Genomic DNA, 115343 nt, shown 5'->3' on the forward strand with positions numbered 1-115343 from the left:
CAGAACGTCGACTGAGTTTTCCCCTCGCCGCCGCGCTCCCCGAGGGAGCGCGGCGCGCACCGGACAGACAGGATTCGCGGACGCACGGCGTCCCAAGGTGAATACGAATGAGCAAGGCAAACGTCTACCAGCAACGCCCCGAAGCCGGGGTGAAAGTCGAGACCCCGCTGCACCACGCCGAGCTGGACAAGCTCGCCAGCCGGGGCAACCCGAAAGCCGGCATCACCCTGCGCGAGAAGAAGCTGCTCGGCCACCTGACCCTGCGCGGCGACGCCCATGACGCCGCCTTCGCCGCAGGCGTGCACAAAGCCCTGGGCCTGGAACTACCGGTAGCCCTGGGCCTGGTGGCCAAGGGCGACGTCTCGCTGCAATGGCTCGGCCCGGACGAGTGGCTGCTGATCGTCGCCGGCGGCGAGGAATTCGCCGTGGAACAGAAGCTGCGTAAAACCCTCGGCGAAGAGCTGCACTACTCGGTGGTCAACGTCAGCGGCGGGCAGACCCTGCTCGAACTGAGCGGCCCGAACGTGCGCGAGCTGCTGATGAAGTCCACCAGCTACGACCTGCACCCGAGCAACTTCCCGGTCGGCAAGGCAGTCGGCACCATCTTCGCCAAGTCGCAGTGCGTGATCCGTCACACCGCCGAGGACACCTGGGAGCTGGTGGTGCGCCGCAGCTTCGCCGACTACTTCTGGCTCTGGCTGCAGGACGCCAGCGCCGAGTACGGCCTGCAGATCGCCGCGTAACTTCCCGGCAGGCGGGCCGTGCACGGCCCGCTTCCCCCGCGTCTCGACCGGAGCCCCGCCATGAGCCGCACCCCCGATACCTGGATCCTCACCGCCGACAGCCCGAGCCTGCTGGGCACCGTCGACGTGGTGACGCGCTACCTGTTCGAACAGCAGTGCTACGTCACCGAGCACCACTCCTTCGACGACCGCCTGGCCCAGCGCTTCTTCATCCGCGTGGAGTTCCGCACCCCGGCCGGCTTCGACGAGGCCAGCTTCCGCGAAGGCCTGGCCGAGCGCGTCGAGCCCTTCCAGATGAAGACCGAGCTGACCCCGGCGGGCTACCGCAGCAAGGTAGTGATCATGGTCTCCAAGGCCGACCACTGCCTGAACGACCTGCTCTACCGCCAGCGCATCGGCCAGCTGCCGATGGACGTGGTCGCGGTGATCTCCAACCACCCGGACCTGGAACCCCTGGCGCGCTGGCACGGCATCCCCTACCACCACTTCGCGCTCGACCCGAACGACAAGGGCGCGCAGGAAGCCAAGGTCTGGCAGGTGATCGAGGAGAGCGGCGCGGAACTGGTGATCCTTGCCCGCTACATGCAGGTGCTCTCCCCCGAGCTGTGCCGCAAGCTCGACGGCTGGGCGATCAACATCCACCACTCGCTGCTGCCCGGCTTCAAGGGCGCCAAGCCGTACCACCAGGCGTACCAGAAGGGCGTCAAGCTGGTCGGCGCCACCGCCCACTACATCAACAACGACCTCGACGAGGGCCCGATCATCGCCCAGGGCGTCGAGCCGGTGGACCACTCGCACTACCCCGAGGACCTGATCGCCAAGGGCCGCGACGTCGAGTGCCTGACCCTGGCGAAAGCCGTGGGCTTCCACATTGAGCGACGGGTGTTCCTCAACGCCAATCGCACCGTGGTGCTGTGAACGCTACTCCGCTGCAGATCACAACGTAGGGCGTATAACCCTCCGGGTTATACGCCGCACGACCCGAGCAACACCGACAGACCCGCCGGCTGCCAGCTGTACTCCGGCCCTGTCGCGCAACAGACGACATCCCAGTGCAAAACCGCACGGCCATCGCGCCGCGCATTTGTGCCCACAACGACAAAGAGGAATGCGTATGTCTGGTAATCGTGGTGTGGTTTATCTCGGCCCAGGTAAGGTCGAAGTCCAGAACATCCCCTATCCGAAGATGCAGGACCCACAGGGCAAGCAGATCGATCACGGCGTGATCCTGCGTGTGGTGTCCACCAACATCTGCGGCTCCGACCAGCACATGGTGCGCGGCCGCACCACCGCGCCCGAGGGCCTGGTGCTCGGCCACGAAATCACCGGCGAGGTGGTGGAGATCGGCCGTGGTGTGGAAACCATGAAGATCGGTGACCTGGTCTCCGTGCCCTTCAACGTCGCCTGCGGTCACTGCCGCACCTGCAAGGAACAGCACACCGGCGTCTGCCTGACGGTCAACCCGTCGCGTGCCGGCGGCGCCTACGGCTACGTCGACATGGGCGGCTGGGTCGGTGGCCAGGCCGAATACGTCATGGTCCCCTACGCCGACTTCAACCTGCTGAAGCTGCCGAACCGCGACCTGGCGATGGAGAAGATCCGCGACCTGACCTGCCTGTCCGACATCCTGCCCACCGGCTACCACGGCGCGGTAACCGCCGGCGTTGGCCCGGGCAGCACCGTTTACATCGCCGGTGCCGGTCCGGTCGGCCTGGCCGCCGCTGCCTCCGCCCGCCTGCTGGGCGCCGCGGTGGTGATCGTCGGCGACGTCAACCCGACCCGCCTGGCCCACGCCAAGGCCCAGGGCTTCGAAATCGCCGACCTGTCCAAGGACACCCCGCTGCACGAGCAGATCGCCGATCTGCTGGGCGAGCCGGAAGTGGACTGCGCGGTGGATGCGGTGGGCTTCGAGGCGCGTGGCCACGGCCACTCGGGCTCGCAGCACGAGGCTCCGGCCACCGTGCTGAACTCGCTGATGGGCGTGGTGCGGGTAGCCGGCAAGATCGGCATCCCCGGCCTGTACGTCACCGAGGACCCGGGCGCGGTGGACGAAGCCGCCAAGCACGGCAGCCTGAGCATCCGCTTCGGCCTGGGCTGGGCCAAGTCGCACAGCTTCCACACCGGCCAGACCCCGGTGATGAAGTACAACCGCCAGCTGATGCAGGCCATCATGTGGGACCGCATCAAGATCGCCGACATCGTCGGGGTGGAAGTCATCACCCTCGACGACGCGCCGAAAGGCTACGGCGAGTTCGACGCAGGCGTGCCGAAGAAATTCGTCATCGACCCGCACAACCTGTTCCGCGCCGCCTAAAAAGCGGCAAGCGCTCCGACCGCGGCGCCCCCCGCCGCGGTTTCTCTCCAGGGGAGCCTTCGGGCTCCCTCTTTTTTGCCTGTGGATATCCGGCTGTTCGTGGGAGCGAACCCAAACAAGCTCGGCCTGCGGACACATCCCGTAGGAGCGGATCTTATCCGCGAAGGCTCCCGCACCAAGGCCTCCGGTGGGAGCGCGCCATGCGCGCGATCGCGGACAAGGTCCGCTCCTACAGGGGCTATCGTGAAGGCCGCAACTACCGTTAGAGCCCCAGCTTCTCCGCCATCCGCTCGATCGCCCCACGCTGGAACGCACGGAAATCCGCATCCGGCTGCTGGCCTTCGAGCATCGGCAGGAAGGGGTCGGTCACTTCGGTGCGGACGCCGGCCAGTTCCTCGATCACTGCGTGGCCGCAGAAGGGCACATAGGATTCGGCGTAACCGCCTTCGTGGACCAGCACCAGGCGGCCTTTGCACAGGCGTTCGGCCGCTTCGCGGATGCTTCGGGTCATGGCGCGGAAGGTTTCGCTGTGGGCGAGCATGCGCGCCAGTGGGTCCACGCCGTTGGCGTCGAAGCCGCAGGCGACCACGATCAGTTCGGGCTGGAATAGCTCCAGGGCCGGGACTATCACGCGCTCCATCGCCTGGCGGTAAGCGTCGTCGCCACTGCCCGGGTACAGCGGGATGTTGAGGTTGAAGCCCTCGCCTGCTCCCTCGCCTCTTTCTTCCACGTAGCCGGAGTCGGTCGGGAAGCAGTTGGCCTGGTGGATCGACAGGGTCAGCACGTCGTCGCGGCCGTAGAAGATCGACTGAGTGCCGTTGCCGTGGTGCACGTCCCAGTCCAGCACGGCGACGCGCTTGAGGCCGTGGCGGGCCTTGGCCGCTTCTACCGCCACGGCGATGTTGGCCAGGTAGCAGAAGCCCATGCCGCGATCCGCCAGGCAGTGGTGGCCCGGCGGACGCGAGAGGGCGTAGGCATTGTCCAGCTCGCCGCTGAGCACCGCTTCCACCGCCGCGATGGCGAGACCTGCTGATTGCCGGGCGATCTCGTAGGTGCCGGGGCCGACCATGGCTTCTTCGCCCAGCTCGCCGTGGCCGGCGTCGCTCATGGCCTTGAAGCGTGCCAGGTAGTCGGCCGGGTGGACGCGCAGCAGGTCCTCCTCGCTGGCCATGGGCGCGCTGGAGAGTTTCAGCTTGTCGCTCAGGCCCGAGACGTCCATCAGGCTTTTCAGCCGGCGCTTGCTCTCCGCCGACTCGGCATGGCCGCTGCCGGCCGGCGGCTGCAACCAGCCCCCGACCGGCAGGACCAGCGCGTGCAGCCCGGCGGCGTGCCAGAAGCAGCGTTCGTCGAAGAAGAATCCGGTGCGGCGGCTCATGCGCGGGCTCCGGCGAGGACGCGCTGGCGCTTGCGGCTGAACAACCAGTAGACCGGCGATACCACGCCCAGGCCGACGATCCAGGAGATGTCGGCGCCGTTCATGGCCTTGGCCACCACGCCGGTGTACAGCTCGGTGGACATGAACGGCACCTGCACCAGGATGCCCAGCACGTAGCAGTTCACCGCGGTCCAGTTGAAGGTGCCGTAGATGCCGCCGTCGCGACGGAAGAACGACAGCACGTCGTACTTGCCGTGGGCGACCAGGTAATAGTCGACCAGGTTGATCGCGCTCCAGGGCACCAGCACGTAGAGCAGCAGCAGGATGAAGTTGGTGTAGTTGGCCATGAAGTTGTCCTGGCCGAGCAGGGCGAGGGCCAGCGAGCCGCCGAACAGGCTCAGGGCGATGAAGGCGCGCCAGCCGGCCTTGGCGTTCCAGCTCGGGATCAGGGTCTGGCCGACGGTGATCGCCGAGAGGGTGCCGCAGTACAGGTTCATCGCATTGGTCGCGGCGATGCCGATGGAGAACACCGCCACCATCACCGCGCTGAAGCCGCCGGTCATGCCGATCAGGCCGGCGACCACGTCACCACCGTCCGCCGCGAGGCCAACCATCACGCCCAGCACCATCGGCAGGATCGAGCCCAGGCAGCAGCCCCAGTAGCTGGACCAGAAGGCGGTGCGCGAACCGGTGTCCTGCGGCATGTAGCGCGAGTAGTCGGAAACGTAGGGCGCGTAGGCCAGCTGCCAGAGCGCGGCGATCGACAGCGCGCCCATGAAGCCCGGCAGGTTGAAGCCGTTGCGTTGCATGAAGTCCGCCGGCAGGCCGTGGACGAACAGCACCCAGACGAAGCTGAGCAGCAGCACGCCGCCGGACAGCCAGGACATCAGCCGGGTGTAGCCGTGGATCAGGCGGTAGCCGAAGACGGTGGCGATCACGCTGACCACGCCGACCAGCAGGATGCCGGCGTTGGTGCTGACCACCGGGAAGCGCGCGCTCAGGGTCTGCCCGCCGAGCACCAGGTTCGAGGCGAAGAAGCCCAGGTACATGATCACCACCAGGGCGACCACCAGCAGCGAGCCGAAGGAGCCGAACTGGCCGCGGGTCTGCACCATCTGCGGCACGCCCAGCTGCGGGCCTTGCGCCGAGTGCAGGGCCATGAAGATGCCGCCGACCAGGTTGCCCAGCACCAGCGCCAGCAGCGCGGCGACGAAGGAGAGCTTGAACACGGTGACGGCCAGCGCCCCCGTGACCACGGTGAGCAGCATGATGTTGCTGCCGAACCAGATGGTGAAGAGATCGCGGGCGCGACCGTGCCGTTCGTGCGCGGCGATGGGCTGAATGGTGCTCAGCTCCAGCGTCGACGCCGAGTTTTGCGTCGTTGTCATTGTCTTTCTCGCAAGGCAGGGCGCCGCCCGGTGAACCGGGCAGCGCGGTGGAGCAGGCGGCTTAGTGGGCCGCCCAGGTGTTGAAGCGCAGTTCCAGCTCTTCGCCGTGGTCGACCCAGAAGGCGGCGTCTACGGCACGGGCGTCCTTCAGGTTGGCCGGGGCGGTCGGCAGCGCGGCCTGCACGTCGGCCGGCAGCAGGTCCATGGTGCCCTTGTGTACCGGGCCGTATGGGATGTTCTCGGAGAACACCTTCTGCGTTTGCGGTTGGCTGGCGAAGGCGATGAATTTCTCGGCCAGCGCCTTGTTCGGGGTGCCTTTCACCACCGCCCAGTATTCCGGGTCGTAGAGGCTGCCCGGCCAGACGATGGCCAGTTTCACGCCTTCCTTCTGCGCGGCGGCGATGCGGCCGTTGTAGGCGGCGCTCATCACCACGTCGCCGGCGGCCAGCCATTGCGGCGGCTGTGCACCGGCTTCCCACCACTGGATATAGGGCTTGAGCTCGTCGAGCTTGGCGAAGGCGCGGCTGACGCCAGCGGGAGTCGAGAGCACCTTGTAGAGGTCTTCCTGCTTCACGCCGTCGGCCAGCAGGGCCACTTCCAGGGTGTACTTGGCGCCCTTGCGCAGGCCGCGCTTGCCGGGGAAGTCCTTGACGTTCCAGAAGTCCGCCCAGGAGGCCGGCGCCTTGGCCAGCTTGGCGCTGTTGTAGGCCATGACCATCGACCAGACGTAGGTGGCCACGCCGCACTCGCTGAGGGTGCCGGGCACGAAGTCGGCCGGGTTGCCGATGGCTGCCGGGTCGATACGCTCGAACAGGCCCTCGTCGCAGCCGCGCAGCAGTTCGGGGCTTTCCACCTCGACCACGTCCCAAGTCGGCTTGCCGACATCGACCATGGCTTTCACCTTGGCCATCTCGCCGTTGTACTCGCCGGCGACCACGTTGCCGGCGCCGCTGGCGTCGAAGGGTTTGAAGTAGGCCTGCTCCTGCGCGGCCTTGGTGGCGCCGCCGAAGGAGATGACGGTGAGGTTCTGCGGTTGCGCCTGGGCGGCGCCGGTCACTGCGGCGAGTACGGCGCAGGCAAGGGTGGAACGCAAGGACGATTTCATGGAACGACTCCCACTGCCGGTCAGGCGTTGTTGGTGGAGGTACGGGGCAGTTGCCGAACGTGCGGCAAAACGGTTCCATCGCGCGGGCCTCATGGGGCTCGCGGCGCTGTTGTTATTCGTTCAGAGCTTCCCTGTTCGGAGTGTGTCGCCGGGCTCCCGCGTTCGCGGGAACCCGGCAGACAGCGGCGTTACAGCACGCCGATTTCCTTCGCGGTGCGGTCCACGGCGATGCGGGTCTTGTCGACCAGCTCGTCGATTTCCGCGCGGCCGGCGACCAGCGCCGGAGCCATGATCATGCGGCCGAGGGTGGAGCGGATGATCACGCCTTCCTCGAAGCCGATGGTGCGGCAGCGCCAGGCGATGTCGTTCTCGTTGTCGAAGCGCTTGCGGGTCGCCTTGTCCTCGACGAACTGCAGCGCGGCAACCAGGCCGGCACCCTGCACGTCGCCGACCAGCGGGTGGTTGCCGAAGACTTCGCGCAGGCACTGCTGCAGGTACGGGCCGGTTTCGTTCTTCACCTGGGTGACGATGCCTTCGTCGCGCAGCGCCTTGAGGTTGGCGACGGCAACGGCGGCTGCAACCGGGTGCCCGGAGTAGGTCAGGCCGTGGGCGAACACGCCGCCCTGCTCGACCAGGACTTCGGCGATGCGCTTGCTCAGCACCAGGCCGCCCATGGGGATGTAGCCGCTGGTCAGGCCCTTGGCGATGGACAGGGTGTCCGGCTCGAAGCCGAAGTGCTGGTGGGCCATCCACTCGCCGGTACGGCCGAAGCCGCCGATCACTTCGTCGGCGCACAGCAGGACGTCGTACTTGCGGCAGATGCGCTGGATTTCCGGCCAGTAGGTTTCCGGCGGGAAGATCATGCCGCCGGCGCCCTGGAACGGCTCGGCGATGAAGCCGGCGACGTTCTCGGCGCCCAGCTCGAGGATCTTCTCTTCCAGCTGGCGAGCGGCGCGCAGGCCGAACTCGGCCGGGGTCAGGTCGCCGCCGTGGGCGAACCAGTACGGCTCGTCGATGTGCGCGATGTCGGGGATCATGCCGCCCATTTCGTGCATGAACTTCATGCCGCCCAGCGCGGTGGCCGCCAGGGTGGAGCCGTGGTAGCCGTTCCAGCGGCCGATCATGATCTTCTTCTGCGGCTTGCCGAGGATCTGCCAGTAACGGCGCACGGTGCGGATCAGCACTTCGTTCGATTCGGAGCCGGAGTTGGTGTAGATCGCGTGGCTGTAGTGGCCCGGCAGCAGGCTGAAAAGCAGCTCGGACAGTTCGATCACCGCCGGGTGGGTGGTGTGGAAGAACATGTTGTAGTACGACAGCTGGTCCATCTGCGCGCTGGCCGCGGCGGTCAGGTCCTTGCGGCCGTAGCCGAGCTGGGTGCACCACAGGCCGGACATGCCGTCGAGGTAGCGGTTGCCATCGTTGTCCCAGAGATACAGGCCCTCGCCGCGCACCATGACGCGCGGACCTTCGGCGTTGAGCGCCTTCTGGTCGAGGAACGCGTGGATGTGGTGGGCCGCGTCGGCTGCCTGGAAGTCACTGGTTGCACGCTGGGGGATGTTCTTGTCGGTCATCGACTGTCTCCTAGTTCCCTCGGCGGTGCATCGGCAGTCGGCCTGAGGGGTTTGCAGGGGATCGAGGGCGACGGACTTACCTGGGCAGTCTCACCGGCCGTCTCGAGCGGTTCGGTCAGTCGCCGAGCATAGCGCCGGCGACCTGACCTCGGTGTCTTAACGCAGCTGGAACCAGGTGGTCTTCAGCTGGGTGTACTTATCGAACGAGTGCAGCGAGAGGTCGCGGCCGAAGCCGGACTGCTTGCCGCCGCCGAAGGGGATCGCCGGGTCGAGGGCGTCCACGGTGTTCACCGAGACGGTGCCCACGTTCAGACGCGAGGCGACGCGGTGGGCGCGGTGCAGGTCGTCGCTCCACACCGAGGCGGCCAGGCCGAAGGGGCTGTCGTTGGCCAGGCGCAGGGCCTCTTCCTCGCTGTCGAAGGCGGTGACTGCCAGCACCGGGCCGAAGACCTCGTCACGGGCCAGGCGCTGCTGCGGGTCGACGTGGGTGAAGATGGTCGGCTCGATGAAGTTGCTGGAACCGTTGAAGGTCAGCTGACGGCCGCCGCACACCAGTTGCGCGGAGGTGGCGCGGGTTTCCTCGATGAAGCGCTGGATGCTCGCGGTCTGCTTGGCGTCGACGATGGCGCCGGCGCGGCTGGACGGGTCCAGCGGGTCGCCCGGGGCCCAGTCGCGGGCCTTGGCGATCAGGCGCTCGACGAATTCGTCGTGGATCGAGCGCTCCACCAGCAAGCGCGAGTTGGCCGAGCAGACTTCGCCCTGGTTGAAGAAAATGCCGAAGGCCGCTTTTTCAGCCGCAAGATCGAGATCGCGGCAATCGGCAAACACGAGGTTCGGGCTCTTGCCACCGCACTCCAGCCAGACCTGCTTGAGGTTGGACTGCGCGGAATACTGCATGAAGTACTTACCGACCTCGGTGGAGCCGGTGAACACCAGGCTGTCCACTTCCGGGTGCAGGCCGAGGGCCTTGCCGGCGTGTTCGCCCAGGCCCGGCACCACGTTCAGCACGCCTTCCGGCAGGCCAGCCTCCAGCGCAAGCTCGGCCAGGCGCAGGGCAGAGAACGGCGACTGCTCGGCCGGCTTGAGCACCACCGAGTTGCCGGCGGCCAGGGCCGGGGCGAGTTTCCAGGCGGCCATGTCGAGCGGGAAGTTCCAGGGCACCACGGCGCCGATCACGCCCAGCGGCGCGCGGGTGATGGTGGCCAGGGCGTTCTGTGCGGTCGGCGCGACCTGGTCGTAGATCTTGTCGAGGGCTTCGGCGTACCAGGAGAAGACGCCGGCGGCGCCGGGCACGTCGATGTTCCAGGCGTCCATCACCGGCTTGCCCATGTTCAGCGAGTCGAGCAGGGCCAACTCGTCGCGATGGACCATCATCAGCTCGGCGAGCTTGAGCAGCACGGCCTTGCGCTCGCGCGGCGCCATGCGTGCCCAGGGGCCTTGCTCGAAGGCCTGGCGGGCGCTACGCACGGCGGCGTCGACTTCGGCGGCGCCACAGGCGGCGACGTTGGCCAGCAGGCGATTGGTCGCCGGGTCGATGGAGGCAAAGGTGGCGCCGTCGGCGGCGGCGACGCGACGGCCGCCGATCAGGGCGGTGTCGATGAAGGTCTGGCGCGCTGCACGCTGCTGCCAGTCATTGAGTTGGTACACAGGGCACTCCTGCTCGCAGGCATTCTTGTTCTTGATGGTCCAGATGGTCGCCCAAGCCCCGGCCCAGGAAAATTATTAAATTTGTCTTCGGGGTATATGAAAAAGCTGGTCAGACGCGCCCTGAAAAGGAGCGCCCGCCCGCTTGCAGTGCGGCACCCTCAGGCCTCGACCAGCGCGCCGTAGAGCGCCGGACGGCGGCCCGGCAGGTAGGGGAATCGCTCGGCCAGCTTGCCGCGCAGGGCCGGGTCGAGGCACACCAGAAGCAGGCTCTCGGCTCCGTTGGCGAAGGCCAGGGCCTGGCCGTCCGGGCCGACCGCCCGCGAGCCGCCGAGGAACTCCAGGCCGCGCTCCTCGCCGCAACGGTCGCAGTAGGCGACGAATATCTGGTTTTCCACTGCGCGCGCCGGCACCACCGACTGGGCCACGACGGCGTACTCGGGTGTCAACGCAGTCGGCACCAGAAGCAGATCGACGCCACTCAGCACCAGGCTGCGCACCGCCTCGGGGTATTCCAGCTCGACGCCCAGCAGCAGGCCGATGCTCCAGGCGCCCAGGCGCACGGGCGGCGGCAGGCTGTCGCCGGGGCTGAACAGCTCCTGCTCGGCGGCGAACAGGTGGGTCTTGCGGTAATTCGCCAGGCGCCGCCCTTCGCCATCGATCAGTTGCACGCTGAGGTAAGGCCGGCCGCCTTCGGGATGCCGCTCGGCGTAGCCGTAGCACACCGTCACGCGATGCCGGCGCGCCAGCTCGGCAATGCCCTGCGCCGAGGGGCCATCGGCGGGCTCGGCCAGGTCGGCGAGCTGATCCGCCACGTTGTAGCCGCACAGCCAGAGCTCCGGGCACAGCAGCAGTTCGCCGCCGATACGCGCCACTTCGGCCAGCCGTGCCTCGAGCGCTGCCAGGTTGGCGGCCGGGTCGGCGGGATGGCCTTGGGTTTGCCAGATAGCCAGTTGCATGCTGCTGCTCCTTGTCCTGTCGAGCGGGGAATGTGCAGGGAGTATGCCGGCGGCCTGGCGCGGCCCTGGCCATGAAAAATGTCGTCCCTGTCGATGAAAATCCTCGCCTCGCGCCGCGCGCGAAGCGGTATCGTGGCGCGATACAACGAGAAACACCGAGGTTGGCTGTGGCTTCCTACACCTTGCGGCAATTGAAGTATTTCGTGACCACCGTGGAATGCGGCAGCGTGGCCGAGGCCTCGCGCAAGCTCTACATCGCCCAGCCGTCGATCTCGACGGCGATCAAGGGCCTGGAAGAGAGCTTCGGCGTGCAGCTGTTCATTCGCCACCACGCCCAGGGCGTGTCCCTGACCCCCGCCGGCGCGCGCTTCTACCGCAAGGCCCAGGAACTGCTGCGCATGGCCCACGAGTTCGAGCAGAACGCCCTGGCCGACAACGACGTGGTCGCCGGGCAGATCGACCTCGGCTGCTTCGAGACGGTGGCGCCGCTGTACCTGCCACGGCTGATCGCCGGCTTCCGCGAGCGCTACCCGGGCGTGGAAATCCGCATCCGCGACGGCGAGCAGCAAGAGCTGGTGCAAGGCCTGACCGCCGGGCGCTTCGACCTCGCCTTCCTCTACCGCCACGACCTCGACGGCACCATCGAGACCGAGCCGCTGATGCCGGCGCAACGCCCCTACGCGCTGCTCCCGGCCGACCACCGCTTCGCCCAGCAGGCCCAGGTGTCGCTGCGCGACCTGGTGCTGGAGCCGATGATCCTGCTCGACGTGCAGCCCAGCCGGACCTACTTCGTGAGCATCTTCGAGGAGCTCGGCCTGACCCCGAACATCGCCTTCAGCTCGCCCTCCATCGAGATGGTGCGCGGCATGGTCGGCCAGGGTTTCGGCTTCTCGGTGCTGGTCACCCGCCCACACTCCGAGTGCACCTACGACGGCAAGAAGGTGGTGGCGGTGAACATCGCCGAGGACGTCAGCGCCTCCGGTCTGGTAGCCGCCTGGCTCAAGCGCGCGCAGCTGACCAAGCCGGCGCAGCTGTTCGTCGAGTACGCGCGCAGCGAACTGGGCGGCAAAGCGCCGGACTGAACGTAGGAGCGAGGGGGACGCCTAGTTCTTGCTCGCGAACCGCCCGGCATGAGCGCCGCGCCTGTAGGGCGAATAACCCCGTGGGGGTTATCCGCCGTTTTCCTGCCGATCGTCGGCGCATAACCGCGAACGCGGTTATGCGCCCTACGGGTGGATCGGCGCGATATCCCAAAGCCCCTACCCTCCGTCCTTCCCCGCTGCACGCCGCGCGGCGCAAGGAGTACAATCGCCGCCCTTCTCGTTTTCTGCTTCGCACCCGTCATGCTGGCCGCCTGGAAAAACCGCGTGCAGCGCGTGATCGCGCTGGTCCTCTCGCTCCTCGAACGCTACCCCCATGTGGTCGCGCTGTTCGGCTTCTGCTCGGGGCTGTTCAGCTTCATGATGGTCGACCGCCATCGCGCCGGCTTCGCCCGGGCCATGGCCATCGTCATGCTGGTCAGCTGGCTCTGGCTGATGCTGGAGAACCTGCTCACCGAGCGGGTGAGGAAGCGCTTCGGCTGGTCAGTGCCGCCGGGCCTGCTGCGCTACGCGACCCAGCTGATCCACCAGGAAAGCCTGTTCTTCGTCCTGCCTTTCTTCTTCGTCACCACCACCTGGAACAGCGGCCAGGCGGTGTTCACTGGCGCCCTGGCGATCGCCGGGCTGATCTCCATCACCGACCCGGTCTACTACAAGTGGCTGGCCGGGCGGCGCTGGACCTTCCTCGGCTACCACACCCTGACACTGTTCGCCGTGCTGCTCACGGCGCTGCCGATCATCCTCCAGCTGAGCACCCCCGAGAGCTACAAATGGGCCCTGGGCATCGCCGTGGCGCTGTCCTTCCCGAGCCTGGTGGTGTCGGTGGGCATCCACAAATGGTGGCGCTGGGTGGCCCTTCTCGGCCTGACGCTGTGCATCGGCGCCGCCGGCTGGTTCGGTCGCGCCTGGGTGCCGCCCTCGACCCTGTGGATGACCGAGATGGCGCTCACCGAGCAGTTCGACAACAGCCAGCGCACCCCGGGCGACAGCCTGGAGCAGATCAGCGTCGCGCAGATTCGCAGCCAGGGGCTCTACGCCTATACCGCGATCAGCGCGCCGCGCGGGCTGGACGAGCGCATCTACCACGTCTGGCGGCAGAACGGTAAGGAAGTCGACCGCATCGCCCTGGACATCCACGGCGGCCGCGAGGCCGGCTACCGCGCCTGGACCCACAAGCAGAACTTCCCCGGCGACCCCAGCGGGCGCTGGCAGGTGCAGGTGGTCACCGAGGTCGGCCAGGTGATCGGCACACTGCGTTTCGAGGTCACGCCCTGACCCGTCGGTTCGCTTGACCACAGCCCGGGCCGTCCCCTAAAAGACCGGGACACCCGAGCCGAGACGACGCCATGACCGACGCCCTGCACCCCTTCGACCGCGCCCTGGCCCTGGAGGCCGACGCGCAGTATCCCGACCTGTTCCACGGTGCCACCAGCGCCGACTACTGGAACATGGTCGGGCCATTCGGCGGCATCACTGCAGCCGTCATGCTGCAGGCCGTGTTGCGCCATCCGCAGCTGCTCGGCAGCCCGCTGTCGCTGACCGTCAACTTCGCTACGGCCATCGAAGCCGGGGCCTTCAGCATCGAAGCGACGCCGGTGCGCACCAATCGCTCCACCCAGCACTGGATGCTGCAGCTGAGCCAGACCGACGCCAACGGCGAACGCCAGGTGACCTCCACCGGCACCGCCGTCACTGCCCTGCGCCGCGAGACCTGGAGCAATGTCGACCTGCAACATCCCAGCGCGCCTGCGCCAGCCGAGTGCGAGCCGATGAACACCAGCGGCAAGGGGGTGGCCTGGGTCGGCCAATACGAAATGCGCGCAATCAGCGGCGCATTCCCGACGAAATGGGACGGCAGCGGCGAGCACAGCCGCACCCAGCTCTGGCTGCGCGATGCCGGCCAGCGCCCGCTCGACTTCCCGTCCCTGGCGGCGATGAGCGACATCTTCTACCCGCGCGTCTGGCTACGCCGCGCCACACCCGTGCCGGCCGGCACCGTGTCGATCACCACCTATTTCCATACCGATGCCGAGCAACTGGCCGAGGTCGGCGACGGCTACCTGCTCGGCGAAGCGCGCGGCCAGGCCTTCCGCAATGGTTATTTCGACCAGAGCGCCGAGCTGTGGAGCGAAGCCGGCGAGTTGCTCGCCACCAGCAACCAGATCGTCTACTACAAGCAGTGACGCGGCCCGCGCCGTGAAACGAAAAAAGCCCGGCACTTGGCCGGGCTTTTTCATGGTTCGGGGAAGGCTCAGACCTTCTTCACGAACTCCGACTTCAGCTTCATCGCGCCGATACCGTCGATCTTGCAGTCGATGTCGTGGTCGCCGTCGACCAGGCGGATGTTCTTCACCTTGGTGCCGACCTTGACCACCAGGGACGAGCCCTTGACCTTGAGGTCCTTGATGACCGTCACGGTGTCGCCGTCCTGCAGCAGGTTGCCGACGGAGTCCTTGATCACCTTGGCGTCGCTATCGCCTTCGGCGGCATCGGCCGACCACTCGTGGGCGCACTCGGGGCAGACCAGCAACGCGCCGTCCTCGTAGGTGAATTCGGATTGGCATTTCGGGCAGGGCGGCAGCTGGCTCACGGCGTTCTCTCGCATGGGGTGATTCAAAGACCGCGGATTATATAAGGTCTTTGCCTGTTTTTGGCGCCGCCATAAAAAAGGGGGAGCATCGTGCTCCCCCCGGTGACTGAACCTAGAGACCCGTCTGTCCGTCGGTCAGCCTTCAATCTCGATCAGCACTTCGCCCGGGTTGACGCGGTCACCCTTGGCTACGTGGATCGCCTTCACGGTACCGGCGATACCCGCCTGCACCTCGGTTTCCATCTTCATGGCTTCGGTGATCAGCACGGCCTGGCCGGCTTTCACGCTGTCACCCTCTTTCACCAGCACATCGACGATGTTGCCCGGCATGGTAGTGGTGACGTGGCCCGGTGCGCTGGCCTGGCGGCGCTTGCTGCTGTCGCCGGCGACGTACTCGTTGAGCGGCTCGAACACCACTTCTTCAGGCATGCCGTCGATGGACAGGTAGAAGTGGCGCTTGTTGTCGCCCTTCACTCCGACGCCAGTGATGTCGATGCGGTAGGTCTCGCCGTGGACGTCGACCACGAACTCGGTTGGCACGCCCTCGCCACCCGCGGCGGCCACGCCATTGCCGCTGGGGATCGGCAGCAGCGCTTCCGGCTTCAGGGTGCCGGCTGCACGCTCTTCGAGGAATTTGCGGCCGATGTCCGGGAACATCGCGTAGGTCAGCACATCCTCTTCGGACTGCGCCAGGCTGCCGATCTCGCCGCGCAGCTTGTCCAGCTCGGGTTTGAGCAGGTCGGCCGGACGTACGTCGATGACTTCCTCGTTGCCGATGGCCTGGCGACGCAGGTCTTCGTTGATGGTGCCGGCAGCCTTGCCGTAGCGGCCCTGCAGGTACAGCTTCACCTCGTTGGTGATGGTCTTGTAGCGCTCGCCGGCCAGCACGTTGAAGAACGCCTGGGTGCCGACGATCTGCGAGGTCGGGGTGACCAGGGGCGGGTAGCCGAGGTCGGCACGTACGCGCGGAATCTCTTCCAGCACTTCGTTCATGCGGTGGAGAGCGCCCTGCTCCTTCAGCTGGTTGGCCAGGTTGGAGATCATGCCGCCCGGCACCTGGTTGACCTGCACGCGGGTATCGACGCCGGTGAAGTCGCTCTCGAACTGGTGGTACTTCTTGCGCACGGCATAGAAGTAGACGCCGATTTCCTGCAGCAGCTCCAGGTCAAGGCCGGTGTCGTAGGGCGTGCCGCGCAGCGCGGCGACCATCGACTCGGTGCCCGGGTGGCTGGTGCCCCAGGCCATGCTGGAGATGGCGGTGTCGATGTTGTCGGCGCCGTTCTCGATGGCCTTCAACTGGCACATGCTGGCGACGCCGGCGGTGTCGTGGGAGTGCACGAATACCGGCAGGCTTTGCTCGCTCTTCAGCGCCTTGACCAGCTCGCCGGTGGCGTAGGGGGTCAGCAGGCCGGCCATGTCCTTGATGGCGATGGAATCCACGCCCATGGCCGCCATCGCCTTGGCCTGGTTCACGAAGGCATCGATGGTGTGCACCGGGCTGGTGGTGTAGCAGAGGGTGCCCTGGGCATGCTTGCCGGCAGCCTTCACCGCCTCGATGGAAACGCGCAGGTTACGCACGTCGTTCATCGCGTCGAAGATGCGGAACACGTCGATGCCGTTGACCGCGGCCTTGGCCACGAACGCGCGCACCACGTCGTCGCTGTAGTGGCGGTAGCCAAGCAGGTTCTGCCCGCGCAGGAGCATCTGCAGGCGAGTGTTCGGCAGCGCGGCCTTGAGTTTGCGCAGGCGCTCCCACGGGTCTTCCTTGAGGAAGCGCACGCAGGCGTCGAAGGTGGCGCCACCCCAGACTTCCAGCGACCAGTAGCCGACGCGATCGAGCTTGTCGCAGATCGGCAGCATGTCCTCGGTGCGCATGCGGGTGGCCAGCAGCGACTGGTGGGCGTCGCGCAGGATGGTATCGGTGACTGTGACTTTCTTGCTCATGTTCTGAATCCTTCCCCTACAGGCCGGCGTGGGCGGCAATGGCAGTGGCGATGGCGATGGCCAGGTGCGACGGGTTGCGCTTGATCGAGTACTGGGTCAGTTCCGGATGGCTTTCGACGAAGCTGGTGTTGAACTGGGCGGAGCGGAATTCCGGGTTGCGCAGGATTTCCTGGTAGTACGGCGCGGTCGTCCGCACACCCTGTACGCGCATGTCGTCCAGCGCGCGCAGGCCGCGATCGAGCGCCTCTTCCCAGGTCAGTGCCCAGACGATCAGCTTCAGGCACATGGAGTCGTAGTAGGGCGGAATGGTGTAGCCGGTGTAGATCGCCGTGTCGGTACGCACGCCGGGGCCACCGGGCGCGTAGTAGCGGGTGATCTTGCCGAACGAGGGCAGGAAGTTGTTCTTCGGGTCCTCGGCGTTGATCCGGAACTGCAGGGCGAAGCCGCGGTGGATGATGTCCTCCTGCTTCACCGACAGTTCCAGCCCGGAAGCGATGCGGATCTGCTCGCGGACGATGTCGATGCCGGTGATTTCCTCGGTGATGGTGTGCTCCACCTGCACGCGAGTGTTCATCTCCATGAAGTACACCTCGCCATCGGCGAGCAGGAACTCCACGGTACCGGCGTTCTCGTAGCCCACGGCCTTGGCCGCGCGTACGGCGAGGTCGCCGATGTAGGCGCGCTGCTCGGGGGTGAGCTGCGGGCTCGGGGCGATCTCGATGAGTTTCTGGTTGCGGCGCTGGATCGAGCAGTCGCGCTCGAACAGGTGCACGGTGTTGCCGAAGGAGTCGGCGAGGATCTGCGCCTCGATGTGCTTCGGATTGACGATGCACTTCTCGAGGAAGACTTCCGCGCTGCCAAAGGCCTTGGTGGCCTCGGAGATCACGCGGGGGAAAGCCTGCTCCAGCTCGTCGCGGCTGTTGCAGCGGCGAATGCCGCGGCCGCCGCCGCCGGAAGTAGCCTTGAGCATCACCGGGTAGCCGATGCGCTCGGCTTCGCGCAGGGCTTCGGCGAGGTCGGCGACGTTGCCTTCGGTGCCCGGGGTGCAGGGCACGCCTGCAGCCATCATGCTGCGGCGGGCTTCGGTCTTGTCGCCCATGCGGCGGATCACTTCGGCGGACGGGCCGATGAACTTGATCCCGCGCTCGGTGCAGATTTCCGCCAGCTCGGCGTTTTCCGAGAGGAAACCGTAGCCCGGGTGAAGGGCGTCACAGCCGGTTTCCACCGCCAGGTTCACCAGGGCACGCGGGTTCAGGTAACCGGCCAGCGGGTCCTCGCCGATGCTGTGGGCTTCGTCGGCGCGCTTCACGTGCAGGGCGTGACGGTCGGCTTCGGAGTAGATGGCCACCGAACGGATGCCCATCTCGGCGCAAGCACGCACGATGCGGACAGCGATCTCTCCCCGGTTGGCGATCAGGATTTTCTTGATCACTTCGGCTTTCCCTCGGCCCGGGCCTTATGGACCCCGGCGCAAAAACCAATCGGCAATCCGTCGCGGCTTGGATTCCGCGTCGGTTGGTCGCATGCCGGAGCCTGGCTTCCGGCGTGTTTTTACCCTACGCGGGAAGGAGAATTAACCAAAATCAATATTTATTGGGATAGCCATAACTTTTGACTTATATTCAGTCAGAACTATCCTTCGGGGAGCTGCTGGAAATGCGTAAGTCGTTGATGCGCATGACACTTCGTCAGATGCAGGTGTTTCGTGCAGTGTGCGAAAGCCGTTCCTACAGTCGCGCTGCCGAGGAAATGGCGCTGACCCAACCGGCGGTCAGCCTGCAGATTCGCCAGCTGGAAGAGCTGGTCGGCCAGCCGCTGTTCGAATACATCGGCAAGAAGCTCTACCAGACGGACGCCGCCGACGCCCTGCTGCGCGCCAGCAACGACATCTTCCAGCGCCTGGAAGTGCTCGACATGCAGCTTTCCGACCTCAAGGGCTCGCTGCAGGGCCAGCTGCGCCTGGCGGTGGAGTCCAGCGCCAAGTACATCACCCCGCACCTGTTCGCCGCCTTCCAGTCGCAGCACCCGGACGTCAGCCTGCACCTGACGGTGGTCAACCGCGCGCAGGTGATCAAGCGCCTCTCGGACAACCGCGACGACCTGGTGATCATGTCCCTGGTGCCGCAGGACATGGCGCTGGAATTCCTGCCCTTCCTGAACAACCCGATAGTCGCGGTAGCGCCGCCGGACCACCCGCTGTGCAGCGCCGCCAAGCTGTCGCTGAAGGACCTGGAGCCCTGGCCGCTGCTGGTTCGCGAGCCTGGCTCGGGAACCCGCAAGGCCTGCGAGGAACACTTCCAGCAGAAGCGCGCGCACTTCCCGCACACGCTGGAATTCGCTTCGTTGGAAGGCTCCCGCGAAGGGGTTCTGGCCGGCCTTGGCCTGGCGCTGCTGCCGCGCCATGCGGTGAGCCGCGAAATCCGCTCCGGGCTGCTGCGCGAGCTGCCCGTGGAAGAGCTGCCGCTGTACCGCAGCTGGTGTCTGGTGCACGCACGCGGCAAACGCCTGAGCCCGGTGGCTCAGGCGTTCGTCGGCTTCATTCGGGAAGAGCGCGCGCTGATCAGCCAGCTGGCCGAGCGCTTCTCGCCGAACCCTTCGCCGACTTGAGGTAGTTCACGGCGATCAGGTCGGGATAATCGGAAAATTCGCGATCAAGTCGCTGCGATTCGAGGCGCTCTTCGATCGCGCGGCGGAACTGCATGCGGCGCTGATCCTCGAGCTTGCGACGGGTCTTGCTATCCAGGAGCTGGGTATCGTCGATATGGCGTTGCATCTCGCATCTCCCAAAGCCGAAGGGCTGGAGACGCCAGCATGGTGCCAGTGCATGACAGTTCGAGGACGCGGCAGTGAACAGCCGGTGACGCCGACCAGCGGTCGGCGCCGGATCAGGACGCCTCTTCCGGGCGCTCCTCGTGGCTCTTCACGACCTTGGGCGACAGCCGCAGGCTACGCAGGCTGCGCTTGACGCTCTTGAGGTGGTTGACCAGGTCCGGACCGCGCGCCATGGCCACGCCCATCGCCAGCACGTCGATCACCACCAGGTGGGCGATGCGCGAGGTCAGCGGGGTGTAGATGTCGGTGTCTTCGTGGACATCGACCGCCAGGTTGACGGTGGCGAGGTCGGCCAGCGGAGTCTGGCTCGGGCACAGGGTGATCAGCGTGGCACCCGCCTCGCGAACCAGGTTGGCGGTCACCAGCAGGTCCTTGGAGCGGCCGGACTGCGAGATGCAGATGGCCACGTCGGACGGCTTGAGGGTCACCGCCGACATCGCCTGCATATGCGGGTCGGAATAGGCCGCTGCCGAGAGCAGCAGGCGGAAGAACTTGTGCTGGGCATCCGCAGCCACCGCACCGGAAGCACCGAAGCCGTAGAACTCCACGCGCTGCGCATGGGCGATGGCGGCGATGGCGCGCTCCAGGGCGTGGGTGTCGAGCTTCTCGCGCACTTCCATCAACGAGTGCAGCGTGGTGTCGAAGATCTTCAGGCTGAAGTCGGTGACCGAGTCGTTCTCGTTGATCGCGAACTGCCCGAAGCTGGCGCCGGCGGCCAGGCTCTGCGCGAGCTTCAGCTTGAGGTCCTGGAAGCCCGAGCAGCCGATGGCGCGGCAGAAGCGCACGATGGTCGGCTCGCTGACGCCGACGCCGTGGGCGAGGTCCGCCATGGAGCTGTGCATGACAGAGGCAGGGTCCTGCATCACGTGATCGGCGACCTTGAGTTCCGACTTGCGAAGCAGATGACGCGACTGGGCAATGTGCTGCAACAGGTTCACTGGGCTGGACTCGGCTATGATCGGCGGCTGGGATGTAGTAAGCCTGTAGTTATACTACAAATCAGGCGGTCACGCCCAGGCAATAAGTGGCGGAGCAGTTCCCGAAGATGTCTGAAAAATCTGATTTTCCCCTATCGTGCGACATCCTGGTCTTCGGCGGCACGGGCGATCTCGCCCTGCACAAGCTGCTGCCGGCGCTCTATCACCTGCATCGCGAAAATCGCCTGCCGGCCGACACCCGCATCCTCGCCCTGGCCCGCAGTGCGCGGACTCCGGTGCAGTATCTGGCTTTGGCCGAGCGGCATTGCCGGGCACAGGTGGCGCGCGCCGAGTTCGACGCCGCCGACTGGCAGAGCTTCGCCGCGCGCCTCGACTACCTCGCCATGGATGCCTCGCAGAGCGCCGATTTCGGCCGCCTGCGCCAGCGCCTGAAGCACAGCGCCGAGCGCGTCCTGGTGCACTACCTGGCCACCGCGCCGGACCTGTTCGCGCCCATCGCGCAGCACCTCAAGCTCGCCGGTTTGGCCGGCCCGCAGGCGCGCATCGTGCTGGAGAAACCGCTGGGCCATTCGCTGGAATCCGCGCAGGCGATCAACCAGGCGATAGGCGCGGTCTTTGACGAGTCGCGGGTATTTCGCATCGACCACTACCTGGGCAAGGAGACGGTGCAGAACCTGCTCGCCCTGCGTTTCGCCAATACCCTCTTCGAACCGCTGTGGCGCAGCGCCTACATCGACCACGTGCAGATCAGCGTCAACGAGACGCTCGGCGTGGAGAACCGTGGCGCCTACTACGACCACGCCGGGGCAATGCGCGACATGGTGCAGAACCACCTGCTGCAGCTGCTCTGCCTGCTGACCATGGAAGTGCCGGTGCATTTCGACGCCGAGTCGGTGCGCGACGAGAAGCTGAAGATTCTCCACGCGCTGCGACCGATCGCCGGGCAAGACGTGCAGGACCGCACCGTGCGCGGCCAATACGGCGCCGGGCACATCGGCGGGCAGGAAGTACCGGCCTACTGGTTCGAGAAGCAGGTGGACAACGACAGCGACACCGAAACCTTCGTCGCCCTGCGCGCCGACATCGACAACTGGCGCTGGTCCGGCGTGCCCTTCTACCTGCGCACCGGCAAGCGCATGGCGAAGAAGCGCTCGGAGATCGTCATCCAGTTCAAGCCGGTGCCCCACGACCTGATCGGCGACGGCACAGGCCCCGCCAACCGCCTGTGGATAAGGCTGCAGCCGGAAGAACGCATCAGCCTGCAATTGATGGCCAAGACTCCCGGCCGGGGCATGCAACTGGAACCGGTGGAGCTCGATCTCAACCTCGCCCAGGCCAGCCGTGGCAAGCGCCGCTGGGACGCCTACGAGCGCCTGCTGCTGGACGTGATCGAGGGCGATTCGACCCTGTTCATGCGGCGCGACGAAGTGGAGGCAGCCTGGCGCTGGGTCGACCCGATCATCGCCGGCTGGCAGGAGCACTACCAGCGCCCGCGCAACTACCCCGCCGGCAGCGACGGCCCGGAGCAGGCGCAGATGCTGCTGGAGCTGCAGGGTCGCCGCTGGCTGGAGTAATCGCGTCCGTCACCTGCAAAGAGCCGGTCGTTCTGCGGCATTCCACCGCAACATTGATCCGGCTCAGCACCCGCCCGCAGCAGCGCCGCTAGAGTGCGGCACTTTATCCACAAGTGCCGCGCCATCATGCTCCAAGCCCCCGAACTGCTCTCCCCCGCCGGCTCGCTGAAAGCCATGCGCCACGCCTTCGCCTACGGCGCCGACGCCGTCTATGCCGGGCAACCGCGCTACAGCCTGCGGGTGCGCAACAACGAATTCGACCTGGCCAACCTCGCCATCGGCATCGCCGAAGCCCACGCCCTGGGCAAGCGCTTCTACCTGGTGGTGAACATCGCCCCGCACAACGCCAAGCTGAAGACCTTCCTGGCAGACCTGGAGCCGGTGCTCGCACTCGGGCCAGACGCACTGATCATGTCCGATCCCGGCATGATCATGCTGGTTCGCCAACATTTCCCCACCGCCAACATCCACCTCTCGGTACAGGCCAACGCCGTCAACTGGGCCAGCGTGGCCTTCTGGCGCGACCAGGGCCTGAGCCGCGTGATCCTCTCCCGCGAGCTGTCGCTGGAGGAGATCGGCGAGATCCGCGAGAAGGTCCCGGACATGGAGCTGGAAGTCTTCGTCCACGGCGCGCTGTGCATGGCCTACTCCGGGCGCTGCCTGCTCTCCGGCTACATCAACCGCCGCGACCCCAACCAGGGCACCTGCACCAATGCCTGCCGCTGGGAATACCAGGCGCACCCGGCAAACGAGGACGAACTCGGCCAACTGGTGCGCGAACCGACCCTGGGCCAGGGCGCGCCCACCAACGAGGTGTTCCTGCTGGAAGAAGGAAACCGTCCCGGCGAGCTGATGGCCGCATTCGAGGACGAGCACGGCACCTACATCATGAATTCCAAGGACCTGCGTGCGATCCAGCATGTGCAGCGGCTGGCGGAGATGGGCGTGCATTCGCTGAAGATCGAAGGTCGCACCAAGTCGCACTTCTATGTAGCGCGGACTGCGCAGGCCTATCGCCGGGCCATCGACGATGCCGTGGCTGGTCGCCCCTTCGACCGCGGCCTGATGAGCGAGCTGGAGTCCCTCGCCCACCGGGGCTACACCGAAGGCTTCCTGCGTCGCCACGTGCACGACGAGTACCAGAACTACCAGCACGGCAGCTCGCGCTCCGAGCGCCAGCAGTTCGTCGGCGAGTTCAGTGGCCAGCGGCGCGGTGACCTGGCCGAAGTGCGCGTGAAGAACCGCTTCGCGGTCGGCGACAGCGTCGAGCTGATGACCCCGTCCGGCAATCACACACTGCGCCTGCAGCGCCTGGAGAACACTCGAGGCGAGGCCATCGAGGTGGCGCCGGGCGACGGCCATGTGGTCTACCTGCCGCTGCCTGCCGAACTGGACCTGAGCTACGCACTATTGATGCGCGACCTGCACGAACCTCAGGCTAAAAAGGCATGCAGCGGCTCCTGCGGGAAATGCGGCGGCTGAATGCTTTGGCTTTTGTAGGAGCGAGCTGTGCGTCAGGGATTCTGCAGAAACACCACGTAGCCCCGGAACCAGGGGCTGCGCGCCAGGTAATCCGGCGCATGCCATTCCCCGTACTGCGCCAGGCCGATGCGGAAAGGCAACTGCAGGCGCGCCACGCGGGGCAGGTAGCGCTCGTAGTCGGGGATGGTCCGGCGGCCCTGGTAGGTCTGCACCACCACTTCATCCACCACGCCCTTTAGCTGGTCGATTGCGGCCGGCTCGGCGTTGCTGCTCCAGTCCAGCAGGCCAGTGATGCTCAACCGGTAGTCGGCTGGTAAACGGCGGCGAAAGTCACCGAGGAAGTCGGCATATTCGGCGAGATAGCGGGTTCTTGCATCGAAATCGATCTGCACACCGACCACCGGATTGCCCGCCTCACGCCAGCGCCGCAATTGCGCCAGCAGGGTCGCGTAGCTTTCCGCGCTCCAGTGCAGGCTGTGGGCGCGGTAGACCACCCAGACTTCGCCCTGCTTCAGCCGCGGAACGGTAATGCCCTGGGCATGCAGGTGCGCGGGCTGGTCCGGTGCGCCGCGCGGCGCACTGACCTGCCCCTGCAATACATAGAGGGTGCGCGCCTGGCGCAGTACCGGCTGCGCCGAAACGCCGCCCCACAACCAGAAGGCGTTGTAGTCGGCGGCATCGACAGTCGCGGCACCAACACGGCCGCCCCCCAGCATCAGCAGGCCCAGCGCCAGCGCTCTCCAGGCCCGATCCATCGGCGCCTTACCAGTAGTACTTCAGCGACTTGGCCCAGGCCGTGTCGGCGTGCTGGGTCTTCAGCTCGCGGAACCAGCGCTTGCGCTGCGCCGGCGGGATGTCCTGCTTGCCGCAGCCGTTGTAGCCGCTGGGTGCATAGCAGTTGATTGCGCGATACAGCGCGTAGGCCTTGTCGTCGCCGACGGCCTGCGCGTCGTCGATCACCTTCAGGTAGCCGTCCAGGCGCGAGTACAGCGGCCCTTCGAACTGCGTCTGGCTGCCGCCGAGTTCGTGCGAACGGGGCTGGCTGTCCAGCGCGAAGCCGTCGAGATTGTTGCGCAGGATGAATTCGCCGAAGCAGTTCAGCGCCTGCGGCGTCTGCGGGCTCTGCTGCAAGGCTACGGCGAGGTCACGCAGCGGGGGGCAGTCGTAGCCCGAAGTGCCTTTGCCGCCGCTCCACTGGAACAGTGTCAGCGGCACGCCGTTGCCATAAAGAACGCCCAGGCTGGCACCCAGCGGCTTGGTCGATGGCTCCGGCGGCAGCAACGCGAGATCGTTGACGAAATTCGCGTAATGGCCGTGCAGCAGGTCCTTGTAGAGCAGGGTAAAGAGCGCGGTATCGCGTTCTTCCGCCGGGGCGGTTTCCGACTTCACCTGCTGGCGCAGCAACTCGGGGCCGGCGATGTGCCGCAACAGCAGTTCGCGGATAGCCGGGGTGCGCACTGGCGATTGCTCGGCATACACCTTCACCAGGCGGTCGCTGCGTTCGTAGTTGTAGGCCAGCGCCAGCTCCAGCTGTTCGCGCTGCAGGGGCTGGTGTGCCAGGGGCAGCAGCTGCAGCCATAGCTTCTCCGCACCGAGCCAGTCATTGCCGGCCTCCAGGGCGAAACCGCGCAGGGTCTGCTGGCTGAAGGCGAGGTAGTCGAGCTTGTCCGGCGGATTCTGCGGCAGCTGGGCAGCCGCCTTGTCCGGTGCGTTCTCGACGTACAGCTGCCAGGCCGCCAGCAGGTAGTCGTGCAGCCCTGGAACATCGGCGAACAGCGGCTTTTGCGCCTGCAGCCCGGCCCAGTCGAGGGCGCGGCTTTCGCCGGCGTCGTGGTGGCGCATCTGCATCAGGTCCAGCACTGCGAGCAGGCGCGGCGCGCGAACGTCCGCCGGATGCGCGCTGACTAGCAGCTTGTTGTCCACCTCGGCGATCAGCGGGGCCAGGTCGGCACTGCTATCGGCCACTTCCGGCTGGGCGAACAATTCGGAATAGGCGCCGGCCAGGCGCTGCTGGTCGTTCAGCAGCCAGTAGACACGGCGCATCAGGCCTTTCGCCGAAGCGGCGTAGCGGCCCTGTGGATAAGCCTCCAGGTAACCCTTGAAGTCGCTCTCGGCGACCTTGAGCGCGCCCTGGTCGACCTTGCGCAGGTCGGGGTAGCCCCACTCGTCGAAGGCGTTCTGCTGCGCCTGGTTTAGCTGGTTGCGGCCGAGCATGTAGCGGGCCGTCTCGCGCAGCCAGGGCTGCTGGCTATCGACCAGTGCCTGGAATTGCTGACGCGCCGGCGCGAAGCGGCCGCTATAGAAGGCGCCGATGCCCTGCAGGTAGCCAGCGAAATCGCGCCCCGCCGGCGACTGCACATCGCCCGGCAGCAAGCTGCCGAGCTGGGTTTCGTCCCACTGGCAGCCCTGCAGCAGGTCCAGGCGGGCGCGGCCCAGTGCCTGGCGCTCGTTCGCCGGCATGTCGACGGCCAGCAGCTGCGCCAGGAATTCCTGCGCGGTCAGCGGGTTGTTGCTGCGGCAGCGACTGCCCTCGCCATTGGCGAAGCGTTCGCTGTCCGCCGGTACGGCATCGGCTGGCAAGCCCAGGCGAGCGGCCAGTTCAGCCAGCGGCGCGGCCGGCTTGGCCACGGCGGCCGCATCGGCAGCGCCGTCGGCGGCGGGGGCATCGTCGAACAACCGGCTCAGCGGGAACGGCACCTGGCCGTAGCCGAGTTGCTGCTCGTCGTCGCTCGGAGCGCGTTGCGGCAGGCTGGCGCGGCCGTCATCGGCCAGCAGCAGTTGCAGGTTGACCCGGCTGTCGTTGCCCGGACTGAGGAAGGGCACGCTGTTGCAGATGTCCAGGGTGTCGCGTTTGAGGTTCCAGCTGGGGTAGCAGGAGTCGTCGCTGCTGGCCTGTGCCTGCTGTGCGATGAGCACACTCAGCGTCAGTGCCAGGAGGGGCAATCCGTACGGGCGCATGCAAGATCCTTTGTCCTGGGGCCGCGCGGTGCGCGGGTCGGTCGAGCTCGAAAGGACAGGATCTTACCGCGCCAGGCCCGCTCAATGCGCGTGCTGCACGTCGCCCAGCGGCACGCGCCGGAGAAATTCCGCAAAGGCGCTGGCCGCCAGCGGCACGCTGATCAGGTAGCCCTGGATCTCGTCGCACTGGTGCTGGCGCAGGAAATCCAGCTGCTCCTGGCGTTCCACGCCCTCGGCCACCACCTTCAGCTCCAGGCTGTGGACCATGGCGATGATGGCGCGGGTGATGGCCGCGTCCTCGCCCTGCGCCGAAAGGTCGCGGATGAAGGTCTGGTCGATCTTCACGTAGTCCACCGGGAAGCGCTTGAGGTAGCTGAGCGAGGAATAGCCGGTGCCGAAGTCGTCGATGGCCAGCTTCACGCCCATCTCGCGCAGCTGGCGGAAGGTCGCGCAGACGCTCTCGACGTTTTCCAGCAGCTGGCTTTCGGTCAGCTCCAGCTCCAGCCACTGCGGGGCCAGGCCGGTTTCGTCGAGCACGGTACGCACCAGGCTGATCAGGTTGCCCTGGCGAAGCTGGTGCACCGAAAGGTTCACCGATACCCGCAGATCGCCCATTCCCTGCGCCTGCCAGTCACGCAGCTGGCGGCAGGCGCGGCGCAGGACGAACTCGCCGATGGCGCCGATCAGCCCGGTTTCCTCGGCCAGGGCGATGAACTCGCCCGGCGGCACCATGCCCAGCTGCGGGTGGCGCCAGCGCACCAGCGCCTCGGCGCTGTCCAGACGCTCGTTGGCCAGGTTCAGCTTGGGCTGGTAGTACACCTCGAGCTGCCCTTCCTCGATCGCCTTGCGCAGCTGCACTTCCATCTGCAGGCGCTCCACGGTGCTCGCCTGCAGGTTGTCGGTGAAGAACTGGAAGGTGTTGCCGCCCAGGTGCTTGGAATGCTGCATGGCCATGTTCGCCTGGCTCATCAGCGCGGAAATCTCCCGCGCGTTCTCCGGCAGCAGGCTGATACCCAGTGAGGCGCTGACCACCAGCTCCTGGCCGCCCGCGCTCATCGGCATGCGCAGGCTGGTCAGCAGGCGACTGGACAACCGCGCCAGCGCCGAGAGGCTGGAGTAGGAGTCGATCAACACGGCGAATTCGTCGGCGGACAGCCGGGCGATGGTATCGGCTTCGGGCACCGTCTGCGTCAGGCGCCGGGCGATCTGGCGCAGCAACTGGTCGCCGACCTCGTGGCCGAGGCTGTCGTTGAGCAGCTTGAAGCGGTCCATGTCGATCAGCAGCAGGGCCAGGCTGCGGCCGTTCTGCCGCGCGCGTTGCCCGGCATCGTGCAGGCGCTGCTTGAACAGCCCGCGATTGGCCAGCCCGGTGAGTTCGTCGTAGTGCGACAGGTAGCGCAGGCGTTCCTCGGCGTCGCGGCGCGCCGTGAGATCGGCGAAGAAGCCCACCACATGCGCCACCTGGCCGCGGTTGTCGCGCACCACGTTGAGCTGCAGCCACTGCGGGTAGATCTCGCCGTTCTTGCGGGTTTCCAGCAGCTCGCCCTGCCAGCTGCCGACCTCTTCCAGCTCCTCGCGGATCTGCAGGTACTGGCGCAGTGTGTCGGTATTGCCTGAGAGGCGCGCCGCGAATTTGCCGATGACGTCTTCCGCTCGGTGCCCGGTGACCCGGCTGAACGCCTGGTTGACCGCCAGCAGGCGGTAATCCGGGTCGAGGATGACGATGCCCTCGCTGGCCGCCTCGAACACGGTCGCGGCCAGCCGCTGCTCTTCTTCACGGCGCTTGCGCGCGCTGATGTCGCAGCGGGTGCCGACCATCCGCGTGACCTTGCCACGGGCGTCGCGCTGCATGACCCGGCCGCGATCCTCGACCCAGACCCAGTGGCCGTTGGCGTGGCGCACCCGGTACTCGATGCAGTAGCCGTCGCTGCGGCCCTTGAGGTGGTTGACCAGGGCCCGGCGCAGCAGCGGCACGTCGTCCGGATGCAGGCGCGGACGCAGGTCGGCGCGCACGCTGCGCACCTCTTCCTGGCTGATCCCGAAGATTTCCTCCAGGCGCGAGTGGTGTACTTCGTCGGTTTCCAGGTTCCAGTCCCACAACCCCAGCTCGCTGGCTTCCAGCGCCAGCGCCAGGCGCGCCTGGCTGTCGCTCAGCTCGAGGGTGCCGGCTTCGACCCGCGCCTGCAGCAGGTCGCGCGCACTGCGCAGGGCACGCTCGGCGCTGCGACGTTGCTCGACTTCGCGGCCCAGGTCGGCGTTGAGCCGCTCGGTGCGACCCTTGGCCTGCTCCAGGTGGTCGACCAACGCCAGGGTCTGGAAACGCCGCAGCAGGCTGCCCTGGACCAGGCGGTTGATCTGCCAGGCCACCACCAGCAGGGCTGACAGCAGGATCACCCCGAGCAAGCCCCAGCCCTGCTGCAAGCCATTTCCCCGCAGCAGCAGATAACCGATGGCCGGCAACAGGCATGGCAGGGAGAAGGTCAGGAAGGCCGGCAGGCTCACCGCGTAGGCGACGCTCGCGGAGAGGATCGCCGCGGCGATCAGGCCGAAGACTAGCGCCTGTTGCAGGAAGGCGTCGGCCGGAACAAGCACGATGGCGGCGAAGGCCAAGGTCAGGCCGGAGGCACCGGCGCCGAACAGGAAGGCGCGCAGCCAGTGCGGATCGGCCTGGCGTTCTTCGCTCGCGGTATGGAAGGCGGAAACCTGGATCAGTCGCAGAACAGCCAGCACTACCAGCCAGACCAGCCAGCCGCTGAGCAGCAGCGCGCCTTGGCGGTCCCACAGCAGTCCGGCCAGGGCCAGGCCGTTGAGCAGCATGAGCAGGGTCGGCACGCGCGAGCCCTGGTACAGCAGCCGAGTTCGCTCGATGGCGATCTCGCGCGCGTATTGCTGGCGGATGTCCGTGTGGCTGAACGGCACCGCCGGCGTGTCTAGGTATGCGGTCATAGGCGATTATTCTTGTAGTGTGCTGCCTAGCGTCGGCGGAGCATAACCGAGGCTCGGGGGTCGCCCAAGGGCGAAAAATGAGCATTTTGCCAGCAAGTTACCGAACTTTTGTCTGGCGGCACCGAACGGCGCCTGAGTTTGCCCGGCTTTCGCCGCCATCGGTAGAATGCCCGACCATGAATGACGACCTCTCCCTCCTGCTCAACTCCCTCAATGATCCCCAGCGCCAGGCCGTCGCCGCGCCCCTCGGCCAGCAACGCGTGCTGGCCGGTGCCGGCTCCGGCAAGACCCGCGTGCTGGTGCATCGCATCGCCTGGCTGATCCAGGTCGAGCACGCCTCGCCGCACAGCATCCTGGCGGTGACCTTCACCAACAAGGCCGCGGCGGAGATGCGCGCACGCATCGAGCAACTGCTGGGCATCAACCCGGCCGGCATGTGGGTCGGCACCTTCCACGGCCTGGCGCACCGCCTGCTGCGCGCGCACTGGCAGGAGGCCGGGCTGCCGGAGAACTTCCAGATCCTCGACAGCGACGACCAGCTGCGCATCGTCAAGCGCGTGGTCCGCGAGCTGGGCCTGGACGAGCAGCGCTGGCCGCCGCGCCAGGCGCAGTGGTTCATCAACGGGCAGAAGGACGAGGGCAACCGGCCGCAGAACATTCAGGCCAGCGGCGATCTCTACCTGGCGACCATGGTCAAGGTCTACGAGGCCTACGAAGAAGCCTGCGCCCGCGCCGGCGTGGTCGACTTCGCCGAGCTGCTGCTGCGCTCGCTGGACCTGTGGCGCAACAACCCGGGCCTGCTGGCGCACTACCAACGACGCTTCCGGCACATCCTGGTCGACGAGTTCCAGGACACCAACGCCGTGCAGTACGCCTGGCTGCGCTTCCTCGCCAAGGGCGGCGAAAGCCTGATGGTGGTGGGCGACGACGACCAGTCGATCTACGGCTGGCGCGGCGCGAAGATCGAGAACATCCAGCACTTCGCCGACGACTTCGCCGGCACCGCGGACATCCGCCTGGAGCAGAACTACCGCTCCACCGGCACCATCCTCAAGGCCGCCAACGCCCTGATCGCCAACAACCAGGGCCGCCTGGGCAAGGAACTCTGGACCGACGGAGTCGATGGCGACCCAATTACCCTCTACGCCGGCTTCAACGAACACGACGAAGCCCGCTACATCGTCGAGAGCATCGAGGACGCCCTGCGCAAGGACGGCCTCAAGCGCAGCGAAATCGCCATCCTCTACCGCTCCAACGCCCAGTCGCGGGTGCTGGAAGAGGCGCTGCTGCGCGAGAAGATTCCCTACCGCATCTACGGCGGCCAACGCTTCTTCGAGCGCGCCGAGATCAAGAACGCCCTCGCCTACCTGCGTCTGATCCGCCTGCGCGACGACGACGCCGCGCTGGAGCGAGTGATCAACATCCCGCCGCGCGGGATCGGCGAGAAGACCGTCGAGGCGATCCGCAACGCCGCGCGCCTGAACGGCACCTCCATGTGGCGTGCAATAAATGACGTGATCGCCGCCAAGGCCGTGGCCGGTCGCGCCGCGAGCGCGCTGAACGGTTTCCTCGAAACCGTCGACCTGCTGGCGCAGAAGGTCGAGGAAATGCCGCTGCACCTAATGACCCAGACGGTCATCGAGGAGTCCGGGCTGATCACCTACCACAAGGAAGAGAAAGGCGAGAAAGGCCAGGCCCGGGTGGAGAACCTGGAAGAACTGGTCAGCGCCGCCCGCGCCTTCGAGCACCCGGAGGACGAGGATGTAGCGCCGCTGGTGGCCTTCCTCGACCACACCGCGCTGGAGTCCGGCGACACCCAGGCCGACGCCTTCGAGGACAGCGTGCAGCTGATGACCCTGCACAGCGCCAAGGGCCTGGAATTCCCATTGGTGTTCCTCGCCGGCATGGAAGAGGGCCTGTTCCCGCACAAGATGAGCCTGGAAGAACCCGGCCGCCTGGAAGAGGAACGCCGCCTCGCCTACGTCGGCATCACCCGCGCCATGCAGCGCCTGGTGATGACCTACGCGGAAACCCGTCGCCTCTACGGCAGCGAGACCTACAACAAGGTCTCGCGCTTCGTCCGCGAAATTCCGCCAAGCCTGATCCAGGAAGTGCGCCTGTCCAACTCGGTCAGCCGCCCGCTGTCGGGCAACCAGCGCAGCGGCAACCTGTTCAGCGGCGCCGGCGTCCCCGACACTCCCTTCAGCCTCGGCCAAACCGTCCGCCACCCGCTGTTCGGCGACGGCGTGATCCTCAACTTCGAAGGCTCCGGCGCCCAGGCCCGGGTGCAGGTGAACTTCGACAGCGAAGGCAGCAAGTGGCTGATGCTGGGGTATGCGAAGCTGGAATCCGTCTGATTCGATAACAACAAATACAAGGACAACGCTCTATGCGTAAGGACATTCGTCGCTTCGTGCAGTTGGTCGCAGAAACCCTGCCCCTGGCCGAGCCCATATTTGAGTTTGGCGCCTTGCAGGTGCAGGACAATCCCGAACTGGAAGACCTACGCAACCTGTTCCCGGGTCGCCAATACGTCGGCTGCGACATGCGTCCCGGACCAGGCGTGGATAAAGTCCTCAATCTGCACGAAATTGACCTTCCCGATGCAGTGGCCGGAACCGTGATTCTCATGGACACCCTGGAGCACGTCGAATTTCCGCGCCAAGCCATGAGCGAAGTCCATCGCATCCTCAAGCCCGGCGGCACGTTGATCATGAGTTCGGTGATGGATTTCCCCATTCACGGCTATCCGAACGATTACTGGCGCTTCACCCCAGAAGGATTCCGCTCGCTACTGAGGCAATTCGACCTCAGCCACGTGGGCTATCACGGCCTACGCGAAGAAATGCCGCATACCATCGTTGGCATCGGCTTCAAGGGACACCAGCCGGACATAACAGAGTATGTGGAGCGCTATCAAAAGTGGCAGCACTTCTGCAATTGCGTGCACCGCAAGCTGGCAAACGCCTGATCCGCAGGCCTCAGCGACAAACCGCCTGCTCCATGTCCGCCAGGCGGTAGCCCTCCTGTTCGGGCATGAGTTGCTTGCCCACCACTACTGGCCGGCCAATGGTGCCGCCAAATGGCTGCGACCCGTCTGCCGCGGCACCAATGTAGGTCGGGTTGGCGAGCACCTTGGGATCAGCCGGGCGAACGATGAGATCACTGCTATCCAGCAGCACCTTGCCGTTGAGATAGACCGTCAAGTGAGCGCTGGCCTGCGCCGGGAACGGGTAGGTGGCAGAGGGATGGATAAACCCAGTCGCCACAAACGCATTGCAGTCGCGATCCAGGACAAGCGTCCGGCCAACGAACGATTTGCCGCTGTGCTCGACACGAATCTGCCCCTTCTCATCCAGCGCGATTTTCCACATGCCTGATTGATCCAGCAGTGTCTGCGGATGATCGAGTCTTGCACGGCCCAACCCCATGCCAAATGCGTAACTGCCAAAAACTGGCGCCCGTTGCAAATCACGGCCGGACAAGACTCCAGGCTTACCGCCAACAGGTTTATTCCAGACCAGCGGGATTGGCCGGTGCTTTAGCTCCCACTGCCTAATCATCGAAGACGCCTGCTCGCGCGAGAACTCCTCATGCTCAGTCGTGCGCTGTTCGCCCGGCAGTAGTGGACCGGTTACCGCAGCGCTGCTCAATTCACCACCCCAGTTGCGATAGAACAGGCCTTTTCCGGGCAGATGCCCGCCGTAACTCATGCCTTTGAACGGATTGTCAGCGGCCCAGAACAACTCCAGCGGACGCGGTGCCACACCGTTCTGCAGAAGCGGCTTCAAGTTACGGCCATCTAGCCCTTTGGGGGACTTGCCACCGGCCAACGCGACCAACGTGGGGAAGAGGTCCATTTCGTGCGTGGCGATTGTGATGTCCCGATTGCCGGTGTGCCCCGGCCAGCGCACTAGCAGGGGAGCCCGTACGCCACCCTCGAAATAAGTAGCCTTAGTGCCGATCAATGGAAAGTTGCTGTTGCGATTTTCATTGGGACTGCCGTTGTCACTGGCGAGCACCACGATGGTCCGGTCGGACTGACCGCTGCGCTCCAGCGCATCGAGCAGACGGGCGACGTTGTGGTCTAACTGGGCAAGGAGCGCCAGGTACTTGCCTTCAGGCGTATTCGGGAACTTCGCGGCGAAATTCTGCGATGGCTGAATCGGTTTGTGAGGCGACAGCAGCCAGAGGTTAATGAACCAAGGTTTCCCCGACGTCGGATGCTCCACGAGCTCAATCGCGCGATCGGTGAGCAGGTCGTCGAGGTGCCCCTTGCGCTGAACTGGCGGTGCGCCGTTCTCCTGCAGCCACGGATCGTAATAGGTCGGCCGCCGCCCTAATGGCTTGCCGTCGGGGCCAGGGCCCTGCAGAACGAAGTGGTTCATCATCCCCAGCCAGTCGTCGAAACCCTGATTGCCCGGCTCGATTTGCGGATATTCCAACCCCTCGCCCACGTGCCATTTGCCGATGTGGTGGGTGGCATAACCCAGCTGCTTGAGCGCTTTGGGCAGTGTGGGCAGATCCGGCGAAAGGCCAAGGCCGTCGGGCTCGAAGCCGATACTCACCGGCACGCGGCCGGTCAGTAGCGCTGCACGACTAACCGAGCACGTGCTGTCAACGTAATGCTGACGGAAGCGGATCGATTGCCGGCTGAGGGCATCGAGGGTCGGAGTTGGTGCCTGGCCATCGCCCCAAGACGCGATGTCGTTGTTGCCAAGATCATCGGTGAGAATAAATAGGATGTTGGGACGGATTTCTGCAGCCTGGAGCAACATCGGAGTCCCGCCGATGACCAGCAGACAAAAAGCGAACGTAGCGCGGACAGCGCCTGGCAACAACGACATATGCAGCCTTCCCCGGGCAATGAAAAATAGGGCAGCGCTCCGGATCATCCCTGTACCGGCGAGGCTACGGTGTGCCAGCGACGCTTCTTCAGATTGAGGAACGGCCGCTCAACAAGGTGGTAAGTCGCAGCCGATATTACGCAGGACAATGCCAGTAGCCCTAGCCCCACGGCGATCAGTAACTGCGGATTGTCGCTCAGCGGTCCCAGCTTTCTCACGATCCGGCCCCCGACCAAAAACAGCACTGAGGTATGGACCAGATACAGTGAATACGACCAGAGACCTATGCGGTTGAAGACAGGATTGACGAGCAAGGCGCTGCCGAGCGGACGCAGATGGAGCAGTGTAAAGAGAAATATCCCCCAGCCGATGGCTTCCAGCACGTAATGGCTGAACCACAGAGCATGAGCTGGAAAAGCTCCAAGGTAGGCAACCCGCTGGTGCAGAATCACCGCCAACAGCAGCAATGCCAACAGCAGGACCAGTGACCCAGGCCAACGCCGGCTGGCCAGTTGACTTGTCTGCAGGCGCGGGCCAAGCCAGACATGCACCCACGCTAGCATCGCACCAACACCGAACAGCGGCCAACGCCCAAGCAGCGTATTGCGGTAGCTTACCCAGCCATCCAGTTGATTCAGCTGATCCAGCGGCACTTGGCTGATCTGCCAATAGATATGGATTCCCGCAGCCAGCAACGGCAGCAGCAACCAACGTCCCGACTTGTGCTGGGCCAGCAACACTATGCACGGCAGCAACAGGTAGAACTGGATCTCTACCACCAGACTCCACCAGACCGCCCCCATGGGGAACAGCTCTGAAATCTTGAGCTCCTGGAATGCCAACGCCCTCGGAACTTGCTGCCACTGCCCGGTCCACCAACCGGCCACAAGGACCATCAAGTAGTACATCGGCAAGATACGCAAAGCCCGGTTGCGCAGGTACTCACCAAGCTTGAGCGGGGTATCGCTGAAGAAGGGCAGAGTCAGAAGGAATCCGCTGAGAACGAAGAACAGGGAGACGCCGGTGTCGCCACCGAACAGGAAGCTGGACAGATAAGACGCATCCGGGCGCATCTTGTAGCCATAGACATCGCCCAGGAAATGAAAGGCAAACACCAGCAGGATGGCCAGGCCACGAACAGACTCGCATTGAGCCAGATGCTCTCGAGAGCGTTTGATTCCCGAATTTCCCGTCACATTCAGCACGTTTTATTGCTTCCAATCATTATTCTTATGTCCAAGTGGACCGACATTAGCATTGTGCCGGCGAAGGCTGGCAAACACCTCGCGGTTCATGGCTCAATGCTCCGATGGGCCAACAAGCTACGGTGCGCATGATGTATCCGAATCACAGGAAGCCGGTACTTTCGGCCCCCAACGGAAAACAAGAACAATGATTAAAACACTCTTCCCATCGCGAAGACATTATCCCGCGGCCGACGCCGGGCTGCTGCTCGACTACGACTCTCTCGGCGCCCAACTCGCAGGCCTGGCCAAGCAATACCAGAACAACTCCCCGTATCCCCACATCGTCATTGACGATTTCCTGCCCCCTGCGGTGCTGGATCGGCTGCTGAAGGAGTATCCCCACGACCAACACAGTCCGTTGTGGAACGACGCATCGCACAAGGACAAGTCCAGCGGCGAATATGTACAGCTGCTCAAGCGCAATATCCGCGACAGCCTGCAGATGCCACCGACCTACCGCCAGCTGTTTTGGGAGCTCAATTCCCATGCATTTCTCGGCGCCCTCGCCGCACTGACCGGCATCGCCAACCTGATTCCGGATCCGAACCTGCGTGGTGCGGGCATCCACCAGATCGGTCGAGGCGGTTTTCTCAAGGTGCATGCTGATTTTTCCACTCACCGCGAGTTCGGTCTCGATCGTCGCCTGAACTTCCTGCTCTATCTCAACGAGAACTGGCAGGAGAACTGGGGCGGCCACCTGGAGCTCTGGGATGGCGAGATGAAAGGCCCACCCAGACGCGTGCTCCCGGTAGTCAATCGTTGTGTCGTGTTTAGCACCACTGCCACCTCCTTTCATGGCCACCCGCATCCTCTCACCTGCCCGGATGGCACCTATCGCAAGTCGCTTGCTCTGTACTACTACACCAACGGTCGCCCAGAAGGGGAAGCACAGCCTGGCTTTTCCACGGACTGGCGAGAACTGCCTGATCAGAAGGAGCATGACGCGTGAGGCAACTCCTCAGAAAATGGCTGGCAGAGCCCACTCGTGCAGACACACCCTCTGTCTTTGCCAACCGCCCGACCCTGCTGGATCACGAACGACTCAAGAGCGAGTTCGGGGCGCTCAACCGAACCTATGTGGATAACCAGCCGTTCCCGCATATCGTCATCGATAACTTTCTGCCGGATGACGTCGCGCAGGCGCTGATTGATCAGTACCCGATTGATCAGGCGAAGGCCCAATGGATCGACGGTACCTATCGCGAGCCCCAAGGTGATGGCTACGTCCAGAAAGATAAACGCCACCTCAAGGACATCCTGGCGATGCCCTCTGTCTATCGGGAGCTGATCTGGGAGCTCAATTCAAAGGGGTTCCTGGACGCCCTCACTCAGCTGACCGGGATCCGCGCGCTGATTTCCGATCCCGAATTGCTAGGCGCCGGCATCCACCAGATCGCTCGTGGCGGTCTACTGAAGATCCATGCGGACTTCGCCAACCACCGCAAGTACAGCCTCGACCGACGCCTGAACTTCCTGCTCTATCTCAATCCCGACTGGAAGGAAGAGTGGGGTGGGCATCTGGAGCTGTGGGACGCCGAAATGCAAGGGCCGCCCAAACGAGTTCTGCCCGTGCTGAACCGCTGCGTGATCTTCACCACCAGCGCCGACTCCTACCACGGGCATCCGCATCCGCTCAACTGCCCGGACGGCATCTATCGCCGTTCGATCGCGCTGTACTACTACACGAACCGACCACGGGAAGAAGAACTACCCAACGGCAACGCTACCCTCTGGCAAGACCTGCCGGAGGCCTATCGGCACTAGCTGGATCGTGGCACCTCGCCTGCAAGCGGCGAGGTGCTCTTCGTTCAACCCTCTACGGGCTTGGGAGCATTGTTCATGCGCTTTACCTTGCGCATGTTTTCCAAATGCCTGCCGGCATGAACATAGAAAGCCCTTAGCTTGGCCGCGCGCTCATCCGACGGATTGTCGAACAGCAGCTTGATCAATTCGGAATCCTGGCTACGGTCACCACCCGGCTTACGCAGCACCCCGAGACCGAAACCATGATTGAAGGTGAAGGTCTCGTGCTTCCCACGAAGCTCCTCCCAGAATTTCCAGGCGCCGAAGTCCTGCAGGCGAGCCATGACATCATGGAACAGGATGATGCCGCCGGGCCGGACCTTCGGATACCAATTAGCGAAGTCTTCGCTGACCGCCTCATAAGTGTGCAAACCGTCGATGTGCAGCAGATCGATAGTCTCATTGTCGAAGTGCCGCAGCGCCTCTTCGAACAGCATTCGCAACACATAGGAAAAGCCGAAGTAGTTCTGCCGGTTGTGATTACTCACCGAGGTGAAGACCGACTCATCGTACTTGTCGGAGTGCACATCACCTTCGAAGGTATCCACCGCATAGCACACACCGTCGATGTCATTCTCCTTCATCGACTGGCAGAAGGTGAAATACGACATTCCGTTATGCGTTCCCAGTTCGACGAGCATCTTGGGACGCACGGCCGCCACGATGTCGTAGCCGAACGGGATATGGTCGACCCAGGTGCTGAAGACCATGCGCAGAGGATCGAAATGACGGATGGAAGGCGGAAGGTAGACGTTGGTCATTACACAATCTCCGGAACAATGGGATTGGGCCTCAGACGATTCTTCAGCCGAAGCATTGGGCGCTCGATCATCCAATAGGTCACGTGTGAAGCCAGAACAGAGCACAACAGAATCAGTACTAGAACGGCATGGTCATTCTTTAGGTCCAGCCTGCTACGTTCGGACAACAGCACGTACTGGATCGGGATATGAAGCAAATACAATGAAAACGAGATTCGCCCCAAATAACGTAAAAAACCACTGGCGCGCCCAATGAGCGGTCGTCCCGAAGCCAAAGCGACGAGAGCGATGAACGACCAGGCAACGGCTTCCAGGAGGATTGCTGGTGGATATCGCAATGCGAACAATGGCCCCCAGGTATCAAGCAAATGCTGCAGCACCATTTGCAGCAGCACGATCCCACCTATTAGAAGCGGCCATGCGACAGGTGCCGGTAAATTCGGGACAGAGCCTCGCTCATACAGATAGGCTATCAGAACGCCTGCAATAAACGCCGGAGATCGGCCCAATAATGACATCGTCAGATTCACGGCGCGCTCGGTAGATGACATCGATATTCGCCCGAATATAAATGCCAGAACAACCGCAAAGCTCACGATCATTAGCAATGGGAATAACCAACGCCCGCCACTCGCCCGATAGACCAGGAATGCCAATGGCAAGATCAAATAAAACTGGACCTCTGTCTGCAAGCTCCACCAGACGGTGCTGTATTCACCTACGTCCAGATTGTTGGCGCGGAAGGTAAGCACGTTGAATGCCTGCTCCAACGTACCGGTCCACAACATCCCCAGCATCCCCACCAAATAATACAACGGCAGGATTCGCAAGGCCCGTTGCACTCCGTAGTCGAGCAGATCAATTGATGCTCCATCGCGAGCAGCCCGGAGAAATGGTCGGCTGACCAGTATCCCGCTTAACATGAAGAACAGAGTAACCCCGCTTCCACCGGCATAGACAAACGCACTCCAGAACGGGGCTCCAGCAGGGCGACCTGTTCCAAAGACCGCTGTTACGGCATGCATAACCAGCACAAGCAGAATGGCGATGCCGCGCAAGTCATCCAGAACCCGTAGTCGAGGCCCCCCACTCACGCGCTAGTCCCTGCAATCTTTTTCGCCTGATCCGCGAACGGGTCCTCCTGGCGCATCGCACAGCGCTTGACTCGGTCCATGCCCCGCTCGATCGAGCGGTGCATGTAGCGCATTGACGGCGCCTTCACCTGCCCGAGCAGAATCGGCTCCAGCGTCGGCGAGCGGAACGGGTAGCCCAAGAGCTCGCAGAGCTGGTCGTTCTGCTGTTTGAGCAGGTCGTCACGCCCCTCGAATTCCGAGGTCGTCACCCCGCCATGCAGTTGGTGGAACGAACCTTCGCCAACCAGCATCACCGAGCGGGTGCGGGGGTGCATCGCCGTTTTGCGATAGATGAACAGGTTCAGGCTACCGCCACCCGCCATGGCGAATCGCTCGTCCGCCTGGCCGATGTCGCGGAATATCTCGGCGTCCATGAATAGGCAGTTGCATTCCATGAAGGGGTGGAAGTAGCCATGGGGATTGGCCGCACTCCAGCAGCTGACATCGAATAGCCGGTAGCCACTGCCAGGCGCTGAAGGCCAGCCGATATTCGCCAGCAACTGCTGTTCGACTGCTTCGGTGTATCCCTTGGTCAGGTGGTACTGCTGGTCGTCCTCCCCCAGGTGATAGCCAGGCACCACCACCATGGCTTCCGGTGTCATTCGGAAGGCCATCAAGGCGTACTGCACAACCCCGGGCGTCACCATCCGCGCGCCATCGATCATCAGACCGATGTAGCGTCCGCGCGCCTGGGAGAAACCAAAGTTGATCGCCCCCGCCGGCGATACGCCCGGTTCGTCCCGCAGGAAATAGCGGAAGTTGCCAGGCAGCTGGGCAATCGCCTGGGCATCCATGTTCCGGCGGGAACGATTCTCGACAACGATGACTTCGTAATCGCCGGCGTCGACGCCTTCCTGATATCCCGGCGACAGACTGATTAGTGTGTTGAGCGCCTGTCGCGGCATGTCGTAAGCGATGACGATGATCGACAGCAAGGGTTTCAGATCGGTATGCGAAGTCATGCGGATTTCACCCGGCTGAGCGAATGGTCGAGGAATCGGAAGATGTGCGGATGAGCCGTACCCAGGAGGATCGGCCTCACACTCGGCGGAGTTCGATTCTCGCCACGAATCTGCTTGTCCTGCTCATCGAGCAGCTTGTACACCCGATCGCGCTCCTCGCGCAGAGTGCCAGTAGTGACACCCCCATGGAACTGGTGGAACGAACCTTCGCTGTACAGCAGATAGAAGGGCGTGTCGGGATATTCGAGCAATCGCTTGTACAGATCGAGGTTGGCGTTGCCGCCTCCGAAATCGTTGTAGCGCGGGTTCACGCCTCCTAACGCCTTCCACTTGCGCCGCGACATGCCGATGAAGTTGCTTTCGTAGTTCGCCTGGAAGAATCCGCCCTGGCAGGAACCGCTGAGTACCGCGATATCGAACAACCGATAACCGTTGCTCGGCCACTCGATGCCCTGCAGCAGCACCTGTTCGGCATCCTCGTTATAGCCCTCGTTCACCGCCACCTGCTGCAGCTTGTGACCGATGTGATAGCCGGGCACAGAAACTGCGGCCTCGGGTGCCAGACGGAAGGCATCCAGGGCATGGCGAATCACGCCTGGCGACAACATGCGGGCACCGTCGATCATGATCGCCAGATGGCTACCACGCGCTACGGAGGCACCGAAATTGATCGCATGCACCGGTGTACGCTCGGTCTCGTTGCGATGGAAATAGCGGACGTTTCCCGCATGCCGCACAGCGCGTTCTGCACCCAGAAGGCGATCGGAGTGGTTCTCCACCACTATGACTTCATAGTCACGCTCGTTGACGCCCTGCTGGTACGCGGGACTCAGCGAGTGGATAGTTTTGTCGGCCTGCTCGGGCATCTTGTAAACGATGACCACGACGCTCAGGCGGGGGGCTCGGCGGAATAAGGGCATGACGCCGCTCCTCTCGATTTAATAGGCGATGGCACGCAGGGCGCGATAAGTGGCTTCCAGTTCCGCTGAAAGGGGCTCTTGGGCACCCTCATGGTGCTTGAGCTCGGAGCTGAAGAAGCGGTCCTCGCTGGGGGGAACCAACCCGAAGCTGCGCATGACCTTATCGAGCTTGCGGTGCAAGACGTGCTCGTCCTCGTCGAAGCACAGAACCGGGAACGCCTTCCGCCGATGCAATGCCAACAGTTGCTGGTTGTATGCCTGCCAGAGCTTCAGCGCCTGCTCTCGTGGCATCCCGCCCCGAGCATGGAGCGAATCGGCCACTGCCGACGGGTGACGGAAGATTCCGACGAAGCGCATCTCAGGCAGTAGCTGCTGCCAACCGTCCATCACCAGCAGCGCGCGGGGATCCTTGAACCCCCAGCGCTTGGCTCCGTCGTAGGAGGCGATCAGCTCGCGGGCGGACGCGTACTCTTCTTCAGTCCAGTCGATGGCTTCGTTTGGCGGATTGTCCCAGGCGAAACCACGGGCACCAAGCAGCGAGTCGTGGAAGGCGACGATATCGCCATTCTCGCGATTACCCTTGAGATTATGGGGGTTCCAGGTACTGTGCTTGCCCAGTTCGAGGCCCGCCTGTTGCAGCGAGCCGGTCAGGAAGCTGGTGCCGCTGCGATGCATGCCTACGACCGTCAATACCAGGTCACTGGGAGCTTCGGAGGACTTGCGGGAGAAGCCGAAGAGGAAATCGAATAAGCGCATTACCAACTCGTTTTTGTTATCAATTAGCGCGTTCTCGGCACATCTTGCTCGGAACTGGCTCGATGCGCTGCTTGAGTGGCATTGTGTTTAAATACCCAGCCCTTTTCAATCCAACAAGAATCATATGAATCACAGGGACATCATCCTATTCGGCGTCTACAGCGATCTGCGCACCGAAGTAGCGCGGCGCTTCCTTGGATTTCTTTGGTGGATCCTCGAACCGCTGATGTACATGAGCGCGTTCTATATCGTTTTTGGTCTAGCCCTGGGCCACAGCCGCCCTGGCTATGTTCCCCTGCTGCTCAGCGGCATGGTCGCCTGGAAATGGTTCGACGGTTCGGTGCGCCAGGCCAGCAACGCGATTCAGGGTAACGCCGGGCTCATCCAGCAGATTCATGTCCCCAAATACGTGTTCGCGCTGATCCCGATTCTCAGCAACACGGTTAAATTCCTGATCATCCTGACGCTGCTGATCGCGTTCCTGCTCGGCAGTGGTTACCGCCCCTCTGCCGAATGGCTGGCGCTGCCAGTGCTGATGGTCAACCAGTTGCTTTATACGATTGCCTTCGGTTTCCTGCTGGCGTCGATACTGCCGTTCGTGCCTGACCTACGGCAGGTGGTGGACAACGTGCTCATGTTGATGATGTTCATGTCCGGCGTGTTCTTCAGCATTCATGAGATCCCACCGTCCATGGCGCCGCTGCTGAGCCTGAACCCGATGACCACCATGATCACGGCCTACCGCGATGTGCTGCTGCACAATCAGTGGCCGGCGTGGAGTGAACAGCTCTACGTATTGCTGGTCAGCCTGCCGCTTCTCGGCCTGTCTCTGTGGATCCTTCACCGCAACGACCGCCGTTATCCCAAGCTGTTGTACTGAGGTGAAACATGTCCTCTGAAGTGATCCTGCGGGCAGAAAACATCGGCCTTTCCTACCGGCAGCGCGTCGGGATGCTGCGTTACGAGTCGTTCTGGGCGCTGAAGGACGTCAGCTTCGATCTCTACGAAGGCGAAACACTGGGGGTAATCGGCAACAACGGCGCCGGCAAGAGCACCTTGCTGCGCCTGATCGCCGGCATCGTCGACCCTGACCGCGGAATCCTTCAGCGCCGCAAGCGCCTGAATGCCAGCCTGCTGGCCCTGAACGTCGGTTTCAAACCCGAGCTGTCCGGACGCGACAACGTCGTCATCAGCGGCCTCTTGCTAGGCATGACTCGTGAGCAGATTCGTCGGCAGATGGACGACATCTACGAATTCAGCGAGCTGGGTGAATTCTTCGAGCGCCCCGTTGGCACCTACTCCACTGGCATGCGCGCACGCCTCGGCTTTGCCGTGGCCATCCATGCCGATCCGGATATTCTGCTGATCGACGAAGTGCTTGGCGTCGGCGATCAAAGCTTCCGAGAGAAGTCGCACGCCGCGATGAAAAGGAAAATCGAACAGGGCAAGACCGTTATCCTGGTCTCGCATAGCATGGAGGCCATTCGCGGCCTCTGCCATCGAGCGCTCTGGATTGAGCGCGGCAAGTCCATCGTATGCGGCGAAGTCAATTATGTGCTTGATGGCTATCAGGAAACGGTAAGGATTGCCGTTCGCGAAATGCAGAAAGCCGAACGCCTACTCAAAGCAGCTCAGGCGGAAGCTCCGCCCCAGACATGACCTACACCCCTGCCGGACAAGCCCTCTAGCCGGCAGGGCAAAAGCCCGAAACAAAATCCGGCTGGCCGCTGGGGGCAATGCTGGGCAACATGGCGCGCGTCGTATTCCAACCAAGAGAATGACCACGATGAAGCGCTTCATCAGCCTTGCCATGGCTTTCTGTGTCGCCGTGACGCTCAGCCTCGACGTCAATGCCGCCAAACGTTTCGGTGGCGGCAAGAGCATGGGCTCGGCGCCGAGCCACCAGACCCGTCAGGTACAACCGAACACCGCGCCGACCACTCCGGGCGTCGCCGCGCCGGCCGCCGGTGCAGCTGCAGGCGCTGCCGCCGCTGGTGGCGCTTCGCGCTGGCTCGGCCCGCTGGCCGGTATCGCCGCCGGCGGCCTGCTCGCCTCCATGTTCATGGGCGACGGCTTCCAGGGCATGCAGCTGCTGGACATGCTGCTGATCGCCCTGGTGGCGTTCATCGCCTTCCGTTTCATCGCCGCTCGTCGCCGTCAGCACGCCCAACCGGCGATGGCCGGCCATGCGCCCATGCAGCGTGAAATGCCGGCGCAGCCGTCGGTGTTCGGCGGTTCCGCACAACCGGCAGCGCGCCCGGCGATCAACGCTCCCGCGTGGTTCGACGAGAAGCGTTTCGTCGGCGCGGCCCGCGAGCACTTCCTGGCGCTGCAGCAGCATTGGGACGCCAACGAGATGGACAAGATCGCCGAGTTCGTCTCCCCGCAGATGCTGCAGTGGCTGAAGCAAGAGCGCGCCGAGCTGGGCGACGGCTACCAGTCCACCTACATCGACAACCTGCAGGTGCAACTGGAAGGCGTCGACGACCAGGCCGACAAGACCATCGCCACCCTGACCTTCAGCGGCGTCTCCAAGACCTCGCGCTTCGACCAGGGCGAGACCTTCAGCGAAAGCTGGCGCATGGAACGCGCCCAGGGCCAGGACCAACCCTGGCTGCTGGCCGGTATCCGCCAGAACGGCTGATCGCCTACGTAGCAAGAAAAAGCCCGGCACCTGCCGGGCTTTTTCTTGGGCGCGCCGCTGGTCAGCCTGCCTGGCCGGCAACGATCTTGCGCCGGGAGCAGGCTACTACTGTATAAAGCGCGCCAGTCAATCGAGAGGTTCCTGCCGTGGAAGATGTGATCGAGCAATTGCGTGAACTCAACGAGCCGGTTCCGGTGCCGCTGGAACTGCCGGACGAAGAGCTGCTGGTGGAGATCGAAGAGGAACTGCTGATCGGCATACCTGCGGAGTTCCGCGAGTTCCTGCTCAAAGTCAGCGACGTGGTCTACGGGCGCCTGGAACCGGTTACGGTCACCGATCCGCAATCGCACACGTACCTGCCCGAAGTCGCTGCCGTCGCCTGGGCCATGGGCCTGCCGCGCGAGTTCATCCCGCTGTGCGCCGATGGCGACGATTACTACGCCGTGGGCCAGGACGGCGAAGTGGTGCTCTGGGCCGACGGAGAGCTCACCGAGGAGACCTGGGATTCGGTGTGGACCTGGGCGCGCGACGTGTGGCTCGACACTTGATCCGATTTTTCTGAATTTCCCCGCGGACGGGTTGTCACACCGGCAGTCCCGCAGATCGTCTCCTTCGCCTTGGTCGATCTGCGCTGTCCCGTGGAGACTCTATGAAAGCGAAATTCCTTCTCCTCAGCGTGCTGCTGCTCGGCCTTGCCGGTTGTGCCAACAAGGCCGTGGTGTCGCTGCAGGATGGCAGCGAAGTCCTGGTCAAGGACCACGCTGACTTCGACAAATACAACGACTACTACGAATTCGAGCAGTTGAACGGACAGACCATCCTGATCAAGAAGGACAACGTCCGCTACATCAAGTCGATCTGACGCCCTCAGCGGACATCCCGCCGCCCCCCAGACTCCAGCGCGAGCAGATTGAGCAGGTACTGACCGAAGTAGGCCAGGTCCTGCTCGATGGCGGCGCGCGCGCCCTGGGCGTCGCCGCGCTGAATCGCCTCCAGGGCGTTCTCATGGAACTCGTTCAGGCGCTGGGACAGGTCCGCCTCGGTGAACAGCCGGTTGAAGAAGGGCCCGACCTGCAGCCACAGCGCCTCGATCATGCGTAGCAGCGTGGGATTGCCACAGGCGCGGTAGAGCGTCAGGTGAAAGCGGCTGTTGTGCTCCAGGTAGGCCTGCACGTCGCGGCGCTGCACGGCTTCTTCCATCAGCTCGGTGCAGGTCTTCAGCACCTCCAGGTCCGCCGTGTGCAAGCGCGGCACCCCGTCCTCCACGGCCAGGCCTTCCAGCGACTGGCGGATCTGCAGGATCTGCAGGAAGCGCTCGCGCGTCATCACAGGGACGCGCAGCGAGCGCTGTGGCTCGCCCTCCAGCGCACCCTCGGCGACCAGCCGCTGCAAGGCAGCGCGCACTGGCATGGGGCTCGTGCCCCATTCGTCGGCCAGGTCGCGGATCTTCAACCGCTCGCCGGGCTGGAAGCGCCCGCTCAAAAGGGCCTGGCGCAGGTTCTGGTAGAGCTGTTCCTGGAGGTTGTCGGCCATGGGATCACTCCGCGCGGACCGGCGGCGCCGGCAGTTGGGCGAAGGTCAGGCTGCAGTTGTGCATCATCTCGGTGTTACCTCATTGCATCCGAATGCCCGTTCCGTCGCACGGCCGGCGCGAAAAGGGTCGATTCCATTTGTGATCACAAAAACATCTGAAGGGGAGATTATCAGGCATTCCTCAACCTGTATTGACATTTTTGTGATCACAAATGAGGATGATGTGCAGAAAAACAAACGAGGTGTGCAAGATGACCGCCAGCGGAATCTCCCAACAGGCCGTCGAAACCTTCACCGCCAAAGAGCGGCAGCGTTTCCTGGACCAGAACCCCAAATCCGTCGCCCTCGCCGAGCGTGCGCGCAATTCGCTGTACGCCGGCGTGCCGATGCACTGGATGGCCGACTGGTCGACGCCCTGCCCGCTGTTCGTCGAACGCGCCAAGGGTGCGCGCTTCTATGACGTCGACGGCCACGAGTACATCGACTTCTGCCTGGGCGACACCGGCACCATGTTCGGCCACTCGCCGGACCCAGTAGCCCGCGCCATTGCCGAGCAGGCCAACAACGGCCTGACCACCATGCTCCCGGGCGAGGACGCCGTGGTCTGCGGCGAGCTGCTCGCCGAGCGCTTCGGCCTGCCGTACTGGCAGGTGACCGCCACCGCCACCGACTCCAACCGCTACGTGCTGCGCTGGGCGCGCGCCGTCACCGGGCGCAAGACGCTGCTGGTGTTCGACGGCTGCTACCACGGCACCGTCGACGACGTGATGGTGCGCTACCGCGACGGCGAGACCGTGCCGCGCTCCGGCCTGGTCGGCCAGGCCTACGACCTGACCCAGTACAGCCGCTCGATCCCGTTCAACGATGTCGAGGCGCTGGAAGCTGCGCTGGCCCAGGGCGACGTCTGTGCCCTGCTGTGCGAACCGGCGATGACCAACATCGGCATGGTCCTGCCCGATCCGGGCTTCATGCAGAAGTGCCGCGAGCTGACCCGCAAGTACGGCAGCCTGCTGATCATCGACGAAACCCACACCATCTCCACCGATATCGGCGGTTGCACCAAGTTGTGGAACCTCGAGCCGGACTTCTTCGTGGTCGGCAAACCGATCGCCGGCGGCGTGCCCTGCGGCATCTTCGGCTGCAGCGCGGAAATGGCCGAGCGCATGCTCGCCTCGCGCAAGCAGGCCCAGGAAGACAGCCATGGCCACGGCCACAGCGGCATGGGCACCACGCTCTCGGCCAACGCCCTGGCCATGCACTGCATGCGCGCCAACCTCGAAGAGGTGATGACCCAGGCGGCCTACGACCACATGCTGCCGCTGGCCAAGCGCCTGGCCGATGGCTTCCGCAGCCTGATCGCCAAGCACGACCTGAAGTGGTCGGTGACCGAACTGGGCGCGCGCAGCGAATTCCAGTTCTGCCCGGTCTCGCCGCGTACCGGCGCCGAAGCCGAGGCCGCCTTCCACGACGAACTGCAGATGGCGTTGCACCTTTACCTGATCAACCGCGGCATCCTGATCACGCCCTTCCACAACATGACCCTTTGCTGCCCATCCACCAGCGCGGCCGACGTCGACAAGCTGATCGCCACCCTGGACGCCGGCATTACCGAGTTGCTGGCCATTCCCGGCGCTCGCGAGGCCTGATCGCCACACCTGCCCCTACCCGCGAATCGCGCCCGCCTGAAGGTGACACTGACGGTCGGGCCCCGTAGGAGCGGTTCTCATCCGCGAATCGCGCCGGTATCGCCGGCCATCGCGGACAAGGTCCGCTCCTACAGGGAAAGGGGAACGCCGGGCATCCCGGCAAGCCCGCTCCTATGAAAAGAACACCCGGCGCCACGCGCCGACCGAGGACCACCATGCAATTCGCCGATCCCCAGGAAGCCCGCGACTTCCTCGAACAGAATCCCGCCGTGCGCAGCATCGAACTGATGCTGATCGACGCCAACGGCATCCCGCGCGGCAAGCTGCTGCACCGCGACGAACTGCTGGCGATCTTCGAGAACGGCCGCCCGCTGCCCAGTTCCATCCTTTCGCTGACCATCCAGGGTGAAGACGTCGAGGCCAGCGGCCTGGTCTGGGAAGTCGCCGACGCCGACTGCTGGACCTACCCGATCCCCGGCTCGCTGACCCTGCAGCCCTGGCGCGCAGTGCCTACCGGCCAGGTGCAGGTGAGCATGCACCCGACCCAGGGCCTGCCGGCGACCCCCGGCGACCCGCGCCATGTGCTGGCGCGCACCATCGACCGGCTGAAGGCCGACGGCTTCCACCCGGTGATGGCGGTGGAGCTGGAGTTCTACCTGCTGGACAAGAACCGCGACGCCAGCGGCCGGCCGCAACCGGCGTTGCAGGCCAACGGCGTGCGCCCGCAGGCGCCGCAGGTCTACGGCGTCTACGAGCTGGAACAGCTGCAGCCGTTCCTCGACGACCTCTACGCCGCCTGCGAAGCCCAGGGCCTGCCGGTGCGCACCGCCATTTCCGAGTACGCGCCTGGCCAGGTCGAGCTGACCCTGGAGCACCGCTTCGACGCCCTGCGCGCCGTCGACGAAGGCGTGCGCTACAAGCGCCTGGTCAAGGGCGTAGCCAACAAGCACGGGCTGATCGCCTGCTTCATGGCCAAGCCGTTCGGCGACCTGGCTGGCAGCGGCATGCACATGCACGTGAGCCTGGCCGACGAGCAGGGCAACAACCTGATGGCCAGCGAAGACCCGCACGGCACCCCGCTGCTGCGCCACGCCATCGGCGGCATGATGGCCACGCTCAACGACGCGCTGGCGATCTTCTGCCCCAACGCCAACTCCTACCGCCGCTTCCAGGCCAACAGCTACGCGCCGCTGGCCAAGAGCTGGGGCGTGAACAACCGCACCGTGTCCTTCCGCGTGCCGGGCGGGCCGGCCAAGAGCCGCCACGTCGAACACCGCATCTGCGGCGCCGACGCCAACCCTTACCTGGCCGCCGCAGCCATTCTGGCCGGCATCCACAAGGGCATCCGCGAACAGATCGATCCGGGCGAAGAAATCGTCGGCAATGGCTACGAACAGGCCCGCGAAACGCTGCCGACCGACTGGCTGACCGCGCTGCGCACCCTGGAGCAATCCGCCTGGGCGAAAGAGGCCTTCGGCGAGGAGTTCCTGAAAATCTTCCTGGCGATCAAATGGGAAGAATTCCGACAGTTCGTCAGCGAGGTCGGCGAGCAGGATTGGCGCTGGTATCTGACCCACGCGTAAGGCGACGAACGTCCCACGGGATTTACGAAAAAATTACCCTGGCAAAGCGAAGATTCTGGTCTTTTCTTGGTCAGTAGATACAAGGGCCGCGCGTGCGGCCCTTGTCCTTGAGGCGTCCCGTCGCTGCCTGGCGGGGCGCCTTTCCCTTATCAGGCAGGGAGATCACCCGCACGATGAGCACCCCCGTTGTTCTGATCACCGGCGCCGCCGGCGGCCTCGGCAAGGCCATCGCGAAACGTTTCGCCCAGAGCCACTGGCGCATCGCCGCCACCGACGTCGACAAGAGCGGGCTGCACGCCCTCAACTCCCAGGTGCCGCTGGACGCCAGCGCGGTCGCCGACCTGCGCCGCGCGGACAACTGCCAGAGCCTGATGTCCGACATCCTCGCCCGCACCGGGCGCCTGGATGCCCTGATCAACGCCGCCGGGGTCTGGCGTGAAGGCCCGGTGGAACAGTTCAACGAAGACGACTTCGACCTGGTGCTGGGCGTCAACCTCAAGGCCCCCTTCTACATGTGCCAGGCCGCCACGCCTTACCTGAAGGAAAGCCGCGGCTGCATCGTCAACATCTCCAGCGACTCCGGGCGCCAGGCCTATCGCGGCTCGGCGGCCTACTGTGCGAGCAAGGCCGCGCTGACCATGCTCACCCGTACCCTGGCGCTGGAACTGGCGGAGGAAGGCGTGCGGGTCAACGCCATCTCGCCAGCGGACATCGCCACGCCGATGCTCGACTACCAGGCCGAGCGCTACGGCCAGGGCAATCCCGACGCCTACAAGCGCGCCCTGCTGCGCGATTACCCACAGGGCAAGGCAGCGCGCTTCATCCGCCCGGAAGAAGTCGCCGACCTGGTCTGGTTCCTCTGCAGCTCGCAGGCGGAGGCCATCACCGGCGCGGACCTGGCCATCGACTTCGGCCTTTCTGCCGGTCGCTGAACCCTCCCACTGCCGGGCTCGCCGGGCCCGGCAGGCTGTTCGTCCGGCTATCGCACGGCGCGTCGCGGGCAATGCTGGCCGCGGCGCGCGGCGGGATGTAGAAAGGATTGTGTCGCCGGACGCCCTTGCGTGCGTCCAGTCCTGCTCCCCTCACCCGCCTGCGAGATCGCTATGGAACCCGGCAACCACCAGCTCAGCATGACCGTCCTGATGACCCCCGACATGGCCAACTTCTCCGGCAATGTCCACGGCGGCACCCTGCTCAAGTACCTCGACGAAGTTGCCTATGCCTGCGCCTGCCGCTACGCCGGGCACTACACCGTGACCCTGTCGGTCGACCAGGTGATCTTCCGCGAGCCGATCCACGTAGGCGAACTGGTGACCTTCCTCGCCTCGGTCAACTACACCGGCCGCACCTCCATGGAGATCGGCGTCAAGGTGGTCACCGAGAACATCCGCGAGCAATCGGTGCGCCACACCAACAGCTGCTTCTTCACCATGGTCGCGCTGGACGACGAGCGCAAACCCACCGCCGTGCCGCCACTGCAGCCGCAGACCCGCGAGGAGAAGCGCCGCTACGTCCAGGCCCAGCAGCGTCGCCAACTGCGCCAGGAGCTAGAGCAGCGCTACCAGGCGCTGCGCGAGGAATGGGACGAGAAGTCGGACATTTCCTGACAAGAATTCGTTCTGGCAAAACGAAAAGCTCCGCTGCTTCAACGGGTTAACCTTGCTGCCCGGCCGGGCGCGAGCGTCTTTCCGGGCCTAGACTTCCCCAGCGCGGGTTTGCCCCCGTGATTCACCTTCGAGCGACCAGCCGCACGCGGCGCGGTCGCTCCCTGCGTGCCCGGAGCCCAGACGATGCACCACACCCCGCTGCTCACCACCCTCGCCGCCGGCTTCGTCCTGGCGTTCGTCCTCGGCGCCCTGGCCCAACGCCTGCGCATCTCGCCGCTGGTGGGCTACCTGCTCGCCGGCGTGCTGGCTGGCCCTTTCACCCCGGGCTACGTCGCCGACCAGGCGCTGTCGCAGGAAATCGCCGAACTGGGCGTGATCCTGCTGATGTTCGGCGTCGGCCTGCACTTCTCGCTCAAGGACCTGCTCTCGGTGAAGGCCATCGCCATTCCCGGCGCGGTGGTGCAGATCGGTGTCGCCACCCTGCTCGGCATGGGCCTGGCCTGGTTCATGGGCTGGCCGTTCGGCGGTGGCCTGGTGTTCGGCCTGGCGCTCTCGGTGGCCAGTACCGTCGTGCTGCTGCGCGCCCTGGAACAGCGCCAGCTGATCGACACCCAGCGCGGGCGCATCGCCATCGGTTGGCTGATCGTCGAGGACCTGGCCATGGTCCTCACTCTTGTGCTGCTGCCAGCGCTGGCCGGCTCCCTCGGCGGCTCCGGCGAGACCAGCGGCGGCGTGCTGCTGCCGATCCTGCTGACCCTGGGCAAGGTCGCGGCCTTCGTCGCCGTGATGATTCTTGGCGGCCGCCGGTTGGTGCCATGGGTGCTTGAGCGGATCGCCGCGACCGGCTCGCGCGAGCTGTTCACCCTCGCCGTACTGGCCATCGCCCTGGGCATCGCCTACGGCTCGGCGGTGCTGTTCGGCGTGTCCTTCGCCCTTGGCGCCTTCTTCGCCGGGATGATCCTCAACGAGTCGGAGCTGAGCCACGAGGCGGCGGAAAACTCGCTGCCATTGCGCGACGCCTTCGCCGTGCTGTTCTTCGTCTCGGTGGGCATGCTGTTCAACCCGGCGATCCTGATTCACGAGCCGCTGCCGGTGCTGGCGACCTTCCTGGTGATCGTGTTCGGCAAGTCGATCGCCGCCTACTTCATCGTGCGGATGTTCGGCCACCCCAACAGCACCGCGCTGACCATCGCCGCAAGCCTGGCGCAGATCGGCGAGTTCTCCTTCATCCTGGTCGGCCTGGGCGTCAGCCTGCACCTGCTGCCCGAACAGGGCCGCGACCTGGTGCTGGCCGGCGCGATCCTGTCGATCCTGGTCAACCCGCTGCTGTTCATCGCCATCGAGCGCCTGCAGGCACGCCGTGAAGAAGCGCAGCCCACCCAGGGCACGAGCGTCGAAGAGGACCTGCCACCGCCGGTGCGCGAGCACGACCACGCCATCCTGGTCGGCCACGGCCGGGTCGGCGAGCTGATCAGCGCTCGCCTGCAAGGCGAAGGCACACCACTGGTGGTGATCGAGGACAAGCGCGAGAAAGCCGCCGAGCTGCGCGAGCGTGGGCTCAGCGTGGTGGTCGGCAACGCCGCCAACCTGGACGTGCTGAACCAGGCCAACCTGGCCAGCGCGCGCTGGTTGCTGATTGCCATCCCCAACGGCTTCGAGGCCGGGCAGATCGCCAGCCAGGCGCGCAGCGCCCGCGCCGACCTGGAAATCATCGCCCGCGCGCACTTCGACGCCGAGGTGGAGTACCTGGAGCAGAGCGGCGCCAACCTGGTGATCATGGGCGAACGCGAGATCGCCCAGGGCATGGCTCAGCGGGTGGAGGAAACGCCCGTCCGGCACGAGCCGGAGATGCCGCAGTCGGCTTGATCTGTAGGAACGGCTCTCATCCGCGAACAGCCTCGCACCGACGTAGTACGGGAGCAGGTTCGCGGACAAGGTCCGCTCCTACGAGAGGCGCTTAAAGCGAGCGGGCCTCGAAGCGCACGCGAGGGTGGGCGATGCGGTCCTGGGCACGCACCAGCTCCAGTTCGTAGCTGCCGCAGGCCTGGGTTTCCAGCAGTACTTCATGCACCGCGGCGGCGGTGAACTCCAGCGCCATGCAGGGCTCGTCGCCGTGCAGCAGGCGGGCGAGGAAGAGGCCGGAGGTCAGGTCGCCGACGCCCACCGGCTGGCGCGGGAAGGCCAGCAGCGGGCGGCGCAGGTGCCAGCTTCCTTCGGCGCTGACCAGCAGCATCTCGAAAGCGTCGCTGGGCTTGCCCGGGTAGTTCAGGTGCTTCACCAGCACTGCCTTCGGGCCGCGCTCCAGCAGGCTGCGGGCCATGGCCTCGCAGTCGGCCAGGGATTGCGGGCTGCGGCCGCAGAAGCTGTCCAGCTCCAACTGGTTGGGGCACAGGTAGTCAGCCACCGCGGCGGCTTCCTGGAGGAGGAATTCACCGACCTCGGGCGCCACGATGCAACCCTTCTCCGGATGCCCCATGACCGGGTCGCACAGATAGATGGCGCGCGGGTTGGCTTCGCGGATTTGCGCCAGCGCCTGGAGGATCGCCCGGCCCTGATCGGCGCTGCCGAGATAGCCGGAAAGCACCGCGTCGCAATTGCCCAGCTCGCCGATCTGGGCGATGCCCTCGACCAGCGAAGGAATCTGCTCCGGCGGCAGCACCTGGCCGGTCCAGTGGCCATACTGAGTATGGTTGGAGAACTGCACTGTGTTCAGCGGCCAGACGTTGACCCCGATACGGCGCATGGGGAAGACGGCCGCGCTGTTGCCGGCATGACCGAAGACGACGTGAGACTGGATGGCGAGAACGTGGGGCGTACGCGGCTGCATGACGAGGTCCTGAAACGGGATGCGTCAGTATGGGGCGCAATTCACGTCCTTGGGAACAAACGGCTCTCGCCGCTGGAGTGCAGACTGGGTAAGCTGGTGCGCCGATTCCCGAGCGGAGCCTTGAAGTGACCTTGGGTAACCTTTTCGCATTCCTCCTGCTCGCCACCGCCGGGGCTTGGTGGTGGCGCGTGCATGGCATTCGCGAACGCGCGCTGCAGCTCGCCCGCCAGCATTGCGCGCGCGAAGGCGTGGAGCTGCTCGACGAAGTCGTGGCACTGCGCACCTTGCGCGTGCGCCGCAACAGCCGAGGCGTGCTTTGCCTGGCACGCGAGTACGCCTTCGAGTTCACCGCCACTGGCCAGGACCGCTACAACGGCAGCATCACCATGTTCGGCCAGCGTCCCGGCCCGGTCGAACTGGAAGCCTTCCGTTACGAGCCGCAGGCGCAGGAAGCCGCCCAGGCCATCGACATGATCCGCGAAGTCCCGCCGCCCGCCGCGCTACCGGCGCCGCAGCACAAGGCCGAGGTCGTGCACCTCGACGAGTGGCGGCGCAATCACACCAGCAAGAAAGTCGGCGACTGACTCATTCGTGACCGAGCAGGAAGCGCGCGACCCGCTCGGCGCTGTCCTCGGGATGTTCCTGCATGAAGCAGTGCCCGCCGGCGACGCTCTGGCCGCTCACGTGGCTGTTCAGCGCGCACCAGCGCGCCACCGCCTTGGGCACGAACGGATAGGTCTTCTCGCCGAAGATCACCTGGGTCGGCGTCACCACCTTGGCCAGCGAAGGCCACAGGCGCTTGGGGAATGAGCTGAAGATTTCCGCCTCGCGGCTCGGCCGGCACTTCAGTTCGGCACCGCCCTCTCCCACCTTGATCGCGTACTCGACGTAAGCCTGCAGCGCCTCGTCGGCCCAGCCCTTGAAGATGCCGCGGCCATGCAGCCCGGCGTAGGCGGCGGCGCGATCCGGCCACTGGCTGCGCCGGTTCTTCGCTTTCTGCACCATGGTGCGCCGCTCGTGAAGGCCAAGCACCTCGGAGAGCGCCATCACGCCGATCATCGCCGGTGTGAAGAGCACCGGATCGAGCAGCACGGCGCGGGTGAACAGGTCCCGATGACGACCGAGGATCAGGCTGCTGAGTACGCCGCCAAAGCTGTGCCCGCAGGCGTAGCGCGGCACGTCGCCGAAGACGCCGCGACCGGCCTCGAAGGCTTCCACGGCCATCTCGGCATTGCGGTTCCAGCCGTGGAAACGGCCGCCGTGGTCGCTGTCGCCGTGACCCTGGACGTCGCACAGCCAGAGATCGAAGTCCTGCGCCAGGCGCTTGAGCATCGGCTCGTAGGCGCGGCTGCAGAAACCGTTGCCATGCAGGAAATGCAGCAACGGCTTGCCGCTGGGCTCGCTGTGCCAGCCGCGCAGGGTGAAGCCGGCGGAACAGGAATGGGACCAGGCGATCAGCTGCATCGAAGGTTTCTCCTCAGGGGCGCGCAGTGTAGCCAGTGGCGATGGCGCCGGGCCAGGGGCCGGACGTGCTATGGTCGCGCTCCGTCCGTCACCCGCGCGCCGCCATGTCCGCTTCCCGCCCCCTGCGCCTGATTTTCGCGAGCCTGCTGGTGCTCGCCGGCCTCGCGCTGTCGGTGTACTGGGCCGGGCATCACGCACGCCAGCGTGCCCTGCTCGTCGAGGCGGAAGCGGCGCATGAACAGCTGGGCCTCTACGCCAGCTCCCTGCGCACCCTGCTCGAACGCTACCGCAGCCTGCCGGCGGTGCTCGCGCTGGACCCGGATATCCGCCAGGCGTTGGCCGGCCCGGTCGACAGCGAGCGGCAACAGGCGCTCAACCTCAAGCTGCAACAGGTCAACGCGGCCGCGCGCACCTCGACCCTGGAACTGCTCGACCGCGACGGCCTGGCGGTGGCGGCGAGCAACTGGGACCTGCCGACCAGCTACGTCGGCCACAACTATGCCTTCCGCCCCTACTTCCGCCAGACCCTCGCCCAGGGCACCGGGCGCTTCTACGCGGTCGGCGTGACCAGCGGCATCCCCGGCTACTTCCTGTCCAACGCGGTGCGCGATGGGGCCGGGCGCTTCCTCGGCGCCATGGTGGTCAAGCTGGAATTCCCCGACCTCGAACGGCAATGGAGCCAGACGCCTGACCGGGTGCTGGTAAGCGACGCCAAAGGCATCGTCTTCCTCGCCAATCACGACGGCTGGCGCTACCGAGAGCTACAGCCGCTGGACACCTTCGCCCGCCTGGAGCTGGCGGAGACTCGCCAGTACGACCGCCAGCCGCTGAGCCCGCTGCGCCACCGCACCCTCGAGCCGCTGGGCGACGGCAGCCAACTGGTGCGGGTGAGCACCGAACAGGGCGAGACGGACTTCCTCTGGCAGTCGATCACCCTCGCCGAGGACGGCTGGACGCTGCACCTGCTGCGCGATGCGAAAGACATCCAGAGCAACGTCATGAGCGCCCGCCTCGCTGCCGCCGGCACCTGGCTGGCGCTGGTCTTCCTGTTCCTCTGGCTGCAACAGCGGCGGCGCATCGAACGCCTGCGCCAGCGCAGTCGCGAAGAGCTGGAGCTACTTGTCGAGCAACGCACCGCAGCCTTGCGCACCGCGCAGGACGGGCTCGTCCAGGCAGCCAAGCTGGCAGCGCTGGGGCAGATGTCCGCCGCCCTCGCCCACGAGATCAACCAGCCGCTGACCGCCCAACGCATGCACCTGGCCAGCGTGCGCCTGCTGCTCGACGCCGGCCGTGCGGACGAAGCACGCACCGCGCTGGCCCGCGTGGACGAACTGCTGGAGCGCATGGCCGCACTGACCGGCCACCTGAAGACCTTCGCCCGCAAGACGCCCGGCGGGTTGCGCGAACGCATCGAACTCGGCCACGTGCTCGACCAGGCGCTGCAATTGCTCGCCGTGCGCATTCGTGCCGATCAGGTAGAAGTCAGCCAGACACTCAGCGTACCGGCCTGGGTGCTTGGCGACGCCATCCGCCTCGAACAGGTGCTGGTGAATCTGCTGCGCAACGCCCTGGATGCGCTGGCCGGCATCGAGCACCCCCACATAGCCATCCACCTGCGCCGCGAGGATGGCGACTGGTGCCTGGACATCGCCGACAACGGCCCGGGCATCGCCGCCGAACACCTGGCCAGCGTCTTCGATCCCTTCTTCACCACCAAGCCGGTGGGCGAAGGACTGGGGTTGGGACTGGCGGTATCCTACGGCATCGTCCATGAACTCGGCGGCCGCCTGGAGGCCGCCAACCGGCCCGAAGGCGGTGCGCTGTTCCGCCTCGTGCTGCCTGCCGCAAGCGAAGAGCCATGACCGAACACGTGATATTCGTCGATGACGAAGCCGCCATCCGCGAGGCGGTGCAGCAATGGCTGCAGCTTTCCGGCTTCGAAGTGCGCCTGTGCAAGAACGCCGAGGAGTGCCTGAAAACACTCGAACGGGGCTTCCCCGGCGTAGTGGTAAGCGACGTGCGCATGCCCGGCATGGACGGCCTGGCCCTGCTCGAGCGCCTGCAGCAGCTGGACCGCGACCTGCCGGTGATCATGGTCACCGGCCACGGCGACGTACCCATGGCGGTGCAGGCCATGCGCAACGGCGCCTACGACTTCATCGAGAAACCCTTCACTCCCGAACGCCTGCTCGACAGCCTGCGCCGCGCGCTGGAGAAGCGCCGCCTGGTGCTGGAGAACCGCCAGCTGCGCGAGCAGGCGGCGCTCAAGGACCGCGTGGAATCGCGCCTGCTCGGCGTGTCGCGGCCGATGGAAAACCTGCGCCGGCAAGTGCTGGCGCTGGCCGGCACGCCGGTCAACGTGCTGATCCGCGGCGAAACCGGCAGCGGCAAGGAACTGGTCGCGCGCTGCCTGCACGACTTCGGTCCGCGCGCCGACAAGCCCTTCGTCGCGCTGAACTGCGCAGCCATTCCCGAGCAGTTGTTCGAGAGCGAGCTGTTCGGTCACGAGAGCGGCGCCTTCACCGGCGCCCAGGGCAAGCGCATCGGCAAGCTGGAACACGCCAACGGCGGCAGCCTGTTCCTCGATGAGATCGAGAGCATGCCGCTGGCCCAGCAGGTCAAGCTGCTGCGCGTGCTGCAGGAGCACCAACTGGAACGCCTGGGCTCGAACCAGAGCATCCGCGTCGACCTGCGGGTCATCGCGGCGACCAAGCCCGACCTGCTGGAAGAGGCCCGCGCCGGGCGCTTCCGCGAAGACCTGGTGTATCGCCTGAACGTCGCCGAACTGCGCCTGCCACCGCTGCGCGAAAGACGCGAGGACATCCCCCTGCTGTTCGAGCACTTCACTCACCTGGCCGGCGAAAAGCTCGGCCGCGAGGCGCCGCCGCTTTCCACCGCCGAACTGGCGCGCCTGCTGGCCCACGACTGGCCGGGCAACGTGCGCGAGCTGGTGAACGCCGCGGAGCGCCACGTCCTCGGGCTGGACCGCGAAGCCGAGCTCCCGACGCCGCCCGGCAACGGCCTGCTCGAACGCATGGAAGCCTACGAAGCCGAGTGCATCCGCCAGGCGCTGAGCCAGTGCAAGGGTGACATCAAGGCGGTGATGGAACTGCTCGGCCTGCCGCGCCGCACCCTCAACGAGAAGATGCAGCGCCACGGGCTGAGCCGCGCAGAATTCCTCGGCGAGGACTGACAGCTGCTGCCGTAGGAGCAACTGTCTTTTTGGGCTCCCGCGTTCGCGGGAGAGCCGGCCTTGAATTTCGTGCTTTTCGGCGTCATCCCCGCGAACGCGGAGACCCAGAAGCCACGTAGGAGCGGGCCCGCTCGCAAACGACCCCGCACCGAGGTGGCAGGGCCGCCATCAGGCTCAACTAGAGTCGGATCACAGCCCTGCCGCCAGCTCCCCGGCCTTGCCGCGCTTGTGCAGCACCGCCAGGTAGACCAGGCCAACGGCAATCCAGGCCAGGCCGAGGTACTGGGCATCGGGGCTCATGCTCAGTAGCACGTAGCCGATGATCACCAGTCCGATCAGCGGGCACAGCAGGTGGCGCACCACCTTCCCGCTTTTCTGGCGGATGAAGTAGTGATTGATCACTGCCAGATGCAGCAGGCAAAAGCCGGTAAGCGCACCGAAATTGACCAGCGACGTGAGCACGTCCGGCGCATCCAGGAACGCGATGCCGATGCCCAGGGAGAGAACGGCTACCAGGTACAGGCTGACATGCGGGGTCTTGTAGCGCTCGTGGACCTTGGCCAGGGGGCGCGGCAGGCGTCCATCGCGGGCCATGGAGTAGAGCAGGCGCGAGACCGCGGCCTGCGAGGTGATGGACACAGTCACCCCCCAGGCCAACGCGGTAGCCACGGCAGTCAGGCTGGAGAGCCACTTGCCACCAGCCGCCTCGGCGATCTCGTAGAAGGCAGTGTCGGCCGACTGGAAGGTCATGCCGGCAGCCAGATCGGTAGCCAACCAGGTCTGCAGGACGAAGATGCCGCCCATGACGAACAGGGCGATCAGCGAGGCGCGGCCGATCTGTCGCGCCGGGTCGCCCTTGACCTCCTCGGCCAGGGTGGAAATGGCGTCGAAGCCAAGGAAAGACAGGACCGCGATGGACACCGCACGCATCACCAGGCCGAGATCGAAGTGCTCCGGCTGGTAGAGCGGCGCCAAGGTCAGTCGACCATTGCCCATGCCGCCTTCCAGGGCGTGGTAGCCGACCACCAGGAAGATGCCCAGCACGATCATCTCGGCGATCAGGAACAGCAGGTTGAAGCGTGCGGCGAAAGTGATGCCGCGCAGGTTCACCAGTGTCGCCGAGACCAGGAAGCCGAGCATCCAGGCGAGCTTGGGCACCTGCGGATACAGGTGGTTGAGCGCCAGCGCGCTGAACACGTAGAGCAAGGGTGGAATCATCAGGTAGTCGAGCAGCAACACCCAGCCCGCGATGAAGCCGACATGCGGGTGTATGCCACGTTGGGCATAGGAGTAGACCGATCCGGCGATGGGGAAGGCGCGGGCCATGGCGCCATAGCTGAGGGCGGTGAAGAGCATCGCCAGCATCCCCACCAGGTAGGCCATGGGCACCATGCCCTGGGAATCGGCGTGAACCCAGCCGTACACGCCGAATGGCGCGATGGGAATCATGAAGATCATCCCGTAGATGACCAGGTCGCTGAGGGAAAGACTGCGGCGGAGCTGTTGTTGGTAGCCAAACTGTTCGATGGCCATGGAGGGGTCCTCTCGATACGGCAGCTTTATCGTTGTCGGGGGCGCCGCGAGCACGACAGCGCGTTTCTTGTTGTTCTATGCGGGCCGGCACGCCGGCCCTCCCTCAGAGCCAGGGGTAAAGACGCTCGGCCCAGGCCGCGACCCCGGAAGGATCGCGCAGTCCATCGTTGCGGATTTCGATCAGCACGGCGTCGATGCCGCGCTCGTCACCATGCACCGGCACCGTCATGTCCTCGGCCGGATCAATGTCGTAGGGTTGGTTGGCGCCGATCTGGCCGCCATCCCGGCGCAGGCCTTCGATGATCCGCCGCGCGTAGCGCTCGGCACGGCCGAACAGCACGCCGGCCTCCCAGGGTCGCTGCACGCCGCGGTAACACGGCGTGAAGCTGTGCACGCCGACCAGACGCAGCGGCAGACCGTCCGCCAGGCGCTGGTCGATGAGCTCGCCCAGGGTCCGGTGGAAAGGCTCGAACAGTTGTCGCTGGCGCTCGATCCGGTTGGCCTCGGACAATCCCCGGTTGCCCGGAATCGGATAGATCTCGCTGTGTTCGGGGATGCTGTCGGGCGCCGTCAGCGGACGGTTCAGGTCGATCAGCAGGCGCGAGTAGCCGGCAGCCAACAGCGGCGCGTCAAGGCGCTCGGCCAGTGTCTCGGCCAGCGCCAGGGCGCCTATGTCCCAGGCGATATGCTCGCGGGACGCCGCCTCATCCAGCCCAAGCTGTTCGAGCTCCGCCGGGATGTACCGGCTGGCATGCTCGCAGACCAGCAGCACCGGACTGCGCCCCTGGGGGTTGATCAGGCGCAAGGGCGGGTCGCGGTAGATTCCGCGTTCAGTAGAGGCTGGCATAGCGATCGCACACCTGGTCGTCGGTGAGGTCACGGGTCAGCGCCAGCTCCTGGCGTTTCATCGCGAAGTAGGTCTGCAGCAGGGCAGGCGGCAGCTGCGCACACAGGGCATGGTCGTCCTGCAGCAGTTGCAGGGCCTGCTCCAAAGTTCCGGGCAATGCCCGGATGCCCAGAGCCTCGCGCTCGCTGGCGTCGAGCGAGTCCGGATCGACATCGGCCACCGCGTGCAGCGGCAAACGCTCCTGCACCCCCAGGCGGCCGGCGATAAGCACGGCGGCCATGGCCAGGTGTGGGGAGGCGGTGGCGTCCATCGGCCGGAATTCCAGGTTGAACTGCCGCGCCAGCGGCTTGCCGCCGAGGCTGACCACCGGACAGATGCGCAGCGCCGCCTCGCGGTTGCGCAGGCCCAGGCAGGCGTAGGCGGCGCTCCAGTGATGCGGTTTCAGGCGCAGATAGGAGACGGCTGTCGGCGCGGTCAGCGCGCACAGCGCCGGCAGGTGACGCAGCACCCCGGCGGCCCAGTGGCGGGCCAGTTCCGAAAGGTTGTGCGGCTGCTCGGCGTCGTAGAAGCGAGGCGTGCCGTCGAGGCTCTGCAGGCTCAGGTGCAGATGCACGCCGTTGGTCACCTCACCCGGCGCACGCAGCGGCGAGAAACAGGTTCCCAGGCCCATCTGCCGGGCGATCTCGCGGGTCACCTCGCGGACATTCACCGCACGATCGGCGGCGGCCACACCCTGGGTCGGCCGGCAAGTCACCTCGTACTGCAAGCGACCGTACTCCGGGAGGAACATCTCGGGATCGGCCCCAGCCTGTTCCAGCGCGCTCAGCACCCAGCCGGGAAAGTTACCCGCGGCACGCTGGGCCTGCAGCGAGAAGGCGCCCCCGGTTGCCTGCGGCAGGCCCAGCAGGGTGAATTCATGTTCGAAGGCAGCCGTGACCTGAAGGCCAAGTTCGCGGTAGCGGGCAATTTCCTCGCGCAGCAGGGTGCGCGGGCACACCGGCCATGGCGTGCCATCGGTTTCCACCAGATCGCCATGGTAGTAGTCCAGCGCCGGCGCCAGCGGGTCGGGTCCCTGCTCCACGCGCAGATGGCTGAGCGGATCGGGCAGCAGGCGCAAGTCGCCATGACTGCCCCAGGGATTGTCTTCGGCAATGATGTCCTGGGGGGTCAGCGCGCTGTTCGCCGGCACCCAGCCGCAGCCACTGGCCAGTTGCTCGGCGACTGCCGAGGTAGGCAATGATCGACCGCGGGTGATACCGGCGAGGTCGGTGGTGACGAAGCTGCTCAGGGGCAGCGGCCCGGTGGAATGGCTCATGGCATGCTCCGCGGTCAGTCGAGGTTGGCGATACGCGCCAGCACGGTGTCGGTGTCGGCGATCCAGCAGTAACCCTTGATGGCCTCCAGGCAGGCCTGGTGGCGCTCGGCGGTATGGGTGGCGCAGGCGTCCTCGACCAGGGTTACGAGGTAGCCGCGGTCGGCGGCGTCGCGCACGGCCATGTCCACGCACTGGTCGGTGACCACGCCGCAGACGATCAGGTGGCGCACCCCCAGGTTGCGCAGCACATAGTCGATGGCGGTGGAGTTGAAGACACCGGAGGAGGTCTTGGGCAGCACGATCTCGTTCTCCGTCGGCGCCAGCGCGTCTATCACCTGGGCATCCGGATGCCCCTTGGGCAGGTGCATGTCCGACAGCTTGTGATCGAGGGAGCGGTCGCGACCGTCGGCGGTGAGGCTCTCGATGATGGTGTGCAGCACGTCCTGCCCTGCCTCGCGCATGGCCGCCAGAAGGCGTTGCTGGTTGGGAATCACCTGGCGTTGCACGCGATCGTAGAAGTAACGCGCCTTGTCAGGATCGACGTGTGCATCGCGGCCGGGCACGACCCAGGCGTTCTGCATGTCGACGAACAGGATCGCGGTCTCGCCCCGGCGATAGGGCAAATCGCGCGGAGACGCGTGGGGCAGGCTGAACATGATCACTCCTCGAGCAGATGGGTGTTGAAGGCGGAACGCAACTGGTCGATGACCTCCAGGCGTTCATCCAGTTGGTTGTCGCTGCGCGCCACCAGGCTGGCGACCAGCGCTTCGACCTGTGCCATGGCGGGGACCAGGGAGTCGAACGGCGAGCTCGACTCCACCGGCGCGCTGACGATCAGGTCGGCCAGTTCGCGCAGTGGCGAGGCGTAGATATCGGTGAACAGCACCACGCGAGCGCCACGCGCCTTGGCGGTCTGCGCAACGAGCAGGGCCTGGGCCTGGTAACGCCGGTAGTCGAACAGCACCAGCAGCGACTGGCGATCCATGTCGTGCAGCAGGTCGGGCAGCGCCATGCCGTCGTCCAGCCACAGGCACCCACCGCGCAGCAGCCGCAGGTGGGTGACCAGGTAGCCGGCGAGGAAGCGACTGAAGCGGCCGCCGTGGCAGAACACGCGAAAGCGCGGGTCGAGCAGCCAGTCGCACAGCAAGCGGATGTCATCAGCCTGGGTCAGGCCAAGGGTGTGCTGCAGGTTGTCGCGCGTGTTAGCCAGGTAGCCTGACCAGGCGTCGGCGTCCTCCATGCGCTCGCGGCGTTCGGCAAGCAAGGTGCTCGGCGAGCGCAGGCGATCGTCGACGTCGCTGAGCAGGGTTTCCTGGAAATCGGCGTAGCCGCCGAAGCCGAGCTTCTTCACCAGCCGCAGGATGGTCGGATCGCTGACTCCGGCCTGCCGGGCCAGGCGCGCCATCGGGCCGAGGCCCAGGCGCGGGTAATCGTCGAGGAGAGCACGCAGGACCTTGCGTTCGGCCGGGGTCAGGACGACTTCCGGCGAAGCGAGGCGATCTTTGAGGCTGGGCATGGCAGCTTCCTTGGATGTTGTGGATGTTTTGTAGTGAAAATTTCAGATAACGGCAATATCTATTTTTATGTTTACTTCACTACATTTCCAGGCCAACAGCCTCCGAGGGCTCTGGAATGGTTATCTACAGGGAGTCTCTGCTTCTGGAGTGGGCGATGAATGGCAGATCGGCCGCCGCACGACCAAAAAAAAGGCCGCTGAAGTCAGCGGCCTTGAGGAGACGTCGATTGGAGCAATCTGAAATCGGCGTCAGGAAGTCGTGCCCTGTGATGCTTGCGGGCGCTCGCCGGGTGGCGAGAAGTGCGGCGGGCCGTCACGCAAGAAGAGGGGACAGGCCGGCGAATATGGGCAAGTTTATTGACCTATCTATTTCGCATCAATGCCGGTTCTGGCGAAAGACCTTTTCATTTTGTGTAAAAGTCATTCGCCGACTGCCGAATAAAAAAGCGCCGCGTTTCGTACGCGGCGCAAGGCATTGGGAATTCCGGCTCACGCACCGGCCTTCCCGGGGGAAAGTACGCCGATCAGGAATCGGTGTGGGACTTGGCGGCGGCCTTGCCGGCGGTGCGCTCGGCGTCGCCTGCTTGCTGGGAAGCGGCGATGGCGGCCTCGTTGGCTTTGACCATCTTGTCGGTCATCAGTCGGGACTCTTCGGCAAAGCTCAGTTGCACGAAGGACAGCGAACAAACGGACAGCAGGGCAGCAACAACAAGTTTACGGGACATGATTTTCGAACCTTTGATTGGCCCCGCTCGTTGGGGGCGAGACAAAGGTTACGACTCCGTGACAGCCAGAAAAATAGCAAGCTAACCAATAGACCATTGCCTATTGAGCAACAATCGTTCAAGCCCAGTGTTTCGCGTCGTTAAGCACGCGCTCGTCGGCATCGAAAGCGCTGGGCAATTCCTCCTTGAGGAACTCGACCCAGGTCCGAATCTTCGCGTCGAGGAATCGCCGCGACGGATAGAGCGCGAAGATCTGCCGCACGTGCAGGCGATGTTCGGGCAGTACCCGCACCAGTTCGCCCTGGCGCAACGCCGGAGCAGCCACGTAGCTGGGCAGCAGGCAGATGCCCATATTGGCGCGGGCAGCGCCGGCGAGGGCTTCGGCGACGTTGACCATGAAGGTGTCGCGCGGGCGGATCACGCTACCCTCGTTGTTCTCGTCGAAAGCCCAGCCTTCCGGAAAGGTCGGGTCCTGCAAGCGCAGGCAGCGGTGCTCGCGAAGGTCTTCGACAGCGCGCGGCGTGCCATGCCGGGCGAGATAACCGGGGCTGGCGCAAAGCACGCTGTAGATGGTGCCGAGTGTCTGGGCGACATATTCGGAGTCGGGCAGCTCGCGGTCGCGGGTGATGACCACGTCCTGGCCGTCCTCGAGGATGTCCGGCTGGCGCTGGGCCAGGGTCAGCTCGATGTAGACCTCCGGATGCTGCTCGCCGTAGCGCGAGATCAGCGGGATCAGGTGCTGCTGGCCCAGGCCGGTGAGCGAATGCACGCGCAGACGGCCCCGCGGACGCAGGTGCGCGCCGTTGGCTTCGGCCTCGGCTTCATCCACGTCGAGGAGGATCTCGCGGCAGCGCTGCAGGTAGCGCTCGCCGGTCTCGGTCAGAGCCAGGCGCCGGGTGGTGCGGTGCAGCAGGCGCGCCTGCAGGTGGCCTTCGAGATCCGAAACCACCCGCGACACCTGGGCCGTGGAAAGCCCCAGGGCATTCGCAGCGGCGGTGAAGCTGCCGGAATCGACCACGCGGGTGAAGACCCGCATCGCATGTAGAGTGTCCACTGTTGCCCCATCCGCAAAACTGAATCGCAGTATAGGGACATTTTCCTACAACCGTTGCCACGTATAGTGGCAACCAAGTCGCTGCAGCAACGGTGGGCTGTACAACTCCCATCGTCTGGCACCCGGCACACCCGCCGCTTGCCAACTCTCCCCCCGCGCATACCTGGCTGCAGCGACTGACCCTTTCCTCCAGGGCGCATGTCTCGATGATGTGCGCCCTTTTTCGTGGGCGCGCTTATCCGTTCACGGACACTGAAATACCCCTGTAGGAGCGCGCCATGCGCGCGAATCGCGGCCATGGGCCGCTCCTACAGGGGGAATCCAGGCGGAAACGTAGGGCGAATAACCGCGAAGCGGTTATCCGCCGTTTCGGCTCAACGCGGCAGCGGATACAGGCGCTCGTCGAACTGATCCAGGCGCACGAATTCCAGCGGCTGGTCCTGCTCCAGGCGCTGCAGGCGCTCCTGGTACTGGCGCAGGAAGTCCTGGCGCGCTTCGGTGCTGATGTAGGGCACGTGCCAGGCGACGAAGGGCGGCAGCACGCTCATGCCGGTGTAGGCCAGGGTGCCGCGCAGGATCGGCCGCAGCATGTCTTCCAGCGGGCCGTGGATCGCGTCTTCGCCGAACATGTGGTCGCGCCCGCCGAGGGTCACGGTCACCAGCGCTTTCTTGCCGGCCAGGCCGCCCTGGTCGTAGAAGCGCTTGCCGCCGTAGCAGATGCCCGAGACCAGCACGCGGTCGAACCAGCCCTTGAGGATGGCCGGCGCGGAGAACCAGTAGATCGGGAAGTTGAAGATCACCAGGTCCGCCCAGAGCAGCTTGTCCAGCTCGCCCTGGATATCGGCAGCGATGGTCTTGGCCTTGGCGCCTTCGCGCTGTTCCAGGGCGTACACCAGGTAGTCCGGGTTGGTGCGGTTGCCGAAGTCGGCGGCGCTGGCCACCGGGTTCCAGTTCATCGCGTAGAGGTCCGAGGTCTTCACCTCGTGGCCCTGGCCGCGCAGGGTTTCCTCGGCCAGTTGGTACAGCGCGGTGCTGAAGGACTGGGGTTCGTTGTGGGCGTGGACGATGAGTACGTTCATGGGAATCCTTGGATGCTGAGGGGAGGGCCCTGCCCTCCCCGTACTTCAGAGCTGGATGGCCTTGAGCTCGACGAACTCGTGCAAGCCCTGCTCGCCCCATTCGCGGCCGTTACCGGACTGCTTGTAGCCGCCAAAGGGCGCGCGGTAGTTGAAGGCACCACCGTTGACGAAGCATTGGCCGGCGCGCATCTGCCGGGCGAGGCGCAGGCCGTCTTCGCGGTCGCCGGCCCAGACCGCGCTGGACAGGCCGAACGGCGAGTCGTTGGCGATCTGCAGGGCTTCGGCTTCGTCGGCGTAGGGAATCAGGCAGAGCACCGGGCCGAAGATTTCCTCGCGGGCGATGCGCATCTGGTTGTTCACGTCGGCGAACACCGTCGGCTGCACGTAGTGGCCGCGCTCCAGGCCGAAGGGGCGATCAGCGCCACCGCAGATCAGGCGCGCACCCTCTTCCTGGCCGATGCGGATGTAGTCCAGCACGGTGCGGCGCTGGCCGGCCGAGCACATCGGGCCGAGGAAGCTGTCCGCATCCAGCGGGTCGCCGAGCTTCAACGCCTCGGCTTCGGCGCGGGCGATTTCCAGTGCTTCGGCGTAACGGCTGGCCGGCAGCAGCATGCGGGTCAGCGCAGTGCAGGTCTGCCCGGAGTTGATCATCACGTCCTGCACACCATGGCGCACGGCGGCTGCGAGATCGGCATCAGCGGTGATCAGGAACGGCGACTTGCCGCCCAGCTCCAGACACACGCGCTTGACCGTCGGCGCCGCAGCCTCGGACACGCGAATGCCTGCAGTGGTCGACCCGGTGAAGGACACCATGTCCACATCGGGATGCCGCGACAGCGCTTCGCCGACCTTCGAGCCGGGGCCGCTGACCAGGTTGAACACCCCGGCCGGCAGGCCGATGGCGTCGATCATCTCGGCCAGCAGGAAGGCGTGCAGCGGAGTGTCCTGGCTCGGCTTCACCACCACGGTGCAGCCGGCGGCCAGGGCCGGCGCGAGCTTGCCGATCAGCTGGTGCAGCGGGTAGTTCCAGGGGTTGATGAAGGCGCAGACGCCGACCGCTTCCTTCACGATCAGCGAGTTGCCGACCTCGCGCACTTCGTCCATGTGAGCAGCCAGAGGCGCGTAACTTTCCAGGCCCTCGATCGGACCGTCGACCTGCACCATGCGGCACCACTGCACCGGCATGCCCAGTTCGGCGGTGATCAGCGCGGCCATCTCGTCGGCGCGTGCTTTCAGCTGTTCGGCCAGGGCGCGGATGTAGCCGGCGCGCACGTGGGACGGCGTAGTCGACCAGGCCGGGAATGCGCGGCGCGCGGCGTCCACCGCGCGGTTCACGTCGGCTTCGGCGCCCAGCGGTACGCGGCCGATGACTTCCTCGGTGGCCGGGTTCTGCACCTCGGCCAGGCCCTGCCCTTGGGGCGCCACCCAGGCCCCGTCGATGTAGAGCTTCAGGCGGTCATGCATAGCGTTTCTCCTGCAAGAGTTCGGCGGCGCACAGGGCGATACGGCGGCAGGCTTCGCGCAGCGGCGCGGCGCCGAGCACCAGGCCCAGGCGGATGTGTCCGGCAGCGCTGGGGCCGAAGGCTTCGCCGGCCAGCACCGAGACGCCGAAGCGATCCAGCAGCAAGTCGGCGAACGCTTGCGCCGAGAGGCCGGTGGGGCGGATGTCGACCATCACGAACATGCCGCCGTCCGGACGCAGGGCGCGCAGGCCGACGCAGTCCTGCAGGCAGTCGAGGACCAGGTCGCGGCGCTGGCGGTAGGCCTCGCGCATGGCTTCCAGTTCCGGCAGCTGCGCTTCCAGGGCGGTGCAGGCGGCATCCTGGATGAAGTCCGGCAAGCCGTAGAGCATGCACAGGGCGAGGTTTTCCAGGTGCCCGCAGAGCGCTTCGGAACCGACCACCCAGCCCAGCCGCCAACCGGTCATGGCGTGGGACTTGGACAGGCTGTTGAGGGTCGCGGTGCGCTCGGCCATGCCTGGCAGGCTGGCCGGGCTGATGTGTTCGCCGTCGAAGATCAGCTCGCTGTAGACCTCGTCGGAAATCATCCACAGGTCATGTTCGACGCACAGCGCGGCCAAGGCCTCCCAGGTGGCGCGCGGCAGGCTCGCGCCGGAGGGGTTGTGCGGGCTGTTCATGGCGATGGCGCGGGTGCGCGGGGTGATGAGTTTCGCCACGTCCTCGGCCTGCACGCGGAAGCCGTGCTCGGAGCGCACCGACACCGGCACGACCTTGGCGCCGCAGGCACCGAACACCGCTTCATAGGTGACGTACATGGGCTCGGCGACTATCACTTCGTCGCCCGGGTTCAGCACGCACTGCGCCACGGCGTAGAGGGCGCACTGCGCACCGGCCAGCACCACGACGTTGTTCGCGTCCACGGCCTGGCCGCTGCGCTGGGTGTGGCGGCGGGCGATGGCTTCGCGCAGGCCGCGCTTGCCGCGCACGTCGGAGTAGTGGGTGTTGCCGCTGAGCAGGCTGTCGATGGCCGACTGCACGATGGGCGCCGGGGTGTCGAAGTCGGGATCGCCGACCGACAGTAGCAGGATGTCGTCGCCCTGCTCCATGCGCGCCAGGGCGCGGTAGTGGATGTCCCAGGCGGCAGCGCCGTCGCCGGCGATGCGTTGGGTGAAGTTCGAGAAGCGCATGGGGGAAGTCCTTCAATGCGCCGGGGCCTGGGCCCCGGCGGGTGCAACGGGGCCTACTTCGCGCAGGCGTGTTTCAGTTCGATGAGGGTCACGCCCGGGTGGGCGAAGCCTTCGCGCAGCTCGCGCTCCAGCTCGTCCAGGCTCTGCGGCTGGCGCACTTCGCAGCCGTAGGCGCGAGCCAGCAGGGCGAAGTCCGGGTTGCGCGGCAGGACGCCGATGGGCTCGATGTCGAGGCTGATCATGTCGTCGCGGATCTGCCCGAGCGCATCGTTGTTCCACAGCAACACCACCAGCGGGCTGTCCAGTTCCTCGGTGGCGGTAGCCAGTTCCTGCGCGGTGTAGAGGAAGCCGCCATCGCCCACCAGGATCAGGCCCGGACGCTCCGGCGCGCCGAACTTGGCGCCGATGCCAGCGGGCACGCCGTAGCCGAGGGTGCCGTAGCCGGTGGGGTGCAGCCAGCCGCGCGGCGCCTTGCTCGGGTAGAGGTAGTTGCCGCTGTAGGCGAGCTGGGTCATGTCGCTGGCGATGAAGGCATTGTCCGGCAGCGTCTTGGCGATGCGTTCGAGGATCGCCTTGTGGATAAGCTGCAGCGGCGCATGGCTGCCGTCGATTTGCTTGCGTAGCTGGGCAACGCGGTCACGGGCGCTGGAAGCATCACGGGCAGCAGCCGGCAGCGCAGCGAGCAGCGCTTCGGCGGTCGCTTTCGAGTCGCCCAACAGCGCCACGGCACTCGGGTAGAAGTCGTTGAACTTGCGCGAATCGACGTCGACGCGGATCACCTCGCCGGTCAGCGGCAGGCGCTCGCGCCAGTAGTCGGTGTCGGCCATCTCGGTGCCGATGGCCAGCACTACGTCCGCCTCGGCGATCATGTCCCAACCAGCCTGCACGCACAGCGTGGCACCAGCGGCGAGCGGTGCTTCCGGCGCCAGCAGGCCCTTGCCGGCGACGCTGGTGAACAGCGGCGCGGCCAGGCGCTCGCTGAGCGCGGCCAGGGCGTCGGCGGCATGCAACGCGCCGCCGCCGGCGATGATCATCGGGCGCTTGGCGGCGGCGAGCTTATCCACAGCCTGGCGCAGCGCATCGGCGCTCGGCAGGCCACGGCCGGCGCGGCGCACGACTTCGTTGGTCCAGTCGCGGGCGATGGGTGCGGCGAGTACATCGAGCGGTACCGAGATGTGCACCGGGCGCGGGCGCTCGCTGTCGAACACCGCGTAGGCGCGGGCGATCAGTTCGGGCAGGTCTTCCGGAGTCAGAGCGACGGCCGAGAACGCAGTGATCGGCGCGGTCATGGCGCGCTGGTCCTGGGTCTCGTGCAGGCAGCCCCAGCCTTTGCCCAGGCTGGCGGTGTGGTTGACGCTGGAGATCACCAGCATCGGCACCGAGTCGGCGTAGGCCTGGCCGATGGCGGTGGCGGCGTTGGTCACGCCCGGGCCGGTGATGATGAAGGCCACGCCGGGCTTGCCGCTGACGCGCGCGTAGCCGTCGGCCATGAAGCCGGCACCCTGCTCGTGGCGGGTCAGCACATGGCGGATGCCACTGCCGGGCAGGCCGCGATAGAGCTCCAGGGTGTGTACGCCGGGGATGCCGAATACGGTGTCGACGCCGTAGTTGGCCAGCAGGCGGACCAGGGCCTGGCCGCCGGTGAGGGTGTTGTTGTTCTGCATGTTCACTCCTCGAATCGTTTTTTTCGTAGGAGCGAGCTTGCTCGCGAACAGCCCCGTAGCGGGGTCGGGTTCGCGAGCAAGCTCGCTCCTACAAGGGGTTGGTCATTCGGCGGTACGGACCAGCGCGTCTACCGCGACGGCACCTTCGGCATTGACCAGCAATGGGTTCACATCCAGTTCCAGCAGGCTGTCGGCGTGCTCGCAGGCGAAGTCGGCCACCGCGCGGATGGCGTCGACCAGCTTGTCCATGTCCACCGCCGGACGACCGCGGAAACCGGTGAGCAGCGGCGCGCTGCGCAGGCTGTGCAAGGCATCGCGGATGGCCGAGTCGGTGGTTGGCAGCAGCAGGCTGCGGCTGTCCTTGAGCAGCTCGACGAGGATGCCGCCGGCGCCCAGCACCAGGGCCAGGCCGAAGCCAACCTCGCGCTTGATGCCGACGATCAGCTCGGCCAGCGGCGGGCTCGCCATGCGCTCCAGCAGGACCTGGTCGAAGGCCACATTGGGCGCGTGCTTCGCCAGGTTCTCGCGCATGTCGAACAACGCTGCTTCCAGGGCCGCCTCGTTGCGCAGGTTGAGCGCCACGCCACCGGCTTCGGTCTTGTGCGGCAGGTCGGCGCTGACCGCCTTGAGCACCAGCGGATAGCCGAGGTCGGCGGCAGCCTCGCGGGCCTGGCCAGGCGTACTCAGCACGGCGGCCGGCAGCGGCAGGCCGAAGGGCTTGAGCAGTTGCTTGGATTGCCACTCGTCGAGCAGGCGGCCCTCGCCTTCAAGCGCTTGCGGGCACAGCGGGACGAGCGCTGCTTCACCACGCGCCAGCAGCACCTCGCGGCGCTGACGGTAGTGGGCGATGCGGCCCCAGGCGGCGAGGCCGTCCTCCACACCTTGCAGCGCAGCGACGCCATGGCCGTGCAGCAGTTCGCGGGCATGCGCTGGCAGCAGTTCGGGCAGCGCCGAGGCGATGAAGCCGACCTTGTCGTGGCGCTTCAGCGCCGCGCAGTACAGCTCCAGCAGCAGGTCGCATTGCGGACGCTCGCCGGTCTCTTCGCCCGGGTAGTCGAGCACCAGCAGCGCGGCGTCGGCTTCGGTTTGCAGAGCGCTGTCGAGCATCCTTTCCAGCGCCGGACCGTCGCCCCAGATGGCGGTGGTGAAGTCCAGCGGGTTGGCGATGTTGGCGTAGTCCGGCAGCACCTGGGCCAGCTCGGTGCGCTGCGCGTCGACCAGCTTGGGCAGGCTCAGGCCATTGCGTTCGGCGTAGTCGGCGATCAGCCCGGCGTCACCGCCGGAGCACGCCAGCGCGGCCAGGCTCGGGCCGGCCGGCAGGTTGCCGCAGGCGGCAGCCTTGAGGGTTTCGATGAAGCTCACCGGGCCGCTGACGCGGATCACGCCGAGGCGATCGAAGAGCGCATCGTAGAGTGCGTCGGAGCCGGCCAGCGAGCTGGTGTGGCTGAGCGCGAGTTCCGCGCCGATCTGCGACACGCCGGTCTTCAGGGCGATGATCGGGATGCCCTTCTGCAGCGCCTTGTGAGCTGCGCGGGCGAAGCCGGGGACGTTCTTCAGCCCTTCCAGGTGCAGGCCGATGGCGGTGACGCGCGGCTCGTCGAGCAGAACGTCCATCAGTTCGGAAACGCCCAGCTGCGCCTGGTTGCCGACCGACGCCATGTAGGCTATCGGCAGCGAGCGGTCGCTCATCGACAGGTTGTAGGCGAAGTTGCCGCTCTGGGTCAGCACCGCCACGCCCTTCTCGACGATGTGCCCGCCGTGGGCCACCGGCCACAGGGCCGAGCCGTGCAGGTAGTCGAGCAGGCCGTAGCAGTTCGGGCCGAGCAGGGCCATGTCGCCGGCGGCTTGCAGCAGGCGCGCTTGCAGGGCCTCGCCTTCGGTGCCGGTCTCGGCGAAGCCGGAGGCATAGCAGATGGCGCCGCCGGCGCCCTTGGCAGCCAGTTCGGCGACGGCCTGCAGGGTCAGGTCGCGGTTGGTGGCGACGAAGACCGCGTCCGGGCCTTCGGGCAGTTCGGCGATGCTGCGTACGCAGGGCACGCCTTCGAGCTCGTCGTATTGCGGGTTGACCAGCCACATCCGGCCGGCGAAGCCGCCTTCGGCGCAGCGCTTGAGCGCGCGCGCCATGCTGCGACCGCCGATGAAGGCCAGGTGCTTCGGGGCCAGCAGGCGCTTGAGGTTTTCACGTTGGCTCATGGCGATCACCGATCAACGCAGCAGCGGGCGCAGCAGTTCGCGGGAAATGATGTGGCGCTGGATTTCCGAGGTGCCTTCCCAGATGCGCTCGATGCGCGCGTTACGCCAGATGCGCTCGACCGGGCCTTCGTCCATCAGGCCCATGCCGCCGAAGATCTGCACGGTCTCGTCGGCGACCTTGCCCAGCACTTCGCTGGCGAACAGCTTGGCCATGCCGGCCTCGCCGTCGGTCATGCTGCCCTGGTCCATCTTCCACGCGGTGTGCAGGGTCATCAGCTCGGCAGCGCGGATCTGCGTGGCCATGTCGGCGAGCTTGAAGGAGATGCCCTGGTAGCTGCCGATGGCCTGGCCGAACTGCTTGCGGTCGGCCGACCACTGCAGCGCCAGGTCCAACGCGCGCTGGGCCTGGCCGACGCAGTTGGCGGCGACCATCACGCGGCCGGCGGTGAGCCAGGCGTTGGCTACTTCCCAGCCCTTGTCGACTTCGCCGAGGACCTTGGAAGCCGGCACGCGGCAGTCGTCGAAGAAGATTTCGTAGGTGTGGTAGCCCTTGTTGCTGACGCAGCGCGGGCCACGGCGCACGGTCATGCCCGGGGTGCCCTTGTCGACCAGGAAGGCGGTCACGGCGTTGCGTTTCTTGCCGTTGCGCTCGTAGCTGTCGGTCACCGCGAAGACGATGGCGAAGTCGGCGTGGCCGGCGTGGCTGATGAAGTGCTTGGCGCCGTTCAGCACGAAGTCGTCGCCGTCACGCACGGCGCGGGTCTTGATCGAGTTGGCGTCGGAGCCGGCGCCCGGCTCGGTGAGGGCGAAGCAGTCGATCTTCTCGCCCTGCACCACCGGCAGCAGGTAGTCCTGGATCTGCTCGCCCTTGCACGCCATGAGGATCTTCGAGGGCCGCGCGACGAACACGTGCAGCGCCCAGGAGACTTTGGAAAGCTCGCGCTCGACCAGCGCCTGGGACAGGTAGTCCAGGCCGCCGCCACCGACTTCCTCGGGCATGTTGAAGGCGTAGAAACCGGCGGCGATGGCCTTGCCGCGAATCTGTGCGGCCAGCTCCGGGGACACGGCGTCGGCGCGGTCCACTTCTTCCTCGTGGGGCAGCAGTTCCTTCTCGACGAAGGCCTTGACCGCCTCGACGAGCATTTCCTGTTCCTGGGTCAGTTTGAAGTCCATGGAATCACCTCGCCGCTCAGCGGCCTTTGAATTGGGGGGAACGTTTTTCGGCCACGGCGCGCAGGGCTTCGGCGGCATCCTCGCTGCGGCCGCAGAGCAGGCCGGCGGCCTGTTCGGCCTCCAGCTGCTGGGCCAGCGAGCGGTTGGCGCCGTCGCGGATCAGGCGCTTGGTCTGGGCGAAGGCGAAGGTTGGGCCGGCGGCCAGGCGCGCGGCGAATTCGCCCACAGCTTCGAGCAGCTGTTCGTCGGCGATGACTTCACCGACCAGGCCGGCGGCCAGGGCGCGTTCGGCGTTCCACAGTTCGTCGAGGAACAGCAGGCGCTTGGCGGCTTCGCTGCCGATCAGCCGCGGCAGGTGCCAGCTGGCGCCGGCGTCGGGGCTGTAGGCCATGCCGGTGTAGCCGGCCTTGAAGCGCGCGGAGGCGGCGGCGATGCGGAAGTCGCAGCACAGCGAGAGGTCCATGCCGGCGCCGACGGCGGTGCCGTTGACGGCGGCGATGGTCGGCTTGTCCAGGGTGTGCAGGCGGGTCATCAGGGCGTGGGCGGTTTCAGTCCAGCCGTAGCTTTCCAGCTCGCCGCGGGCCTCGGCCTCGGCCCATTCGGCGAGGTCGGCGCCGGCGCAGAAGCCACGGCCGCTGCCGGTCAGCACCAGGACGCGCACGGCCGGGTCGGCTTCATGGGCGTCGAGCAGGGCGAGCAGAGCCTTGAGGGTGGGGACGTCGAGCGCGTTGCGCTGCTGCGGGCGGTTCAGGGTGATCCAGGCGATACCGTCCTGGACCCGGCTGAGCAGGGATGCGTGAGTCATGCTGGCCTCGTTGTTGTTGTCGCATGAGGGCGGGTGATGGCGACAATACTAAACAAGTGTTCAGCAAGACGGCAATGCACCCGAAAGGGGGGCTTGTAACGCCCCGACCGATGGCGCGAAGGCCGCGTGGTGCGGGGGCTACAGGGAAAGAAGGGGGAAGACGGCGGGGCCTGTTACAACTTCGAACAAACGGCCCTGCGGGCCTTCGCGGATGAGATCCGCTCCTACGCCCGTGCTGCCACCAACCGTAGGAGCGGACCTTGTCCGCGAAACGAACGAGGTCCCACGCGGGGGCCTCGTTGTGGTGCGGACGCAGGCTCAACCGATGCTCGGCACCGCCTCGCTCGCAAGCTGCGGGCGCTTGCGCTGGAGCACGTAGTACGCCAGGTAGCAGGCCGCCATGAAGCCGAAGCCCCAGTACAGCGACGGACGCTGGGTCGGGTCCAGGGCGAGGAACACGAAGAGCGCGCAGCAGATCGCGATGCAGGCCAGCGGGATCAGCGGGAACAGCGGCGCCGCGTACTTCAGGTCGGCGACGGTGCCGCCCTTGGCCATGTGCTCGCGGCGGAAGCGGTACTGCGCGTAGGCGATGACGATCCAGGTCACGGTGCCGGCCATGCCGCTCACCGCCATCAGCACCATGAACAGGGTGTCGGCGGCGACCACGCTGGTCAGCAGCGACAGCAGGGCGAAGGCCAGGCTGATCAGCAGGGCATACAGCGGTACGCCACGGGCATTGAGCTTCGACAGCGCCTTGGGCGCCATACCGGTTTTCGACATCGCCCAGAGGATGCGGGTCGAGGCGTATAGGCCGGAGTTACCCACCGAGAGAATGGCGGTGAGGATCACGAAGTTCATCAGGTCGGCGGCGTAGGGGATGCCGACCATGTCGAACACCTGGACGAAGGGGCTCTCCATCAGCCCGGCCTTCTGCCAGGGCACGATGGCCGCCAGCACCAGGATCGCCAGGACGTAGAAGATCAGCACGCGGAACACCACGTTGCGCACGGCGCGCGGGATGCTCTTCTCCGGCTGGTCGGTCTCGCCGGCGGCGACGCCCATGATCTCGCAGCCCTGGAAGGCGTAGACCACCGTCATCATCACCGCGAACACCGCAGACAGGCCGTTGGGGAACAGGCTGTCGCCGATCAGGTTGTGCATCAGCGGCGCGGGCTCGCCGCTCTTCAGGTGGATGCCGCCGAAGATCACCAGCAGGCCGACCACGATGAAGCCGAGGATGGCAGCGACCTTGATCCCGGAGAACCAGTACTCGGCCTCGCCGAAGGCGCGGGTGGCCAGGGCGTTGAGGGAGAACAGCACGACCACGAAGAAGCCCGACCAGATCCAGATCGGCACCTCGGGGAACCAGCGGGTCATCAGCATGCCGGCGGCGGTGAATTCCAGGCCGACGGTGGAGGCCCAGCTCATCCAGTACACCCAGCCGATCATGAACCCGGTGGCCGGGCCGATGAAGCGCGTGGCGTGGGCCTGGAAGGAGCCGGAAACCGGCATCTGCACCGACAGCTCGCCAAGGCAGACCATCACCAGGTACATCAGCAGGCCGGCGACCAGATAAGCCAGCACGGCGCCTGCCGGGCCGCCCTGGTTGATGGTGACACCAGCGCCCATGAACAGGCCGGTGCCGATCACGCCGCCCAGGGACAGCATGAAGATGTGGCGGCTCTTGAGCGCGCGGGTGAGCTGGATGCGGTCTTTCGATTCAGACATGGCGCACCCCCGGGAAACGGCGGGCGCGGCGAAGCGGAACTCTACGTTGGATCATTATTGTTATCTCCAATCTGTCAGAGGCCGTGGCTCGAGCACGGATGCCCCCGATTATTGGAAGGCGATGTAAGACGGCGTTGTACGGCGGGATCGAAGATGTAAAAAGCTGTAAGGAATTTGTCGCAACCGCGCCCTACGGCTGCAAATGCGCCTCGGCGGCGGCGCGTTGCGCGTCGATGCGTTCGGCCCAGCCTTGCAGCGGTTCGCCGGCCAGGGCCGCTTCTTCCAGCGCGTGCAGGCAATCGCCCAGGCCGCGCAGGCCCATGGACTGGCAGCTGCCGGCCAGGCGGTGGGCGAGACTGGCGGCTTCGGTGCTGTCCTCGGCTCGCAGCGCCTCGTGCAGCATCGGCAGTTGCTGCGCCAGCGACTCGCGAAGGATGCCGAACAGCTCTCGCACCCGATGTTCGCCGAGCAGTTCGCGGTGAGTCGCCAGCACCTGTTCGTCGAGCACGCCATCCGCCGGCGCCTCCGCACCAGGCTCGTGCAGCTCGGTCAGCGCACGGCGCAGGTCGTCTACGCGCAGCGGCTTGGCCAGCACGCCCTGCATGCCGGCGTCGAAATAGCGGCGCACCAGCGCGGGTTGCACGCTGGCGGTGAAGGCGAGGATCGGCGCTTCGCGGTTGCGCCCGTCCGCCTGCACGCGGATCGCCTGGCACAGCTCGACGCCGCCCATGCCCGGCAGATGCATGTCCAGCAGGATCAGGTCGAACGCTTGCTCGCGGCACAGGTGCAGCGCCGGTTCGGCGTCCTCGGCGAGCCACACTGAATGGCCGTCGCGCTTGAGCAGCCCCTCGGCCACCTCGCGGTTGAGCGGCACGTCTTCCACCAGCAGTACGCGCAGGGCTCGTTCGATCCTGGGTACCGGCACGGCAACCGGCGCGGGCGCACTGGCCGGCAACAATTCGAGTTCGAACCAGAAGGTGCTGCCCTCGCCTTCCCGGCTTTGCACGCCGATGCAGCCACCCATGGCTTCTACCAGCCGCTTGCTGATCGCCAGGCCCAGGCCGCTGCCGCCGTAGCGCCGCGCCACGTCCTCGCTGGCCTGGGTGAAGCGCTCGAAGATGCGCGCCTGCACCGCCTCGGGAATGCCGATGCCGTCATCGACCACGGCGAAGCGCAGGCGCTGCGCCTCGCCCTCCTCTGCCAGCAGGCTCACTTCCAGGCGGACCTCGCCGCCTTCGGTGAACTTCACCGCGTTGGCCACCAGATTGCTCAGCACCTGCCGCAGCAATTGCTCGGCGCCACGGCAGCGCTGGCGTACGGCCGGATCGAGATGCAACGACAGCTGCGTCGCGTTGCCCGCAGCACGCGGTTCGAGCAGGGTAAGGACTTCGTCGAGCAGTTCGCCGAGTTCGAAATCCACCGGCTCGGGCAGGCTGGCGCCGTCCTCCAGGCGGGCGAAATAGAGCACTTCGTTGAGCACCGCGAGCAGCCCTTCGCCGGCCTTGTACAGGGCATGCAAGCGCTTGCGCTCCAGCTCGCCAAGGGGCGCGTCGCGCAGCAGTTCGGCCATGCCGAGGATGCCGTTGAGCGGGGTGCGGATCTCGTGGCTCATGGTTGCCAGGAAGCGCGTCTTCGCCTGGTTGGCCGCCTCGGCTTCGTCCTTGGCGCGGCTCAGGCTGTCGGTGCGCCGCTCGACCTGCCGCTGCAGCTCGGCGCGCTCTTCGCCCAGGGCCTGGCGCATGTCGTCCATCGCGTGGGCCACGGTGTCGATCTCGTCGTCTTCGGCGCGGATGCGCTTGTCCAGCCGCAGTGGGCGTTGAAGGTCGCCGCCGGCCATGCGCCCGGCGAACTCGGCCATGCGCCCCAGGTGACGCGTCACCAGGCTGTGGAACTGCCAGCTCAGGGCCACCGCCAGGCCGCAGAGGAACAGGCCCATCCACAGCAGGTTGCTCAGCCCGCCATGCCAAAGGCGGCGGTAGATGGCGCCCAGGTCGATGGCCACGACCAGCTCCCCGAGGGCACGCTGCTCGCCATCGGGCGGCTGGTAGCTCAGCGGGAAATGCTCGACGCGCAGCGGGCCGAGTGCCTGGATGTCGCCCTGGATCAGGTTGAAGTCCGGGCTGGCGAGACTGGCCCAGGCGATGTCCGGGAAGTCCACCAGGCCGTGCAGCTGCACGTTCAGCTGGACCTGGTTGAGGTCCCACAGGCTGCGCTCGAAGCTGGCCAGGTAGCCGCTGCGGATCAGCTCCAGGCGCGCGTCGATGTCGCGCATCTCGCGGCGGTATTCGAGGTACAGCTGCACGCCGCCGGCGAGCAGGGTGAAGCACAGGCTGAAGGCCAGGACCCGCAGGAGCAGGCGCCGGGCCAGCGGGCCGGGAGTGCGCAGGGCCTTCATTGCGCGGTGTCTTTGGCGAGCATGGCGCGGTAGTCGCGCTCGCTTTCGTCGAGCCAGCGCGCGAGGCTGCCATCGGCCGCCAGACGCTTCAGGGCGCTATCGATCTCGGGCAGGCGCGGCACCAGCGCCGAATGCCGCGAGACCGCCAGGCGCAGGTAGTCGACGGTGATCGGCCGGGGCGCATCGACGATGTCCGCACCGCCCGGCAGGCGCTCGACCAGCAGGCGCCCGGTGCGCCGCTCGTAGGGGATGAAGTCGATGCGCCGGCGGATCAGCTTGCCGAAGTTCTGCGTGCTGTCGGAGACGTATTCGATGGTGTCGTGGCTGGCGACGAAGCGGTCGAAGTCGGCGCCGTAGCTCTCGCCGAACAGCAGCCCGCCACGGTACTGCGCGAGGTCGTCGAGGCGCTCGAAACGCACCGGCTTGCGGCGGTTGTAGAAGAGCGCGACTTCCTCGCGCAGCACCGGCGTGTTGGCGAACAGCAGGCCCTGGTCACGCTGTTCGGTACGGTAGGCGAGCACCACGTCGACGCGCCCGGCGGCGGCGTCGAGCAGGCAACGCTTCCAGTTACCCAGATTCACCACCTGCACGTCGTAGCCGAGCTCGCCGAGCACTGCCTTGACCGTCCGAGGAGCGAGGCCGCGCACTTCCGGGCCGTCGCTCCAGGACACCGGCGGGTACACCGGGTAGTCGCAATAGCGGATGGGTTCGGCGGCCGTCGCCAGTCCGCACAGCAATACGCCGAGCAGCGCCAGCCAGCGCATGCTCAGGCGTCGCTGGGCGCCGCGGTGAACAGGTAGCCGGCGCCGTGGATGGTGATGATGAGCTCGGGCTCGGCCGGGTCGTCGCGCAGCTTGCGGCGCAGGCGGCCGACCAGCACGTCGATGGAGCGGTCATTGGGCAGCCACTCACGGTTGCGGATCTGGTCCATCAACTGGTCGCGGCTGAGGGTGTGGCCGCTGTTGCGCAGGAACACGCTGAGCAACTGGAACTCGCCGTGGGTTAGCGGGGTTTCGCTGCCGTCGCGGTCGATCAGCCGGCGGCGGTCGGCGTCCAGTTGCCAGTGGGCGAAGCGCTTGAGCTGCTGGCGCGGCGCGGCGGCGGCCGGCGCTGGGCTGCGCGCGTGACGCACGCGGCGAATCAGGTTCTTCGCGCGCGACACCAGCTCGCGCGGGTTCGGCGGCTTGATCACGTAGTCGTCGGCGCCGCATTCCAGGCCGACGATGCGGTCGATGTCGTCGTTGCGCCCGGTGATGAGGATGATGCCCACCTCCGAGCGCACACGCAGTTCGCGGGTCAAGGTCAGGCCGTCCTTGCCGGGCAGGCGAATATCCAGCAGCACCAGGTCGAACGGCGGGCCGTCGCGCTCGGCATCTGCCAGCGCGCTTTCCGCCGCTTCGGCGGTGCTCGCGCAGGCGACCTCGTAGCCCTCCCCGGCGAGGTAGGACTGGAGGAGTTCGCGGATCAGCGGATCGTCGTCGACGATCAGTACACGGGGAGCCATCGCCAATACTCTGCTGCGGACGCCGGCGAGGTCGCGGCGGAATTCTTATTAGAGGAACAGCGGTGTGGGAACCTTCCCACAAGACCGCGCAGAGTAGCGGTAGCTGAACGCGCGATCAATAACTCTACGGGCGCCGGGTGAAGCGCTGCCGACCGCCGGCCTGCAAGCCATCTACCCAGGCCTCGCAGACCTGCACGCCCTGCTCCGGGGTGAAGGTGCTGGGGTTCAGCCCGGACTCCAGCCAGAGCCCGTCGAGCATGGCGGACAGGGCGATGGCGGCGAGCTCGGCGTCGAAATTCTTCCAGCCCTCCTCCTCGGCCAGCTGGTTCAGCGCCTGCGCCAGCAGCGCGCGGTACTCGCCATAGGAGTGGTCGTGGGCCTGGTTGATCGCCTCGGCGGTCTTCACCGCGCCCCAGAAGGCCAGCCAGGCATCGAGCAGTTGCGGGTCGAGCAGTTCGGCGCTGAAGGAGGCGCGGAAGAACGCCGACAGGCGCGCGCGGGCATCCGGTGCGGCTTCGGCGATGGCCTCGCGCAACAGCTGCATGACCCGACCGGTGACGGTCAGGTAGGCCTCGGCGACCAGCTCGTCCTTGCCCGCGTAGTGGTGGTTGATCAGCCCCACCGAGACACCCGCCTCGGCGCAGATCTTGCGGATCGACGCGCCCTGGAAGCCGTGGCGCTTCAGGCACGCCAGGGTCGCCTCGATCAGCAGCGCCTTGCGCTGTTCGGGTTCCAGCCGGGAAAAGCGCACTTCCTGGTTCATCGCCTACCGCTCCTGTCGCGCATGGCCTGTGGAGAACCCGCGCCACCAGGCGCGGACGCCGATCATCGGCGGGTTTCGCCGCAATGCGCAACAGCATATCAGCCACACCCACCCATTCGGGGAATGGCCCGCGAAGGCCGGTCGGCGGACAGTGGGCCGGCACGACCCGAACAACAACCATAGGTGGGAGTGACATGTACAAGACTCTTGCAGCAGCTCTGGGCGCGGTTTTCGCGCTAAGTCCGCTGTTCGGCCACGCGGCGGATGCCGACGGCGCCAACACGTTGCGGCTGTACAACTGGACCGACTACATCGGCGAACACACCATCGCCGACTTCGAGAAGGCCACCGGTATCAAGGTGATCTACGACACCTTCGATTCCTACGAGACGGTACAGGGCAAGCTGCTGCCGGGGCGTTCCGGCTACGACCTGGTCGTCATCAATGCCGCCCTGGTCCCGCCGCTGCTCAAGGCCGGCGTGTTCCAGCCACTGGACAAGAGCCAGTTGCCCAGCTGGAACAACCTCGACCCCGAAGTGCTCAAGCACCTGGACCACTACGATCCGGGCGTGAAGTACTCGGCGCCCTACACCTGGGGCAGCAACGGCATCACCTACAACATCGACAAGATCAAGCAACGCATGCCGGACGCGCCCATCGGCTCGCTGGCGATGCTGTTCGATCCGAAGGTGGTGTCGAAATTCGCCGATTGCGGCGTGACCATCATCGACTCGCCCACCGACGTGATCCCGCTGGCGCTGACCTACCTCAAGCGCGACCCGAACAGCGCCGACCCAGCCGACCTCAAGGCCGCCCAGGACCTGCTGACGTCGATCCGTCCGTACATCCGCAAGTTCGACTCCACCAGCTACCTCAACGGCCTGGCCAACGGCGACCAGTGCATGGCCATGACCTGGTCCGGCGACTACGCCACCGCCCAGGCCCGCGCCGACGAGGCCGGGGCCAAGGTCAAGCTGGGCTACTTCGTGCCCAAGGAAGGCTCGCTGATCTGGTTCGACGACTTCTACATCCCGTCCGATGCGCCGCACGTGGCCAACGCGCACAAGTTCATCGAATACATGCTGCAGCCGAAGGTGGCCGCCGACGTCAGCGACTACATCCGCTACGCCACCAGCAACGGCGCGGCCAAGCCGCTGCTCGCCGAGCAGGTGCGCAACGACCCGGCGATCTACCCGGACGCCGAGACCCGTGCCCGGCTGTTCACCCAGAAGGTCCAGGGGCTCAAGGCCACGCGCCTGATCACCCGCACCTGGGCCGCGGTGAAGACCGGAACCTGACGTTCAGGAATCCCTGCGCCCCGCCACCCGACGGCGGGGCCAGGCAAAAGGAAAGAAAGAGATGAAACCGCAAGATCGAGGTATTGCCATGACCAGCCCATCCACTGCCTTCTTCGCCCAGTTCGACGACGAAAAACTGGTCGCCGCCGACAAGGCCCACTACGTCCACGGCTACCACGTGTTCGACGACCACCGCGAAAACGGTGCGCTGAACATCGCCGCCGGCGAAGGCGCGTACATCTACGACACCAAGGGCAACCGCTACCTGGATGCCGTCGGGGGCATGTGGTGTACCAACATCGGCCTGGGCCGCGAGGAGATGGCCGAAGCCATCGCCGACCAGGTGCGCCAGCTGGCCTACTCCAACCCCTTCTGCGACATGGCCAACGTCACCGCCATCCAGCTCTGCGAGAAGCTCGCCGAACTGGCCCCGGGCGACCTCGACCATGTGTTCCTCACCACCGGCGGCTCTACCGCCGTGGACACCGCCTACCGGCTGATCCAGTACTACCAGAACTGCCGCGGCAAGCATTCCAAGAAGCAGATCATCAGCCGGGTCAACGCCTACCATGGCTCGACCTTCCTCACCATGTCGCTCGGCGGCAAGGTTGCCGACCACCCGGCGGAGTTCGACTTCCTCAAGGACTTCATCCACCACATCTCCTGCCCGAACCCCTACCGCGCGCCGGAAGGGATGACCGAGGGCGACTTCCTCGAATTCCTAGTCAAGGAGTTCGAGGACAAGATCCTCGAACTGGGCGCCGACAACGTCGCGGCCTTCTTCGCCGAGCCGATCATGGGCTCGGGCGGCGTGATCATCCCGCCGGTTGGCTACCACAAGCGCATGTGGGAGGTGTGCCAGAAGTACGACCTGCTCTACGTCGCCGACGAGGTGGTGACCTCCTTCGGCCGCCTGGGCGCGTTCTTCGCCTCCGAAGACGTGTTCGGCATGCAGCCGGACATCATCACCACCGCCAAGGGCCTGACCTCCGGCTACCTGCCGCTGGGCGCGTGCATCTTCTCCGAGCGCATCTGGAAGGTGATCGCCGAGCCGAACCAGGGCCGCTGCTTCAGCCACGGCTTCACCTACAGCGGCCATCCGGTCAGCTGCGTGTCGGCGCTGAAGAACATCGAGATCATCCAGCGCGAGAACCTGCTGGAGCACGTCAAGGATGTCGGCAGCTACCTGGAGCAGCGCCTGCAGGAACTGGCCGGGCTGCCGCTGGTGGGCAGCGTGCGCTGCCAGAAGCTGATGGCCTGCGTCGAGTTCGTCGCCGACAAGCGCAGCAAGACGCTGTTCCCGGAGGAGCTGAACATCGGCGAGAAGATCCACCTGCGCGCGCAGAAGCGCGGCCTGCTGGTGCGCCCGATCGTGCACCTGAACGTGATGTCGCCGCCGCTGACCATCACCCACGCACAGGTCGACGAGATCGTCGACACCCTGCGCGAGGCGATCCTCGAAACCGCCGAGGACCTGAAACGCAGCGGCGACTACGCGGGGCACTGATGCGCGGAGGCGGCGCTTTGCTCCTGGTCGGCGGCACCAGTATGCTGCCGGCCATGAGCACACCGGTCACACCTCTCGACACCCCGGCCCTGCATGCCTGGCATGCGGGGCTGGCGCGCGCCATGGCCGCGGTGGCCACGACGGAATTCCCGGCCCGCCTGGTCGAGGCGCTGAGCGCGCTGGTGCCCATCGAATCCTCGCTGTTCGGCCTCGAGAGCAAGGGCCAGCCGCCGCGCCATCTGTTCCAGCACGGCATTCCCGAGGAATACCGCGAGCCGCTGACCGAGCGCTACTACGTGCGCGGCTACCTGCTCGATCCGTTCTGCCTGGCCATGGAAGACGGCCTCGCCGAGGGCTTCTACCCGCTGGCGGAAATCGCCCCGGACGACTTCTTCAACAGCGAGTACTACAAGACCTACTACCTCAAGTGCGGCTCGGTCGAAGACAGCCACTACATCGTCGACCTCGACGGCCAGCGCAAGCTCTCCCTGTGCGTCTACCAGGGGCAAAGCGGCGCGCGCTTCAGCGACGAACACACCGAACTGCTGCGCGCTGCCCTGCCGCTGGTGCGCGAGCTGTGCCGCCAGTTCGAACGCAGCGGCGGCCTCGAATTGCTGCTGGCCGGCGGCGAGCCCGGCGCGCAGCCGACGGCGGCGCTGAACCGGCATATCCGCGCGGCCTTCATGAACTTCGGCGGCGACTGCCTGACCGAACGCGAGCGCGAGATCGCCCACCTGCTGCTGCGCGGCCACTCGGTAAAGTCCAGCGCACGCGTGCTCGACATCTCGCCGGAGACGGTGCGCATGCACCGCAAGCACCTCTACACCAAGCTGGAAATCAACTCCCAGGCGGAGCTGTTCTCGCTGTTCATCGACTGGCTGACCCGCGCCGGTTCGGCCTGACGCCCCGCTTTTCGTAGGAGCGAGCATGCTCGCGAAGGCTCCCACAGCGCGATGGTTCGCGAGCAAGCTCGCGCCTACAGGGGACTTCGCCGCACTTGTAGCCGCCCCACGGGCGCAGGCATCCTTACGCATTGCCCAATCGCCCTTCCGAGGAAATCCCATGTTCCGACGCTGGCTCCCCGCCCTTCTGCTGGCCGCCGCGCTGCCGCTGCACGCCGCCGAAACCAAGGTGACCTACGGCCCTGAACTTGAGCGCTTCAACTACGCCTATCCGGTGGGACACTTCAGCTTCGTCTCCCAGGGCAAGCACGTGCACATGGCCTACATCGACGTGAAGCCGGCCAAACCCAACGGTCGCACCCTGGTGCTGCTGCACGGCAAGAACTTCTGCGCCGGCACCTGGGAATCCAGCATCGCCGCCCTCAGCGGCGCCGGCTACCGCGTGGTGGCACCGGACCAGATCGGCTTCTGCAAGTCGACCAAGCCGGAACACTACCAGTACAGCTTCCAGCAGTTGGCGACCAACACCCACGCCCTGCTGGACAAGCTCAAGGTGCACGGCAAGGTGACCATGCTCGGCCACTCCACCGGCGGCATGCTCGCCACCCGCTACGCGCTGATGTACCCGCAGCAGGTCGAGCAGCTGGTGCTGGTCAACCCCATCGGCCTGGAAGACTGGAAAGCCCTCGGCGTGCCCTACCGTACCCCGGACCAGTGGTACGAGCGCGAGCTGAAGACCAACGCCGACAGCATCCGCAAATACGAGCAGGCGACCTACTACGCCGGCCAGTGGAAGCCGGAGTACGACAAGTGGGTGAACATGCTCGCCGGCCTCTACAACGGTACCGGCCACGAGCGCGTGGCGTGGAACTCGGCCTTGCAGTACGACATGATCTTCACCCAGCCGGTGGTCTACGAATTCGGCCAGATCCAGGCGCCGACCCTGCTGCTGATCGGCACCAAGGACAATACCGCGATCGGCAAGGACATAGCGCCGCCGGAACTGCGCGACAAGCTGGGCAACTACGCGGAACTGGGCAAACGCACCGCCCAGGCGATCCCCCACGCGACCCTGGTGGAGTTCGACAACCTCGGCCACGCCCCACAGATCCAGGACCCGCAGACCTTCCACGCAGCCCTTCTCAAGGGCCTGGCCGACGTCAAGCACTAAGCCCTCGTCGGTGACAGGAGAAACGCCGGCTTCCCGCGAGGGACGCCGGCGTTTTCGTTTGGGCGGCGGATAACCCCTTCGGGGTCATTCGCCCTACGCCACCATCCGCGAATCTATCCACGCCGATGTCACCCTGTAGGAGCGCGCCATGCGCGCGATTCGCGGACAAGGCCCGCGCTTACAGGATCGCGCCGCGTTTTCTCTCTACGTCATCCCCGCGAACGCGGGGACCCAGAAGTTATGTAGGAGCGAGCCATGCCTACGATTTCGCGGCCATGGGCCGCTCCTACGGGAGGAATGCGCCACCATGAAAAACGCCGGCCCCCTTGCGGAAGGCCGGCGTCGGAAGTGCCCGGGCCCCGTCAGCCCAGGTTCTTGCCCAGCAGCGCGTGGTACAGCTCGCTGTCGCCGAGCACGCCCACTACGCGGTTATGTTCCTGCAGCACCAGCTTGTGGCCGGTCTGGTAGCGGATCTGCAACGCGTCGCGCATGCGGATGCTGACGTCCACCAGGGTCGGCTCGTGCTTGAGCTTCTCCACCGGGTCGCCCGGCTGCCAGCGCTGCAGGTCGATGATGTTGCTGCCCTGGCGCGCGCTCTTCACCTGGTTGGTCTCGGTGAGACCGATCCAGCAGTCGCGGCCCTGGTCGAGGCACACCTCGTCGGCCTCGTGGCGGCACTGGTCGAGGCCACGCATCAGGCTGGAACCGCACAGTACGTTGAGCGGGTTGGTGTGGGCGACGAAGGTACGCACGTAGTCGTCCGCCGGGCTGAGCACGATTTCCTCGGGCTTGCCGTGCTGGATGATGCGCCCGTCCTTCATGATCGCGATGCGCGTACCGATCTTCAGCGCCTCGTCGAGGTCGTGGCTGACGAAGACGATGGTCTTGTGCAGCTTGCGCTGCAGCACCAGCAGTTCGTCCTGCAGCTGCTGACGAATCAGCGGGTCGAGGGCCGAGAAGGGCTCGTCCATCAGCAGGATGTCACCGTCCATGGCCAGCGCGCGGGCCAGGCCGACGCGCTGCTGCATGCCGCCGGACAGCGAGTCCGGACGCTTGTCGCGCCATTGCGTCAGGCCGACCAGCTCGAGCTTCTCGTCGACCACCTTCTTCCGCTCGGCGGCCGGACGACCCTGCATTTCCAGGCCGAAGCCGATGTTCTCGGCGACGGTCAGCCAGGGCATCAGGGCGAACTTCTGGAAGACCATGGCGATACGCTTGGTGCGCATGGTCTTGAGCGTCGCCGGCGAGCAGTTGGCGATGTCCACCTGCTGGCCTTCGTGCTCGATCAGCAGCTTGCCGCGGCTGACCTTGTTGAGGCCGTTGATGCAGCGCAGCAGGCTCGACTTGCCGGAGCCGGACAGGCCCATCATCACGCAGATCTCGCCGCGGTTGACGTCGAGGCAGGCGTTCTCCACGCCGAGCACCTGGCCGGTGCGCTTGAGGATCTCTTCGCGGCCCATGCCCTGGTCGAGCAGGCGGATCGCTTCCTTGGTGTGGGTGCCGAAAATCACATCCACGTTTTCGAACTTGATCGCAGGCATGGTTGCTTACCTCCCCCGCAGCGAGCGCTGCTTGCACACCCGGTCGAGCAGGATGGCGAGCAGGACGATGGACAGACCGGCTTCGAAGCCCAGCGAGATGTCCGCGGTATTCAGCGCGTTCACCACCGGCTTGCCGAGACCGTCGGCACCGACCAGAGCGGAGATCACCACCATCGACAGCGACAGCATGATGCACTGGGTGATACCGGCGGCGATGCTCGGCATGGCATGCGGCAGCTCGATGCGGCTGAGCAGCTGCCAGCGCGAGCAACCGAAGGCCTTGCCGGCGTCCAACAGCTCCGCCGGCACGTCCTGGATACCCAGGCAGGTCAGGCGGATGGGCGCGGCGATGGCGAAGATCACCGTGGAAATCAGACCCGGCACCACACCCAGGCCGAACAGCGTCAGGGTGGGAATCAGGTAGACGAAGGTCGGCACCGTCTGCATCAGGTCCAGCAGCGGACGCAGCGCCGTGTAGAACCACGGCTTGTGCGCCGCGACAATGCCCAGGGGAACGCCGATGGCCACGCATACCAGTGTCGCGAAGATCACCTGGGCCAGGGTTTCCATGGTCTCCTGCCAGTAGCCCAGGTTCAGGATCAGCAGCAGCGAGGCCAGGGCGAACAACGTCAGGCCGAAGCTGCGCTGGATGAAGTGCACCAACCCCACGATCAAGGCGGTGAGCACCAGCGGGTTGAACCACAGCAGACCGCCGGTGACGCCGTGGATGAGGAACTCGAGCACATCGGAAATCTTGTCGAAGAAGGCTGCCCCGTTACGGGTCAGCCAATCGACGAATGAGGCGATGTGCTCGCCGAGGGGAAGCTTGTGTTCAGTCAGAAACATAATGCGGGCCCATCAAGCAGGTTGGTTGCAACCGACCGCCGTCACTTGGCGAAAGCGACTTTGGCGGCTTCCAGCGCCGGCTTGCCGTCACGCGTAGTGACACCAGCCAGCCAGGCATCGAGCAGTTCCGGATGGTCCTTCAGCCAGGCCTTAGCCGCGTCCTCAGGCTTCTTGCCCTCGTTGAGCACGGCGTCCATCAGCTTGTTTTCCATGTCCAGGGTGAAGGACTGGTTCTTCAGCAGCTGGCCAACGTTGCTGCACTCCTGCAGGTAACCCTTGCGCACGTTGGTGTAGATGGTCGCACCGCCGTAGTTCGGACCGAACACGTCGTCACCGCCGGACAGGTAGTTCATCTTGAAGCGGGTGTTCATCGGGTGCGGTTCCCAGCCGAGGAACACGACCCACTGGTTGCGGCGGGTGGCGCGCTGCACCTGGGACAGCATGCCGGCCTCGCTCGACTCGACCAGCTTGAACTTGCCGAGGTTGAACTGGTTCTTGTCGATCATCCCCTGAACCAGGCGGTTGCCGTCGTTGCCCGGCTCGATGCCGTAGAGCTTGCCTTCGAGCTTGTCGGAGAACTTGCTGATGTCGGCGAAGCTCTTCAGGCCTGCGTTGTAGACGTAGTCCGGAACGGCCAGGGTGTACTTGGCGCCTTCCAGGTTGGCCTTCACGGTTTCCACCGTGCCGGCGTCGGCGTAGGGCTTGATGTCGTTGGCCATGCTCGGCATCCAGTTGCCGAGGAACACGTCGAGGTCCTTGTTGGCCAGCGACTTGTAGTTCACTGGTACGGAAAGCAAAGTCACTTTGGTGGTGTAGCCAAGCGATTCCAGCACTTGGCGAGTCGTAGCGGTGGTCACGGCGATGTCGGTCCAGCCGACGTCACCGAAACGGACCGTGCCGCACGACTCAGGTTCAGCGGCCTGAACCACCAGCGGCGCACTCAGGGACACAGCCAGCAGCAAAGACTTGCAACCTTTCATGAGCGAACTCCTCTGCGGGGTAGGGCGATCTGCGTGGATTTCTTGGTAGGGCTCCGCCGGGTAGCGGGCCCTTTCTTCGTCGATTCGGAAACGATCATGGAACAGGACGATTGCGCCGGATACCGGGTGCGTCGCAACCAGTGCAGGCGAAGTCGCATTCAGCACCAGGGGTGTCGCATCCAGTTCCGGCACCCCGCGCAGACGCTCGCGGGACGCCTCTTTCACTGCTGAACGAGCGCTTTGGAAGCGCTCTGCGCGCGGGGTGCGACACCCTTCAACCAGGCCTCGCGCACCTGCGGATTTGCCTGCAGCCAATCCTTCGCCGCCTGCCGCGGATTGCTGCGCTCGTTGAGCACCGCGTCCATCAGCTTGTTCTCCATATCCAGGTCGAACTTCAGGTTGCGCAACAGCTGCGCGACGTTCGGGCACTCATCAAGATAGCCCGCCCTGACGTTGGTATAGACGGTCGCACCGCCATAGTTGGCGCCGAAGTACTGGTCGCCGCCATCCAGGTAGTGCATCTGCAGGCGCGTGTTCATCGGATGCGGCTCCCAGCCGAGGAAGACGATGGGCTGCTTGAGCACGCCGGCACGCTTGACCGAGGCGAGCATGTCGGCCTCGCTGGACTCCACCAGCTTGAAGTCGCCCAGGCCGAAGGCCTTCTCCGCGATCATCTTCTTGATCAGCTGGTTGCCGTCGTTGCCCGGCTCGATGCCGTAGAGCTTGCCGCCCAGCTGGTCCTTGAACTTGGCGATGTCGGCGAAGCTCTTCAGGCCGGCGTCGTAGGCGTACTGCGGCACCGCCAGGGTGTACTTGGCGCCCTCGAGGTTGGCCCGCACGGTCTGCACCTGGCCCTTGTCGGCGAAGGGCTTGAGGTCGTTGGCCATGCTCGGCATCCAGTTGCCGAGGAAGACGTCGATGCGCTTCTCGGCCATGGCCTTGTAGGTATCGGGCACGGACAGCCGCTCGACCTGGGTGCGATAGCCCTGCTCGCTGAGCAGCAGCCGGGTGACGGCGGTAGTGACGGTGATATCGGTCCAGCCGACATCGGCGAAACGCACCTGGGCACAGGACGGCGGTTCGGCGGCCTGGGCCAGGCCGGCGCAGAGAACGGGTAACGCCAACAGCGACAACCGAAGACACTTCATGAGGTCAGCCTCTAGCCATTGCGGGAAGGGATCGAGCACGGGCCCGGGAACGCAACCATAGCCGTTCGTCGCCCTTTTTCCATGAAACACCCCAAGGCCTAGGACTGTCGACGAATGAATTCCCTCTATCGGGACTGCCCCACATTTATGGGCACTCGCCGAATTGCCGGCTCTTATCCCCGCTTGCTCGACCGTGTCGCAAGCGACGGCGCTTTTGGATAAGGCCGGGTCGGTGCCGGACGCCGGCGTCGAGCGCGAACGGCCGATCATGCGGCGCATCGAGGGCGCGCCCAGCGGCCCACCTCTACGCCCAGTTTCCGCGGAGTCCGGCATGGCCATCAGTGTGTTCGACCTGTTCAAGATCGGTATCGGCCCCTCCAGTTCGCACACGGTGGGGCCGATGCGCGCCGCCGCCCTCTACGTCGGCGCCCTGCGCGAGCGCCAGCTGCTCGGCCGCATCGAGCGCATCGAGGTGAAGCTCTACGGCTCGCTCTCCGCCACCGGCGTCGGCCACGGCACCGACCGCGCGGTGATCATGGGCCTGATGGGCGAATGGCCCGATCGCATCGACCCCACGCAGATCGCTCCGCGCATGGCCGCCCTGCTCGACAGTGGCGAGCTGAACCTGGCCGGCGAGCGGCGCATTCCCTTCGACTGGGTGCGCGACATGCGCCTGCTCGACGAGAACCTGCCCTACCACCCCAATGCCATGACCCTGCTCGCCTACGCAGGCGGCCAGGTGCTGCATGAAGACACCTACTACTCCATCGGCGGCGGCTTCGTCGTCGATGCCGAGCAGGCCGCCTCCGGCGCCCTCGACCAGGACCACACCCGCCTGCCCTACGACTTCGACAGCGCCGCCGAGCTGCTGCAGCTGTGCCGTCGCCACAACCTGCGCGTGTCCGAGCTGATGCTCGCCAACGAGCGCATGTGGCGCAGCGAGACCGAGATCCGCGAGGGCCTCAAGCACATCTGGCAGGCCATGCGCGATTGCGTCGACGCCGGCCTGCGTCACGAAGGCATCCTCCCCGGCGGCCTCAACGTGCAGCGCCGCGCCGCGCGCCTGCACCGCAACCTGCTGGAGATCGGCAAGCCCAATGTCATCGGCTCGACCTTGAGCGCCATGGAGTGGGTCAACCTGTTCGCCCTCGCGGTGAACGAGGAAAACGCCGCCGGCGGGCGCATGGTCACCGCGCCCACCAACGGCGCGGCGGGGATCATCCCGGCGGTGCTGCACTACTACATGCGCTTCAACCCCGACGCCTCCGACGACGACGTGGTGAACTACTTCCTCGCCGCCGCCGCCGTGGGAATCCTCTGCAAGAAGAACGCCTCGATCTCCGGCGCCGAAGTCGGTTGCCAGGGCGAAGTCGGCTCGGCCTGCGCGATGGCCGCCGCCGGCCTCGCCGAAGTCCTCGGCGCCAGCCCCGAGCAGGTCGAGAACGCCGCCGAGATCGGCCTGGAGCACAACCTCGGGCTGACCTGCGACCCGGTCGGCGGCCTCGTCCAGGTGCCCTGCATCGAGCGCAACGCCATCGCCGCGGTGAAGGCCATCAACGCCGCGCAGATGGCCCTGCGCGGCGACGGCCAGCACTTCATCAGCCTCGACCAGGTGATCCGCACCATGCGCGACACCGGTGCCGACATGCACGACAAGTACAAGGAAACCTCGCGCGGCGGCCTGGCCGTCAGCAGCATCGAGTGCTGACCTGATTTCGTTCATCCGCGGGCGGCTGCGCCACCTTTTGGCGCAGCGCCGCCCGACTTTCGGGCACGTCTGACAGACGTTACTTTCCGAAAATGCCGGCACTCGGCGCCGCCGAACCGAGTGCTACCAAAGTCCCCAGGCGCCCCATTCCTTAGGTAATAGCGACATTTCCCTGGTCGCATCCGCGCTCTCAAAAGCGGCCTACAGCGGTCGTTTTCTTTTTTTATTGAACGCACAATCAAGTTAGGCACGGCATTTGCCTTGTTTTAATCAAAGGCGATGACCGGTTGGTCGCACCTTGCACAAAACAACCATAAGAAAGCCCCGCCCCGGGCACCGTGACTAGCGTGAGGAGATCGGCATCATGAATGCTTACAACACCGGAGTTCCCCCGCAAAACCGAGCTCCGCAGTCCATCGGCTTCCTGCTGCTGGACAACTTCACTCTGATCTCCCTGGCCTCCGCGGTGGAACCGCTGCGCATGGCCAACCAGCTCTCCGGCCGCGAGCTGTACCGCTGGCACACCATCAGCCTCGACGGCCGCCAGGTATGGGCCAGCGACGGTCTGCAGATCACCCCGGACGCCGGCGCCGACAACGCCCCGGCGATGGACACCCTGATCGTGGTCGGCGGTGTCGGCATCCAGCGCAGCGTCACCCGCGAGCACGTCAGCTTCCTGCAGACCCAGGCGCGCCTGGGCCGCAAGCTCGGCGCCGTATGCACCGGCAGCTGGGCACTAGCCCGCGCCGGCCTGCTCGACGGCTACGACTGCAGCGTGCACTGGGAATGCCTGGCGGCGATGCAGGAAGCCTTCCCCCGCGTGGCCATGAGCACCCGCCTGTTCTCCATCGACCGCAACCGCTTCACCTCCTCCGGCGGCACCGCGCCAATGGACATGGTGCTGCACCTGATCGGCCGCGAGCACGGCCGCGAGCTGTCGGCAGCGATCTCCGAGATGTTCATCTACGAACGCATCCGCAACGAGCAGGACCACCAGCGCGTGCCGCTCAAGCACATGCTCGGCACCAACCAGCCGAAGCTGCAGGAAATAGTCGCGCTGATGGAAGCCAACCTTGAGGAGCCCATCGACCTCGACGAGCTGGCGGTCTACGTCAACGTCTCGCGGCGCCAGCTGGAGCGGCTGTTCCAGAAGTACCTGCACTGCTCGCCGTCGCGCTATTACCTGAAGCTGCGCCTGATCCGCGCGCGCCAGCTGCTCAAGCAAACCTCGATGTCGATCATCGAAGTCGCCTCGGTCTGCGGCTTCGTCTCCACCCCGCACTTCTCCAAGTGCTACCGCGAATACTTCGGCATCCCGCCGCGCGACGAGCGCCAGGGCCAGCCGATCGGCCAGCCGGTGATGGTCATGCCGATTCCCCAGGACCTCGCACTGATGCCTCACTCCTCGGCAATCTCGGCGCTGAGCCAGGCGCAGGGCGAATCGACCTTCGCCAGCATCAGGGTCTGACGCGCGCCTCGCCGGGGAGCACCTGTAGGAGCGAGCTTGCTCGCTAACGGCGTTCCCTTTCCCCAACCCTCTCCCGCAAGCGGGAGAGGGAGGCGTTCGGCGCAATCCTGTAGGAGCGGATTCATCCGCGAGAATCCCCGCACCGCCCCCCGTAGGGCGCATAACCGCGAACGCGGTTATGCGCCACAGCCCCGCAAGAGAATGGCGGATAACCCCCTCGGGGTTATTCGCCCTACAGGCTCGGCAGTGAAGTGGCCTAATGATTCTGGACACCCCGATAGGGCGTTAAGCTTCGCCCACAGCTGAGGTGTTCATGAGCAGAAGATCATTCAGTCCAGATTTCAAACTGGAAGCCGCCCGCTTGGTGGTGGATCAAGGCTATACGGTGCCGGCCGCCTGCAAGGCGATGGGGGTGGGGCCCACGGCGATGCGTCGCTGGGTGGCGCAGTTGCAACTGGAGCGTGGCGGCCAGACGCCTGCGCATAGCAAGGCGCTGACAGAGGATCAGCGGCGCATTCAGGAGTTGGAGGCGCAAGTCCGCCGCTTGGAGCGGGAGAAAGAGATTCTAAAAAAGGCTACCGCTCTCTTGATGTCGGACGCCCTCGACTAGTCAGGCTGGTCGAGGCATTGGGCGAGCAGTATTCGCGTACGGAACTGTGCCGGTTATTCCAGGTAAATCGCAGCAGTGTTTATGCGGCCCGAAAGCGGCAGGCACGCGTCTGCAGTCGACGAGAAGCGTTACGCCAGCGCGTGGTGGAACTGCATGCCCAGAGCCGCAGCGCGGCCGGTGCCCGAACGCTATCGGCCGCCTTGCGCAACGAGGGCTTTCCTGCAGGCCGTTACCTTGCCGCCCGGTTGATGAAAGAGGCCGGGCTCGTCAGTACACAACGCCGTAAACATCGCTACCGGGTTGCCAAGGAGCACAGTGCCATCGCGGCCAATGAGCTGGCGCGCCGGTTCAATGTGAGCCGCCCCAACCAGGTGTGGTGCGGGGATGTGACGTACATCTGGGCCGGTGGCCGCTGGATCTACCTGGCCGCCGTGATGGATCTGTATGCACGTCGGATCGTCGGCTGGGCCATGTCCAACCGGCCCGACTCACAACTCACCGGGCGCGCTCTGCGGGTGGCCTACGAAGCCAGGGGCATGCCACAGCAACTGATGTTTCACTCCGACCAGGGCTGTCATTACACCAGCCTCGAATTTCGCCAAATGCTCTGGCGCTACGGCATTCGGCAAAGCATGAGCGGTCGAGGAAACTGCTGGGATAACGCGCCGATGGAGCGATTCTTCAGAAGCCTCAAGTCGGAATGGATACCGCCCTCCGGCTACGTCGATCAGCCCCAGGCGGAAGCCGACGTGCTGCGTTACGTCACCGACTACTACAACCACCAACGGCCACACAGTCACAACGATTACCAGACACCGGCACGGCGTGAAGAGCTGGCTGGATAGACCTAAACCAGTGTCCAGTTTTACTTGACCACTTCACAGTCGTGCCGTGCGGTTCGCGAGCAGGAACCAGGCGTCCCCCTCGCTCGTACAAGGGGGCGGTCGTTGGCTCAGGCGCCTTCGGCCACGCTGCTCGCCACGCACTTGTCGCGGCCGCTGCGCTTGGCTTCGAGCATCGCCGCGTCGGCGCGGCTGAGGGTCTGGGAGTAGCTTTCGCCCAGGCGGTATTCGGCAACGCCGAAGCTTGCCGTTACCGACAATGCGTCGGTGCCCACGCGCACCGCCAGCGAGCGGATGTCGTTGCGCACGCGGTCGATCACCTGGCCGGTGTCCACCAGGCGGGTTTCCGGCAGCAGCAGGAGGAATTCCTCGCCGCCCCAGCGGCCGCAGAGGTCGTATTGGCGTAGCGCCGCCTGCATGGCGCGGCCGATTTCCACCAGCACGCGGTCGCCGACTTCGTGGCCCCAGTTGTCGTTGACGTTCTTGAAGTGGTCCACGTCGAGGATCGCCAGCACATAGGGTTTGCCGGAGCGCTGGGCGCGCTCGCTTTCCTCGCGCAGGCGCTCCATCAGCAGGCGGCGGTTGCCGATGCCGGTCAGCGGATCGTGGGTGGAGGCTTCCTTCAGCGCGAGGTTCAGGTCGCGCATCATGTTCTGGTAGCGATCGGAGATCCGCGCGACCTTTTCCAGTTGCCGCAGCTGCTTGTGGTAGCGCTCGGAAAGCGTGCTGTTCTGCGCCCGCGCCATCGACTGGAAGCCGTCGGAAATGCGCGCGATGCGCTCCAGCCGCGCGAGCTGTTCGAGGGACTGCTGGTGCTTGAGGAGCAGGGCCTCGCGCAGCGGATGGCCGACGTATTCCGGGTCGGCCAGCAATTCCTCGATCAACAGGTCCAGCTCGCGTTCGCTGTTCATGGCGTCACTCGTCGTAGGGCTGTATGACGAAGGGGAAGGTGCAGTCTTCGCGGAATTCCTCGGCCAGCTCGGCGACGCGCTCGTTGCGGCGGTCGTAGTGCCAGCTGACCTGGGTCTGGCGGCCTTTGCCGTGAGCTTCCTCGAGCAGGTCGAAGATGTCCATCATCGCCTTGATCGAGCTGGTGTTCAGGTACAGCAGGCGCAGGTCGAGGCTCAGCGGGCGGCTTTCCTGGGCGAGGAAGCGCTCGACCCACTCGATCACCTGGCCGAAGAGTTCGTAGGAGTTCTCGGGATAGGAGTCGCCCTGCATGGCCAGGACGCCGGCCTGCCAGTCGCCATTGATCGACGGAGTGGACTGGGTGCCGGTGATATGAAGGTCGCTCATGGCGTTGTGTTCCTGAAGCCGTGGTCAGATCACGGCGCGCAGACTGAAGAAGGCGCGCCCGTCGGGTTGTTCGGTAAGGGTGGTCTGCAGCGGTTCGCTCGACTTGCGGGCGATGTCCAGCAGGCCGAGCCCGGCGCCGCTGGTGGCCTCGGCATCGCGCGGCCGGCGCAGCTGCTCCTTGTAGGCAGCCTTGAGCTGCACCTTGTCGAGTCCGGCGATGGCCTCGATGCTGCGCACCAGGCTTTGGCCGTCTTCCAGTTCCACCAGGTTGCCGGCGGATACCACGTAGTGGCCGTCGTCGTTGCGGGCGATGGCCACGGTAGCCGAGGCGTCCTGCTCGCCGTAGCCGCGCATCGCCGCATAGTGGCGGATGTTCTGGGTCATCTCGATGTACACCGCGAAGACATCCATGGCCTCGCTGGGATGGGCCTGCTCGGCCTGCATGTAGTTGCGCAGGGCATGACCGATCTCCTCGATCAGGCTCCGCGAGATGGGCCCGTTGAAGCACAGCAGGATACGTTGCCGGGTGTAGCTTTCACGCATGGCCAACAGGTCAAGTGTCTGCATGGCGCACTCCTACTCGAAGCGGAAGGACAGGATGGTGATGTCGTCGCGTTGCGGCCGCTCGCCCTGGTAGTCGGCCAGGGTAGCGGCAAATACCCGCGCCTGCTCGGCCAATGGCAGGCGCGAATGCTCGCGCAGCAGGGCGGCGAAGCGGCTGTTGCCGAAGCCGAAACCGTGCTCGCCGCCGGCCTGGTCGAGGAAGCCGTCGGTGCACAGGTAGAAAGTCCAGCCCGGCTCCAGCGCCAGCTCGACGTTCTCGTATTCGCCCTGGCGCTTGTCGCCGATGGCGCGGCGGCCGCCCTTGTACTCGCGGACCTCCTCGCCGTTGCTGGCGAACAGCGAGATCTTCGCCCCGGCGAAGTGCAGCAGGCGGCGTTCGTGGTCGATGCGGACGAAACCGGCGTCCATGTTCGTGGCCAGCGCCTGGGTAACCTGCTCCTGGCTGAGCATGCCGCGGATCACCTGGTCGGTCTCGCGCAGGATCGACGCCGGGTCGTGGCTCTGCACGCTGTCGATGGCGTGGTCGATGGCGGCCAGCGCGAGCATGGTCATGAGCGCGCCGGGCACGCCGTGGCCGGCGCAGTCGACCACGCCCATCAGGCTGTCGGCAGTGCCTTCGCGGTAGATGTAGAAGTCGCCGCCGACCACGTCGCGCGGTTTCCACAGGACGAAATGGTGGGCGCCGAGGGATGCCTGCAGCTGGCGGTCGGGCAGGATCGCGCGCTGGATCAGGCTGGCGTAGTCGATGGAGTCGCCGATCTTCTTCTGCGCCGCGGCCATCTCGCGGTTGGCGAGCTCCAGCGCCTGGGTGCGCTGGCGCACCTTGTCCTCGAGGTCCTCGGTGTGCCGGCGGACCTGCTCGGCCATGCTCGAAAACGCCACCGACAGTTCGCCGATCTCGTCGCCGCGCGCCTTGGGCAGGGGGCTGTCGTAGTTCCCGGCGGCGATCGCCTTGGCCGACTGGCGCAGGCCGCGCAGCGGCTTGAGCACCAGCAGTTCGACGGTGTAGGCGAAGCCCAGCAGGAGGATCGCCAGCAGCCCCACAAGGGTGCCCACCAGCGGCCAGATCCAGCGGCTGTCGAGCACCTGAGCGGCGTGCAGGTCGACGGCGCTGAGCACATGCCAACGCAGCTCGGGAATGTAGGCAGTGGCCAGCAGCTGGCGCTTGCCGCCAAGGGTCGCCCAGAAGGTGCGCACCTCGCCCGGATGCGCCTGGGCGTCGTCCATCACTCCGCGCAGGCCACGGCGCTCGTCGTCGCTGCCGAGCAGGTCGAACACCTTGTGCTGCGCGCCGCCCCCGGTTCCGGCGCCGGAGCTGTAGGCGATCAGCTTCTTGTCCGGATGCGCCTGGATGGCGCCGTCGGCGTCGACGATCATCGCGGTCACGCCCGGCTCGCGGCGCGAGATGAACTGGTCGAGGAAGTTGGTCAGGTCCAGACCGCCGCCGGCCAGGCCGACCTTGCGATTGCCGGCGATCACCTGGACGTTGAACCAGACCTTGGTGGCGCGCAGCTTGGCGTCGTAGTTGACGTTGATGTTGTACGGCGCATCGCTGCGCATGGTCGCGAAGTACCAGCTGTCCTGCGGGTCGTCGGCGCTCAGGGTGTAGCGCGGGGCGTTGGACAGCGGCGCGGTGGCGTCGTTGAAGTAGTAGTGGCGGGAAGCATCGACGATGACGAAGTAGGAATACTCGCCAAGATCGCCCCGATAGCCTTCGGCCTCGCGGAAGAAGCGCGTGCGGCGCTCGGAATTGCCTTCCTCGAGCAGCCAGTCCTGGGTCACCACCGACTCGGCGAGACGCCGCGACAGCGACAGCTCGCGGATCACCGGCGCGAGAATCTTCTGCTGGTTGAGCAGGGTGAAGTTCTTCGCGTACGCCAGACCGAAGTGGGTACGGATGTCCTCCATCGCCTTCCAGCCGAGCAGCACGGCGGGCACCAGCGCCAGAACGCAGGCCAGCAATAGCGCCACTACCGATTTGCCGCGCAACCCCCACCTTGCCGCCATGGCCGTCCCCAGAAGTCCCGATCGCCGAATCTAGTGTCGTTCTTTTGGCGAAAGCGTAATTGTGCAGCCGTACAAGAACGCAGGCAACGCATATTGACATCAGATTGCCATTGTTTTGACGCCACGCAATTGACCCGGGAATTCTAGACGCGATTGCCGCCGCCGCTATGTCGAGCCTGTAGCAAAAGTGCGCCAGCTATCGCTTCCAGCGGCAGCACCTGCTGCACCGCGCCCAGCTCGACCGCCTCGCGGGGCATGCCGTAGACCACGCAGCTGGCTTCGTCCTGGGCGACGGTGAAGCCGCCGGCCTGGCGGATATTCAGCAGGCCGCGGGCGCCGTCCTTGCCCATGCCGGTGAGCAGCGCCGCCAGCAGGTTGCGCCCGGCGCAGCGGGCAAGGGAGTCGAAGAGCACATCCACCGCCGGCCGATGGCCGTTGACCGCCGGCGCCTGATTGAGCCGGGCGACGTAGTTGGCGCCGCTGCGCTCGACCCACAGGTGATAGTCGCCCGGAGCAATCAGCACCTGGCCGGGGAGGATGCGGTCGCCGTCGCCAGCCTCGCGCACCTGCAGGCGCGTCTGCCGGTTCAGCCGTTCGGCATAGGATCGGGTGAAGCCCGGCGGCATGTGCAGGGTCACCACCGTCCCCGGGCAGTCCGGCGGCAGGCCGAGCAGGACTTCCTTGATCGCCTCGGTGCCGCCGGTGGAGGCGCCGATGGCGATGATCTTCTCGGTGCTCAGCAACGGCCCGAGGGCCGCGCAAGGCGTGGGCGCCGCGCGCCGCTGGCCGACCCGCGCGCGGGCGGCGGCCTTGAGCTTGGCGCGGATCTCCTCGGCATAAGCCTGCATGCCTTCGGCGATGCCCAGGCGCGGCTTGGCGACGAAATCGACGGCGCCTAGCTCCAGCGCCCGCAAGGTCGCCTCCGAGCCCTTTTCGGTAAGCGACGAGACCATCACCACCGGCGTCGGCCGGCCCTTCATCAGCTTGTCGAGGAAGGTCAGGCCGTCCATGCGCGGCATTTCCACGTCCAGGGTCAGCACGTCCGGCGCATGCTGCTTGATCAGGTCACGGGCGACGTAGGCGTCCGGCGCGCCACCGACCCACTGCAGCTCGGGGTCGGCCTGGATGATGTCCTTGAGCAGGCTGCGGATCAGCGCCGAGTCATCCACCACCAGTACTTTCGCCGGCATCGCGCACCTCCTAGAAAATATCGACGCCACCGTCGCGCGCCCGGGTGCTGAGCACGCGCTGGTAGTCGGACTCGCGCTGCAGCACGGTGTCGTTGGCCAGCACATGCAGCTTGCGCAGCAGCACGCGGCCGCTGGCGGGAAAGAAGTAGAGCTTGCGCGGATAGACGTCGAGCAGGTCCTGGCCAACTACCGGAATCTGTTCGGTGTGCAGGTAGTCGAGGACGAAATCGACGTTGCGCTGGCCGACGTCGGCGCTGAGGTTCTGCAGCACCGAGGCGCCGCCGAATACCTTGGCCTCGAAGTGCCGGCGCTGCCCGCCTAGGCGCTGCAGCTGGCTTATCAGCAGGTCCATCGCATGCACGCCGTAGCGCGCCGAACTGGACAGCAGCGGGTTGGTGCCGGTATCGCCGGGCAGCATGAAATGGTTCATCCCGCCCAGCTTGTTGATCGTGTCGTACAGGCACACCGAGACGCAGGAACCGAGCACCGTGACCAGCAGCAAGTCGTCGGCGGTGGCGAAGCATTCGCCGGGCAACAGCTTGACCGCCTCGCGGCCGAAGCGCGGGTCGTGGTAGCGGTTGAGCTGCGCCGCGCCCATCTCAACGGGCCGCCACGCGCTGGTAGGTGCTGCGGCCCACGGCGCGCACCAGGTGGCCGGCGTGCACGAAGTTCTCCGAATGGCCGGCGAAGAACAGTCCGTCCGGCCGCAGCAGGCGCACCAGGCGTTCGAGCAGGGCGGTCTGGGTGGGCTTGTCGAAATAGATCATCACGTTGCGGCAGAAGATCGCGTCGAACTCGCCCTGCACGTCCCAGCGCGCATCGAGCAGGTTGATCTGCTGGAACCTCACCAGCTCGCGCAGCTCCGGCACCACCCGCACCTTGCCGGCATTGGGCCCGCTGCCGCGCTGGAAGAAGCGCTGCTTGCGCGCCAGCTCCAGGGACTCCACGCGCTCCAGCGGATAGATGCCCGCGCGCGCGGTATCCAGCACCCGGGTGTCGATGTCCGAGGCGAGGATCTGCACCGGCGCCTGGAAGCTGCCGAAGGCCTCGACCAGGGTCATGGCCATCGAGTACGGCTCCTCGCCGGTGCTGGAGGCGGACGACCAGAAGCGCAACGGCCGATGCCGGCGCGCGGGATCGCGTGCCAGGGTGGCGAGGGTGTCGAAGTGATGCCGCTCGCGGAAGAAGGCGGTGAGGTTGGTGGTCAGCGCGTTGACGAACTGCTGCCACTCCTCGTCGTTCTCCGCCAGGTAGGCGAGGTAAGCGCCGAAGCTGTCCAGGCGCAGCGCCCGCAGGCGCCGGGACAGGCGGCTGTAGACCAGCTGCTCCTTGCTCTCGGACAGGCTGATGCCGGTGCGCCGGTAGAGCACCTGGCGCACCTGCAGGAAGTCGCGGCGGGTGTAGAGGAACTCGTGGCCGCCTGGGTTCGGCAGAGTGATACCGCTCATGACTGCATTCCTTCGCCGGCCAAGGAGAGACGACCGTAGGAGCGGATCTCATCCGCGAAACGCGCCGGAGAACCCGGCTATCGCGGACAAGGTCGGCTCCTACGGGGATCGCGTTTACCGGGGTCTCAGAACTCCTCCCAATCCTCATCCTTCTTCGCCCTGCCCGCCTTGGCCAGGCCTCGCGCCGCGCGCGAGCTCGGCTGCGCCGCGGCGACCGGCGCCGGGCGTGCCGCCGCCAGCGGCACCACGCGCGGCAGGTCGTCGAGCTTGAACACCGCGACCGACTGGTTGAGCAGGCCGGCCTGCTCCTGCAGGGCCTCGGCCGAGGCCGCGGCCTCTTCCACCAGCGCGGCGTTTTGCTGGGTCATCTCGTCCATCTGCGACACCGCGCTGTTGACCTCCTCGATACCGCTGCTCTGCTCGGCGCTGGCCGCGGCGATCTCGGCCATGATGTCGGTCACCCGCTTGATCGCGATGACGATGTCGCTCATGGTCTGGCCGGCCTGGGCCACCAGGGTGTTGCCGCTTTCCACCTTGTCCACCGAGTCGGAGATCAGCGTCTTGATCTCCTTGGCCGCCGCCGCCGAACGTTGCGCCAGCGTACGTACCTCGCCAGCCACCACGGCGAATCCACGACCCTGCTCGCCGGCGCGCGCCGCTTCCACCGCGGCGTTCAGCGCGAGGATATTGGTCTGGAAGGCGATGCCGTCGATGACCCCGATGATGTCTGCAATCTTGCGCGCCGAGTCGTTGATCGCCGACATGGTGCCGACCACCTTCTGCACCACGTTGCCGCCCTCGGTGGCCACCTCCGAGGCGTTCACCGCCAGCGAGTTGGCCTGCCGCGCGTTCTCCGCGTTGAGCTTCACGGTGCTGGTCAGCTCTTCCATGCTCGAGGCGGTTTCCTCCAGGCTGGAAGCCTGCTGCTCGGTGCGGGTCGAGAGCTCGGTGTTGCCGCTGGCGATCTCGCCGGCGGCGGTATTGATGGTGTCGGCCGCTTCGCGGATCTGCCCGAGCATCCGCGAGAGGCTCTGCGCGGTGTTGTTGGAGTAGTCCTTGAGCTCGCCGAAGGTGCCCTGGTAGTCGGCCTCGATGCGCTGGGTGAGGTCGCCCTGGGCCAGCGCCGCGAGCATCCGCGAGACGTCCTTCAGCCCCTTGTCGGCGGTTTCCACCAGGCTGTTCAGGCCGGTGGCCAGCTTGAGGAAGAAGCCTTCCTTGTTGACCTGGTCGATGCGCTTGCTGAAGTCGCCGGCGGCGGCCGCCTCGACCAGCTGCGAAACCTCCTGCTCGGCGCGGAATTCCTCGGTGCGGTCGGTCCACTGCACGGCCGAGCCCAGGCGTTGGCCGGCATCGTTGAACACCGGCACCACGTCGAGGGCGAAGCGCCGCCCGCCCAGGCTCAGCTCGGCCTTATGCGGCGCGCTCAGGTGCGCCAGCATGTTGCGCTGGTGCGCCGGGTTCTTGTGGAAGATATCGATGTTGGCGCCCATCAGCTTGCTGGCGTTGAAGTTCGGCAGCTGCTTGCGGATGTCCGCCTCGGCGCGGCTGAGCATCTCGCTGACGGTGCGGTTCATGTAGATGATGTCGAGGTCGTTGTCGGCGATCATCACGTTGGCCGAGACGTTGTCCAGCGCGCTCTTGATCCGCGCGTTGTAATCGGCGGCGGCGGCGTTGGCCTTGAGCGCGTCGCGCACGCCGTCGATGGCCTCGGTGATCTGCGCCTTCTTGCCCGGCAGGCGGTCCATGTCGACGCTGAGGTCGCCGCGGCCGTAGGCGGTGACTGTCGCCACCACCCGCATCTTCACCGCGATGTGCGCAGCCACCAGCTCGTTGATGCCCTGGGCGATGCGCGCGGGGCGCCCGTCGAGCTTGGCCACCGGGATCACCTCGTCGATCCAGCCGGCGTCGTGCTGGCGGGTCATCTCCGCCAGGCCCGCTTCCAGAACCTGCACCTGCTCCTGCTCGGCGCGCTGCTGGCGTAGCACTTTCTGCACCTCGCGCAGGCCCTCGTAGAGGCGTTCGTAGCCAGGCGCCGGCGCGTCGCCGATGGCGGCGTCGAGACGACCCTCGGCCAGCGACTGGAGGACAGCGGTGATGCGATCGGCGCGCTGCTGCGCCACGGCGTGTGCGTTGAACAGTCCCATCTTCTCGTTCCTCTGCGCTTGAAGCTGCGTGCAGTTGTTGGCGTCCGCGATCAGGCCGCGGCTTCGTCGACCAGCGCCATCTCGCGGCTGGTCATGAGTTTTTCGATGTCCACCAGGATCAGCATCCGTTCGCCCGCGGTGGCCAGGCCGAGCAGGTATTCGGTGTCGAAGCTGGAGCCGAACTCCGGCGGCGGCTTCACCTCTTCGGCGGCCAGGGCGATGACGTCGGACACCGAGTCGACCACCGCGCCGACGATGCGCCGGCCGACGTTGAGGATGATCACCACGGTGAACTGGTCGTAGCCGACGTCGGCCAGGTTGAACTTGATGCGCAGGTCGACGATCGGGACGATCGCGCCGCGCAGGTTGATCACGCCCTTGATGAAGGCCGGCGCGTTGGCGATCGCGGTGACCTGGTCGTAGCCGCGTATCTCCTGCACGCGGAGGATGTCGATGGCGTACTCCTCGCGGCCCAGGGTGAAGGTCAGGTACTCCTGCGCCAGGCTTGCCGCCTGGTGCGCTTCAACTGTGCTCATGCAGGTTCTCTCCTCGCGCCGCCAGGCGCGGCAAGGCATCGACATCGAGGATCAGGGCGACGCTGCCGTCGCCCATGATGGTGGCGCCGGTGATGCCGTCGATCCGGCGGAAATTCTGTTCCAGGCTCTTGATCACCACCTGCTGCTGGCCGACCAGCTCGTCCACCTGCAGGGCGAAGCTACGCCCCTCGGACTCGAGGATGACGACGATGGCGCGCTCCGGCGGCAAGGCTTCGCCGCCGATATGCAGCAAGTCCTGCAGGGAGAACAGCGGCAGGTACTCGCCACGCACGCGGATCACCGCCGAATCCTCGCCGGCCATGCCGCGCACGTCGTCGGCGCGGGCCTGCAGCGACTCGACGATGTAGGTCAGCGGGATCACGTAGTTCACGTCCGACACCGCGACTATCAGGCCGTCGAGGATGGCCAGGGTCAGCGGCAGGCGGATGGTCAGGCGGGTGCCCATGCCGGGCGCCGAATCGAGGTCGATGCGACCGCCCATGGCCTGGATGTTGCGCTTCACCACGTCCATGCCGACGCCGCGCCCGGACAGCTCGGTGACCGCCTCGGCGGTGGAGAAGCCGGGCAGGAAGATCAGCTGCCAGACCTCGGCGTCGCTCATGCCGTCATGCACCGGCAGGTTCTTCTCGCGGGCCTTGGCGAGGATGCGCTCGCGCGACAGGCCCCGACCGTCGTCGGACACCTCGACCACGATGCTGCCGCCCTGGTGGCTGGCCGAGAGCTTCACCGAACCGCTGGCCGGCTTGCCCGCCGCCACGCGCTCGGCGGGCGACTCGATGCCGTGGTCGATGCTGTTGCGGACGATGTGCGTGAGCGGGTCGCTGAGCTTCTCGATCACGCTCTTGTCCAGCTCGGTGTGCTCGCCCTGCAGGTGCAGCTCGACCTGCTTGCCCAGGCGCTGCGAGGTGTCGTGCACCAGGCGCGGGAAGCGGCTGAAGATGAAGCTGATCGGCAGCATGCGGATCGACATCACCGATTCCTGCAGGTCGCGGGTGTTGTGCTCGAGCTGCGCCAGGGCCTGCTGCAGGCGCTCGTGGCGGCCCGGGTCGAGGCCTTCGCTGAGCTGGCCGAGCATGGCCTGGGTGATCACCAGCTCGCCGACCAGATTGATCAGGCTGTCGATCTTCTCGACGCTCACGCGGATCGAACTGGACTCGCCCTCGCCGCGCACCTCGGTCCGCACGGGTGCCGCCTTGGCGGCCACCGGTTCGACGACCGCAGGCGGCGCAGCCACAGGCGCGGCCGGGCTGCCGGGGGCGTCGTCGAAGAAGCCGAAAGCCTCGTCCGCCTGGGCGGTCGGCGCTCCGGGTGCTTCATCGAAGAAGCCGAAGTCCTCTTCCTCTGCCGCAGGAGCGCCAGGGGCCTCTTCGAAGAGGCCGAAGGCGGCGTCCGCCTCCGGGGTGGCGACCGGCTCCTGCAGCCAGGCGCGCAGGCGCTCGACGCAGGCCTGCACCGGCAGGTCGGGATCGGGGCGCTGGTAGCGCTGCACGTCGAGCAGGCGCTGCAGCAGGTCGCGGGTTTCCAGGAAGACCGTGATCATGTCCGGGTGCAGCGCAGTGCGCCCGCAGCGGATCCGGTCGAGCAGGGTTTCCAGCTCGTGGGTGACGGCGGTCAGGTCGTCGAAGCCGAACATGCCGCTGGAGCCCTTGATCGAGTGGGCGGCGCGGAAGATGCCGTTGAGCGCCTCGGCGTCCGGCTGCTCCAGGTCCAGCCCGATCAGCAGCAGCTCGAGGGTGGCGAGGTGCTCATCGGTCTCTTCGAAGAACACCTGGAGGAACTGGCTCATGCCCTGGTTCATGCTTCGTCATCCGTCGGGGCGGCCTGCCGCGAGCGCGTCGCAGCCCTGCTCATGTTCATCTGCCCATCTCCATCAGCGGCGCGGAGGCGCCAAGGGACTGCGCAGGATGGCTCCCGCGCGATCAATGGGGGTTCAGGGGAGGACCTTGCGGGTGACTTCCAGCAGCTTCGGCGGATCGAACGGCTTCACCAGCCAGCCGGTGGCGCCGGCGGTGCGGCCCTGCTGCTTCATGGCGTCGCTGGACTCGGTGGTGAGCATCAGGATCGGCACGCTGCGGTAGTTGCCCATGTCGCGCAGGCTGCGGATCAGCGAGAGGCCGTCCATGTTCGGCATGTTCTGGTCGGTGAACACCAGGTTGTAGGCCTTGCGCTGCGCCTTGCCGAGGCCGTCCTTGCCGTCCACCGCCTCGTCCACCTCGTAGCCGGCGGACTTGAGGGTGAAGCTGAGCATCTGGCGGATCGACGCGGAGTCGTCGACGATCAGGATCTGCTTGCCCATGACTCTCTCCTTGCGGGTTTCCATGTTCCCGGGCGCCTACCCGGTACCGCTCCTGCGTGGGCGGCACAGCCGCCCGATATCACCAAGCCATCAGAAGTGAAGCATCTTGTTACAAGCTGTCCAACGACCGGCGTCAGCAATCCGTCGGAAGCGCTGCCCGCCTGGAATCCGCCTCAGAACAACTCGACTTCGCCGGCGTTCAGCGAGCTCTGCGCCACCGGATTGGCCAACGGACGCTTGAGCTCCTCGAGTTGGCGGTCCAGGCGCTCACGCCACTCCTGCGGCGGCTGCACGCCCAGCGCGCCAAGCGCCGTGGCCAGATCGCCCAGGCGCGCGCCGTGCTTGCCGATCTGCCCGAGCAGTTGGCTGCTCATGTCCTGGAACTGCAGCGCGGTGACAGCGGCATCGACGCCCTGCCCGACTTCAAGGGAAATCCGGTCCAGCTCGTGGATGACCTTCAGCGTATGGCTGTTCATGGCTTCCAGATCGTCGAACATGCGCTGGATCTTCTGTTTCGAATCCAGCGCGAAGGACATGTCCTTCTCGGCCAGTTGGGCGATGGCGCCCTCGGCATCCTTGATCTCCCGGTAGACCACGTCGACGTGCTGGCGGATGGCTTCGGAGAAGTGCGTGGAACGGGTCGAGAGTGCGCGCACCTCATCGGCCACCACAGCGAACCCACGGCCGCTCTCGCCGGCCCGCGCGGCCTCGATGGCGGCGTTGAGGGCGAGCAGGTTGGTCTGCTTGGCGATGGCGTCCATGTCCTGGGTCGACTGCAGGATCTCGCTGATCTTGTGCGTCACCCGGTCCATGCGCTCCACCAGCTGCTGCGACGTCCGGCTGGTCTCCAGCGTGGCCTCGACGAACAACGCCAGGGTGCTCTGGGTGGTTTGGACGAAGTCCTGGAAATTGATGGCGTCATCGACGTGGCCACGCCCGTCGTAGCGCTCGATCAGCGAATGGGACAGGCCACGCTGGGTATCGATGCGCTCGGCGAGGGAGTGGAAGCTTTCGGTGAGGCGGCCGATGGCCTGCTGCAGGATGTTGTCGATCTGCCGGACATGGCCGTCGACCGCCCCCAGCTGCTCCTGCGCGACGTCCTGCACCTGGCGCCAGCGCGGCAGCTGATTCGGATCGAGCAGCTCCTGACCGCGTTCCTCAGCGGGCGCCGCGTTCGTGGCGAAGTAGCCGATGGCCAGGCTACCCAGGCAGCCGAGCAGCAGCAGGGGCCACAGCGGCAGTCCTAGCCACGCGAGCAGCGCCACCACGATCCAGGGCAGCGATGCCAGCACCATCGGCAGCAAACGGGAGGGACTCCCACCCGTCCGGGTAGCTGGATCAAGGGGTAGATCACGCATGCTCGACTCTCCACTGCTCAGTTGCAGTCCTTGCCTGAGAAGACCATCGGCGGGCTCGTGGAAAGGTAGAGGAGCAGGAAATGATGTCAATTTGGCGCCATTGCCTCGGCGACAGCGCTAGATCCCTGATATATCGAAAAATCTACTTCCCGCGCGGGACTCAGCCGGCACCATTCAGCCGACGAATGGTGGTCTTCCAGGTCCGGAATGCTGCATGCGGAGGCGCCTGCGGTGACGCCTCAGGCAACTTGTGTATCAACGACTTAACACTCATGCCGCAGAGCCGGCATGGCTGAAAGGTCGTTTCAGCCGGCGACGAAAGCCTCGCGCAACTCGCCCAGGCTGGCGAAGTAATGCGCCGGGTTCTCCGCCATCAGCTCCTCGCGGCTGCCGAAGCCGTAGCCGACACCGGCGGCGCGCAAACCATTGCGGTGCGCACCGATCAGGTCGTGCTTGCGGTCGCCGATCATCAGCGTGCGCGTAGGGTCCAGGCCCTCGCAGGCGAGCAGGTGCTCGATCAGCTCGACCTTGTTGGTGCGCGTGCCATCCAGCTCGCTGCCGTAGATCACCTTGAAGTGCCGGGCGAAATCGAAGTGCCGTGCAATCTCGGCGGCGAACACGGTCGGCTTGCTGGTGGCGATGTAGAGCGTGCGGCCCTGCCCGCCGAGCAGTTCGAGCAATTCGCCAACGCCCTCGAAGACTCGGTTCTCGTAGAGCCCGACATCCTTGAAACGCACGCGGTAATGGTTCACCGCCTCCCAGGCGCGCGCCTCGTCGAAGTCATAGGAGCTCATGAAGCACTGCAGCAGCGGCGGACCGATGAAATGCTCCAGCCGGCGCAGGTCCGGCTCGTCGATGCCGAGCTGCGCCAGGGCGTACTGGATCGAGCGGGTGATGCCCTCGCGCGGGTCGGTGAGGGTGCCGTCGAGGTCGAAGAGGATGTTCTGGTAGTCCATGGGGGAAAGGCCTAGCCACACTTCGTGGGGCTGTAAGGATAACGCTACAAACTCAACCAGCAAAACTCCGGTCTAGGTTAGTTCCATATTATTTGCACCTGCACCAATTTATCATCAATAAAGCGCAGCCTTCTATAAACTCCTCCGTCCGGTCCATAAGTCCAGAATTCAACTCGCACAACCCCTTTTTTGGGCGTATTGGTATTTCTATTCCGAAGCCCAGGCTCCCATATTTCCTTATCAGCAGGCTCGCCACATTTCTCAAGAATCTCTTGCCGCGTGTCCCCTTCACTAGCGATACCTCGACTGCACCTCATCGATGATGCTTCAGAGCTCTGAGCAACTAGGAGTGTTAGAAAAAGGACTATAGCGACGATCTCGATATTCATGGTTTACCTGATGACTGAGAGCCTGGGAAATTTATTAGCCCGCCGCGCTTAGAATATCAAGCACGATACTCAACGTGAAACTCGTCACGCCAACGGAATTTACAATTATTTGAGTGCTTGGCTGCGCAACCTCCAGCGCTCTAACTACCCAATTTCCATCGGTCGGGGTTACTATCAATTGCGAACCATTGTAAATTGGACTCAAATTCGTATTTGCCGATGAAGCAATCATTCCCAACATAATGCTTAACTGCGGGACATGTGCTGACCCAATTGATATCGAGGTAGTAGCTCCACCCGAATCCACTGAACTTTGCATTTGATCATTAGTTGCCTGATCGGCACCAAGGTTCACAGCGAGACGTTTCGCTCCAGAAGCCTGTATAATTTCAACCAGACTTGAGACGACTATTCCTTGAGCTGCATCAATGCCTATGCCCACCGATGCTGGGGCACTTGAGACAAGATCTTTCAGATTTTGCGCAGTTATCAAAGTTGCGTCAAAGCTCATATCAAGAGTTCTACCACCTATCAGGGAGAATGCATTGAGTAGATCAGAAATCGGAACGTATGAAGAGTTAAATAGGCTCAGCGAAGCCGCCGAACCATTTGCTGCACTTATAACTTCCTGCAGCTTATTCCCAGAAGTTGTTCTTCCGTCAAGCGACGCAGTAAATGTACTGCCCTGCGCAGCCTGAAACACTGCAGAGACACCTTCAGTTGTGAGGGCGTTTAGTGAACCAACAGAAAAAGATATCCCACTACGAACGGCGGAATCGATTGCGTGCACCACGCTATCTTGAGATGACACCGCACAATCAATGCCGATTGAAAGCTTCTTGCCAACACCAGCCTGAACAATACTCTCAACGGCCTGAGCCGTCATACTTGCGATTGAGGAGACGCTTACACTCGTATTCGCCCCAAGAATTGCATTTATAATCTGCAAGGCTTGAGACTCGGATGCCTTCGTGCCATCCACCTGCATTGATAAATTTCTGCTTCCAACTGAGCTAATTATTGGCAACAGCCCTTCAAGCGGACTGGCTTGAGCATTCGCCAAAGTTATAAGGCTATTTCCTCCGGCAGCCAAAACCACATTACTGAAATTGTCATTTGAAATATAACCACCTTCGCAAATCATATTGAGCTTCATTTCTATCTCCTAAGTTAACTATGCTCTAAGCCTTATTCATCGCAGGCCTAGGGCGCTTAGATAACTCGAAAATAGAAACTCATGAAAATACGAAAAAACCATAACCTTGAGTGAATTTTCCGCACGTTAAAAATATCGAGTCAGCGTCTTGCAATCCCTCAATAAACCACTAATCCACCGCCCCAAACTTTGCTATCCATTGCGCTTAAGTAACAAACTCCAAGAACCTCTCCCTTAGCTCCTATATGCAAGCGACCAATCACGATTCAGTTCGATACCATCGTCGCCTCAATAACATCAGAAAATCCGGATAAAGAGTTTCGTCATTTAGGAAAAAGGAGCGACTCTCCATAACATTAAGAATCGCCTAAATTGCCGAAAAATAGGCGCATTACGATGCCATATGTGGGGGGCGTACTGACCTTGCACGATGCCGTCGTAACAGCACCGGGAGACTGGAGCAAAGTTAATAGAGCTGGAACGGTGGCCAATTGGAGGTGCTGCACTGGCACGGACGAACTTGGGTGCCGTTCGCCGAACTGCCGCGCCTTCTGACAGACGAAGCCTCAGCCTTGCGCTGACGGCCAGTACGACGGGCGGTCGCGAGACCGCCCGTTTCGCTCACTCGGTGTAGCCCTCGGCGATGTGCTGATCCTTGAGCTTCACGTAGTTGCCGGCGGTGTAGGCGAAGAACGAGCGCTCCTTGTCGGTCAGCGGGCGGGCCTTCTTCGCCGGGCTGCCTACGTAGAGGAAGCCGCTTTCCAGCACCTTGCCCGGGGGCACCAGGCTGCCGGCGCCGAGGATGACTTCGTCCTCGATCACCGCGCCATCCATGACGATGCAGCCCATGCCCACCAGGATGCGGTTGCCGATGGTGCAACCGTGCAGCAGCACCTTGTGGCCGACGGTGACTTCGTCGCCGATGGTCAGCGGGAAACCGTCCGGGTTGTAGGGGCCGGCGTGGGTGATGTGCAGCACGCTGCCGTCCTGGATGCTGGTGCGCTTGCCGATACGGATGCGGTGCATGTCGCCGCGCACGGTGACCAGCGGCCATACGGAGCTGTCGGCGCCGATCTCGATGTCGCCGATGAGCACGGCGCTGGGGTCGACGAAGACGCGCTCGCCGAGGGATGGCGTTTTGCCCTGGTAGGTGCGAATGGTCACGATAGCTTTCCTTCAGCTGCGGATGACAGCGATTGTATTTAAGATGGCCGGGTGTTTCCTCAAGCCAAGGTTGCCACCGTGAGCGCGAACCCCCTTCTGCAGTCCTACGACCTGCCGCCCTTCTCCGCCATCCGCCCCGAGCACGTGAAGCCGGCCATCGAGCAGATCCTCGCCGACAATCGTGCGGCCATTGCGCGCATCCTCGCCGAACAGGGCGCGAACCCGAGCTGGAGCGGCCTGGTGCTGGCCATCGACGAGCTGCACGCGCGCCTGGGCGCGGCCTGGAGCCCGGTCAGCCACCTCAATGCCGTGTGCAACAGCGCCGAGCTGCGCGAAGCCTACGAAGGTTGCCTGCCGCTGCTGTCGGCCTACTGGACCGAACTGGGCCAGAACCGCGAGCTGTTCAAGGCCTACGAAGGGCTCTCCGCCAGCCCCGCCGCGGCCAGCTTCGACGTGGCGCAGAAGACCATCCTCGAACACGCCCTGCGCGACTTCCGCCTGTCCGGCATCGACCTGCCGGCCGACCAGCAGCAGCGCTACGCCGAAATCCAGGCGCGCCTTTCCGAGCTCGGCAGCCGCTTCTCCAACCAGCTGCTCGACGCCACCCAGGCCTGGACCAAGCACGTCACCGACGAGGCCGCGCTGGCCGGCCTGACCGACTCGGCCAAGGCGCAGATGAAGCAGGCCGCCGAAGCCAAGGGCCTGGACGGCTGGCTGATCAGCCTGGAATTCCCCAGCTACTACGCGGTGATGACCTACGCCGACGACCGCGCCCTGCGCGAAGAGGTGTACGCCGCCTACTGCACCCGCGCCTCCGACCAGGGGCCGAACGCCGGGCAGAACGACAACGGTCCGGTGATGCAGGAAATCCTCGACCTGCGCCAGGAGCTGGCTCGTCTGCTGGGCTTCGCCAATTTCTCCGAGCTGTCGCTGGCGACCAAGATGGCCGAGACGCCGGAGCAGGTGCTGAGCTTCCTGCGCGACCTCGCCGTGCGCAGCAAGCCGTTTGCCCAGAAGGACCTGGAGCAGCTCCAGGCCTACGCCGCCGAGCAAGGCTGCAAGCCGCTGCAGAGCTGGGATTCCGGCTACTTCGGCGAGAAGCTGCGCGAAGCGCGCTACAGCGTCTCGCAGGAAACCCTGCGCGCCTACTTCCCTGTGGATAAGGTGCTCTCCGGGCTGTTCGCCATCGTGCAGAAGCTCTACGGCATCCAGATCCGCGAGCTGCACGACTTCGAGCGCTGGCACCCGGACGTACGCCTGTTCGAGATCGAGGAAAACGGCCAGCATGTCGGCCGCTTCTACTTCGACCTCTACGCCCGCGCCAACAAGCGCGGCGGCGCCTGGATGGACGGCGCCCGCGATCGTCGCCGCGATGCCAGCGGACAGATGATCGCCCCGGTGGCCTACCTGGTGTGCAACTTCACCCCGGCGGTCGGCGGCAAGCCGGCGCTGCTGACCCACGACGAAGTCACCACCCTGTTCCACGAGTTCGGCCACGGCCTGCACCACCTGCTGACCCGCGTCGAACACGTCGGCGCCTCGGGCATCAACGGCGTGGCCTGGGACGCGGTGGAGCTGCCGAGCCAGTTCATGGAGAACTGGTGCTGGGAGCCCGAGGGCCTGGCGCTGATCTCCGGCCACTACGAGAGCGGCGAGCCGCTGCCGCAGGACCTGCTGGAGAAGATGCTGGCGGCGAAGAACTTCCAGTCCGGCCTGATGATGGTGCGCCAGCTGGAGTTCTCGCTGTTCGACTTCGAGCTGCACGTCACCCACGGCGACGGCCGTAGCGTGCTCGACGTGCTGGAAGGCGTGCGCGACGAAGTCGCGGTGATGCGCCCACCGAAGTTCAACCGCTTCGCCAACAGCTTCGCGCACATCTTCGCCGGCGGTTACGCGGCCGGTTACTACAGCTACAAGTGGGCCGAAGTGCTGTCCGCCGACGCCTTCTCGCGCTTCGAGGAAGAAGGCGTGTTCAACCCGCAGACCGGCAACGCCTTCCGCGAGGCGATCCTGGCCAAGGGCGGCTCCCAGGAGCCGATGGAACTGTTCGTCGCCTTCCGCGGCCGCGAGCCCTCCATCGACGCCCTGCTGCGCCACTCCGGGCTGACCGAGGAGGCCGCGTGATGAGCGAGATCAAGAAGCGCTTCATCGCCGGAGCGGTGTGCCCCGCGTGCAGCGCCGAAGACAAGATCGTGATGTGGGACGAAGAAGGTGTGCCGCACCGCGAATGCGTGGCCTGCGGCTATGCCGACACGCTCAACGCCCAGGGCCAGTCGGTGCCCAAGGAGCTGACCACGCGGGTCAACGTCAGCGGCCTGAAGAAGCCGGCTGATCCCAAGGTCCAAGGCGTGCAGTTCTTCCCCAATCCGAAGCTGAAGAAGCCGTAAGGCTGATTCCCTCTCCCGCAAGCGGGAGAGGGGGCTGTTCGGCGTGATCGGAGCGGCCGGCGTCATCCTGTAGGAGCGGATTCATCCGCGAAAATCCCCGCACCTATATCCCGTGTAGGAGCGCGCCATGCGCGCGAATCGCGGCCATGGGCCGCTCCTACAGGGAGCGGTTCGCGAAGCGCCTGCCTACGACGCAAACACCCGCCGCAACATCCATTCCTCCAGCGCCGCCGCCGGCAATGGGCGCGAGAACAGATAGCCCTGCGCCACCGGATAGCCCTGCTGGTGCAGCATCTCCAGCTGCCGCGTTTCCTCCACGCCCTCGGCGATCACCGTCAGCTCCAGGCTGCGGCCGATGTTCATCACCGCGTCGGTCAGCGCCAGCGCCGTACCGCCTCCGGCCAGGTCGGCGACGAAGCTGCGGTCGAGCTTGAGCTCGCTGATCGGCAGGCGGTGCAGATAGCTGAGGCTCGAATAGCCGGTGCCGAAATCGTCCATGGACAGGCGCACGCCCAGTTCGGCCAGCGCGTGAAGGGTCGCCAGGGTGGTCGGATGGTTGTCCAGCAGCATGCCTTCGGTGATCTCCACCACCAGGTCCGAGCCGCTCAGGCCGTGGCGCCGCAGCAGCACGTCGAGGTTGTGCGGAAGATCCTGGTCGTGGAAGTCCGAGGGCGACAGGTTCACCGCCACCGCAGGGATCTCGATGCCGCGCTGGCGCCAGTCGGCCAGCTGCCGGCAGGCTTCGCGCAGCACCCACTGGCTGAGCTCGCCGATCAGCCCGCACTCCTCGGCCAGCGGGATGAATCGGCTCGGCGCCACCGCGCCCATTTGCGGATGGCGCCAACGCGCCAGCGCCTCCACCGCGTGGATGCTGCCGTCGTGCAGGCGCACCTGCGGCTGGTAGTGCAGGCTCAGGGTCTGGTGACGCACCGCTTCGCGCAGGGAGCTTTCCAGCGCCAGGCGCTCCTGTGCGCGCTGGTTCATCTCTTCGCTGAAGAAGCGGAAACTGCCGCGGCCACCGTTCTTGGCCTGGTACATCGCCATGTCGGCGCGGTGCAGCAGGGTTTCCATGTCCTGGCC

General features: G+C 65.5%; 100 protein-coding genes and 1 pseudogene (2 of these 101 cut by a window edge). 36 read left to right on the top strand and 65 right to left on the bottom strand.

What is annotated here, in order from left to right:
- From ACA097_RS11730 to fdhA, 4 genes are all read left to right on the top strand, one after another.
- On the top strand, window positions 1-15 hold the 3' portion of the coding sequence (locus tag ACA097_RS11730) for a sarcosine oxidase subunit alpha (protein WP_371370211.1). 3006 nt of this gene lie to the left of the window's left edge; only the last 15 of its 3021 coding nucleotides appear in the window; the start codon falls outside the window, past its left edge; it ends in the stop codon at window positions 13-15.
- Window positions 16-107: 92 nt separating this feature from the next.
- The gene (locus ACA097_RS11735; RefSeq protein ID WP_043248230.1) at window positions 108-743 is read left to right on the top strand and encodes a sarcosine oxidase subunit gamma; all 636 of its coding nucleotides are present in this window, start codon (window positions 108-110) and stop codon (window positions 741-743) included.
- 60 nt (window positions 744-803) lie between these two features.
- A complete protein-coding gene (gene purU, locus ACA097_RS11740) occupies window positions 804-1661 on the top strand; it encodes a formyltetrahydrofolate deformylase (protein WP_371370212.1) in 858 nt (285 codons plus the stop codon).
- A 196-nt stretch (window positions 1662-1857) separates the two neighbouring features.
- Window positions 1858-3057 carry a formaldehyde dehydrogenase, glutathione-independent gene (gene fdhA, locus ACA097_RS11745; protein ID WP_043248226.1) on the top strand — a complete coding sequence of 400 codons (1200 nt, stop codon included), beginning with the start codon at window positions 1858-1860 and terminating at the stop codon, window positions 3055-3057.
- Between the two features lie 262 nt (window positions 3058-3319).
- Here the strand turns inward: fdhA and ACA097_RS11750 are convergent, their stop codons facing one another.
- The 7 genes and pseudogenes from ACA097_RS11750 to ACA097_RS11780 all read right to left on the bottom strand — a co-directional run bounded on the left by ACA097_RS11750 (window position 3320) and on the right by ACA097_RS11780 (window position 11099).
- Window positions 3320-4432, bottom strand: coding sequence for a class II histone deacetylase (locus ACA097_RS11750; protein WP_371370213.1), 1113 nt, complete (start codon window positions 4430-4432; stop codon window positions 3320-3322).
- Window positions 4429-5820 (bottom strand): cytosine permease, encoded by a 1392-nt coding sequence (locus ACA097_RS11755; protein ID WP_160285493.1) that lies wholly within the window; start codon window positions 5818-5820, stop codon window positions 4429-4431. Before ACA097_RS11755 ends, ACA097_RS11750 begins: the two co-directional genes overlap by 4 nt.
- A gap of 61 nt (window positions 5821-5881) precedes the next feature.
- Window positions 5882-6925 carry an ABC transporter substrate-binding protein gene (locus ACA097_RS11760; RefSeq protein WP_160285492.1) on the bottom strand — a complete coding sequence of 348 codons (1044 nt, stop codon included), beginning with the start codon at window positions 6923-6925 and terminating at the stop codon, window positions 5882-5884.
- Between the two features lie 188 nt (window positions 6926-7113).
- Window positions 7114-8496 carry an aspartate aminotransferase family protein gene (locus tag ACA097_RS11765; protein WP_160285491.1) on the bottom strand — a complete coding sequence of 461 codons (1383 nt, stop codon included), beginning with the start codon at window positions 8494-8496 and terminating at the stop codon, window positions 7114-7116.
- Window positions 8497-8535: 39 nt separating this feature from the next.
- Window positions 8536-8609, bottom strand: a pseudogene (locus ACA097_RS11770) (hypothetical protein); the annotation flags it as partial.
- 43 nt (window positions 8610-8652) lie between these two features.
- Complete coding sequence (locus ACA097_RS11775; protein WP_371370214.1) at window positions 8653-10143, bottom strand: aldehyde dehydrogenase; 1491 nt, start codon at window positions 10141-10143, stop codon at window positions 8653-8655.
- Window positions 10144-10301: 158 nt separating this feature from the next.
- Window positions 10302-11099, bottom strand: coding sequence for a carbon-nitrogen hydrolase family protein (locus tag ACA097_RS11780; RefSeq protein ID WP_371370215.1), 798 nt, complete (start codon window positions 11097-11099; stop codon window positions 10302-10304).
- A 167-nt stretch (window positions 11100-11266) separates the two neighbouring features.
- Between ACA097_RS11780 and ACA097_RS11785 the strand changes: the two genes are divergently transcribed.
- From ACA097_RS11785 to ACA097_RS11795, 3 genes are all read left to right on the top strand, one after another.
- A complete protein-coding gene (locus ACA097_RS11785) occupies window positions 11267-12181 on the top strand; it encodes a LysR family transcriptional regulator (protein ID WP_371370216.1) in 915 nt (304 codons plus the stop codon).
- Window positions 12182-12442: 261 nt separating this feature from the next.
- Complete coding sequence (locus tag ACA097_RS11790) at window positions 12443-13474, top strand: DUF5924 family protein (RefSeq protein ID WP_043248210.1); 1032 nt, start codon at window positions 12443-12445, stop codon at window positions 13472-13474.
- A 71-nt stretch (window positions 13475-13545) separates the two neighbouring features.
- A complete protein-coding gene (locus tag ACA097_RS11795; RefSeq protein WP_371370217.1) occupies window positions 13546-14382 on the top strand; it encodes an acyl-CoA thioesterase in 837 nt (278 codons plus the stop codon).
- Between the two features lie 68 nt (window positions 14383-14450).
- Here the strand turns inward: ACA097_RS11795 and ACA097_RS11800 are convergent, their stop codons facing one another.
- The 3 genes from ACA097_RS11800 to ACA097_RS11810 form a co-directional block, all read right to left on the bottom strand.
- On the bottom strand, window positions 14451-14789 hold the full coding sequence (locus ACA097_RS11800) for a zinc ribbon domain-containing protein YjdM (RefSeq protein WP_371370218.1): 339 nt from the start codon (window positions 14787-14789) through the stop codon (window positions 14451-14453).
- A 135-nt stretch (window positions 14790-14924) separates the two neighbouring features.
- Window positions 14925-16733 (bottom strand): sodium-extruding oxaloacetate decarboxylase subunit alpha, encoded by a 1809-nt coding sequence (oadA, locus tag ACA097_RS11805; protein WP_371370219.1) that lies wholly within the window; start codon window positions 16731-16733, stop codon window positions 14925-14927.
- A gap of 16 nt (window positions 16734-16749) precedes the next feature.
- Entirely contained in the window at window positions 16750-18165 is a 1416-nt protein-coding gene (locus ACA097_RS11810; RefSeq protein WP_371370220.1) for an acetyl-CoA carboxylase biotin carboxylase subunit, read from the bottom strand.
- 239 nt (window positions 18166-18404) lie between these two features.
- Here ACA097_RS11810 and ACA097_RS11815 point away from each other — a divergent pair, with 239 nt between their 5' ends.
- Window positions 18405-19340, top strand: coding sequence for a LysR family transcriptional regulator (locus ACA097_RS11815; protein ID WP_371370509.1), 936 nt, complete (start codon window positions 18405-18407; stop codon window positions 19338-19340).
- Here the strand turns inward: ACA097_RS11815 and ACA097_RS11820 are convergent.
- A complete protein-coding gene (locus ACA097_RS11820; RefSeq protein ID WP_043248200.1) occupies window positions 19294-19506 on the bottom strand; it encodes a PA3496 family putative envelope integrity protein in 213 nt (70 codons plus the stop codon). The genes ACA097_RS11815 and ACA097_RS11820 overlap by 47 nt on opposite strands.
- A gap of 112 nt (window positions 19507-19618) precedes the next feature.
- The gene (gene hexR, locus ACA097_RS11825) at window positions 19619-20503 is read right to left on the bottom strand and encodes a transcriptional regulator HexR (protein ID WP_043248198.1); all 885 of its coding nucleotides are present in this window, start codon (window positions 20501-20503) and stop codon (window positions 19619-19621) included.
- Between the two features lie 107 nt (window positions 20504-20610).
- Here hexR and zwf point away from each other — a divergent pair, with 107 nt between their 5' ends.
- Both zwf and yegQ read left to right on the top strand, forming a co-directional pair.
- Complete coding sequence (zwf, locus tag ACA097_RS11830; RefSeq protein WP_371370221.1) at window positions 20611-22077, top strand: glucose-6-phosphate dehydrogenase; 1467 nt, start codon at window positions 20611-20613, stop codon at window positions 22075-22077.
- A gap of 126 nt (window positions 22078-22203) precedes the next feature.
- Window positions 22204-23559 (top strand): tRNA 5-hydroxyuridine modification protein YegQ, encoded by a 1356-nt coding sequence (yegQ, locus tag ACA097_RS11835; RefSeq protein WP_371370222.1) that lies wholly within the window; start codon window positions 22204-22206, stop codon window positions 23557-23559.
- A gap of 32 nt (window positions 23560-23591) precedes the next feature.
- Here yegQ and ACA097_RS11840 read toward each other — a convergent pair whose 3' ends face one another.
- The 3 genes from ACA097_RS11840 to ACA097_RS11850 all read right to left on the bottom strand — a co-directional run bounded on the left by ACA097_RS11840 (window position 23592) and on the right by ACA097_RS11850 (window position 29463).
- Window positions 23592-24314, bottom strand: coding sequence for a DUF3142 domain-containing protein (locus ACA097_RS11840; protein WP_371370223.1), 723 nt, complete (start codon window positions 24312-24314; stop codon window positions 23592-23594).
- Between the two features lie 7 nt (window positions 24315-24321).
- Window positions 24322-26517 (bottom strand): outer membrane assembly lipoprotein YfiO, encoded by a 2196-nt coding sequence (locus tag ACA097_RS11845; protein WP_371370224.1) that lies wholly within the window; start codon window positions 26515-26517, stop codon window positions 24322-24324.
- Window positions 26518-26598: 81 nt separating this feature from the next.
- Window positions 26599-29463 (bottom strand): EAL domain-containing protein, encoded by a 2865-nt coding sequence (locus ACA097_RS11850; RefSeq protein ID WP_371370225.1) that lies wholly within the window; start codon window positions 29461-29463, stop codon window positions 26599-26601.
- A gap of 176 nt (window positions 29464-29639) precedes the next feature.
- On the opposite strand from ACA097_RS11850, the gene uvrD reads away from it, so the two are divergent.
- Both uvrD and ACA097_RS11860 read left to right on the top strand, forming a co-directional pair.
- Window positions 29640-31820 (top strand): DNA helicase II, encoded by a 2181-nt coding sequence (gene uvrD / locus ACA097_RS11855; protein ID WP_371370226.1) that lies wholly within the window; start codon window positions 29640-29642, stop codon window positions 31818-31820.
- A gap of 32 nt (window positions 31821-31852) precedes the next feature.
- On the top strand, window positions 31853-32434 hold the full coding sequence (locus tag ACA097_RS11860) for a methyltransferase domain-containing protein (protein WP_371370227.1): 582 nt from the start codon (window positions 31853-31855) through the stop codon (window positions 32432-32434).
- 10 nt (window positions 32435-32444) lie between these two features.
- On the opposite strand, the gene ACA097_RS11865 is transcribed toward ACA097_RS11860, so the two are convergent.
- Window positions 32445-34310, bottom strand: coding sequence for a sulfatase-like hydrolase/transferase (locus ACA097_RS11865; protein WP_236658348.1), 1866 nt, complete (start codon window positions 34308-34310; stop codon window positions 32445-32447).
- A 44-nt stretch (window positions 34311-34354) separates the two neighbouring features.
- The gene (locus tag ACA097_RS11870; protein ID WP_160285477.1) at window positions 34355-35515 is read right to left on the bottom strand and encodes an acyltransferase; all 1161 of its coding nucleotides are present in this window, start codon (window positions 35513-35515) and stop codon (window positions 34355-34357) included.
- Between the two features lie 187 nt (window positions 35516-35702).
- Here ACA097_RS11870 and ACA097_RS11875 point away from each other — a divergent pair, with 187 nt between their 5' ends.
- Window positions 35703-36506 (top strand): 2OG-Fe(II) oxygenase, encoded by an 804-nt coding sequence (locus ACA097_RS11875; RefSeq protein WP_052355140.1) that lies wholly within the window; start codon window positions 35703-35705, stop codon window positions 36504-36506.
- Entirely contained in the window at window positions 36503-37321 is an 819-nt protein-coding gene (locus tag ACA097_RS11880; RefSeq protein ID WP_236658347.1) for a 2OG-Fe(II) oxygenase, read from the top strand. The genes ACA097_RS11875 and ACA097_RS11880 overlap by 4 nt, the downstream gene beginning before the upstream one ends.
- A gap of 44 nt (window positions 37322-37365) precedes the next feature.
- On the opposite strand, the gene ACA097_RS11885 is transcribed toward ACA097_RS11880, so the two are convergent.
- From ACA097_RS11885 to ACA097_RS11905, 5 genes are read right to left on the bottom strand one after another with little or no spacing between them, the layout of a single operon-like run.
- Window positions 37366-38121, bottom strand: a complete 756-nt coding sequence (locus ACA097_RS11885; RefSeq protein WP_043248185.1) for a class I SAM-dependent methyltransferase — start codon at window positions 38119-38121, stop codon at window positions 37366-37368.
- The gene (locus ACA097_RS11890; RefSeq protein ID WP_371370228.1) at window positions 38121-39179 is read right to left on the bottom strand and encodes an acyltransferase family protein; all 1059 of its coding nucleotides are present in this window, start codon (window positions 39177-39179) and stop codon (window positions 38121-38123) included. Before ACA097_RS11890 ends, ACA097_RS11885 begins: the two co-directional genes overlap by 1 nt.
- A gap of 32 nt (window positions 39180-39211) precedes the next feature.
- Window positions 39212-40216: a glycosyltransferase gene (locus ACA097_RS11895; RefSeq protein WP_160285475.1), complete on the bottom strand. Its 1005-nt coding sequence runs from the start codon at window positions 40214-40216 to the stop codon at window positions 39212-39214.
- The gene (locus tag ACA097_RS11900; RefSeq protein ID WP_371370229.1) at window positions 40213-41136 is read right to left on the bottom strand and encodes a glycosyltransferase family 2 protein; all 924 of its coding nucleotides are present in this window, start codon (window positions 41134-41136) and stop codon (window positions 40213-40215) included. Before ACA097_RS11900 ends, ACA097_RS11895 begins: the two co-directional genes overlap by 4 nt.
- 18 nt (window positions 41137-41154) lie before the next feature.
- Complete coding sequence (locus tag ACA097_RS11905; protein WP_084166544.1) at window positions 41155-41892, bottom strand: sulfotransferase family protein; 738 nt, start codon at window positions 41890-41892, stop codon at window positions 41155-41157.
- 124 nt (window positions 41893-42016) lie between these two features.
- Between ACA097_RS11905 and ACA097_RS11910 the strand changes: the two genes are divergently transcribed.
- The 5 genes from ACA097_RS11910 (at window position 42017) to ACA097_RS11930 (ending at window position 45398) form a co-directional block, all read left to right on the top strand.
- Window positions 42017-42772 (top strand): ABC transporter permease, encoded by a 756-nt coding sequence (locus ACA097_RS11910; RefSeq protein ID WP_052355139.1) that lies wholly within the window; start codon window positions 42017-42019, stop codon window positions 42770-42772.
- 8 nt (window positions 42773-42780) lie between these two features.
- Entirely contained in the window at window positions 42781-43551 is a 771-nt protein-coding gene (locus tag ACA097_RS11915) for an ABC transporter ATP-binding protein (protein WP_160285472.1), read from the top strand.
- 127 nt (window positions 43552-43678) lie between these two features.
- The gene (locus ACA097_RS11920) at window positions 43679-44536 is read left to right on the top strand and encodes a Tim44 domain-containing protein (RefSeq protein ID WP_371370230.1); all 858 of its coding nucleotides are present in this window, start codon (window positions 43679-43681) and stop codon (window positions 44534-44536) included.
- Between the two features lie 146 nt (window positions 44537-44682).
- Window positions 44683-45084 carry an SMI1/KNR4 family protein gene (locus tag ACA097_RS11925; RefSeq protein ID WP_043248173.1) on the top strand — a complete coding sequence of 134 codons (402 nt, stop codon included), beginning with the start codon at window positions 44683-44685 and terminating at the stop codon, window positions 45082-45084.
- Window positions 45085-45185: 101 nt separating this feature from the next.
- Window positions 45186-45398: a YgdI/YgdR family lipoprotein gene (locus ACA097_RS11930; protein ID WP_043248171.1), complete on the top strand. Its 213-nt coding sequence runs from the start codon at window positions 45186-45188 to the stop codon at window positions 45396-45398.
- Between the two features lie 5 nt (window positions 45399-45403).
- Here the strand turns inward: ACA097_RS11930 and ACA097_RS11935 are convergent, their stop codons facing one another.
- Entirely contained in the window at window positions 45404-46069 is a 666-nt protein-coding gene (locus ACA097_RS11935; protein ID WP_371370231.1) for a GntR family transcriptional regulator, read from the bottom strand.
- Between the two features lie 251 nt (window positions 46070-46320).
- Here ACA097_RS11935 and ACA097_RS11940 point away from each other — a divergent pair, with 251 nt between their 5' ends.
- From ACA097_RS11940 to ybaL, 5 genes are all read left to right on the top strand, one after another.
- Window positions 46321-47715 carry an aspartate aminotransferase family protein gene (locus ACA097_RS11940; protein WP_371370232.1) on the top strand — a complete coding sequence of 465 codons (1395 nt, stop codon included), beginning with the start codon at window positions 46321-46323 and terminating at the stop codon, window positions 47713-47715.
- Window positions 47716-47930: 215 nt separating this feature from the next.
- Complete coding sequence (locus ACA097_RS11945) at window positions 47931-49298, top strand: glutamine synthetase family protein (RefSeq protein WP_371370233.1); 1368 nt, start codon at window positions 47931-47933, stop codon at window positions 49296-49298.
- A gap of 173 nt (window positions 49299-49471) precedes the next feature.
- Complete coding sequence (locus ACA097_RS11950) at window positions 49472-50230, top strand: SDR family NAD(P)-dependent oxidoreductase (RefSeq protein ID WP_043248167.1); 759 nt, start codon at window positions 49472-49474, stop codon at window positions 50228-50230.
- A 171-nt stretch (window positions 50231-50401) separates the two neighbouring features.
- A complete protein-coding gene (locus tag ACA097_RS11955) occupies window positions 50402-50905 on the top strand; it encodes an acyl-CoA thioesterase (RefSeq protein ID WP_371370235.1) in 504 nt (167 codons plus the stop codon).
- A gap of 183 nt (window positions 50906-51088) precedes the next feature.
- Complete coding sequence (gene ybaL / locus ACA097_RS11960) at window positions 51089-52771, top strand: YbaL family putative K(+) efflux transporter (RefSeq protein WP_371370236.1); 1683 nt, start codon at window positions 51089-51091, stop codon at window positions 52769-52771.
- A 91-nt stretch (window positions 52772-52862) separates the two neighbouring features.
- On the opposite strand, the gene pdxY is transcribed toward ybaL, so the two are convergent.
- Window positions 52863-53732: a pyridoxal kinase PdxY gene (gene pdxY / locus ACA097_RS11965; RefSeq protein WP_043248164.1), complete on the bottom strand. Its 870-nt coding sequence runs from the start codon at window positions 53730-53732 to the stop codon at window positions 52863-52865.
- A gap of 125 nt (window positions 53733-53857) precedes the next feature.
- Here pdxY and ACA097_RS11970 point away from each other — a divergent pair, with 125 nt between their 5' ends.
- Window positions 53858-54316, top strand: a complete 459-nt coding sequence (locus ACA097_RS11970; protein ID WP_043248163.1) for a DUF3301 domain-containing protein — start codon at window positions 53858-53860, stop codon at window positions 54314-54316.
- 1 nt (window position 54317) lies between these two features.
- Here the strand turns inward: ACA097_RS11970 and ACA097_RS11975 are convergent, their stop codons facing one another.
- Entirely contained in the window at window positions 54318-55196 is an 879-nt protein-coding gene (locus ACA097_RS11975) for an alpha/beta fold hydrolase (RefSeq protein WP_160285465.1), read from the bottom strand.
- Window positions 55197-55300: 104 nt separating this feature from the next.
- Here ACA097_RS11975 and ACA097_RS11980 point away from each other — a divergent pair, with 104 nt between their 5' ends.
- Window positions 55301-57058: an ATP-binding protein gene (locus tag ACA097_RS11980; protein WP_371370237.1), complete on the top strand. Its 1758-nt coding sequence runs from the start codon at window positions 55301-55303 to the stop codon at window positions 57056-57058.
- On the top strand, window positions 57055-58389 hold the full coding sequence (locus tag ACA097_RS11985; RefSeq protein ID WP_371370238.1) for a sigma-54-dependent transcriptional regulator: 1335 nt from the start codon (window positions 57055-57057) through the stop codon (window positions 58387-58389). Before ACA097_RS11980 ends, ACA097_RS11985 begins: the two co-directional genes overlap by 4 nt.
- Window positions 58390-58578: 189 nt before the next feature.
- On the opposite strand, the gene ACA097_RS11990 is transcribed toward ACA097_RS11985, so the two are convergent.
- The 19 genes from ACA097_RS11990 to ACA097_RS12080 all read right to left on the bottom strand — a co-directional run bounded on the left by ACA097_RS11990 (window position 58579) and on the right by ACA097_RS12080 (window position 81330).
- Window positions 58579-59922 carry an APC family permease gene (locus tag ACA097_RS11990; protein ID WP_043248159.1) on the bottom strand — a complete coding sequence of 448 codons (1344 nt, stop codon included), beginning with the start codon at window positions 59920-59922 and terminating at the stop codon, window positions 58579-58581.
- Window positions 59923-60025: 103 nt separating this feature from the next.
- Complete coding sequence (locus tag ACA097_RS11995) at window positions 60026-60769, bottom strand: N-formylglutamate amidohydrolase (protein WP_371370239.1); 744 nt, start codon at window positions 60767-60769, stop codon at window positions 60026-60028.
- Entirely contained in the window at window positions 60753-62084 is a 1332-nt protein-coding gene (locus tag ACA097_RS12000; RefSeq protein WP_371370240.1) for a glutamine synthetase, read from the bottom strand. Before ACA097_RS12000 ends, ACA097_RS11995 begins: the two co-directional genes overlap by 17 nt.
- A 14-nt stretch (window positions 62085-62098) precedes the next feature.
- Window positions 62099-62740, bottom strand: a complete 642-nt coding sequence (locus ACA097_RS12005) for an isochorismatase family cysteine hydrolase (protein WP_371370241.1) — start codon at window positions 62738-62740, stop codon at window positions 62099-62101.
- A gap of 2 nt (window positions 62741-62742) precedes the next feature.
- Complete coding sequence (locus ACA097_RS12010) at window positions 62743-63600, bottom strand: MurR/RpiR family transcriptional regulator (protein ID WP_043248155.1); 858 nt, start codon at window positions 63598-63600, stop codon at window positions 62743-62745.
- Between the two features lie 524 nt (window positions 63601-64124).
- Window positions 64125-64325 (bottom strand): hypothetical protein, encoded by a 201-nt coding sequence (locus ACA097_RS12015; RefSeq protein WP_160285461.1) that lies wholly within the window; start codon window positions 64323-64325, stop codon window positions 64125-64127.
- Between the two features lie 118 nt (window positions 64326-64443).
- Window positions 64444-65379, bottom strand: coding sequence for a LysR family transcriptional regulator (locus ACA097_RS12020; RefSeq protein ID WP_201752529.1), 936 nt, complete (start codon window positions 65377-65379; stop codon window positions 64444-64446).
- 374 nt (window positions 65380-65753) lie between these two features.
- Window positions 65754-66458 (bottom strand): NAD(P)H-dependent oxidoreductase, encoded by a 705-nt coding sequence (locus ACA097_RS12025; RefSeq protein WP_043248151.1) that lies wholly within the window; start codon window positions 66456-66458, stop codon window positions 65754-65756.
- 45 nt (window positions 66459-66503) lie between these two features.
- Complete coding sequence (locus ACA097_RS12030) at window positions 66504-67922, bottom strand: aldehyde dehydrogenase family protein (RefSeq protein WP_043248150.1); 1419 nt, start codon at window positions 67920-67922, stop codon at window positions 66504-66506.
- Window positions 67915-69105 carry a pyridoxal phosphate-dependent aminotransferase gene (locus ACA097_RS12035; protein WP_160285459.1) on the bottom strand — a complete coding sequence of 397 codons (1191 nt, stop codon included), beginning with the start codon at window positions 69103-69105 and terminating at the stop codon, window positions 67915-67917. The genes ACA097_RS12030 and ACA097_RS12035 overlap by 8 nt, the downstream gene beginning before the upstream one ends.
- Before the next feature lie 53 nt (window positions 69106-69158).
- Window positions 69159-70769: a 5-guanidino-2-oxopentanoate decarboxylase gene (locus tag ACA097_RS12040; protein ID WP_371370242.1), complete on the bottom strand. Its 1611-nt coding sequence runs from the start codon at window positions 70767-70769 to the stop codon at window positions 69159-69161.
- A gap of 102 nt (window positions 70770-70871) precedes the next feature.
- The gene (locus ACA097_RS12045) at window positions 70872-72962 is read right to left on the bottom strand and encodes an acetate--CoA ligase family protein (protein ID WP_371370243.1); all 2091 of its coding nucleotides are present in this window, start codon (window positions 72960-72962) and stop codon (window positions 70872-70874) included.
- 12 nt (window positions 72963-72974) lie between these two features.
- On the bottom strand, window positions 72975-74135 hold the full coding sequence (locus ACA097_RS12050; protein WP_043248142.1) for an acyl-CoA dehydrogenase family protein: 1161 nt from the start codon (window positions 74133-74135) through the stop codon (window positions 72975-72977).
- Between the two features lie 16 nt (window positions 74136-74151).
- Window positions 74152-74940, bottom strand: coding sequence for an enoyl-CoA hydratase/isomerase family protein (locus ACA097_RS12055; RefSeq protein WP_371370244.1), 789 nt, complete (start codon window positions 74938-74940; stop codon window positions 74152-74154).
- A 318-nt stretch (window positions 74941-75258) separates the two neighbouring features.
- Window positions 75259-76668 (bottom strand): amino acid permease, encoded by a 1410-nt coding sequence (locus tag ACA097_RS12060; RefSeq protein ID WP_371370245.1) that lies wholly within the window; start codon window positions 76666-76668, stop codon window positions 75259-75261.
- A gap of 190 nt (window positions 76669-76858) precedes the next feature.
- Window positions 76859-79063: an ATP-binding protein gene (locus tag ACA097_RS12065; protein WP_371370246.1), complete on the bottom strand. Its 2205-nt coding sequence runs from the start codon at window positions 79061-79063 to the stop codon at window positions 76859-76861.
- Window positions 79060-79827: a substrate-binding periplasmic protein gene (locus ACA097_RS12070; RefSeq protein WP_371370247.1), complete on the bottom strand. Its 768-nt coding sequence runs from the start codon at window positions 79825-79827 to the stop codon at window positions 79060-79062. The genes ACA097_RS12065 and ACA097_RS12070 overlap by 4 nt, the downstream gene beginning before the upstream one ends.
- A 2-nt stretch (window positions 79828-79829) precedes the next feature.
- Window positions 79830-80573, bottom strand: a complete 744-nt coding sequence (locus ACA097_RS12075) for a response regulator (RefSeq protein ID WP_371370248.1) — start codon at window positions 80571-80573, stop codon at window positions 79830-79832.
- 118 nt (window positions 80574-80691) lie between these two features.
- Window positions 80692-81330, bottom strand: coding sequence for a TetR family transcriptional regulator C-terminal domain-containing protein (locus ACA097_RS12080; protein ID WP_371370249.1), 639 nt, complete (start codon window positions 81328-81330; stop codon window positions 80692-80694).
- A 194-nt stretch (window positions 81331-81524) separates the two neighbouring features.
- On the opposite strand from ACA097_RS12080, the gene ACA097_RS12085 reads away from it, so the two are divergent.
- The 4 genes from ACA097_RS12085 (at window position 81525) to ACA097_RS12100 (ending at window position 86208) form a co-directional block, all read left to right on the top strand.
- Complete coding sequence (locus ACA097_RS12085; protein ID WP_371370250.1) at window positions 81525-82628, top strand: polyamine ABC transporter substrate-binding protein; 1104 nt, start codon at window positions 81525-81527, stop codon at window positions 82626-82628.
- 88 nt (window positions 82629-82716) lie between these two features.
- Complete coding sequence (locus ACA097_RS12090; protein ID WP_371370251.1) at window positions 82717-84135, top strand: aminotransferase; 1419 nt, start codon at window positions 82717-82719, stop codon at window positions 84133-84135.
- A 41-nt stretch (window positions 84136-84176) separates the two neighbouring features.
- A complete protein-coding gene (locus ACA097_RS12095; RefSeq protein ID WP_371370510.1) occupies window positions 84177-85037 on the top strand; it encodes a LuxR C-terminal-related transcriptional regulator in 861 nt (286 codons plus the stop codon).
- Between the two features lie 160 nt (window positions 85038-85197).
- The gene (locus ACA097_RS12100) at window positions 85198-86208 is read left to right on the top strand and encodes an alpha/beta fold hydrolase (RefSeq protein WP_160285451.1); all 1011 of its coding nucleotides are present in this window, start codon (window positions 85198-85200) and stop codon (window positions 86206-86208) included.
- Window positions 86209-86570: 362 nt separating this feature from the next.
- Here the strand turns inward: ACA097_RS12100 and choV are convergent, their stop codons facing one another.
- The 4 genes from choV to choX all read right to left on the bottom strand — a co-directional run bounded on the left by choV (window position 86571) and on the right by choX (window position 90672).
- On the bottom strand, window positions 86571-87749 hold the full coding sequence (gene choV / locus ACA097_RS12105; RefSeq protein ID WP_371370252.1) for a choline ABC transporter ATP-binding protein: 1179 nt from the start codon (window positions 87747-87749) through the stop codon (window positions 86571-86573).
- Between the two features lie 6 nt (window positions 87750-87755).
- Complete coding sequence (choW, locus tag ACA097_RS12110) at window positions 87756-88595, bottom strand: choline ABC transporter permease subunit (RefSeq protein ID WP_043248123.1); 840 nt, start codon at window positions 88593-88595, stop codon at window positions 87756-87758.
- A 41-nt stretch (window positions 88596-88636) separates the two neighbouring features.
- Window positions 88637-89575 (bottom strand): choline ABC transporter substrate-binding protein, encoded by a 939-nt coding sequence (locus tag ACA097_RS12115; protein WP_043248121.1) that lies wholly within the window; start codon window positions 89573-89575, stop codon window positions 88637-88639.
- A gap of 221 nt (window positions 89576-89796) precedes the next feature.
- Window positions 89797-90672, bottom strand: coding sequence for a choline ABC transporter substrate-binding protein (choX, locus tag ACA097_RS12120; protein ID WP_371370511.1), 876 nt, complete (start codon window positions 90670-90672; stop codon window positions 89797-89799).
- 382 nt (window positions 90673-91054) lie between these two features.
- On the opposite strand from choX, the gene ACA097_RS12125 reads away from it, so the two are divergent.
- From ACA097_RS12125 to ACA097_RS12135, 3 genes are all read left to right on the top strand, one after another.
- A complete protein-coding gene (locus ACA097_RS12125; protein WP_160285503.1) occupies window positions 91055-92431 on the top strand; it encodes an L-serine ammonia-lyase in 1377 nt (458 codons plus the stop codon).
- A 364-nt stretch (window positions 92432-92795) separates the two neighbouring features.
- Window positions 92796-93899 (top strand): GlxA family transcriptional regulator, encoded by a 1104-nt coding sequence (locus ACA097_RS12130; protein ID WP_043248118.1) that lies wholly within the window; start codon window positions 92796-92798, stop codon window positions 93897-93899.
- A 313-nt stretch (window positions 93900-94212) separates the two neighbouring features.
- Window positions 94213-95354, top strand: a protein-coding gene (locus ACA097_RS12135) for an IS3 family transposase (protein WP_371365441.1) whose coding sequence is annotated in 2 segments (ribosomal slippage) — window positions 94213-94465 and window positions 94465-95354 — 1143 coding nt in all. Because the reading frame shifts where the segments join, the coding sequence is not laid out codon by codon here.
- A gap of 107 nt (window positions 95355-95461) precedes the next feature.
- Here the strand turns inward: ACA097_RS12135 and siaD are convergent.
- The 16 genes from siaD to ACA097_RS12215 all read right to left on the bottom strand — a co-directional run bounded on the left by siaD (window position 95462) and on the right by ACA097_RS12215 (window position 111876).
- A complete protein-coding gene (gene siaD / locus ACA097_RS12140) occupies window positions 95462-96262 on the bottom strand; it encodes a biofilm regulation diguanylate cyclase SiaD (RefSeq protein ID WP_371370253.1) in 801 nt (266 codons plus the stop codon).
- A gap of 4 nt (window positions 96263-96266) precedes the next feature.
- Complete coding sequence (siaC, locus tag ACA097_RS12145; RefSeq protein ID WP_043248113.1) at window positions 96267-96647, bottom strand: biofilm regulation phosphoprotein SiaC; 381 nt, start codon at window positions 96645-96647, stop codon at window positions 96267-96269.
- A 24-nt stretch (window positions 96648-96671) separates the two neighbouring features.
- Window positions 96672-97214: a biofilm regulation protein kinase SiaB gene (gene siaB, locus ACA097_RS12150; protein ID WP_371370254.1), complete on the bottom strand. Its 543-nt coding sequence runs from the start codon at window positions 97212-97214 to the stop codon at window positions 96672-96674.
- A 9-nt stretch (window positions 97215-97223) separates the two neighbouring features.
- Complete coding sequence (gene siaA, locus ACA097_RS12155; RefSeq protein WP_160285446.1) at window positions 97224-99218, bottom strand: biofilm regulation protein phosphatase SiaA; 1995 nt, start codon at window positions 99216-99218, stop codon at window positions 97224-97226.
- Window positions 99219-99361: 143 nt separating this feature from the next.
- The gene (locus tag ACA097_RS12160) at window positions 99362-100408 is read right to left on the bottom strand and encodes a chemotaxis response regulator protein-glutamate methylesterase (protein WP_371370255.1); all 1047 of its coding nucleotides are present in this window, start codon (window positions 100406-100408) and stop codon (window positions 99362-99364) included.
- A gap of 10 nt (window positions 100409-100418) precedes the next feature.
- Entirely contained in the window at window positions 100419-101006 is a 588-nt protein-coding gene (gene cheD / locus ACA097_RS12165; RefSeq protein WP_371370256.1) for a chemoreceptor glutamine deamidase CheD, read from the bottom strand.
- Between the two features lies 1 nt (window position 101007).
- Window positions 101008-101856, bottom strand: coding sequence for a CheR family methyltransferase (locus tag ACA097_RS12170; RefSeq protein WP_371370257.1), 849 nt, complete (start codon window positions 101854-101856; stop codon window positions 101008-101010).
- Between the two features lie 125 nt (window positions 101857-101981).
- Window positions 101982-104000 carry a methyl-accepting chemotaxis protein gene (locus ACA097_RS12175; protein ID WP_371370258.1) on the bottom strand — a complete coding sequence of 673 codons (2019 nt, stop codon included), beginning with the start codon at window positions 103998-104000 and terminating at the stop codon, window positions 101982-101984.
- A gap of 50 nt (window positions 104001-104050) precedes the next feature.
- The gene (locus ACA097_RS12180; protein ID WP_371370259.1) at window positions 104051-104536 is read right to left on the bottom strand and encodes a chemotaxis protein CheW; all 486 of its coding nucleotides are present in this window, start codon (window positions 104534-104536) and stop codon (window positions 104051-104053) included.
- Complete coding sequence (locus ACA097_RS12185) at window positions 104523-106355, bottom strand: chemotaxis protein CheA (RefSeq protein ID WP_371370260.1); 1833 nt, start codon at window positions 106353-106355, stop codon at window positions 104523-104525. Before ACA097_RS12185 ends, ACA097_RS12180 begins: the two co-directional genes overlap by 14 nt.
- A 132-nt stretch (window positions 106356-106487) precedes the next feature.
- Window positions 106488-106853, bottom strand: a complete 366-nt coding sequence (locus tag ACA097_RS12190; protein ID WP_160285440.1) for a response regulator — start codon at window positions 106851-106853, stop codon at window positions 106488-106490.
- Between the two features lie 173 nt (window positions 106854-107026).
- On the bottom strand, window positions 107027-108211 hold the full coding sequence (locus ACA097_RS12195) for a methyl-accepting chemotaxis protein (protein ID WP_371370261.1): 1185 nt from the start codon (window positions 108209-108211) through the stop codon (window positions 107027-107029).
- 305 nt (window positions 108212-108516) lie between these two features.
- The gene (locus tag ACA097_RS12200; protein ID WP_371370262.1) at window positions 108517-109167 is read right to left on the bottom strand and encodes an HAD family hydrolase; all 651 of its coding nucleotides are present in this window, start codon (window positions 109165-109167) and stop codon (window positions 108517-108519) included.
- Window positions 109168-109244: 77 nt separating this feature from the next.
- Window positions 109245-109556, bottom strand: coding sequence for a DUF2845 domain-containing protein (locus ACA097_RS12205; protein WP_371370263.1), 312 nt, complete (start codon window positions 109554-109556; stop codon window positions 109245-109247).
- 34 nt (window positions 109557-109590) lie between these two features.
- Window positions 109591-110712, bottom strand: coding sequence for a hypothetical protein (locus ACA097_RS12210; RefSeq protein ID WP_371370265.1), 1122 nt, complete (start codon window positions 110710-110712; stop codon window positions 109591-109593).
- Window positions 110713-111333: 621 nt separating this feature from the next.
- Window positions 111334-111876 (bottom strand): gamma carbonic anhydrase family protein, encoded by a 543-nt coding sequence (locus ACA097_RS12215; protein ID WP_371370266.1) that lies wholly within the window; start codon window positions 111874-111876, stop codon window positions 111334-111336.
- Window positions 111877-111954: 78 nt separating this feature from the next.
- Between ACA097_RS12215 and prlC the strand changes: the two genes are divergently transcribed.
- Window positions 111955-114000, top strand: coding sequence for an oligopeptidase A (prlC, locus tag ACA097_RS12220; RefSeq protein WP_371370267.1), 2046 nt, complete (start codon window positions 111955-111957; stop codon window positions 113998-114000).
- Complete coding sequence (locus ACA097_RS12225; RefSeq protein ID WP_043248088.1) at window positions 114000-114263, top strand: YheV family putative zinc ribbon protein; 264 nt, start codon at window positions 114000-114002, stop codon at window positions 114261-114263. Before prlC ends, ACA097_RS12225 begins: the two co-directional genes overlap by 1 nt.
- A 186-nt stretch (window positions 114264-114449) precedes the next feature.
- Here the strand turns inward: ACA097_RS12225 and ACA097_RS12230 are convergent, their stop codons facing one another.
- Window positions 114450-115343, bottom strand: the 3' portion of a protein-coding gene (locus tag ACA097_RS12230; protein ID WP_371370268.1) for an EAL domain-containing protein. Its footprint extends 1617 nt past the window's final position; 894 of the gene's 2511 nt are visible here — the last part of the coding sequence; the start codon falls outside the window, past its right edge; the stop codon is at window positions 114450-114452.

The organism is Pseudomonas sp. QL9 (assembly GCF_041409665.1).
GTDB lineage: Bacteria > Pseudomonadota > Gammaproteobacteria > Pseudomonadales > Pseudomonadaceae > Pseudomonas > Pseudomonas knackmussii.

Coding starts and splice junctions, on each gene's coding strand:
- ACA097_RS11815 (WP_371370509.1), top strand. CDS start 18,405: ATGCGCATGACACTTCGTCAGATGCAGGTGTTTCGTGCAGTGTGCGAA.
- ACA097_RS11980 (WP_371370237.1), top strand. CDS start 55,301: ATGTCCGCTTCCCGCCCCCTGCGCCTGATTTTCGCGAGCCTGCTGGTG.
- ACA097_RS11845 (WP_371370224.1), bottom strand. CDS start 26,517: ATGCGCCCGTACGGATTGCCCCTCCTGGCACTGACGCTGAGTGTGCTC.
- ACA097_RS11820 (WP_043248200.1), bottom strand. CDS start 19,506: ATGCAACGCCATATCGACGATACCCAGCTCCTGGATAGCAAGACCCGT.
- ACA097_RS12180 (WP_371370259.1), bottom strand. CDS start 104,536: ATGAGCACAGTTGAAGCGCACCAGGCGGCAAGCCTGGCGCAGGAGTAC.
- ACA097_RS12130 (WP_043248118.1), top strand. CDS start 92,796: ATGAATGCTTACAACACCGGAGTTCCCCCGCAAAACCGAGCTCCGCAG.
- ACA097_RS11765 (WP_160285491.1), bottom strand. CDS start 8,496: ATGACCGACAAGAACATCCCCCAGCGTGCAACCAGTGACTTCCAGGCA.
- ACA097_RS11860 (WP_371370227.1), top strand. CDS start 31,853: ATGCGTAAGGACATTCGTCGCTTCGTGCAGTTGGTCGCAGAAACCCTG.
- ACA097_RS11935 (WP_371370231.1), bottom strand. CDS start 46,069: ATGGCCGACAACCTCCAGGAACAGCTCTACCAGAACCTGCGCCAGGCC.
- ACA097_RS11790 (WP_043248210.1), top strand. CDS start 12,443: ATGCTGGCCGCCTGGAAAAACCGCGTGCAGCGCGTGATCGCGCTGGTC.
- uvrD (WP_371370226.1), top strand. CDS start 29,640: ATGAATGACGACCTCTCCCTCCTGCTCAACTCCCTCAATGATCCCCAG.
- ACA097_RS12175 (WP_371370258.1), bottom strand. CDS start 104,000: ATGGGACTGTTCAACGCACACGCCGTGGCGCAGCAGCGCGCCGATCGC.
- ACA097_RS12000 (WP_371370240.1), bottom strand. CDS start 62,084: ATGAGCCATTCCACCGGGCCGCTGCCCCTGAGCAGCTTCGTCACCACC.
- ACA097_RS12005 (WP_371370241.1), bottom strand. CDS start 62,740: ATGTTCAGCCTGCCCCACGCGTCTCCGCGCGATTTGCCCTATCGCCGG.
- yegQ (WP_371370222.1), top strand. CDS start 22,204: ATGCTCCAAGCCCCCGAACTGCTCTCCCCCGCCGGCTCGCTGAAAGCC.
- fdhA (WP_043248226.1), top strand. CDS start 1,858: ATGTCTGGTAATCGTGGTGTGGTTTATCTCGGCCCAGGTAAGGTCGAA.
- ACA097_RS11735 (WP_043248230.1), top strand. CDS start 108: ATGAGCAAGGCAAACGTCTACCAGCAACGCCCCGAAGCCGGGGTGAAA.
- ACA097_RS11990 (WP_043248159.1), bottom strand. CDS start 59,922: ATGGCCATCGAACAGTTTGGCTACCAACAACAGCTCCGCCGCAGTCTT.
- ACA097_RS12200 (WP_371370262.1), bottom strand. CDS start 109,167: ATGGACTACCAGAACATCCTCTTCGACCTCGACGGCACCCTCACCGAC.
- purU (WP_371370212.1), top strand. CDS start 804: ATGAGCCGCACCCCCGATACCTGGATCCTCACCGCCGACAGCCCGAGC.
- ACA097_RS11930 (WP_043248171.1), top strand. CDS start 45,186: ATGAAAGCGAAATTCCTTCTCCTCAGCGTGCTGCTGCTCGGCCTTGCC.
- ACA097_RS12085 (WP_371370250.1), top strand. CDS start 81,525: ATGTACAAGACTCTTGCAGCAGCTCTGGGCGCGGTTTTCGCGCTAAGT.
- ACA097_RS11895 (WP_160285475.1), bottom strand. CDS start 40,216: ATGACTTCGCATACCGATCTGAAACCCTTGCTGTCGATCATCGTCATC.
- ACA097_RS12205 (WP_371370263.1), bottom strand. CDS start 109,556: ATGAATATCGAGATCGTCGCTATAGTCCTTTTTCTAACACTCCTAGTT.
- ACA097_RS11920 (WP_371370230.1), top strand. CDS start 43,679: ATGAAGCGCTTCATCAGCCTTGCCATGGCTTTCTGTGTCGCCGTGACG.
- choV (WP_371370252.1), bottom strand. CDS start 87,749: ATGCCTGCGATCAAGTTCGAAAACGTGGATGTGATTTTCGGCACCCAC.
- ACA097_RS12050 (WP_043248142.1), bottom strand. CDS start 74,135: ATGGACTTCAAACTGACCCAGGAACAGGAAATGCTCGTCGAGGCGGTC.
- ACA097_RS12055 (WP_371370244.1), bottom strand. CDS start 74,940: ATGACTCACGCATCCCTGCTCAGCCGGGTCCAGGACGGTATCGCCTGG.
- ACA097_RS12015 (WP_160285461.1), bottom strand. CDS start 64,325: ATGTCCCGTAAACTTGTTGTTGCTGCCCTGCTGTCCGTTTGTTCGCTG.
- cheD (WP_371370256.1), bottom strand. CDS start 101,006: ATGGGCGCGGCGCAGCTCAACCGCTACCACGACCCGCGCTTCGGCCGC.
- ACA097_RS11885 (WP_043248185.1), bottom strand. CDS start 38,121: ATGACCAACGTCTACCTTCCGCCTTCCATCCGTCATTTCGATCCTCTG.
- ACA097_RS11865 (WP_236658348.1), bottom strand. CDS start 34,310: ATGTCGTTGTTGCCAGGCGCTGTCCGCGCTACGTTCGCTTTTTGTCTG.
- ACA097_RS12030 (WP_043248150.1), bottom strand. CDS start 67,922: ATGCATGACCGCCTGAAGCTCTACATCGACGGGGCCTGGGTGGCGCCC.
- ACA097_RS11795 (WP_371370217.1), top strand. CDS start 13,546: ATGACCGACGCCCTGCACCCCTTCGACCGCGCCCTGGCCCTGGAGGCC.
- ACA097_RS11910 (WP_052355139.1), top strand. CDS start 42,017: ATGAATCACAGGGACATCATCCTATTCGGCGTCTACAGCGATCTGCGC.
- ACA097_RS12190 (WP_160285440.1), bottom strand. CDS start 106,853: ATGGGCAAGCAGATCCTGATCGTCGACGACTCCGCGTCGATCCGCCAG.
- ACA097_RS12080 (WP_371370249.1), bottom strand. CDS start 81,330: ATGAACCAGGAAGTGCGCTTTTCCCGGCTGGAACCCGAACAGCGCAAG.
- ACA097_RS11780 (WP_371370215.1), bottom strand. CDS start 11,099: ATGCAACTGGCTATCTGGCAAACCCAAGGCCATCCCGCCGACCCGGCC.
- ACA097_RS12100 (WP_160285451.1), top strand. CDS start 85,198: ATGTTCCGACGCTGGCTCCCCGCCCTTCTGCTGGCCGCCGCGCTGCCG.
- siaC (WP_043248113.1), bottom strand. CDS start 96,647: ATGAGCGACCTTCATATCACCGGCACCCAGTCCACTCCGTCGATCAAT.
- siaB (WP_371370254.1), bottom strand. CDS start 97,214: ATGCAGACACTTGACCTGTTGGCCATGCGTGAAAGCTACACCCGGCAA.
- ACA097_RS11955 (WP_371370235.1), top strand. CDS start 50,402: ATGGAACCCGGCAACCACCAGCTCAGCATGACCGTCCTGATGACCCCC.
- ACA097_RS11875 (WP_052355140.1), top strand. CDS start 35,703: ATGATTAAAACACTCTTCCCATCGCGAAGACATTATCCCGCGGCCGAC.
- ACA097_RS11945 (WP_371370233.1), top strand. CDS start 47,931: ATGCAATTCGCCGATCCCCAGGAAGCCCGCGACTTCCTCGAACAGAAT.
- ACA097_RS11900 (WP_371370229.1), bottom strand. CDS start 41,136: ATGCCCTTATTCCGCCGAGCCCCCCGCCTGAGCGTCGTGGTCATCGTT.
- ACA097_RS12185 (WP_371370260.1), bottom strand. CDS start 106,355: ATGAACCAGGGCATGAGCCAGTTCCTCCAGGTGTTCTTCGAAGAGACC.
- ACA097_RS12025 (WP_043248151.1), bottom strand. CDS start 66,458: ATGAACGTACTCATCGTCCACGCCCACAACGAACCCCAGTCCTTCAGC.
- ACA097_RS12040 (WP_371370242.1), bottom strand. CDS start 70,769: ATGCAGAACAACAACACCCTCACCGGCGGCCAGGCCCTGGTCCGCCTG.
- zwf (WP_371370221.1), top strand. CDS start 20,611: ATGTCTGAAAAATCTGATTTTCCCCTATCGTGCGACATCCTGGTCTTC.
- ACA097_RS11850 (WP_371370225.1), bottom strand. CDS start 29,463: ATGACCGCATACCTAGACACGCCGGCGGTGCCGTTCAGCCACACGGAC.
- choW (WP_043248123.1), bottom strand. CDS start 88,595: ATGTTTCTGACTGAACACAAGCTTCCCCTCGGCGAGCACATCGCCTCA.
- pdxY (WP_043248164.1), bottom strand. CDS start 53,732: ATGCAGCCGCGTACGCCCCACGTTCTCGCCATCCAGTCTCACGTCGTC.
- ACA097_RS11940 (WP_371370232.1), top strand. CDS start 46,321: ATGACCGCCAGCGGAATCTCCCAACAGGCCGTCGAAACCTTCACCGCC.
- ACA097_RS12090 (WP_371370251.1), top strand. CDS start 82,717: ATGACCAGCCCATCCACTGCCTTCTTCGCCCAGTTCGACGACGAAAAA.
- ACA097_RS12210 (WP_371370265.1), bottom strand. CDS start 110,712: ATGAAGCTCAATATGATTTGCGAAGGTGGTTATATTTCAAATGACAAT.
- ACA097_RS12225 (WP_043248088.1), top strand. CDS start 114,000: ATGAGCGAGATCAAGAAGCGCTTCATCGCCGGAGCGGTGTGCCCCGCG.
- ACA097_RS12195 (WP_371370261.1), bottom strand. CDS start 108,211: ATGCGTGATCTACCCCTTGATCCAGCTACCCGGACGGGTGGGAGTCCC.
- ACA097_RS12045 (WP_371370243.1), bottom strand. CDS start 72,962: ATGAGCCAACGTGAAAACCTCAAGCGCCTGCTGGCCCCGAAGCACCTG.
- ACA097_RS11915 (WP_160285472.1), top strand. CDS start 42,781: ATGTCCTCTGAAGTGATCCTGCGGGCAGAAAACATCGGCCTTTCCTAC.
- ACA097_RS12070 (WP_371370247.1), bottom strand. CDS start 79,827: ATGCGCTGGCTGGCGCTGCTCGGCGTATTGCTGTGCGGACTGGCGACG.
- ACA097_RS12125 (WP_160285503.1), top strand. CDS start 91,055: ATGGCCATCAGTGTGTTCGACCTGTTCAAGATCGGTATCGGCCCCTCC.
- ACA097_RS12095 (WP_371370510.1), top strand. CDS start 84,177: ATGCTGCCGGCCATGAGCACACCGGTCACACCTCTCGACACCCCGGCC.
- siaD (WP_371370253.1), bottom strand. CDS start 96,262: ATGAACAGCGAACGCGAGCTGGACCTGTTGATCGAGGAATTGCTGGCC.
- ACA097_RS11840 (WP_371370223.1), bottom strand. CDS start 24,314: ATGGATCGGGCCTGGAGAGCGCTGGCGCTGGGCCTGCTGATGCTGGGG.
- ACA097_RS11950 (WP_043248167.1), top strand. CDS start 49,472: ATGAGCACCCCCGTTGTTCTGATCACCGGCGCCGCCGGCGGCCTCGGC.
- ACA097_RS11755 (WP_160285493.1), bottom strand. CDS start 5,820: ATGACAACGACGCAAAACTCGGCGTCGACGCTGGAGCTGAGCACCATT.
- ACA097_RS11985 (WP_371370238.1), top strand. CDS start 57,055: ATGACCGAACACGTGATATTCGTCGATGACGAAGCCGCCATCCGCGAG.
- siaA (WP_160285446.1), bottom strand. CDS start 99,218: ATGGCGGCAAGGTGGGGGTTGCGCGGCAAATCGGTAGTGGCGCTATTG.
- ACA097_RS12010 (WP_043248155.1), bottom strand. CDS start 63,600: ATGCCCAGCCTCAAAGATCGCCTCGCTTCGCCGGAAGTCGTCCTGACC.
- ACA097_RS12060 (WP_371370245.1), bottom strand. CDS start 76,668: ATGTCTGAATCGAAAGACCGCATCCAGCTCACCCGCGCGCTCAAGAGC.
- ACA097_RS12160 (WP_371370255.1), bottom strand. CDS start 100,408: ATGCCGGCGAAAGTACTGGTGGTGGATGACTCGGCGCTGATCCGCAGC.
- ACA097_RS11995 (WP_371370239.1), bottom strand. CDS start 60,769: ATGCCAGCCTCTACTGAACGCGGAATCTACCGCGACCCGCCCTTGCGC.
- ACA097_RS12035 (WP_160285459.1), bottom strand. CDS start 69,105: ATGCGCTTCTCGAACTTCACCCAACGCATCGCCGGCGACGGCGCTGCC.
- ACA097_RS12170 (WP_371370257.1), bottom strand. CDS start 101,856: ATGAGCGGTATCACTCTGCCGAACCCAGGCGGCCACGAGTTCCTCTAC.
- ybaL (WP_371370236.1), top strand. CDS start 51,089: ATGCACCACACCCCGCTGCTCACCACCCTCGCCGCCGGCTTCGTCCTG.
- ACA097_RS11760 (WP_160285492.1), bottom strand. CDS start 6,925: ATGAAATCGTCCTTGCGTTCCACCCTTGCCTGCGCCGTACTCGCCGCA.
- ACA097_RS12115 (WP_043248121.1), bottom strand. CDS start 89,575: ATGAAAGGTTGCAAGTCTTTGCTGCTGGCTGTGTCCCTGAGTGCGCCG.
- ACA097_RS12065 (WP_371370246.1), bottom strand. CDS start 79,063: ATGAAGGCCCTGCGCACTCCCGGCCCGCTGGCCCGGCGCCTGCTCCTG.
- ACA097_RS11905 (WP_084166544.1), bottom strand. CDS start 41,892: ATGCGCTTATTCGATTTCCTCTTCGGCTTCTCCCGCAAGTCCTCCGAA.
- oadA (WP_371370219.1), bottom strand. CDS start 16,733: ATGAGCAAGAAAGTCACAGTCACCGATACCATCCTGCGCGACGCCCAC.
- ACA097_RS11975 (WP_160285465.1), bottom strand. CDS start 55,196: ATGCAGCTGATCGCCTGGTCCCATTCCTGTTCCGCCGGCTTCACCCTG.
- ACA097_RS11750 (WP_371370213.1), bottom strand. CDS start 4,432: ATGAGCCGCCGCACCGGATTCTTCTTCGACGAACGCTGCTTCTGGCAC.